General features: G+C 65.9%; 108 protein-coding genes, 3 tRNA genes and 1 pseudogene. 49 read left to right on the top strand and 63 right to left on the bottom strand.

Going from position 1 to position 111,090, the window contains the following annotated elements; translation table 11 throughout:
- The first annotated feature begins 53 nt into the window (after positions 1–53).
- The 7 genes from F7Q96_RS16665 (at position 54) to F7Q96_RS16695 (ending at position 4,231) form a co-directional block, all read left to right on the top strand.
- On the top strand, positions 54–245 hold the full coding sequence (locus F7Q96_RS16665; RefSeq protein WP_053824319.1) for a hypothetical protein: 192 nt from the start codon (positions 54–56) through the stop codon (positions 243–245).
- Positions 246–291: 46 nt separating this feature from the next.
- Positions 292–1,176: a RecT family recombinase gene (locus tag F7Q96_RS16670; RefSeq protein WP_211923510.1), complete on the top strand. Its 885-nt coding sequence runs from the start codon at positions 292–294 to the stop codon at positions 1,174–1,176.
- Positions 1,169–1,792 carry a lambda exonuclease family protein gene (locus F7Q96_RS16675; protein WP_053821595.1) on the top strand — a complete coding sequence of 208 codons (624 nt, stop codon included), beginning with the start codon at positions 1,169–1,171 and terminating at the stop codon, positions 1,790–1,792. Before F7Q96_RS16670 ends, F7Q96_RS16675 begins: the two co-directional genes overlap by 8 nt.
- A 61-nt stretch (positions 1,793–1,853) precedes the next feature.
- Positions 1,854–2,324, top strand: coding sequence for a hypothetical protein (locus F7Q96_RS16680; protein ID WP_151022997.1), 471 nt, complete (start codon positions 1,854–1,856; stop codon positions 2,322–2,324).
- Complete coding sequence (locus tag F7Q96_RS16685; protein ID WP_151022999.1) at positions 2,321–2,887, top strand: ASCH domain-containing protein; 567 nt, start codon at positions 2,321–2,323, stop codon at positions 2,885–2,887. The genes F7Q96_RS16680 and F7Q96_RS16685 overlap by 4 nt, the downstream gene beginning before the upstream one ends.
- Positions 2,888–2,947: 60 nt before the next feature.
- Positions 2,948–3,145, top strand: a complete 198-nt coding sequence (locus tag F7Q96_RS16690) for an excisionase (protein WP_053824323.1) — start codon at positions 2,948–2,950, stop codon at positions 3,143–3,145.
- A 3-nt stretch (positions 3,146–3,148) separates the two neighbouring features.
- Positions 3,149–4,231, top strand: coding sequence for a tyrosine-type recombinase/integrase (locus F7Q96_RS16695; protein ID WP_053824324.1), 1,083 nt, complete (start codon positions 3,149–3,151; stop codon positions 4,229–4,231).
- A 165-nt stretch (positions 4,232–4,396) separates the two neighbouring features.
- On the opposite strand, the gene F7Q96_RS16700 is transcribed toward F7Q96_RS16695, so the two are convergent.
- Positions 4,397–5,899 (bottom strand): argininosuccinate lyase, encoded by a 1,503-nt coding sequence (locus F7Q96_RS16700; RefSeq protein ID WP_053824325.1) that lies wholly within the window; start codon positions 5,897–5,899, stop codon positions 4,397–4,399.
- Between the two features lie 152 nt (positions 5,900–6,051).
- On the opposite strand from F7Q96_RS16700, the gene F7Q96_RS16705 reads away from it, so the two are divergent.
- The 5 genes from F7Q96_RS16705 to F7Q96_RS16725 all read left to right on the top strand — a co-directional run bounded on the left by F7Q96_RS16705 (position 6,052) and on the right by F7Q96_RS16725 (position 9,688).
- Positions 6,052–6,876 carry an AraC family transcriptional regulator gene (locus F7Q96_RS16705; protein WP_053824326.1) on the top strand — a complete coding sequence of 275 codons (825 nt, stop codon included), beginning with the start codon at positions 6,052–6,054 and terminating at the stop codon, positions 6,874–6,876.
- 90 nt (positions 6,877–6,966) lie between these two features.
- On the top strand, positions 6,967–7,368 hold the full coding sequence (locus F7Q96_RS16710; RefSeq protein ID WP_053824327.1) for a cupin domain-containing protein: 402 nt from the start codon (positions 6,967–6,969) through the stop codon (positions 7,366–7,368).
- A gap of 184 nt (positions 7,369–7,552) precedes the next feature.
- Complete coding sequence (locus F7Q96_RS16715) at positions 7,553–8,017, top strand: Rrf2 family transcriptional regulator (protein ID WP_053824328.1); 465 nt, start codon at positions 7,553–7,555, stop codon at positions 8,015–8,017.
- Positions 8,007–8,909: an NAD(P)/FAD-dependent oxidoreductase gene (locus tag F7Q96_RS16720; RefSeq protein WP_053824329.1), complete on the top strand. Its 903-nt coding sequence runs from the start codon at positions 8,007–8,009 to the stop codon at positions 8,907–8,909. Before F7Q96_RS16715 ends, F7Q96_RS16720 begins: the two co-directional genes overlap by 11 nt.
- A gap of 155 nt (positions 8,910–9,064) precedes the next feature.
- Positions 9,065–9,688 (top strand): hypothetical protein, encoded by a 624-nt coding sequence (locus tag F7Q96_RS16725; protein WP_053824330.1) that lies wholly within the window; start codon positions 9,065–9,067, stop codon positions 9,686–9,688.
- 19 nt (positions 9,689–9,707) lie between these two features.
- On the opposite strand, the gene F7Q96_RS16730 is transcribed toward F7Q96_RS16725, so the two are convergent.
- The 10 genes from F7Q96_RS16730 to F7Q96_RS16775 all read right to left on the bottom strand — a co-directional run bounded on the left by F7Q96_RS16730 (position 9,708) and on the right by F7Q96_RS16775 (position 17,727).
- Positions 9,708–9,890: a hypothetical protein gene (locus tag F7Q96_RS16730; RefSeq protein ID WP_053824331.1), complete on the bottom strand. Its 183-nt coding sequence runs from the start codon at positions 9,888–9,890 to the stop codon at positions 9,708–9,710.
- Between the two features lie 117 nt (positions 9,891–10,007).
- Positions 10,008–10,466, bottom strand: a complete 459-nt coding sequence (locus tag F7Q96_RS16735) for a GFA family protein (protein ID WP_226994980.1) — start codon at positions 10,464–10,466, stop codon at positions 10,008–10,010.
- The gene (locus F7Q96_RS16740; protein ID WP_158507304.1) at positions 10,463–11,530 is read right to left on the bottom strand and encodes an alpha/beta fold hydrolase; all 1,068 of its coding nucleotides are present in this window, start codon (positions 11,528–11,530) and stop codon (positions 10,463–10,465) included. The genes F7Q96_RS16735 and F7Q96_RS16740 overlap by 4 nt, the downstream gene beginning before the upstream one ends.
- A 91-nt stretch (positions 11,531–11,621) precedes the next feature.
- Positions 11,622–12,158: a TolB family protein gene (locus F7Q96_RS16745; RefSeq protein ID WP_158507305.1), complete on the bottom strand. Its 537-nt coding sequence runs from the start codon at positions 12,156–12,158 to the stop codon at positions 11,622–11,624.
- A gap of 121 nt (positions 12,159–12,279) precedes the next feature.
- Complete coding sequence (locus F7Q96_RS16750; protein ID WP_053824699.1) at positions 12,280–12,786, bottom strand: GNAT family N-acetyltransferase; 507 nt, start codon at positions 12,784–12,786, stop codon at positions 12,280–12,282.
- Between the two features lie 57 nt (positions 12,787–12,843).
- Positions 12,844–14,640, bottom strand: coding sequence for a hybrid sensor histidine kinase/response regulator (locus F7Q96_RS16755; protein ID WP_170265878.1), 1,797 nt, complete (start codon positions 14,638–14,640; stop codon positions 12,844–12,846).
- 26 nt (positions 14,641–14,666) lie between these two features.
- Complete coding sequence (locus F7Q96_RS16760) at positions 14,667–15,344, bottom strand: LuxR C-terminal-related transcriptional regulator (RefSeq protein WP_244959257.1); 678 nt, start codon at positions 15,342–15,344, stop codon at positions 14,667–14,669.
- A 124-nt stretch (positions 15,345–15,468) separates the two neighbouring features.
- Positions 15,469–15,834, bottom strand: a complete 366-nt coding sequence (locus F7Q96_RS16765) for a glyoxalase superfamily protein (RefSeq protein ID WP_053824335.1) — start codon at positions 15,832–15,834, stop codon at positions 15,469–15,471.
- A 102-nt stretch (positions 15,835–15,936) separates the two neighbouring features.
- Positions 15,937–16,725 carry an alpha/beta hydrolase gene (locus F7Q96_RS16770; protein WP_053824701.1) on the bottom strand — a complete coding sequence of 263 codons (789 nt, stop codon included), beginning with the start codon at positions 16,723–16,725 and terminating at the stop codon, positions 15,937–15,939.
- Between the two features lie 120 nt (positions 16,726–16,845).
- Positions 16,846–17,727 (bottom strand): LysR substrate-binding domain-containing protein, encoded by an 882-nt coding sequence (locus F7Q96_RS16775; RefSeq protein ID WP_053824336.1) that lies wholly within the window; start codon positions 17,725–17,727, stop codon positions 16,846–16,848.
- A 134-nt stretch (positions 17,728–17,861) separates the two neighbouring features.
- Between F7Q96_RS16775 and F7Q96_RS16780 the strand changes: the two genes are divergently transcribed.
- The 4 genes from F7Q96_RS16780 (at position 17,862) to F7Q96_RS16795 (ending at position 22,993) form a co-directional block, all read left to right on the top strand.
- A complete protein-coding gene (locus F7Q96_RS16780; RefSeq protein ID WP_053824702.1) occupies positions 17,862–18,542 on the top strand; it encodes a flavodoxin family protein in 681 nt (226 codons plus the stop codon).
- Between the two features lie 343 nt (positions 18,543–18,885).
- Positions 18,886–19,536: a response regulator transcription factor gene (locus F7Q96_RS16785; protein WP_053824703.1), complete on the top strand. Its 651-nt coding sequence runs from the start codon at positions 18,886–18,888 to the stop codon at positions 19,534–19,536.
- A 71-nt stretch (positions 19,537–19,607) separates the two neighbouring features.
- Positions 19,608–21,350 carry a hybrid sensor histidine kinase/response regulator gene (locus tag F7Q96_RS16790; RefSeq protein ID WP_249361680.1) on the top strand — a complete coding sequence of 581 codons (1,743 nt, stop codon included), beginning with the start codon at positions 19,608–19,610 and terminating at the stop codon, positions 21,348–21,350.
- A 140-nt stretch (positions 21,351–21,490) separates the two neighbouring features.
- Entirely contained in the window at positions 21,491–22,993 is a 1,503-nt protein-coding gene (locus F7Q96_RS16795; RefSeq protein WP_082371812.1) for an aldehyde dehydrogenase family protein, read from the top strand.
- Between the two features lie 24 nt (positions 22,994–23,017).
- Here F7Q96_RS16795 and F7Q96_RS16800 read toward each other — a convergent pair whose 3' ends face one another.
- The 3 genes from F7Q96_RS16800 to F7Q96_RS16810 form a co-directional block, all read right to left on the bottom strand.
- Positions 23,018–23,614 carry a CDP-alcohol phosphatidyltransferase family protein gene (locus F7Q96_RS16800; RefSeq protein WP_151023022.1) on the bottom strand — a complete coding sequence of 199 codons (597 nt, stop codon included), beginning with the start codon at positions 23,612–23,614 and terminating at the stop codon, positions 23,018–23,020.
- A 166-nt stretch (positions 23,615–23,780) separates the two neighbouring features.
- A complete protein-coding gene (locus tag F7Q96_RS16805) occupies positions 23,781–24,248 on the bottom strand; it encodes a DUF2127 domain-containing protein (RefSeq protein WP_053824338.1) in 468 nt (155 codons plus the stop codon).
- A 38-nt stretch (positions 24,249–24,286) separates the two neighbouring features.
- Positions 24,287–24,682: an NINE protein gene (locus tag F7Q96_RS16810; protein WP_198752617.1), complete on the bottom strand. Its 396-nt coding sequence runs from the start codon at positions 24,680–24,682 to the stop codon at positions 24,287–24,289.
- Positions 24,683–24,837: 155 nt separating this feature from the next.
- Here F7Q96_RS16810 and F7Q96_RS16815 point away from each other — a divergent pair.
- The 8 genes from F7Q96_RS16815 (at position 24,838) to F7Q96_RS16850 (ending at position 31,055) form a co-directional block, all read left to right on the top strand.
- A tRNA-Glu gene (locus tag F7Q96_RS16815) sits at positions 24,838–24,913 on the top strand.
- A 37-nt stretch (positions 24,914–24,950) separates the two neighbouring features.
- Positions 24,951–25,027, top strand: a tRNA-Asp gene (locus F7Q96_RS16820).
- 161 nt (positions 25,028–25,188) lie between these two features.
- Positions 25,189–25,683 carry a GFA family protein gene (locus tag F7Q96_RS16825; RefSeq protein ID WP_053824340.1) on the top strand — a complete coding sequence of 165 codons (495 nt, stop codon included), beginning with the start codon at positions 25,189–25,191 and terminating at the stop codon, positions 25,681–25,683.
- A 255-nt stretch (positions 25,684–25,938) separates the two neighbouring features.
- Complete coding sequence (locus tag F7Q96_RS16830) at positions 25,939–27,057, top strand: glycosyltransferase family 4 protein (RefSeq protein WP_053824705.1); 1,119 nt, start codon at positions 25,939–25,941, stop codon at positions 27,055–27,057.
- Positions 27,058–27,076: 19 nt separating this feature from the next.
- The gene (locus F7Q96_RS16835) at positions 27,077–29,293 is read left to right on the top strand and encodes an amylo-alpha-1,6-glucosidase (protein WP_151023005.1); all 2,217 of its coding nucleotides are present in this window, start codon (positions 27,077–27,079) and stop codon (positions 29,291–29,293) included.
- Positions 29,294–29,388: 95 nt separating this feature from the next.
- Entirely contained in the window at positions 29,389–29,793 is a 405-nt protein-coding gene (locus F7Q96_RS16840) for an OsmC family protein (RefSeq protein ID WP_053824341.1), read from the top strand.
- Positions 29,794–29,863: 70 nt separating this feature from the next.
- Positions 29,864–30,385 (top strand): M23 family metallopeptidase, encoded by a 522-nt coding sequence (locus F7Q96_RS16845; protein ID WP_053824342.1) that lies wholly within the window; start codon positions 29,864–29,866, stop codon positions 30,383–30,385.
- A 73-nt stretch (positions 30,386–30,458) separates the two neighbouring features.
- Complete coding sequence (locus F7Q96_RS16850; RefSeq protein WP_053824343.1) at positions 30,459–31,055, top strand: AAA family ATPase; 597 nt, start codon at positions 30,459–30,461, stop codon at positions 31,053–31,055.
- Here the strand turns inward: F7Q96_RS16850 and F7Q96_RS16855 are convergent.
- Complete coding sequence (locus F7Q96_RS16855; RefSeq protein ID WP_053824344.1) at positions 31,048–31,971, bottom strand: LysR family transcriptional regulator; 924 nt, start codon at positions 31,969–31,971, stop codon at positions 31,048–31,050. The two genes, F7Q96_RS16850 and F7Q96_RS16855, sit on opposite strands and share 8 nt — an antisense overlap.
- A gap of 166 nt (positions 31,972–32,137) precedes the next feature.
- On the opposite strand from F7Q96_RS16855, the gene F7Q96_RS16860 reads away from it, so the two are divergent.
- Complete coding sequence (locus F7Q96_RS16860) at positions 32,138–33,328, top strand: MFS transporter (protein WP_053824345.1); 1,191 nt, start codon at positions 32,138–32,140, stop codon at positions 33,326–33,328.
- A 34-nt stretch (positions 33,329–33,362) separates the two neighbouring features.
- Here F7Q96_RS16860 and F7Q96_RS16865 read toward each other — a convergent pair whose 3' ends face one another.
- Both F7Q96_RS16865 and F7Q96_RS16870 read right to left on the bottom strand, forming a co-directional pair.
- Complete coding sequence (locus F7Q96_RS16865; protein WP_053824346.1) at positions 33,363–33,803, bottom strand: hypothetical protein; 441 nt, start codon at positions 33,801–33,803, stop codon at positions 33,363–33,365.
- Complete coding sequence (locus tag F7Q96_RS16870; RefSeq protein ID WP_170265877.1) at positions 33,703–34,143, bottom strand: nucleotidyltransferase domain-containing protein; 441 nt, start codon at positions 34,141–34,143, stop codon at positions 33,703–33,705. The genes F7Q96_RS16865 and F7Q96_RS16870 overlap by 101 nt, the downstream gene beginning before the upstream one ends.
- A gap of 92 nt (positions 34,144–34,235) precedes the next feature.
- On the opposite strand from F7Q96_RS16870, the gene F7Q96_RS16875 reads away from it, so the two are divergent.
- Positions 34,236–34,448 (top strand): DUF3820 family protein, encoded by a 213-nt coding sequence (locus tag F7Q96_RS16875; RefSeq protein WP_006576618.1) that lies wholly within the window; start codon positions 34,236–34,238, stop codon positions 34,446–34,448.
- Here F7Q96_RS16875 and F7Q96_RS16880 read toward each other — a convergent pair.
- Both F7Q96_RS16880 and F7Q96_RS16885 read right to left on the bottom strand, forming a co-directional pair.
- The gene (locus tag F7Q96_RS16880; RefSeq protein ID WP_053824348.1) at positions 34,445–35,389 is read right to left on the bottom strand and encodes a cation diffusion facilitator family transporter; all 945 of its coding nucleotides are present in this window, start codon (positions 35,387–35,389) and stop codon (positions 34,445–34,447) included. The two genes, F7Q96_RS16875 and F7Q96_RS16880, sit on opposite strands and share 4 nt — an antisense overlap.
- A gap of 68 nt (positions 35,390–35,457) precedes the next feature.
- Complete coding sequence (locus tag F7Q96_RS16885; protein ID WP_053824349.1) at positions 35,458–36,393, bottom strand: LysR family transcriptional regulator; 936 nt, start codon at positions 36,391–36,393, stop codon at positions 35,458–35,460.
- Positions 36,394–36,542: 149 nt separating this feature from the next.
- Between F7Q96_RS16885 and F7Q96_RS16890 the strand changes: the two genes are divergently transcribed.
- Positions 36,543–37,304: an SDR family NAD(P)-dependent oxidoreductase gene (locus tag F7Q96_RS16890; protein ID WP_053824350.1), complete on the top strand. Its 762-nt coding sequence runs from the start codon at positions 36,543–36,545 to the stop codon at positions 37,302–37,304.
- A gap of 98 nt (positions 37,305–37,402) precedes the next feature.
- On the opposite strand, the gene F7Q96_RS16895 is transcribed toward F7Q96_RS16890, so the two are convergent.
- The 4 genes from F7Q96_RS16895 to F7Q96_RS16910 all read right to left on the bottom strand — a co-directional run bounded on the left by F7Q96_RS16895 (position 37,403) and on the right by F7Q96_RS16910 (position 44,804).
- On the bottom strand, positions 37,403–38,890 hold the full coding sequence (locus F7Q96_RS16895; protein WP_053824351.1) for an efflux transporter outer membrane subunit: 1,488 nt from the start codon (positions 38,888–38,890) through the stop codon (positions 37,403–37,405).
- A gap of 186 nt (positions 38,891–39,076) precedes the next feature.
- Positions 39,077–42,277 carry an efflux RND transporter permease subunit gene (locus tag F7Q96_RS16900; RefSeq protein ID WP_151023007.1) on the bottom strand — a complete coding sequence of 1,067 codons (3,201 nt, stop codon included), beginning with the start codon at positions 42,275–42,277 and terminating at the stop codon, positions 39,077–39,079.
- 165 nt (positions 42,278–42,442) lie between these two features.
- Complete coding sequence (locus F7Q96_RS16905; RefSeq protein ID WP_006575563.1) at positions 42,443–43,690, bottom strand: efflux RND transporter periplasmic adaptor subunit; 1,248 nt, start codon at positions 43,688–43,690, stop codon at positions 42,443–42,445.
- A gap of 193 nt (positions 43,691–43,883) precedes the next feature.
- Complete coding sequence (locus F7Q96_RS16910; RefSeq protein WP_053824352.1) at positions 43,884–44,804, bottom strand: alpha/beta hydrolase; 921 nt, start codon at positions 44,802–44,804, stop codon at positions 43,884–43,886.
- A gap of 317 nt (positions 44,805–45,121) precedes the next feature.
- Here F7Q96_RS16910 and F7Q96_RS16915 point away from each other — a divergent pair, with 317 nt between their 5' ends.
- The gene (locus F7Q96_RS16915; RefSeq protein WP_053824353.1) at positions 45,122–46,087 is read left to right on the top strand and encodes a LysR family transcriptional regulator; all 966 of its coding nucleotides are present in this window, start codon (positions 45,122–45,124) and stop codon (positions 46,085–46,087) included.
- A gap of 19 nt (positions 46,088–46,106) precedes the next feature.
- On the opposite strand, the gene F7Q96_RS16920 is transcribed toward F7Q96_RS16915, so the two are convergent.
- The 6 genes from F7Q96_RS16920 to F7Q96_RS16945 all read right to left on the bottom strand — a co-directional run bounded on the left by F7Q96_RS16920 (position 46,107) and on the right by F7Q96_RS16945 (position 50,765).
- On the bottom strand, positions 46,107–46,352 hold the full coding sequence (locus F7Q96_RS16920; protein ID WP_053824354.1) for a type II toxin-antitoxin system Phd/YefM family antitoxin: 246 nt from the start codon (positions 46,350–46,352) through the stop codon (positions 46,107–46,109).
- A gap of 152 nt (positions 46,353–46,504) precedes the next feature.
- Complete coding sequence (locus tag F7Q96_RS16925; RefSeq protein ID WP_006575559.1) at positions 46,505–46,783, bottom strand: DUF2795 domain-containing protein; 279 nt, start codon at positions 46,781–46,783, stop codon at positions 46,505–46,507.
- A complete protein-coding gene (locus F7Q96_RS16930; RefSeq protein WP_053824355.1) occupies positions 46,780–47,103 on the bottom strand; it encodes a hypothetical protein in 324 nt (107 codons plus the stop codon). Before F7Q96_RS16930 ends, F7Q96_RS16925 begins: the two co-directional genes overlap by 4 nt.
- Positions 47,104–47,191: 88 nt before the next feature.
- Entirely contained in the window at positions 47,192–47,941 is a 750-nt protein-coding gene (locus tag F7Q96_RS16935) for a DUF892 family protein (RefSeq protein WP_053824356.1), read from the bottom strand.
- Positions 47,942–48,014: 73 nt separating this feature from the next.
- Complete coding sequence (locus tag F7Q96_RS16940) at positions 48,015–49,190, bottom strand: hypothetical protein (RefSeq protein WP_053824357.1); 1,176 nt, start codon at positions 49,188–49,190, stop codon at positions 48,015–48,017.
- 291 nt (positions 49,191–49,481) lie between these two features.
- Positions 49,482–50,765, bottom strand: coding sequence for a M20/M25/M40 family metallo-hydrolase (locus F7Q96_RS16945; protein WP_082371814.1), 1,284 nt, complete (start codon positions 50,763–50,765; stop codon positions 49,482–49,484).
- Positions 50,766–50,906: 141 nt separating this feature from the next.
- Here F7Q96_RS16945 and F7Q96_RS16950 point away from each other — a divergent pair, with 141 nt between their 5' ends.
- On the top strand, positions 50,907–52,067 hold the full coding sequence (locus F7Q96_RS16950) for a GlxA family transcriptional regulator (RefSeq protein ID WP_390885715.1): 1,161 nt from the start codon (positions 50,907–50,909) through the stop codon (positions 52,065–52,067).
- 60 nt (positions 52,068–52,127) lie between these two features.
- Here F7Q96_RS16950 and F7Q96_RS16955 read toward each other — a convergent pair whose 3' ends face one another.
- Positions 52,128–52,865 (bottom strand): BON domain-containing protein, encoded by a 738-nt coding sequence (locus F7Q96_RS16955; RefSeq protein ID WP_053824358.1) that lies wholly within the window; start codon positions 52,863–52,865, stop codon positions 52,128–52,130.
- Positions 52,866–53,009: 144 nt separating this feature from the next.
- On the bottom strand, positions 53,010–53,435 hold the full coding sequence (locus F7Q96_RS16960) for an OsmC family protein (protein WP_053824359.1): 426 nt from the start codon (positions 53,433–53,435) through the stop codon (positions 53,010–53,012).
- Positions 53,436–53,640: 205 nt separating this feature from the next.
- On the opposite strand from F7Q96_RS16960, the gene F7Q96_RS16965 reads away from it, so the two are divergent.
- Both F7Q96_RS16965 and F7Q96_RS16970 read left to right on the top strand, forming a co-directional pair.
- Positions 53,641–54,564, top strand: a complete 924-nt coding sequence (locus F7Q96_RS16965) for a LysR family transcriptional regulator (protein ID WP_053824360.1) — start codon at positions 53,641–53,643, stop codon at positions 54,562–54,564.
- Positions 54,565–54,795: 231 nt separating this feature from the next.
- Entirely contained in the window at positions 54,796–55,884 is a 1,089-nt protein-coding gene (locus F7Q96_RS16970) for a porin (protein ID WP_053824361.1), read from the top strand.
- A gap of 45 nt (positions 55,885–55,929) precedes the next feature.
- On the opposite strand, the gene F7Q96_RS16975 is transcribed toward F7Q96_RS16970, so the two are convergent.
- Positions 55,930–56,850 carry a LysR substrate-binding domain-containing protein gene (locus F7Q96_RS16975; RefSeq protein WP_053824362.1) on the bottom strand — a complete coding sequence of 307 codons (921 nt, stop codon included), beginning with the start codon at positions 56,848–56,850 and terminating at the stop codon, positions 55,930–55,932.
- Between the two features lie 167 nt (positions 56,851–57,017).
- Between F7Q96_RS16975 and F7Q96_RS16980 the strand changes: the two genes are divergently transcribed.
- A complete protein-coding gene (locus F7Q96_RS16980) occupies positions 57,018–57,347 on the top strand; it encodes a DUF2917 domain-containing protein (RefSeq protein ID WP_158507307.1) in 330 nt (109 codons plus the stop codon).
- A gap of 262 nt (positions 57,348–57,609) precedes the next feature.
- On the opposite strand, the gene F7Q96_RS16985 is transcribed toward F7Q96_RS16980, so the two are convergent.
- The 5 genes from F7Q96_RS16985 to F7Q96_RS17005 form a co-directional block, all read right to left on the bottom strand.
- Positions 57,610–57,912 (bottom strand): H-NS histone family protein, encoded by a 303-nt coding sequence (locus F7Q96_RS16985; RefSeq protein WP_006575547.1) that lies wholly within the window; start codon positions 57,910–57,912, stop codon positions 57,610–57,612.
- A gap of 206 nt (positions 57,913–58,118) precedes the next feature.
- Complete coding sequence (locus tag F7Q96_RS16990) at positions 58,119–59,519, bottom strand: dihydrolipoyl dehydrogenase (RefSeq protein ID WP_053824363.1); 1,401 nt, start codon at positions 59,517–59,519, stop codon at positions 58,119–58,121.
- 148 nt (positions 59,520–59,667) lie between these two features.
- Positions 59,668–60,399, bottom strand: coding sequence for a glutathione peroxidase (locus F7Q96_RS16995; protein WP_053824364.1), 732 nt, complete (start codon positions 60,397–60,399; stop codon positions 59,668–59,670).
- A 143-nt stretch (positions 60,400–60,542) separates the two neighbouring features.
- Positions 60,543–63,371, bottom strand: coding sequence for a M16 family metallopeptidase (locus tag F7Q96_RS17000; protein WP_053824365.1), 2,829 nt, complete (start codon positions 63,369–63,371; stop codon positions 60,543–60,545).
- A 154-nt stretch (positions 63,372–63,525) separates the two neighbouring features.
- On the bottom strand, positions 63,526–65,532 hold the full coding sequence (locus F7Q96_RS17005) for an alkaline phosphatase D family protein (RefSeq protein ID WP_053824708.1): 2,007 nt from the start codon (positions 65,530–65,532) through the stop codon (positions 63,526–63,528).
- 211 nt (positions 65,533–65,743) lie between these two features.
- Between F7Q96_RS17005 and F7Q96_RS17010 the strand changes: the two genes are divergently transcribed.
- Together F7Q96_RS17010 and F7Q96_RS17015 are read left to right on the top strand one after the other, a co-directional pair.
- The gene (locus F7Q96_RS17010; RefSeq protein WP_144426031.1) at positions 65,744–66,790 is read left to right on the top strand and encodes an alpha/beta hydrolase; all 1,047 of its coding nucleotides are present in this window, start codon (positions 65,744–65,746) and stop codon (positions 66,788–66,790) included.
- Between the two features lie 376 nt (positions 66,791–67,166).
- Positions 67,167–68,021, top strand: coding sequence for a D-amino acid aminotransferase (locus tag F7Q96_RS17015; protein WP_053824366.1), 855 nt, complete (start codon positions 67,167–67,169; stop codon positions 68,019–68,021).
- 102 nt (positions 68,022–68,123) lie between these two features.
- On the opposite strand, the gene F7Q96_RS17020 is transcribed toward F7Q96_RS17015, so the two are convergent.
- The gene (locus F7Q96_RS17020) at positions 68,124–68,675 is read right to left on the bottom strand and encodes a helix-turn-helix domain-containing protein (RefSeq protein ID WP_053824367.1); all 552 of its coding nucleotides are present in this window, start codon (positions 68,673–68,675) and stop codon (positions 68,124–68,126) included.
- A gap of 136 nt (positions 68,676–68,811) precedes the next feature.
- On the opposite strand from F7Q96_RS17020, the gene F7Q96_RS17025 reads away from it, so the two are divergent.
- Positions 68,812–69,789, top strand: a complete 978-nt coding sequence (locus F7Q96_RS17025) for a Bug family tripartite tricarboxylate transporter substrate binding protein (protein ID WP_053824368.1) — start codon at positions 68,812–68,814, stop codon at positions 69,787–69,789.
- A 44-nt stretch (positions 69,790–69,833) separates the two neighbouring features.
- On the top strand, positions 69,834–70,604 hold the full coding sequence (locus tag F7Q96_RS17030; protein WP_053824369.1) for an aldolase: 771 nt from the start codon (positions 69,834–69,836) through the stop codon (positions 70,602–70,604).
- 31 nt (positions 70,605–70,635) lie between these two features.
- Here F7Q96_RS17030 and F7Q96_RS17035 read toward each other — a convergent pair whose 3' ends face one another.
- From F7Q96_RS17035 to xth, 3 genes and pseudogenes are all read right to left on the bottom strand, one after another.
- Positions 70,636–71,526, bottom strand: a complete 891-nt coding sequence (locus tag F7Q96_RS17035; RefSeq protein ID WP_053824370.1) for a class I SAM-dependent methyltransferase — start codon at positions 71,524–71,526, stop codon at positions 70,636–70,638.
- A 146-nt stretch (positions 71,527–71,672) separates the two neighbouring features.
- Positions 71,673–72,689 carry a MerR family transcriptional regulator gene (locus F7Q96_RS17040; protein WP_053824371.1) on the bottom strand — a complete coding sequence of 339 codons (1,017 nt, stop codon included), beginning with the start codon at positions 72,687–72,689 and terminating at the stop codon, positions 71,673–71,675.
- Between the two features lie 293 nt (positions 72,690–72,982).
- A pseudogene (gene xth, locus F7Q96_RS17045) lies at positions 72,983–73,792 on the bottom strand (exodeoxyribonuclease III); the annotation flags it as partial.
- 152 nt (positions 73,793–73,944) lie between these two features.
- On the opposite strand from xth, the gene F7Q96_RS17050 reads away from it, so the two are divergent.
- Positions 73,945–74,021: transfer RNA gene (locus tag F7Q96_RS17050), tRNA-Val, on the top strand.
- 389 nt (positions 74,022–74,410) lie between these two features.
- On the top strand, positions 74,411–74,935 hold the full coding sequence (locus tag F7Q96_RS17055; RefSeq protein ID WP_006575534.1) for a YtxH domain-containing protein: 525 nt from the start codon (positions 74,411–74,413) through the stop codon (positions 74,933–74,935).
- 87 nt (positions 74,936–75,022) lie between these two features.
- Here the strand turns inward: F7Q96_RS17055 and F7Q96_RS17060 are convergent, their stop codons facing one another.
- Positions 75,023–75,994: a Bug family tripartite tricarboxylate transporter substrate binding protein gene (locus tag F7Q96_RS17060; RefSeq protein ID WP_053824373.1), complete on the bottom strand. Its 972-nt coding sequence runs from the start codon at positions 75,992–75,994 to the stop codon at positions 75,023–75,025.
- Between the two features lie 388 nt (positions 75,995–76,382).
- Between F7Q96_RS17060 and F7Q96_RS17065 the strand changes: the two genes are divergently transcribed.
- Positions 76,383–78,218, top strand: a complete 1,836-nt coding sequence (locus F7Q96_RS17065; RefSeq protein ID WP_053824374.1) for a CocE/NonD family hydrolase — start codon at positions 76,383–76,385, stop codon at positions 78,216–78,218.
- A gap of 135 nt (positions 78,219–78,353) precedes the next feature.
- Positions 78,354–79,289, top strand: a complete 936-nt coding sequence (locus F7Q96_RS17070) for a LysR substrate-binding domain-containing protein (protein WP_053824375.1) — start codon at positions 78,354–78,356, stop codon at positions 79,287–79,289.
- A 20-nt stretch (positions 79,290–79,309) separates the two neighbouring features.
- Here the strand turns inward: F7Q96_RS17070 and F7Q96_RS17075 are convergent, their stop codons facing one another.
- Entirely contained in the window at positions 79,310–79,987 is a 678-nt protein-coding gene (locus F7Q96_RS17075) for an alpha/beta hydrolase (RefSeq protein ID WP_390885716.1), read from the bottom strand.
- A gap of 296 nt (positions 79,988–80,283) precedes the next feature.
- Between F7Q96_RS17075 and F7Q96_RS17080 the strand changes: the two genes are divergently transcribed.
- The 4 genes from F7Q96_RS17080 (at position 80,284) to F7Q96_RS17095 (ending at position 84,486) form a co-directional block, all read left to right on the top strand.
- A complete protein-coding gene (locus F7Q96_RS17080; protein WP_144425991.1) occupies positions 80,284–80,979 on the top strand; it encodes a GntR family transcriptional regulator in 696 nt (231 codons plus the stop codon).
- Between the two features lie 33 nt (positions 80,980–81,012).
- Positions 81,013–81,690 (top strand): DUF2848 domain-containing protein, encoded by a 678-nt coding sequence (locus F7Q96_RS17085; RefSeq protein ID WP_053824377.1) that lies wholly within the window; start codon positions 81,013–81,015, stop codon positions 81,688–81,690.
- Positions 81,687–83,009: an amidase gene (locus F7Q96_RS17090; RefSeq protein WP_053824378.1), complete on the top strand. Its 1,323-nt coding sequence runs from the start codon at positions 81,687–81,689 to the stop codon at positions 83,007–83,009. The genes F7Q96_RS17085 and F7Q96_RS17090 overlap by 4 nt, the downstream gene beginning before the upstream one ends.
- 139 nt (positions 83,010–83,148) lie before the next feature.
- Positions 83,149–84,486 (top strand): MFS transporter, encoded by a 1,338-nt coding sequence (locus F7Q96_RS17095; protein ID WP_053824379.1) that lies wholly within the window; start codon positions 83,149–83,151, stop codon positions 84,484–84,486.
- A gap of 1 nt (position 84,487) precedes the next feature.
- Here F7Q96_RS17095 and F7Q96_RS17100 read toward each other — a convergent pair whose 3' ends face one another.
- Positions 84,488–85,327 (bottom strand): AraC family transcriptional regulator, encoded by an 840-nt coding sequence (locus F7Q96_RS17100; protein ID WP_053824711.1) that lies wholly within the window; start codon positions 85,325–85,327, stop codon positions 84,488–84,490.
- A 145-nt stretch (positions 85,328–85,472) separates the two neighbouring features.
- Here F7Q96_RS17100 and F7Q96_RS17105 point away from each other — a divergent pair, with 145 nt between their 5' ends.
- Entirely contained in the window at positions 85,473–86,018 is a 546-nt protein-coding gene (locus tag F7Q96_RS17105; RefSeq protein WP_053824380.1) for a carboxymuconolactone decarboxylase family protein, read from the top strand.
- Between the two features lie 143 nt (positions 86,019–86,161).
- Positions 86,162–86,866: a glutamine amidotransferase gene (locus tag F7Q96_RS17110; RefSeq protein ID WP_053824712.1), complete on the top strand. Its 705-nt coding sequence runs from the start codon at positions 86,162–86,164 to the stop codon at positions 86,864–86,866.
- A 27-nt stretch (positions 86,867–86,893) separates the two neighbouring features.
- Here the strand turns inward: F7Q96_RS17110 and F7Q96_RS26835 are convergent, their stop codons facing one another.
- The 4 genes from F7Q96_RS26835 to F7Q96_RS17125 all read right to left on the bottom strand — a co-directional run bounded on the left by F7Q96_RS26835 (position 86,894) and on the right by F7Q96_RS17125 (position 89,978).
- Complete coding sequence (locus F7Q96_RS26835; RefSeq protein WP_158507308.1) at positions 86,894–87,052, bottom strand: hypothetical protein; 159 nt, start codon at positions 87,050–87,052, stop codon at positions 86,894–86,896.
- 95 nt (positions 87,053–87,147) lie between these two features.
- Positions 87,148–88,464, bottom strand: coding sequence for a hypothetical protein (locus tag F7Q96_RS17115; RefSeq protein WP_144425992.1), 1,317 nt, complete (start codon positions 88,462–88,464; stop codon positions 87,148–87,150).
- Between the two features lie 6 nt (positions 88,465–88,470).
- A complete protein-coding gene (locus F7Q96_RS17120; protein WP_151023009.1) occupies positions 88,471–89,169 on the bottom strand; it encodes a hypothetical protein in 699 nt (232 codons plus the stop codon).
- Positions 89,170–89,540: 371 nt separating this feature from the next.
- On the bottom strand, positions 89,541–89,978 hold the full coding sequence (locus F7Q96_RS17125) for an NUDIX domain-containing protein (protein ID WP_053824382.1): 438 nt from the start codon (positions 89,976–89,978) through the stop codon (positions 89,541–89,543).
- Between the two features lie 217 nt (positions 89,979–90,195).
- Between F7Q96_RS17125 and F7Q96_RS17130 the strand changes: the two genes are divergently transcribed.
- Positions 90,196–91,560 (top strand): porin, encoded by a 1,365-nt coding sequence (locus F7Q96_RS17130; RefSeq protein ID WP_226994983.1) that lies wholly within the window; start codon positions 90,196–90,198, stop codon positions 91,558–91,560.
- Positions 91,561–91,745: 185 nt separating this feature from the next.
- On the opposite strand, the gene F7Q96_RS17135 is transcribed toward F7Q96_RS17130, so the two are convergent.
- Complete coding sequence (locus F7Q96_RS17135; protein WP_082371818.1) at positions 91,746–94,382, bottom strand: beta-glucosidase; 2,637 nt, start codon at positions 94,380–94,382, stop codon at positions 91,746–91,748.
- A 230-nt stretch (positions 94,383–94,612) separates the two neighbouring features.
- Here F7Q96_RS17135 and F7Q96_RS17140 point away from each other — a divergent pair, with 230 nt between their 5' ends.
- Entirely contained in the window at positions 94,613–94,888 is a 276-nt protein-coding gene (locus F7Q96_RS17140) for a hypothetical protein (RefSeq protein WP_144425993.1), read from the top strand.
- A gap of 92 nt (positions 94,889–94,980) precedes the next feature.
- Here the strand turns inward: F7Q96_RS17140 and F7Q96_RS17145 are convergent, their stop codons facing one another.
- The 3 genes from F7Q96_RS17145 to pcaB all read right to left on the bottom strand — a co-directional run bounded on the left by F7Q96_RS17145 (position 94,981) and on the right by pcaB (position 98,868).
- Positions 94,981–96,375, bottom strand: a complete 1,395-nt coding sequence (locus F7Q96_RS17145) for a class II fumarate hydratase (RefSeq protein ID WP_053824385.1) — start codon at positions 96,373–96,375, stop codon at positions 94,981–94,983.
- Between the two features lie 5 nt (positions 96,376–96,380).
- Complete coding sequence (locus F7Q96_RS17150; protein WP_053824386.1) at positions 96,381–97,367, bottom strand: tripartite tricarboxylate transporter substrate-binding protein; 987 nt, start codon at positions 97,365–97,367, stop codon at positions 96,381–96,383.
- Between the two features lie 127 nt (positions 97,368–97,494).
- A complete protein-coding gene (pcaB, locus tag F7Q96_RS17155; protein ID WP_053824387.1) occupies positions 97,495–98,868 on the bottom strand; it encodes a 3-carboxy-cis,cis-muconate cycloisomerase in 1,374 nt (457 codons plus the stop codon).
- 133 nt (positions 98,869–99,001) lie between these two features.
- Here pcaB and F7Q96_RS17160 point away from each other — a divergent pair, with 133 nt between their 5' ends.
- Positions 99,002–99,736: a GntR family transcriptional regulator gene (locus tag F7Q96_RS17160; RefSeq protein WP_053824388.1), complete on the top strand. Its 735-nt coding sequence runs from the start codon at positions 99,002–99,004 to the stop codon at positions 99,734–99,736.
- Between the two features lie 120 nt (positions 99,737–99,856).
- Here F7Q96_RS17160 and flgL read toward each other — a convergent pair whose 3' ends face one another.
- The 11 genes from flgL to flgB form a co-directional block, all read right to left on the bottom strand.
- Positions 99,857–101,083 carry a flagellar hook-associated protein FlgL gene (gene flgL, locus F7Q96_RS17165; protein WP_053824389.1) on the bottom strand — a complete coding sequence of 409 codons (1,227 nt, stop codon included), beginning with the start codon at positions 101,081–101,083 and terminating at the stop codon, positions 99,857–99,859.
- A gap of 34 nt (positions 101,084–101,117) precedes the next feature.
- On the bottom strand, positions 101,118–103,010 hold the full coding sequence (flgK, locus tag F7Q96_RS17170; RefSeq protein ID WP_053824390.1) for a flagellar hook-associated protein FlgK: 1,893 nt from the start codon (positions 103,008–103,010) through the stop codon (positions 101,118–101,120).
- A 286-nt stretch (positions 103,011–103,296) separates the two neighbouring features.
- Positions 103,297–104,304 (bottom strand): flagellar assembly peptidoglycan hydrolase FlgJ, encoded by a 1,008-nt coding sequence (flgJ, locus tag F7Q96_RS17175; protein WP_053824391.1) that lies wholly within the window; start codon positions 104,302–104,304, stop codon positions 103,297–103,299.
- Between the two features lie 17 nt (positions 104,305–104,321).
- Positions 104,322–105,503 (bottom strand): flagellar basal body P-ring protein FlgI, encoded by a 1,182-nt coding sequence (locus tag F7Q96_RS17180; protein WP_053824392.1) that lies wholly within the window; start codon positions 105,501–105,503, stop codon positions 104,322–104,324.
- A gap of 8 nt (positions 105,504–105,511) precedes the next feature.
- On the bottom strand, positions 105,512–106,201 hold the full coding sequence (gene flgH / locus F7Q96_RS17185; protein WP_052511343.1) for a flagellar basal body L-ring protein FlgH: 690 nt from the start codon (positions 106,199–106,201) through the stop codon (positions 105,512–105,514).
- An 11-nt stretch (positions 106,202–106,212) separates the two neighbouring features.
- The gene (gene flgG, locus F7Q96_RS17190) at positions 106,213–106,998 is read right to left on the bottom strand and encodes a flagellar basal-body rod protein FlgG (protein WP_023264122.1); all 786 of its coding nucleotides are present in this window, start codon (positions 106,996–106,998) and stop codon (positions 106,213–106,215) included.
- Positions 106,999–107,058: 60 nt separating this feature from the next.
- Positions 107,059–107,802 (bottom strand): flagellar basal-body rod protein FlgF, encoded by a 744-nt coding sequence (gene flgF, locus F7Q96_RS17195; protein ID WP_006579130.1) that lies wholly within the window; start codon positions 107,800–107,802, stop codon positions 107,059–107,061.
- Between the two features lie 44 nt (positions 107,803–107,846).
- Entirely contained in the window at positions 107,847–109,307 is a 1,461-nt protein-coding gene (locus F7Q96_RS17200; RefSeq protein WP_082371819.1) for a flagellar hook protein FlgE, read from the bottom strand.
- 92 nt (positions 109,308–109,399) lie between these two features.
- A complete protein-coding gene (gene flgD / locus F7Q96_RS17205; RefSeq protein ID WP_151023012.1) occupies positions 109,400–110,065 on the bottom strand; it encodes a flagellar hook assembly protein FlgD in 666 nt (221 codons plus the stop codon).
- Between the two features lie 43 nt (positions 110,066–110,108).
- Positions 110,109–110,516 (bottom strand): flagellar basal body rod protein FlgC, encoded by a 408-nt coding sequence (flgC, locus tag F7Q96_RS17210; protein ID WP_006579133.1) that lies wholly within the window; start codon positions 110,514–110,516, stop codon positions 110,109–110,111.
- A 7-nt stretch (positions 110,517–110,523) separates the two neighbouring features.
- The gene (gene flgB, locus F7Q96_RS17215; RefSeq protein WP_053824393.1) at positions 110,524–110,931 is read right to left on the bottom strand and encodes a flagellar basal body rod protein FlgB; all 408 of its coding nucleotides are present in this window, start codon (positions 110,929–110,931) and stop codon (positions 110,524–110,526) included.
- Positions 110,932–111,090: the final 159 nt, after the last annotated feature.

The following is a 111,090-nucleotide window of genomic DNA, read 5'->3' on the forward strand; positions in this document are numbered from 1 at the left end:
CAATATCGAAGCGCCATGGCGCGGCCTGGCAAAACCCGCGAAGGAGCAATGACATGACCCCGACCAAAGGATTCGACCTGCGGCACTACGAGTCGCCGCTGACCGAGGCAGAAAAGCGCCAGGCGCGCGAGGACGGATTGCGCCAGAAGGCAAAGGCCGCGCTGGGCGATCGCTACGTGCTGTCGCTGGCCAATGCCCCGCGCAAGGGCCAGTACAACGCGATGACTGGCGCACGTCTCGCCTGATTTCCCAACCCTCAACGGCCGGCAGAGTCTCGGCTTGGAGATAGATATGTCTGAACTGACCACCATCGAAAATTCGAACATCACGCCGATCACCGAGATGCCGCCGGCGGCAGAGGGGTTCAGCTCCGCCTCCCTCGTCCTGAGCAACGATGCGATGGACAGCGTGATCCGCATCGCTGATCTGATGGCGAGCGGACGCACCACTATCCCGAAGCACCTGCAGGGAAGCCAGGGCGATTGCTTTGCCGTGAGCCTGCAGGCCATGCAGTGGGGCATGAATCCGTTTGCCGTTGCGCAGAAGACGCACCTTGTGAACGGAACGCTCGGATACGAGGCTCAACTGGTCATCGCGGTCCTGAATTCGTCCCCAGCCCTCGCCACGCGCCTGAACTTCGAATGGTCGGATAACTGGGTCGGCGTCAACGGCAAGACCGACAAGAGCCCGGACCGCTGGTGCCGTGTGTGGGCGACGCTTAAGGGCGAGACAGAGCCGCGCGTGCTCGAGGTGTCAATGGCTCAAGTCGGTGACACCCGTAACTCGCCGAACTGGGCAACCGACCCGCGTCAGCAGTTGGCATACCTCGCAGCCAAGCGATGGGGACGCCTCCACGCGCCGGACGTCATCCTCGGCGTCTACACGCCGGATGAACTGCAGGATGGCTCGGCTATCGCAAGCATGCCGCCGCCGCGCAAGCCCGCCGAAATCGCCGCGGCTGCCCTGCCCCAGCCTGCGGAGCGCACCGACGAGTTGAACAACATCATCTTCAACCTTGAGATGGTCGCCAAGAGCGAAGGCGCGACGGCCCTGGCCGAGGAATGGTCGATGCTGACGAAAGAGCAACGCAAAGCCATCGGTCAGGACGAGTTGAAGCGGCTCAAGGAACTGGCCGGCGAAGGTCGGGCCAACGAAGGCGGAGACGGCGATGAGTGAACCTCTCCAACGCACCGAGGACTGGCGCAAGGCCCGCGCGGGAAAGATCACTGCATCGCGCTTCGTCGACGTCATCGCCATCAAGCGCGACGGCGCACCGACTGCGGCGCGCGCGAAGTACATGCGCGAACTGGCCTTCGAGCGCCTGTCCGGCGAGCCAATGCACGAGGTCGGAGGCAAGGCGCTCACCTGGGGCACCGAGGTCGAGCAGTACGCCCGAGAGGCGTTCGAGCTCGAAACCGGCCTGATTGTCGAGCCGGCGCAGTTCGTCACGCATCCCGACTACCCGTTCATCGGCTGCAGCGCAGACGGCCTGATCGGCAAGGACGGCGGCTACGAGTCGAAATGCCCGATGGACGAATCGGTGCATATCCAGACGTGGCTCGAAGGCATGCCGCGCGACCACATGGCCCAGGTGCAAGGCTGCATGTTCGTGACTGGCCGCAAGTGGTGGGAGTTCACCAGCTACGACCCGCGAGCCTGCGAACGACTGCGCCTGTACCACGAGCGCATCGAGCGCGACGAAGGATTTATTGCGAACCTCGAAGCCGCCCTGCTCCAGTTCGAAGCCGAGCTGCAGCAGATGGTGGCCGAGCTTGAACGCAAGTCTGCGTGACCCCTTCGCGGAGCGCTTCGTCCCCCGCGTAGCGCGACCGCCTTTTTATTCCCGTGATGCCATGAGCAGAAGCCAGAAGCCCCGCAAGCCGTACCGCCCCAAGTGGAACTCGGGAGGCGTCAAGCTGCGCTCCGAACCCTGGAGGGTGGCCGCGGTGTTCAACCCGCTCGAATCCATGCTCGACGCTATCGAGCGCGACGGCGAAGTGATGGCCACCCGCGACGGTACGCCGATCTTCCGCGACCTGAACGATGGCCACTACTACGAGACCGCTCCGGCGCTGGAAGGAATCATCGACGCCTTCCATACGCACGCCATGCGCCAGCACAGGCCAATGCCGCTGGATCCGCTTCGGCTGCTGGCTCGGAAGCTGCGCTATGCGATGCCGCTGGAGATGGCCGACATCACGGCAGTGCGCCAGGCGATCAAGGTGCTGCGCGCCGAGTCGCTGGAAATGACGCTGCAGTACGCAAACGACCTGATCCGGACGACGCAGATTCGGATTGAGCTGGATGAGAGGGAGGCAGCATGAAAGAACGCCCCATCCTCTTCTCCGGCGCCATGGTGCGCGCCATTCTCGACGGCAGAAAGACACAGACGCGGCGTGTCGTGAAGGACCGCCACATCGACGCAGCTCCGCCGGTCGCATTTTTCCAGTATCTGCGTGAACACTGCCCCTATGGCCAGCCCGGCGACCGCCTTTGGGTTCGGGAGACGTGGGGTTTCAACCCTGACTTCCCTAGCATGCCCAGCCGGGCTTGCTACCGCGCCGATCGGGGGCACGAGCACGACGGCATCCGTTGGAACCCCAGCATCCACATGCCGCGCGCGGCGTGCCGGCTGGTGCTTGAGGTCACCGGCGTGCGGGTCGAACGCCTGCAGGACATCAGCTACGAAGACGCCATTGCCGAGGGAATGTTCAACCCGGGCACCATCGAGAGCACGTATCCGCTGACAGGCGAGACCGGGGAGCAGCTCGGCCGCAGGCTCAGCCACCCGCAACGGAGCTTCGCCATCCTCTGGGAGGAACTGAACGGCGCCGGCGCGTGGGCAGCGAACCCCTGGGTGTGGGTGGTGGAGTTCCGCAGGGCATGAGCGACACCGCAGCACGCATCATCGAACTGACCCGCAAGCATTGGAATCTGGAGAAGGCACATGAAGAAGCGCCTCGATGAATGGCTGAAGAGCCAGTTTGATCCGCCCCCGGCCATCCGCACCGCGCGGCTCTGGATCAAGGACGGCAAGATCTACCCGCCGCCCGTCAAAGTCGGCCGGGCCTACTATGTGGACCAGAATGCCACATTCCAGGGTGCCATCGCGCGCCCCACCCTCGCACAACGGATTCCTCGATAAGCCATGGCAGCCCGCCCCCGTATTCGCAAGCGCGCCCATTTCCCGCCCAACCTGCATGAACCGCGGCCGGGGTACTTCACCTGGCGCGACCCGCGCGACGGCAAGACGCATGTTATCGGTCGGGTGCCAACTGCACAGGCCATTCACGAGGCGATCGAAGCCAACGTGGTGGCTGAGAAGGGGTTGGCCCGCAAGTCGCTAGCTGAGCGTGTCGGCTCGTCGGTGGAAACCATCGCGGACCTCGTGGCCCGCATGCCTCTGGAAGGCTACAAGAAGTCGTCCCTCTACACGATCAAGTCCGCGCAAAAGATCATCAGCGATGGTCTCGGCCATATCCGCTGCGATGAGCTCACGGCCAAGGATGTGGCAGCACTCCTCGAGGAGATGAAGGCGCGTGGAGTTCAGCGGATGGCGCAGGTGGTCCGCTCGCGGCTCATGCAGGTGTGCCTCAAAGGCGTAGCGCTGGGCTGGATGCAATCGAATCCCGTTGAGGTGACCGAGAAAATCCGCGTGAAGGTGCGACGGCGGCGCCTGACGTTGGAGACTTTCCAAGCGGTCCTCGCCAAGGCACCGGAGGTTCTGGATTATCTGGAGAACGCCATGTTACTGGCGCTCGTGACGGGACAAGACCGATCCACGATTGCCAGATGGGAGCGTTCAGCGATCCAAGGCGACGTGATTATCGCCTCCCGCGCAAAGACTGGCGTTCAGATCGCCATCCCGCTATCGCTGCGCATGGACGCCATCGGCATGAGCGTGGCCGACGTCCTGGCGCGCTGCAAGGGAACCGGCATCGTCAGCCGCTATCTGTTGCACCAGACGAAGACTTGGGGCCCGGCCAAACGTGGTTCGCAGATCCGCATCGGCAGTTTGACCACGGGCTTCCAGAAGGCGCGGGAACTGGCCGGCATCACCGGCGATGACGCGCCGACATTTCACGAAATCCGCAGCCTCTCCAAGCGGCTGTATGACGCGCAAGGCGGCGTGGACACCAAGGCGCTCCTCGGGCATATGAGCGATGCAACTGCGGCGATTTACGCGAACAGCAGAGGCATCGAGCCGATGAAGGTGCGCGTTTCCTGTTGATCTTATTTTGAATGAGTTTTGAACAGGTAGTGAACACCCCACGGCCAGATGCGGCTTTCCGGTCGATGCGCTCTACTATTTCGATAACGACATGAAGGTCAAGGCGCCATTCGACGCGCAGCGGCTGATCGAACGGCTTTCATCGGATCAACATCGCGCCCGAGCCTAGTTCGCGGCCTTCACCAGCTTGCTGAAATCCCGATCCAGCCGGGCCAGCGATGCATCGATCCGGCCACGCTTTTCCTTGATCCAGGCATCCTGCTGCGCCAGCGACTGCTTCGCGGCCTTCAGCATCCGCTCCATCTCGGCAGGCTGCGGACCGCCAACGGTGGCGCGGTGGCGAACGATCGCCACCGGATCCAGCGTGGCGCGGAATTCCGCTTCGCTCATCGGCAATTGCGCGGGCCCCTGGCCCTTGACCGCCTCCGCATAGATGCGCTGCGCCTGCGCATATGGAAATTCGCTGGGCCGGATATTGTTCGCCTTCGCGTAATCGACCACTTCCGATGCGAAATGATGACCTACGCGGAACGGCAGCTTGTATTTGCGCATCAGCACGTCGGCCAGTTCCTGCGAAGCGGTCCAGTCGCTGTTCAGTTCTTCCAGCGCGCGCTCCGGGCTGATTACCAGCGCGTTCAGGATCTTGTCCCAGCCCTGCAGCACGCGGATCGCACTCTGGACCATTTCGCTGTTGGGCTTGACCTCCTTGGCGTCGCCCATCCCCGGCGTGATGTTGTGCGCCTGGATGACCGGCCCCATCGCCAGCGTGACCGCCGTCGAGGCATGCCGGCGCGTCGTATTGAGCAGGCCGGGGTTGCGCTTTTGCGGCATCGCGCTGGACACGTAGGTATTGCTGCCGCCCTCCTGCAGCAGCATCCACGGACGCGACTGCGCATACTGCGTCATCACGTCTTCGATGAAATTGCCCGCATGCAGCGCAATGCTGGTGACGATCGCCCCCACTTCCACCGGCTGTTCCGTCGAGGAGATCTGTGCGGCGTCGTAGGCGTTGTCGACGATCGCCGCGAAGCCGAGATAGTCGGCCATTCGCGCACGATTCAGCGGCCAGCTGGTGCCGTTCAATACCGTCGTGCCCATCGGCGATCGGTCGATGCGCGCATAGGCCTCGCGGATTCGCTGCGCGTCGCGCTCCAGCCCGGCAGCATGCCCGAGCAGATAGTGTCCGAGGCTATTGGGCTGCGCCGCCACGCCATTGGTGTAATTCGGCACGATGGTATTGGCGTGCTTCTCCGCCAGCGACACCAGCGAACGGCTGGTCTTGTTCAACTGGTCGGCCAGGCTCAGCAGGTTGTCCCGCAGAATCGCCGCGCGGTAGGTCGCATGCATGTCCTGGCTCGAGCGCCCCGCATGCAGCAGGGTGACCTCGACGCCGGCCGCCTGGATCAGCAGGGGCTCGAACGTGATCACCGTGGAAGGCCGCTTCCCGCCCGGCCGATTGCCGTCGTCCAACACCTTGACAATGCCCGACGCGATGCGCGGCGCGAGCGACTTGTCCAATAGGCCTTCATCGGTATTGATGACGGTGGTGGCCTTGTTGATTTCGCCGAGCCAATAGAATTCGTCGCGATTGACGGCGGATTGGGCAAAGGCAGGTACAGCATGGGCGGAAATCGCCAGGGCAAGAATGCCAATACGGGTTTTCAACACGGCGGGTTCGCTTGTCTCGTTATTGGGTTGTCATTCGGCGACGCGGATAGTGACGCGCCCCGGGGATTACAGCCGATTGCTGGTACGGGCGCAAGGCTATACATTCTGCAGACAATATCGCGCATCATTGCCGCTTGAATCCATCTCCCGTCATGACAACACGCCGTGCCGAACGCCCCGATTGGGTGCATCGCGCCGAGCCGGCGCAAGGCATCGAACGCATCGAGGCCTTCCTCACCGGCAATGCCTATTCGATGCACCGGCACGATACTTACGCAATCGGGCGCACGCTGGCCGGCGTGCAATGCTTCCAGTATCGGCGCAGCCTGCGCGCAAGCCTGCCGGGCAAGACCATCGTGCTGCATCCGGACGAGCCGCACGACGGACAGGCCGGTACCGACGAGGGCTTTCGCTATCGGATGCTCTATATCGAGCCCGCGGTCTTCCAGGCCGTGCTCGGCGGCAAGCCGCTGCCGTTCATCGAAGGCGGCATCAGCGACGATCCGCGCTTGTTCGCGGCCACCGCGGCGCTGCTGCAGCAACCGGATACGCGGCTCGACCCGCTGGAACAGGACGACGGCATGGTCGAGCTGGCGCTGGCGCTCGACGCTGCCTCCGGCGCCAGGCCGCTGCGTCCCTCCTGCGACTTCCGTGCGGCCCAGCTCGCGCGCGACTATCTGCATGCCTCGTCGCATCGCATCGTCACGCTCGATAAGCTGGCTGCGGCCTGCGGGCGCGACCGCTGGAGCCTGTCGCGCGATTTCCGCACGTTCTACGGCACCAGTCCCTACCACTACCTGACGATGCGGCGCCTGGAGAGCGCACGCCGCCTGATGCAGAACGGCGTCGCGCTGGCTGAATGCGCGGCCGCCGCCGGTTTTGCCGATCAAAGCCATATGACACGGCACTTCACCAGGGCGTACGGCATTTCCCCGGCCAGGTGGCTCGGCATGGTCCACGCCGCCAACGGGCGCTGATTCTGCGCGCCAATCCGGCTCGCACAATCGTTCAAGACGCCGCCGCAGCGTCCGCCTACGCTGTGCTCTCCGCATCCATGGAGAGCACTCATGCAAGCCAACAATCACGCGGCCCCGGCCACCCGCGGCCAGGGCACCGCCATCGATTTGATCGACAAGATCAGGCAAATCGACGGCCACTGGCAGCCGCGCGTCGTCGCCGAGATGAATGACTACCAGTTCAAGGTCGTCAAGCTCGAAGGCGATTTCATCTGGCATACGCACGCCGATACCGACGAGACGTTCATCGTGCTGGAGGGCGAATTGCGGATCGATCTTCGCGATGGCGCGATCGTGCTGCGCGCCGGCCAGATGGCGGTCGTGCCAAAGGGCGTCGAACACAAGCCCTTTGCGGCCGAAGAAGTGAAATTGCTGCTGATCGAGCCGCGCGGCGTGCGCAATACCGGTGAAGAAGGCGGCGAACGAACGGTGCAGAACGATATCTGGGTCTGAGGCGCTGCGCGAGGGCCGCGATCATCGCGAACGCCGCGACCGCCGCCATGGCAGCCCTTGACGGCCTTCGCGGCGTTCGCGGCTTCGCGGCCCGTCGCGGCCTTCGCCGGCCTTCGCCGGCCTTCGCCGGCCTTCACGGACCTTTACCTTGACATTCGGCGTTTCATGTAACACCATAAGTTTCATGAAACGCGATAGCAGACTGTCAGGCGTGCTCCACGTCCTGTTGCACATGGCCGAGCACGATGGCCCGGTCACCTCCGAAGTCCTCGCGAAGGCGATGGACACCAATCCCGTGGTCATCCGCCGCGTCATGGCGGGCCTGCGCGAGCATGGCTATGTGCGCTCGGAAAAGGGACACGGCGGCGGCTGGACGCTCGCCTGCGACCTGTCCACGGTCACGCTGCGCGACGTCTACACCGCGCTCGGCTGCCCCTCGCTTCTGGCGATCGGCAACCGGACGGAATCGCCCGGTTGCCTGGTCGAGCAGGCTGTCAATGCCGCCCTGGACCAGGCGTTCAACGACGCCGAGGCCCTGTTGCTGGCGCGGCTGGGCGAGGTCACGCTGGCCATGCTGAGCGCCGATTTCCACCAACGGATGGTCGCCCGCGGCGGCCGTCACGATCTGGAGCACGTCCATGCGGTATGACGCCATCGTGATCGGCGGAAGTTTCGCCGGCCTGTCCGCAGCGACGTATATCGCGCGAGCAAGGCGGTCCGTCTGCATCATCGACGCGGGCGCCCCGCGCAATCGCTTTGCCACGCATTCGCACGGCTTCCTCGCGCACGACGGCAGCAATCCCGGCGCCGTGCTGGCGACCGCTCGACAGCAGGTCGCCGCGTATCCGACGACGACGTTCATGGAAGGCAAGGCCGTCCGCGCGTCGGGAGAAGTGGGCGCCTTCTCGGTCAAGCTGGAGAGCGGGGAGGTGGTGGAAGGCGCGAGGCTGGTGCTCGCGTACGGCATCGCGGACGAACTGCCTGACCTGCCGGGACTGAACGAACGCTGGGGCCAGTCCGTGATTCATTGCCCGTATTGCCATGGCTTCGAATTCAGCGATCAGCGATTGGGCGTGCTGAGCATGTCGCCGATGTCGGTCCATCAGGCCATGCTGGTTGCGGAATGGGGACCGACAACGCTTTATTTGAACGGCGATCCCCGACCCGACGACGGTGTGCTTGCCGAATTGGAGAAGCGTGGCGTCGCCATCGAGCCGAAAAAGGTCAAGGCTTTGCATGGGGAAGGGGCACAGCTATCGGCCATCGAATTTGCTGACGGCGCCACGGCGCCGATCGATGCGCTGTTTGTCGGTCCGCGCAATTATCTGAACAGCGACATCGCTCATCAGCTTGGATGCGTTATCGAGCAAACGCCATTTGGGTCGATCATTCGGACCGATGAATTGAAGACGACTACCGTGGATGGCGTCTATGCCGCGGGCGATATCACGCGGGGCGCGCATAGCGTGACGTGGGCGTGTTCCGATGGCGTGATGGCGGGGGTGGCCGTACATCGATCGCTGACCTTTGGAGCGGAATGAGCGGCACCATATTCCGATGGCCGTCTGCACACCGGGGGGTGCGCTAACGGTGCGCCCCGCGGAAGTGCAACCCCTCCAAAGCATGGACGAATACAGCTAAAGCGGTCGGACAAGCTGCCGATACTATCGATTCCACAATATCTCGCGAGGGATCGATGTTTCGTATTGCCATACCCGTGCTCTTTGCTGCTTTGCTCGCCGGCTGCAACACCACACTCCAGATCAAGAAGCCCGACGCCACCACCGGCATGTACGCAACCACCACTACACTAAAGGCTGAAGAGGTGCGAGTGGAGGAAAAGTTTGACCCCGCCTACAAGAGGATGTTGTATCTCAAGATCAACGCCGATACACCCAACCCGCGCTTTGTCGAGTTCTTCGAATCCACATTCAAGGACATGCAGACCTTCGACAAGGTCGTAACCAAGAGCGACCTCGAAAAGATCATCATAGACCGTGATCTGGGGAGCAAGGTGCCGAGCGTGTCCGATCTGGTCGGCCTCAACAGTCTTAGCAAGGAAATTGGGCCCTTCCTGATCGTCGAGCCAAATGCCATTTACAAGCCCGGCTACCGCGTCGACGGCACGCTCAAGGCCATTGACGCCCGAACCGGGAAAACGGTGCTACAGATCGAAAATTCGGCCTTCAATATGGCTGGCCTCGACGATCCACTGCTCCACCCAATGCTGAACGGCTTCATTAACTGGACGCGCAACCAACCGGTGGCGGGCAAGGCGCCTGGAAGCCAGCAGAGCGGCAATCCAGTGGCAACGCGTTGAGGCATCGGGGCGGTACGCCTCAATCCTGCTCTTTCTTTGGTGGCACCGCCTTTCCCAGCAATTTGCCAAGCAGGCCGGTCTTGGCCGCCGCCGCGCCGCGATGGTCGGTCTTCGGCGCCGGGCCGCCGCGCTTGGCGCCTGCCTGCTTCATGCTGTTGGCGATCTTCAGGCCTTTGTTTTTTTCGAGGTCGGTTTTCTTCACGGGGTCATCTCAGGAGTCGAGCCCGGCATTGTACGCAGGTGGACAGCGGTGGTCCGTGCTGGCGCCTCGCAGGTGGCCGGACTTCTCGATGGATTGATACAGCCGCCGCTAAAAAACTCAGTGCGGCGCCTTGTCGAACGACCGGGTCAGTTCCGTATCCATCAGCCAATCGGCCTGTTCGGACACCCAGATATGGGCCGCCGGCCGCTGGCCCGGATCTTCATCCAGTGTCGCCACGCGGATGATCACCTGATCCTGATGCACCCACTCGGCCATCAGCTGGCTGCCACATTGCTTGCAGAAGTGGCGCAGCTTCCCCGGTGAGGATTCGTACGAACCCAGCGAGGATGTTCCCTTCAGCCACTGGAAATCGGGCCGATCCACCCGCGCCGTCGTCGCGTAAGAAGCGGCATGGGCCTTGCGGCATTTGCGGCAATGGCAATGGACGATCTGGCCGGCCAAGGCGCGGGCCTCGTACTCGATCTCGCCGCAGAGGCAGCTTCCTTTCATGTCTCGCTCCTGTCCGCGCCCGCTTGGGCATTCCATCATGCAATAGGCGATCAGCCCACCGGTCACTGTACTCCAGCCGCTGCTCGATCGGCCTCGTCCAACCACTCCATTACCTCCGTCCACATGTCGGCGATATTCGCGGCGCCCGCGATCACATGGCCTTCGCCCCAGTAGCGAACAAATCGGACCGGTTTGCCCAGGCGACGCAGCGCGGAGTACATCTCCTCGCCCTGGCCGATGCTGACGTAGTCCTGGTCGCCCTGGACAATTATCAACGGCGCGTTGATCCGGTGTGCGGCAAATACAGGGCTGAGCGCGATATAGCGGTCTGGCATTTCGCACGGCGGGCCAGGCATCGAGAACACCCGCTCGCACATCGCTGTCATCGAAGTCGCACTGCCATCGTCGTCATATCGGAAGCGGGCGTCAAACGTACCGTGAAAGCTAACCAGATTTGATATGCCGGCCATCGCAATGCCGCTGCGGAACAGATCGGTTTCCGCCAACAGCGCCATCGCGGCCCATCCGCCCATGCTATGGCCCATCACGTGCAATCGCCCAGGATCGATCAAACCGGTGCTCACGGCGGCATGCACGGCTTCCTGGACCTTGAGCGCCATGCACTGCGCAAGATTGCGGGAACCGAGGTCCGAAGGAATGGAAAGATCCGGCTCGATCACGATATAACCGTGCGCGGCCAGCAGATGGAGGCAGAATTGCCCGGATTCGTGCGGCTTCAGCAGATGTCGGCATTTGGGGCCAACTCTTGCGCCGGGATAAACCCAGACGACGGCGGGATACGTGGTGTCGTGGCGCGATCCCGGCGGCAACAGCAGGCGGACTGTCTTCGCGCTTCCTTCGTCGTCGGTGAACTGCACATCGCGGACCACACCGGCCTCGATCTCAGCCAAATGCCGATTGGTGCGGAACAGCTCGACGGTACGTTCGCCGGCGCGATCGACGAGCACCAATCCGCTGCCGGCGGCGTCCTCGACCAGGAACAACCACCGGTCCGAGGCGCGATGGCAAGCGACAGGCTCGCCCTGCGGCAATTCCGGCGGTTCTTCGGCCTGCAGGTTGCCTGCTTCGTGGAATGTGGGGTCGTCGAACCGCTGTTGGAAGGACGACAAGGCCTGCTGCTGGTCTGGTCCGAGCCCGGCTACCGCCTCCCCGCTTCGGACATCGAATACCAGGTAGTGGCACGGTTCCTCGCCTCCACCACTAGCGACCGGCTCTCCAGTCCCGCTGTCCCAACACGCTGACAGTCGATGACCCCAGGCGATCGAGCTGCGCCCAAGTCTGGGGCGCCTTGCGGCAAGCGCGTCGATCGAGGTCGAACAGGCGCGGCAATTCTCCGCCCGGAACCATGGCGCATACCACTTGCGTGTCGTCGATCCAGTCGAAGGGGCGCTTGCCGCGTAGCGTCAGATTGCCGGTCAGCGTGAGGCGCCGGCCATCTCTCACGTTCAGTATCGACAGCCGGACCGATTCCGAGGTTGCCACACCAAAAGCCAGCATCGATCCGTCTGGAGACCAGCAAGGAGCAAAGCGGTCTCCTTCGGCCGTCACCTCTTCTATTTGCCCTGAGGCAAGGTCGATCCACCACAATTCGCTTCTCGCTACACCGGCGAGAAAGACGTCGGTGTGTCGTGTTGCCGATTGAAGCGATCGCTGGACACAAAAGGCGAGACGCTGGCCGTCTGGCGAGAACGCGAAACAGTCGCCATGCATGCCGGTAAACGTGTCCAACTTCAGCACATCGTCTATCCCTAGCGGCCTCTTTGGCAAATCGCAGTGCTGTTCCGGCATATTCGGCGGGAATTGGCTTTTCACAAGGCAGCGGCCAATTGGCCGCGACGGTCGACAGCGTTCGAAGCACCTACCCGGTGACCCAGAACGCCTCGTCATACTGCACCGTCCCCACCGGCCACTCGCCCTCGAGGCGCACCGCCTGAAAATACTCGGGCGGCACATCGGACAACACCAGGTTCGCCCGGCAAACGAAGCCGAAGCGTCCGTAATAGCGGGGCTCGCCCAACACCACGCAGCCTCGCGCACTACGCCGACGCAGCGTATCCAGTGCTTCGTTCATCAGCAGGGAGCCGACGCCCTTTCCCTGCCATGCGGGCAGCACGGCTATCGGTCCAAGGCCATACCAGCCCTCGCTGCCATCGGATATTGCGACGGGGGACACCGCGACATGGCCGACGATCTGGTCGGCGTCGGTGGCGACCAGCGAAATCGACAGCCGCCCCCGCGCGCGCAACGCATTGACGATCAGCGGCTCGGTGCCGCTGGCATGCGTCGCACTGCGAAATGCTTCACCGACGACTGCCTCGATCGTCGGGATGTCGGCTGGTACTTCGTCACGGATCTGAATCGGCATGTTGACCGCCTGCAAGGAATTGGACGGCGATACAGGCACCGCATCGCCCCCCTCGAATCACGACGAACGATGCAGCGCCTCTTCGCGCCGCAGCCATTGATACAGCAATGCATGCAACTGCGCCGGCTCCAACGGCTTGCGCAGCACCACATAGCCTTCGCGTTCGGCCTGCAGCAACGCCGGCGAATCGAATTCGCCGCTGACCATCGCGCCGCTGGCGTCGGGACAGCGCTCCAGCAGATCTTTCAGCACCTCGAAGCCGCTCTCGCCCGAACGCAGCCGCTGGTCGCACAGGATTGCCTGCGGGCGCAGGCCACCGTCGAGCAGTGCGAACGCTTCCGTGGCCGATGCCGCAAAGCGGACATCGACGTGCCATGCCTGCATCAGGCTCATCCACGCCCGGACGACAACCGGATCGTCCTCGACGATCAGGCAGCAGCCGCTCAGCGGGGGCAGCGTGCTCGACGGCCGCGCCTGCGATTCCGCCGCCATCGCGTGCACATGAGCCTGCGCGGGATCGGCGGCGGGAAAACGCAGCCAGAACCGCGAGCCGCGGCGTTCCACCGAGCTCAGCCCATATGCGGCACCCATCAGGGTCGCGCAGCGAGCCACCACCGCCAATCCCAGCCCATGGCCGGCGCTGTCGATACGCCACGCATATTCGTTGCGGTAGTACGGCGAATAGATGCGGCTCTTGTCCTCGTTCGCCACGCCAATGCCGGTATCCCAGACTTCCAGCAGCCAGTCCGCCTCGCGACGCCGGGCGGACAACAGCACGCCGCCGCGCTGCGTGTACCGAAGCGCGTTGTGGACCAGGTTGACCAGCGACTGGCGCAGCAGCGAGGCGTCCGCCAGCACCGCGGCAGCCTGCTTTGGCACGCGCACGCGCAGATCGAGATCGCGGCTATGCGCCTCCTCGCGGAACAGCGCCGCAACCTCCTCCATGATCGGAGCGAGCGCCACCGGCGCATTGCGCGGCATCGCCATGCCCTGTTCGATCTTGGAGAGGTCGAGCAGCGAGTTGAACATCAGATGAACCGATCGCACGCTGCGCCGCAGATCCTCCAGCGGCGGAATCAGCGCCGGATCCCGATTGCGCTGCGCGATCGCTTCGATCAGGAAACCCATCGCATGAACCGGCTGGCGCAGGTCGTGGCTCGCGGTGGTCAGGAACAGGTTCTTCGCCCGCAGCGCATCCTCGGCCTCCTCCTTGGCGAGCCGGTAGCTTTCCGCCAGCCGAATGCCATCATCTTCGAGCTGCACCTGCTGGCGGAAGAACTGATTGGCGATCAGTGCGTGCCGATAGATCGCGACCGCATACAGCAATGTCAGCGGCAGCACCACCTGCCAGTGATCGGGGAAGCTCCACGGCACGTTGACCGTGACCACGCCCCAGCACGCGAAAAAAAAGCGCTGGAAGGCGCCCAGGATCGGCGTCTGGTGCGTGGCGTTGGCGGCCAGGATGGCGGCAAGGCTGATGTGCAGCAGCAGCGCGAAGTCGAACGTCACCTGGCCGGCAGTCAACACCGTCGCCATCGACAGGCACAGGCCATGGACCAGCGCGATCCGCTTGACTACCGGCAGCCAGCGCTCGGCCATCACCGCATCGTCGGACTGCGCCCGCTCGCGCTGATAGTGCCGCCGCTCCAGCTGCATCCACCCGGCGGCCAGGCAATAGGCGAGCGTCCAGACCAGCAGCGAACGCGCGTCCTTGCCGGCCGCATGAAGCCATGCGACGAACGGCAGGCCGACGAAGGGAATCGCGTTGACGCTGAAGACCAGCCGCCGGAACGTCATGTCGAGCAGGCGCGCGCGCGCGCGCGGGCTGACGCTCGATTCGGCGGAGGAACGCATGCCCGGCGATTGCGACGACGGCTCGCTCACGGTTCCAGCCGTCGTCCGTGCAGCAGCGTGATGGCTTCGACGCGATTGCTGACACCGAGCTTGCCGAGAATCGCCGTCACGTGTTCCTTGGTGGTCTGCTCGGAAATCGCCAGTTCCTTGGCGATCTGCTTGTTGGGCAGCCCGCGCAGCATCAATGCAAGTACCTGACCCTGGCGGTCGGTCAGGCCGAGGTCGCGCGCGCTCAGCGGCAGTTCGCGCCGCAATGCCGGCGTCAGTTCCGCCGGCGGCACCGCGGGAAACCAGGTACCGCCCTGCCGCAGCGTCGCGACGGCCTGGGCGAACGTCTCCGGCGGCTCGCTCTTGCGCAGGAAACCATGCGCGCCGGCCTCCATGGCCTTGACCTGCACGCGCGCGTCCTCATCGCCGCTCATCACGAGCAGGCGGCACGATGGCAGCTTCGCGGCGGCCTCTCGCAGCAGCGCCAGGGCGGTGCCGCCGGGCAGCCAGAAATCGACCACCAGCAGACTGGGAGGACCGTCGTCATCGATCCGTTGAAAGCACTCCTGCGCATTCGCGGCATAGTGCGCCACCGCGTAGTCGCAATGCGTTGTCAGATATCCCGCAATACCGCGCGCCACCAGCGGATGGTCGTCGACGACGATGGCATACGACTGGCGCGCCGGGGCCATGCCCGACGCAATTCGACTCTTCACCAAGCTTTGGCTCCTGACCCCTGCCGAAATAAAGCTTATTTTTTGCGCCAGTGTAATTGATTTCGCACAACGGAATTTGCGCGGCGCCTCGCAACCCCTACTACGGTAGGTGTTCGAAATATAATTAATCGTCAATGAGCTGACAGAAACGAAGCGAATTACCGAAGGGGTCGACCACCTGCATTTCCTTTCCCCAGTCCATCGTTTCAACACCGGGCCGGGCATATCGGTACGGTTTTGCGGCCAGCTCCCGCTGCAGCGCGTCGATGTCGTCGACCCGCAGGAAAACGGCCGTCCCGGGCGTACCGTCGCCATGATGCTCGCTCAGATGCAGCAGCAATTCCGAGCGCGATATCTGCATGTACAGCGGCAGGCTTTCCTCGAAGCGATGCTCCCAGTCGACCGAAAATCCGAGGAAATCGAGATAGAACTCCTTGGCCTTGTCGACCGAGAAGATACGGAGAATTGGAATGGCGGGCGACAGTTTCATCGGATTGGTTCAATCAATGCAATGGCGCAAGGATAACCAATACTTTGCCAGATCCGTAAGTTCCAACATTAATGCAATTGGCTTCGATGCCGGTGAACCGGCTCAGCGGGCGGCGCCTTTTGGCCCCGATTCCAGCAGGAATTCAACCGCCCGCCGCCACCACTCGCCATCGACGCGGCCGAACCAGTCGTTATGGTCCGCGCCCGGCACGATGCGCAATTCGCGGCGCGTACCGAGCGCGTCGTGCAGTGCGCGGCCGAAGCGCGCCGGCACGATCCGATCGTGCTCGGCGACCACCACAAGCACCGGGCGATCGAATGCGGCCAGATTGGCGACGCTGTCGTAGCGGTCGCGCAAGAGCCAGGAGGTCGGCAGCCAGGCGTAGTGATGCGCGGCGATATGGGCAAGCCGGTCCCACGGCGTGATCAGCATCAGACCGGCGATCCTGTCGCGTTGCTGCGCCGCGGCCGCGGCAGCCACGCCGGCGCCGAGCGATTCGCCGATCAACAGCAGCGGCGCGCCGAAGCGGGCGTGCGCCAGTTCGATGGTGCGCTGTGCGTCGGCGACGAAGCTGGCCTCGCCTACCCGGCCATCGCGGGGACCATAGCCCGGATATTCAGCGAGGATCACACGCACGCCCTGCTCCACCAGCGCGTCCGCATAGATCTTGCGATGGCCGGCATGACCGGCGTTGCCATGAAACACGATGGCCGTAGCGCGGGCCGCACGAGCGGGTTCAGCGAGCAGCCCCAGAAAGTCGTCCTCTCCCGGCCAGGCGCGCAATTCGCCGGACACCAGCGCAGCCAGCGGCGCCTTGCTCGGGAAGTACAGGAAGTGATCCTGCAATGCGGCCAACGATGCGGTCGGGGCCATGCCGGCGATGCATGCCATGCCGAGCGCCACGCTCGCGAGGCGGGCGGCAAGGGCACTACTGTGTCGGGCTGCGATCGGCATGCTTTCCTCCCCACGGCCGCTGGTGGAACCGCCGCGATCTGAATGATATGACGCTATTCAGCCCCATTCGCGCGCCAGCCACGCGAGAAATGCGCGCACCGGCGGATGGCGCTCGCGCCCCGGCACGCACAGCGCGGTATAGGCGGCGCCCGCCACCGTGATATCGGGCCGATACGGCACCAGCATTCCGTTGCGCACGCTGTCGGACACCATGATCGAACTGGCGAGCACCAGCCCCTGTCCCGCGACGGCGGCCTGCAGCGCATAGCTTTCCTCCTCGTAGGCCCGCATCGTCGCGCCATCCTGCAGCCAGCCCACCCCGGCGGCATCGCACCACGCCTGCCAGCCATCGTCGTACAGCGTGGAATCGGTCCAACGCACGGTAATCAGTTCAGGGGCTCCTGCGCCGACCGCTGCGATCCGTGCCGGCGAGCCATACACGCCGAAGGTTTCGCCGAGGCGGCACGCGTTCAGCAGCGAGGGCCACGCGCTGGTGCCATAGCGGATGGCCACGTCGATACGCGCGTCCTGATGCAGATCGACCGGCGCGCCGTCGCTGTCGATCCGTACATGCACATCGGGATGAGCCTGATAGAAGCGTCCGAGCCGCGGCACCAGCCACAGCGCCGCGAACGACATGGTGGTGGTCACCGTCAGCGACCCGGCCGCAGGCTGCGGCAGCAGCTCGTCGATCGCTTGTGCCACATCGAGCAGCGCGCCATGCATTCGATGGAACAGCCGCTCGCCTTCGACCGTCAGCGCGACGCCGCGCGGCAAGCGCGTAAACAGCGCCACACCCAGGCAGGACTCCAGTCCGCGCACTTGATGCGATACCGCGGCCGGCGTCACCGACAGCTCGGCTGCCGCAGCCTTGAAGCTCAGATGCCGCGCCGCGGACTCGAATACCCGCAGGGCGGCGATCGGCAAGGAAGCGAACATGCAATGCGCTCCGAAAAATGCGCACAAAACGCTGGGATGAATCCAATTGATCCGGCGCGAGAATTGCTCGTTTGTCGCGCCGCAGCCGCCATCCTACAGTCCCCGTGTCGCTACCCCACATTGCAAGGAACATGATGACCGACACGACTGTCTCGCAAACCCATTCTTCCCGTCCGGTCTTGATCCTGGTCGGCAGCCCCCGGCGCGACGGCAATTCCGCGCTGATGGCGCGGGCCGTGCAGCGCGGCGCCGAGCGCGCCGGCCATTCGGTCAAGCTGCGCTTTCTCGACGACCATATCGGCGGGCTGCTGCGCGACTGCCGCCAATGCCGCCGTCCCGATGGCAGCTGCGGCATCGACGACGGCTATCGCGAACTGTTGCTGCAGGACTTCCTGCCCGCGGCCGGCGTGGTGTTCTGCTCGCCGATCTATTGGTATGGCCTGTCAGCGCAGACCAAGGCCTTCTTCGACCGGATGTTCTGCTACTACGCCGCCTCGCATCCGGATTCCGCCAACGTGATGCCCAAGCTCGCCCGCAAGCGATTGGGGCTCGTGTTGGCCTCCGAGGAGAGCTATGCCGGCGCGGCGCTCGGCATCGTCCATCAATTGCAGGAGTATGCCCGCTATACCGATTCGCAACTGGCGGGCGTGGTGCGCGGCACCGGCAATCGCCGCGGCGAGGTGGTGCGCGATCCGACCGATGCGATGGCGCAGGCCGAGCGCCTCGGCGCCGAGCTGTTTGCGCGGCCCTACAGCGACTATCGCTTCGATACGCCGCGCGATACGCGGGTATGGCCGCTGGACCAGGCGGCATGATGTCTGCTGCATGGCCGCGCGGTCATGGCGATCATGGCGGTCAATGATTGCCATGCACGGCGGCCATATCGATCGATCAGGCCAAGTCAAAAAAATACCCGCAGCCGGGAGGTGCGGGTATTCCAAAGTGGTATGAGCGAGTCGCGGTTTCGCTCACGGCGCATCCTCGCACCATGCGCCCATCCCGCCAATAATCCTTCCGGACTAGGCGGCGCCCGATCGGCGGGCATGGACAAGCGAGCGGGAATCGATTCCAATCCAGCACTGACGAGGGCCGGCAGCCGCGATCGGCGTGCATCAGCCCTGTCGCGCGATGCCGATGACCGGCCCATCTCCGACCGCCATGCCCGATGCCCGCCTGCTGCTGATCGACGACCATACGCTGTTCCGAACCGGGCTGCGGCTGCTGCTGGCCGACAGCCAGAGCGTATCCGCGATCGCCGAGGCCGGCACGGTGATGGAGGCGGTGCAGCACCATGCCGGTGCCGCGATCGACATCATCCTGCTCGATATCCAGCTGCCCGGCCTGAACGGCATCGAGGGGGTGCGCGTGCTGCGCCGGCATTTCCCCGCGGCGCGCATCCTGATCGTCTCTGGCACGTCCGGCCGCGATGCGATTCCCGCCGAGGTGCTCAAGGACGTGGCCGGATTCCTGCCGAAATCGGCGGAGGCCAGGCAGATCGAGCAGGCGATCGCCCGCTGCCTGCAGGGCGGCAGCTACTTCTTCTGCGCGGCCGATGACACCGTCGTGCCGGGCCAGTTCGCGACCGGCGCGGCACGCTACCTGCCGAGCCAACTGACACCGCGCCAGCTCGAGGTGCTGGAGCAGCTGGCGCTGGGCCGGTCCAACAAGATCATTGCGCACCATCTCGGCCTGTCCGAGAACACGGTGCGCGTGCACGTCGCCGCCATTCTCGATCACCTTGGCGTGGTCAGCCGTGTCGAGGCCATCATCGAGGCGCAGCGGCGCGGCCTGATACAGGCCGTGCGGTGAAGCCCGCCCGCGCCCGCCGTCGCCTTCCCCTGCTGCCGCGCTTCGACGAGGGCCGGCTGCTGGCGGCGCAGATGGACCTGCTGGACCAGAGCTTCAGCGTCGCCATGGTCGGCTGCGCGCTGGCATCCTGGTTCCTGACGGCGGAGCTGGTGCTGTCCGGCGATCGTCCGCTCGCGTGGCCATGGATGGCCGCGATGACGCTGGCCTGCGCCTACGGCGTGCTCGGCCGCCATCGGATGCCGGCCCGCACCACCGAGGCCGGCGCGCCGTACTACGCGCGCTGGATGACGGTGCTGCTGACCTGCATCGGCTCGCTGTGGGGCTTGATCGCCCTGCTCTATCTGGATGTGCGCCAGCCGCCCATCGTCATTTCGGTGCTGTGTCTGATCGCCGGCATGAGCGCCGCGGCACTCGCGGTGTTCTCGGCCTGCCTGCCGGTCGCCGTCGGCTTCTTCGTGCCGGCGATCCTGCCGGTATGGATCAGCTTTCTGGCCACCGGCGACCCCGACTATCTGCCGATGTTCCTGGCGACGCCGCTCTATCTGATCGTGCTGATCATCTTTGCGCGCAACTACGCCCGCGTGGCGCGGCATTCGATTGCGCTGCGCTTCGAGAATATCGAACTGATCGGGCAACTGCGGGAACAAACCGCGCGCGCCGAATCGGCCCAGCGCGAGGCCGAACAGGCCAGCCGCGCGAAATCGGTGTTTCTTGCCTCGGCCAGCCACGATCTGCGCCAGCCGCTGCATGCGCTGGGTCTGTTCCTGGTCTCGCTGAGCCGAACCGCGCTCGACGACAAGCAGCGCCAGCTGCTGACGCATATCGAATCGGCCTCGGATGCCGCGCGCGCAATGCTGAACACCTTGCTGGACTTCTCCAAGCTCGAAGCGGGCGTCGTGCAGGCCCGCCCGATGGCGTTCCGGCTGCAACCGCTGCTCTACCGGCTCGAGAATGAATTCGCGCCGCTGGCGGAGGCGCGCGGCCTGGTCTACCGCACGCGCGAGACGACCTGCGCGGTCTTTGCCGATCCGGCGCTGGTCGAACTGGTCCTGCGCAATCTGATCGCCAATGCGATCCGCTATACCGAACGCGGCGGCGTGCTGGTGGGCTGCCGCCGGCGTGGCGAACACGCGGTGCTGGAAGTGTGGGACACGGGGATCGGCATCCCGCCGTCGCAGCACGCGGCGATCTTTCAGGAGTTCCATCAGCTCGGCAATCCCGAGCGCGATCAGCGCAAGGGCCTGGGGCTGGGCCTGTCGATCGCCAGCGGGCTCGCAAGGACGATGTCGACCGAAGTCACGCTGGCCTCGACGCCGCGGCGCGGCTCGGTGTTCCGCATGGCGCTGCCCTGGGTCTGGCTGCCGCCGGCCGGCCTGGACACGCTGGTACATCGGCGGCCGAGCGATACCCCGGCCCGGTTGAAGCCGCTGCCCGCCGTGCGCGCGCTGGTCATCGACGACGATCCGCATATCCGGCTGGCGATGACCGAATTGCTGTCGGGCTGGCAATGCGAATGCCGGGCAGCGGAGTCCGAACGCGATGCATTGGCCTGTCTACCGGCGTTCCGGCCCAATCTGATCGTCGCGGACTATCGGCTGCGCGGAAACCGGGACGGCCTGCAGGCCATGGCCGCGCTGCGCAGGCAACTGGGAGAAGCGGTACCGGCGATCATCATTACCGGCGATACCGCGGCTGACCGGCTGCGCAGCGTGCATGCGAGCGGCACGGTGCTGCTGCACAAGCCCGTGGTGGCCGCGGAATTGCATGCGGCGATCCTCGCGCTGGCCGCACCGGAAAACGCAGCGCCGGGTTAGGCGCGACCGGGCAACAACGCGGCCGTTGCAGCTTGATAAGTTTTTTTGATAAACCAATCCGGTCTATTAATTGGACTTTGGCTCCGCGCTTGCGGACACTGAATCGACACTGCATCGGGTCGATCCCGTGAGGAGCCATCATGCCGTCGCCTTTGCCGCCAACGAGTCCGCTGCCCTCCCCGAATTCCCCGATCTGGCCCAATTCGTCTTCGATACCGCGCCACGACCTGCTGATCGGCGCCGAGCGCGTCGCGCCCGTTTCCGGCGCCTATTCGACCGATATCGATCCCGCCACCGAGACACCGATCGCCACGGTTGCCCAAGGCGGCCCGGCCGAAGTCGAGCTGGCGGTGCAGACCGCGCGCCGCGCGCTGAAAGGCTGGAGCCGCATGCGCGCCGCCGAGCGCGGCCGCATGCTGCACCGCTTCGCCGATCTGCTCGAGGCCCATCAGGACGAGCTGGTTGCGCTGGAAAGCCTCGACGCGGGCAAGCCGCTGGCGGCGGTGCGGCGGCAGGATATGCCGGCGGTGATCGACACCGTGCGTTACTACGCCGGCTGGGCGGACAAGATCCACGGCGACGTGATACCGGCCCGCCCCGATGCGCTGACCTATACGGTGCGCGAGCCGGTCGGCGTGGTGGCCGCGATCGTGCCGTGGAATTTCCCGCTGATGATCGGCATGTGGAAGATCGCGCCGGCGCTGGCTTGCGGCTGCACCGTGATCGTCAAACCCGCGGAAATCACGCCGCTGTCGGCACTGCGCATCGGTGAACTGGCGCTCGAAGCGGGCCTGCCGCCCGGCGTGCTCAATATCGTCACCGGCAAGGGCAGCGTGGTAGGCGATGCGCTGGTCGGACATCCCGGCGTCGACAAGGTGACGTTCACCGGCTCGCCCGGCGTGGGCCGCGGCATCATGCAGGGGGCGGCCGGCAACTTCAAGCGCGTCACGCTCGAACTGGGCGGCAAATCGGCCAACCTCATCTTTGCCGACGCGGATCTCGACGCGGCGGTACGCGCCGCGGCGTCAGGCATTTTCTTCAACGCCGGCCAGGTCTGCTCGGCGGGCTCGCGCATTCTCGCGCAACGCGCCGTCTACGACGAGGTGGTCGAGCGGCTCGCCGAACGAGCCCGCGCGATCCGCGTCGGCGACCCGGCCTTGCCCGATACGACGATGGGTCCGTTGGTGTCGGCCGCGCAATTGAAGACGGTGCTCGACTATATCGAGATCGGCAAGCAGGAAGGCGCGTCGGCGGTGGCCGGCGGCATGCGTGTCGGAGAGCGCGGCTATTTCGTCGCGCCCACGGTGTTCGCCAACGTCGCGCACGAGATGCGCATTTCGCAGGAGGAGATCTTCGGCCCGGTGGCCAGCGTGATTCCCTTCGACGACGAGGCCGATGCGATCCGCATCGCCAACGGTACCGCGTTCAGCCTGGCGGCCGGCGTCTGGAGCGCCGACATCGGCCGCGTGCACCGCGTCGCCGGCGAGTTGAAAGCGGGCACCGTATGGATCAATACCTATGGCTATACCGATGTCCGGCTGCCCTGGGGCGGGGCCGGCGACTCGGGACTGGGCCGCGAGCATGGCGACGCGGCGCTGCAGAACTTCACGGAGCCGAAGACCGTGTGGCTGTCGCTGCGATAGGGCCTGCGATAGACGATCGCCGCCTTAGAACTTAGGAATCCGCAGCGTCTTGCTGATCATCAGCGAGCCCGACAGCACGAACAGCAGCGCGAGCGGATGCAGCACCGCGGGACCGAGCGTCCAGGCACCGCCGAACAGCGCGTCGCCGATGCGCCCCTGCCATGCGCACAGTGCGAGCACGCCGGTCAGCACCACGCTGGTCGGGATCGGCGTGCCCTCGAAATAGGCGACCTTGCCGCTGGCCCCGGACAGCGATTCGGCCGTGACGTTGAAGCGCGCGAGCCGGCTGACGCCGCAGCAGACGAAATAGATCAGCGCAATCAGGTCCCAGCCGCCGCGCATGCCGGCGGCAAAGGCCAGCGCCGCGGGACCGACGCCGAACGAGATGATGTCGGCCAGCGAATCGAGCTCGCGGCCCAGCGCCGAATGCGCATGGCGCCAGCGCGCGACACGGCCGTCGATCACGTCGAAGAAGAAGGCCGCGGGCGCGAAGGCCGCCGCGATCAGGAAATGCCGCAGCGACTGGCTGTCGATGTAGAACATCGCGAAGAACACCGACGCCATGCCGCAGCCCGCATTGGCCAGCGTGAAGACGTCGGCCAGCGCCAGCTCGCGGATCATCGAGAAATGCCGCGGCCGTGCCGATGGATCGGCCGATGGCCGGGTCGGATCGTTCGATTCAGGCATATCGGGCTCCTCGCGTGGTCGGCCTTCGGCGGTCCCTGTCGACGACCCTGGCCGTCTCCGTTGCAGCCGTTGCAGGGATCATGCCGGGATCAGCCGCCCGTCATCGCGGTGTGCCGCGACGGCGAGCCAGGCTCGCGGCCAGATAGGCAACGATCGCCATGTTGGCGACGGCCACGCCGATGTGTATCCAGGTCGGATGCCGCGCCGCTTCGTAAAGTTCCACCGGAATATAGATCGCGCCGGACCAGACCCCCAGCCATTGCGCCCAGGCGCGCTCGTGCCAAAGCCCGTAGGCCTCGGCGAAGCGCATCGCCGCATAGACCGCGGCCGACGCGCCGATGGCCCACAGGCGCGGATCGTCCGGATGCGCGGCCAGCGACAGGAAGATCGTCGGATAGCGGCTGCCCGGATTCAGGTGCAGCCGCGCGACGATCGCCTCGGCCAGTGCCTGCGCGTCGCGATGCAGCAGCGCCGCCAGGCCGATGCCGGCCAGCACCACCAGCGCGCCCTTGGCCGCCTCCAGCAGCGCGATGCCTTTCAGGCCGAGCGTGCCTTGCCTGCCTGCCATCGGTCAGCGCTCCGTGCGCAATCGAAACGGTCCACCGCTCAGGAGAACACGCGATTCTTGTCGGACACCTGATCGTTGAGCGTCCAGAAGTCGTACAGCACCCCAATCAGGAAAAAGCCGCCGGTCACCAGATACAGCAGGCCGGTCAGCCATTTGCCCATATACATCCGATGCACGCCGAAGATGCCGAGGAAGGTCAGCAGAATCCAGGCGATATTGAAATCGACGCGGCCCGAGGTGAAACGGCGGTCGGCATCCCTGTCCATGCCGGGAATCAGGAACAGGTCGATCAGCCAGCCGATGCCGAGCAGACCCAGCGTCAGGAACCAGATCGTGCCTGTCACCGGTTTGCCATAGTAGAAGCGATGCGAGCCCGTGAACCCGAAGATCCAGAGCAGGTATCCGATCAGCTTGCTGTGCGTGTCCTGAATCATGTCCATCCTCATGTTGTCGTGCCGGAATGATGCCATAGGCATCTGCCGTGTCCGCCGATTCGCCAATTGCATCGAAGACGCTTCACATCCGAAAAAAACAGCGTTATACTTGCGCCCCTCGCGACGCAAAACACAGCGCCAGCGAAACGGTTCCAGTCCCCTTCGTCTAGAGGCCTAGGACATCACCCTTTCACGGTGAGTACAGGGGTTCGAATCCCCTAGGGGACGCCAGCTTGACCGGATGCCAATGGCCTCCGGATGCCGACAAGGAGTGGTAGTTCAGTCGGTTAGAATACCGGCCTGTCACGCCGGGGGTCGCGGGTTCGAGTCCCGTCCACTCCGCCAGCAACAAGCAGAAAGCCCGCCGATCGCAAGATCGGCGGGCTTTTTGTTTTGCGCGGTGGCTTCCCTGCAGCCCGTCAAGCGGATTGGCATTGGTTTGGTATTGCGCCGATCCGCTTCCACAATAAGAACCTCGATCCACCACTCTTGAAGATGAGGTCGCCATGCATCTGGAAGGCTCCTGTCATTGCGGCGCGGTGCATTTCAGCGTCGAGTCGTCTTCGTATTACCCGTTCATGCATTGCCATTGCTCGATCTGCCGCAAGACGGCGGGGTCGGGCGGTTATGCGATCAATCTGGGCGCCGACGCCGACACGCTGCGCGTACGGGGCCGCAAGCATCTGGGCATCTATCACGCCGTGATGCGTGAGCCAGGCAAGCGCGCGACTCGCTCGCCGGCATCGCGCCATTTCTGCCTGAAGTGCGGCAGCCCGCTGTGGCTGTGGGATCCGCGCTGGCCGGAGCTGGTCCATCCGCATGCGTCGGCGATCGATACCCCGCTGCCGCGGCCGCCCGAGGTCGTCGAGGCGGCGCTGGACTATGCGGCGCCCTGGGTCGACGTGCCGCGCGGCAAGGGCCATGTCCATTGCGGCCAATGGCCCGAGGAATCGCTGGCGCAATGGCATGCCCGCCATGGTCTCGGCGACGGCCAGCGTTGAACCCTGAACACCCTCCCGCAAGGGCCGTCATGCGGCCCGCTCTTCACACCGTTTCGGCATCGCATATAACTGATTCAGAAGGGCGGCGCCGCTGCGCGCCGCCAAAAAATTTGGGGGGACGGGCTCTTGAAGGTCACACAGCCGCCCCTATTTTGGCGTCGGCCCGTCTTCTCTGGAACGGCACCCGCGCCGCGTCGGCCATCGCGGCCACGCGGCTTCCGGACAGTCAACTTCGCTTGAAGAGGAGGTTTGCTGATGAAGATTGCCCAGATCGCCCCGCTTGCCGAGCGTTGCCCGCCCAAGCTCTACGGCGGCACCGAGCGCATCGTGTCCTATCTGACCGAAGAGCTGGTCCGCCAGGGTCACGACGTGACCCTGTTCGCCAGCGGCGACTCCAGGACCGCCGCGAAGCTGGTACGCGGCTCCGACATCGCGCTACGGCTCGATCCCCGGGTGAAAGACCCGATTCCCTATCACATCATGATGCTGGACGAGGTCCGTCGGCGTGCCGATGACTTCGACGTGCTGCACTTCCACATCGATCTGCTGCATTTCCCGCTGATCCGCGATATTGCCGAGCGCACCGTCACGACGCTGCATGGCCGGCTCGACCTGCCCGATCTGGTTCCCTTCTATCGTGCATTTCCCGAATTCCCGCTGGTGTCGATCTCCGACGACCAGCGCCGGCCGATGCCGCCCGTCAACTGGGTCGGCACGGTGCACCATGGCCTGCCGCGCGACCTGTTGCCGTTCAGTGCCGAGCCCAAGGGCGGCTATCTGGCCTTCCTCGGCCGCATCTCGCCGGAAAAGCGGCCCGACCGGGCGATCGAAATCGCCGCGCGCACCGGCATGCCGCTGAAGATCGCCGCCAAGATCGACAAGGCCGACCAGGCCTATTGGGACGAGGTCATCGCGCCGATGATCGCCGCGCATCCGAAGGTCAAGTTCATCGGCGAAATCAACGAGCACCAGAAGGCCGAATTCCTGGGCAATGCGCGCGCGCTGCTGTTCCCGATCGATTGGCCGGAGCCGTTCGGCCTGGTGATGATCGAGGCGATGGCCTGCGGCACACCGGTGATCGCCTATCGCTGCGGCTCGGTGCCCGAAGTCATCGACGAAGGCGTGACCGGCTTTATCGTCGACGACATCGAGCAGGCGGCGGAAGCGGTCGGACGCATCGACGAACTGGACCGAGGCCGGATCCGCGCCACCTTCGAGCGCCGCTTCACCGTGGAACAAATGGCGCAGCGGTATGTCGAGATCTATCGCAGCCTGGCCGACCTGAACGCCGGTGCGCTGCTGCGCCGTGCCATGGGTGCAACGGTGGGCGGCGCGATCGGCAGCGATCGCGTCGGTCTGCGCGCCCTCGCCTGAACCGCAAAGGATCGCGACGATGCCAACCGCCAGCACTGTTGCCGCTACCCACGCGCCGGCGCCCAGCGGGCCCGGCGGTACCCAGCTCGCCCAGTTCTTCATCCCGGCCGCCGCGTCTCTGCAAGAGCGAAGGCCGCGCACGCTCAAGCATGGCGACACCTTCGCGGTGTTCGACCACAATGGCGATGCGCTGTCCGGTCCCGGCAGTCCCGAGGGCGTGTTCCATCGGGATTGCCGCCACCTGTCGCACCTGTTCCTGTCGATCGATGGCGCGCGGCCGATGCTGCTGTCGTCGACGCTGCGCGACGACAACGCGACGCTGACCTGCGACCTGACCAATCCCGATCTGTTCGATGGCGATGGCCAATTGACAGTCGAACACGACGTGCTGCATCTGCGCCGCTCGCGCTTCCTGTGGAATGCGACGTGCTACGAGCGGCTGCTGATCCGCAACTTCGACGATAAGCCGCGCCGCATCCAGCTCGAACTGGCGTTTGCCGCGGACTTCGCCGACCTGTTCGAAGTCCGCGGCTCGAAGCGCGAACGCCGCGGTGAACACCACCCGCCCCGCATCACGAACAATCGGGTCATTCTCGGCTATACCGGATTGGACCAGCAGAGCCGGCACACCGCGCTGCTGTTCGATCCGGCGCCGACCCGGCTGAGCGGCAATTGCGCCAGGTTCACGATGGAGCTGCAGCCGAAGGAGGCACGGCTGCTGTTCGTCGAGATCCGCTGCGGCATCGGCGAGATTCCGCAGCAGACGCGCTGCACGTTCTTCAGCGCGCTGCGCGATGCCCGGCGGGCCCTGCGCAACTCGGCCTCGCGCGCGGCGTCGATCGTCACGTCGAACGAGATCTTCAACGAGGCGGTCCGGCGCAGCGTGTCCGATCTGTACATGCTGATCACCGATACGCCGCAAGGTCCCTATCCCTACGCGGGCATTCCGTGGTTCAGCACCGTGTTCGGCCGCGACGCGCTGATCACCGCGCTCGAGACGCTCTGGCTGGACCCCAATATCGCGCGCGGCGTGCTCGGCTATCTGGCGGCCAACCAGGCCACCGACAACGATGCCGCCGCCGATGCCGAGCCCGGCAAGATCCTGCACGAGGTGCGGCACGGCGAAATGGCCGAACTGGGCGAGGTGCCGTTCCGCCGCTACTACGGCAGCATCGACTCGACGCCGCTGTTCGTGATGCTGGCCGGCGCCTATCTGCATCGCACCGGAGACCTCGGCACGCTGCAGCGGCTGTGGCCGAACCTGGAGGCAGCCCTGCAGTGGATCGAGCGCTATGGCGACCGCGATGGCGACGGCTTCGTCGAGTACGGCAGGCGCACGACCGAAGGGCTGGTCAACCAGGGCTGGAAGGACAGTCAGGACTCGGTCTTCCATGCGGACGGCACGCTGGCCAAGGGTCCCATCGCGCTGGCCGAGGTCCAGGCTTACGTCTACGGCGCCTGGCAGGCCGGCGCCGACATCGCCGCGCAACTGGGCATGACCGAGCGTGCGACCCAATGCGCGGCGCGCGCCGAGGCGCTGCGCGCGGCGTTCGATGCGGAGTTCTTCGACGAGGCGCTTGGCACCTATGTGCTCGCGCTCGACGGCGACAAGCGCCCCTGCCGAGTGCGCACGTCGAATGCGGGTCATGCGCTGCTGACCGGCATCGCGTTTCCCGAACGCGCGCCCGCGGTGGTCCGCACGCTGATGTCGGGAACGTCGTTCTGCGGATGGGGCGTGCGTACCGTCGCGTCGAACGAGGCGCGCTACAACCCGATGAGCTATCACAACGGCTCGGTCTGGCCGCACGACAATGCGCTGATCGCCGGAGGCATGGCGCGCTACGGCTTCCATCGCGAGGCGGCACGGATTTTCGAGGGCCTGTTCGCGGCGTCCACCTATATCGACCTGCGGCGCCTGCCCGAGCTGTTCTGCGGCTTTCCGCGCCAGGGCACGCAGGGCCCGACCTTCTATCCGGTCGCCTGCATCCCGCAGGCCTGGGCCGCGGCCGCACCGCTGTACATGCTGCAGGCCAGCCTGGGGCTGGGCTTCGACACCGAACGCGTGCATATCACCTTCGACGAGCCGGCTCTGCCGGCTTTCCTCGACGAGGTGGTCTTCCGCAACCTCGCGGTCGGCGGGGGCTCGGCCGACGTCGCGCTGCGGCGCTCGGGCCGGCATGTCGTCGTGGACATGCTGGAGCGGCGCGGCCCGGTGCGGGTGTTGACGACGAATTGAGGCATAAAATGCCCGGTGGATTCGCGCGGCCAGGACAGTGTTCGCCCCGCGATGTCAGCCAATTTCGTGAACCGACCCGACAGGAGCCACCCGCCATGACCCCGGTTTCCCACGCCAGCGTCCGCGCCGCCGGACCGAATTACCGGCACGAGATCATCACCGGCAAGCATCAGCTGGTGTCCGACGAACCGGCGAAGGCCGGCGGGCAGGATGCCGGGCCGGCTCCGTACGACTATGTGCTGACCGGGCTGGGCGCGTGCACCGCGATCACGCTGCGGATGTATGCGGACCGCAAGGGCTGGGACCTCGGCGATCTTCGCGTGGAGCTGACGCTGCTGAAGAACCGTGACGGCGATACGCGCATCGAGCGCACGCTGCACACGTCGGCGGCCTTGAGCGACGCGCAATGGGAACGGTTGCTGGAAATCGCCGGCAAGACGCCAGTCACGCTTACACTGCAAGCCGGCGTGTCGATCGCGACCACCAGGGCAACAGCCTGAGTCCGCGCGGATCGGCAAACCCCGCGGCAGGCTGATCCCCGTGTCGATCCTGCGCAGGCGTTCGGGGTGGTTGTGGGTCGCTGTCTTCGCGGCAGCCGCCTGGTGGGCCTGGCCGCGCGTCCAGCCCGTGCTGGACCGCCTGTTCTACGGCATGCGCCTTGCCGCGATGCCAGCGCCCAAAGCGCTGCCGATACCGGTCGCCGGCGTATCGGCCAACGCCTTGCGCGATACCTGGAATGCCGCGCGCTCGGGCGGCCGCCAGCATCAGGGCATCGACATCTTCGCGCCGCGCGGACGCGAAGTCGTATCGGCGACCGAAGGCATCGTGTCCCGCGTCGGCACCAACAATCTCGGCGGCCAGGTCGTCTGGGTCATGGGACCGGGCCGGCAGATGCACTACTACGCCCACCTCGACCGCTATGGCGAGATCGCGCCTGGCGATCGCGTCATGCCGGGCACCGTGCTCGGCTATGTCGGCAATACCGGCAACGCGCGCGGTACGCCGCCGCATCTGCACTACGGCATCTATACGCCGGCCGGCGCCATCAATCCCTACCCGCTGTTGACGGCGCGCATCGCCACGTCGAAGTAGTCGCGGCGCGAGTGCGCCGAACCGAAGCACCCCATACTCCCAACTTGAGGAAGGAGCAATGTCAGCACAAGACATGGTCCTGACGGGCCGCCATGCCGCCGCCCGCGGCGCCGACAATACCGCCCGGTTGATCGTCTTCACCGGCGGCCCGGGCTCGGGCAAGAGCACGCTGATCGATGCGCTCGAGCAGCAAGGCTACGCCCGCTCGGAAGAAGCGGGCCGCGGCATCATCCAGGATCAGGTCGCGATCGACGGCCCCGCGTTGCCGTGGCGCGACCGGCAGGCCTTCGCCGAGGCGATGCTCGGCTGGGAACTGAGGTCCTATCGCATGGGGCAGCGGCAAGCGGGCCCGGTATTGTTCGATCGCGGCGTGCCGGACGTCATCGGCTATCTGCGGCTGTGCGAACTGCCGGTGCCGGAGCATCTGCTGCGGGCCGCCGCCGCGTTTCGCTATCGGCAACAGGTCTTCATCGCACCGCCCTGGCCGGAAATCTATCGGCAGGACGCCGAGCGCAAGCAATCGCTGGACGAAGCCGAGCGCACCTTTGATGCCGTCGCGCAGGCGTATCGCGATTGCGGTTATGCGCTGGTCGAGCTGCCGCGGGCCGACGTGGCTGCACGGGTGCGATTTGTTATCGAGCAGATCGGCGCCGCGCACGCGATCATTTGAGTCCGCCGCCACGTTCCCACGGCGGAACATCGCCGAAGCGCTCGGCCAGGAAATCAACCAGTGCCCGCACACGGGGCGGCACCAGCCGTCTCTGCGGCATCACCGCATAGATGCCGGTGTCCGCGATCTGGTAGTCCGGCAACACCTGCACCAGCTGGCCGGCCCGCAACATCGCGCAGACATGCCAGTACGAATGCAGCGCGATGCCGAGCCCGCCCAGCGCCGCGTCCGACAGCAATTCGCCGGTATTGGCCTCGATCCGGCCTCGTACCCGTACCGCGATCTCGCGGCCGTCGGGGTCCTCCAGCCGCCACAGGTCCTGCCGCCCCTGGCTTCCCACCAGCACCAGGCATTCGTGCCGGGACAGGTCGTCGGGCGTGCGCGGCGTGCCATGACGGCGCAGATATTCCGGGGACGCGCACAGCAGCCGCCGATTGTTGGCGAGCTTGCGGGCCACCAGCGTCGAATCGTCGAGCGCACCGATGCGCACCGCCAGATCGAAGCCGGCGCTGACCAGATCCACCACGCGGTCGTCCAGATGGATGTTCAGCCGCAGTTGCGGATGCCGCGCCATGAATTCGGGCAACAACGGCGACAGGTACTGGCGGCCAAACGACGACGCCGTGGTCACCCGCAGCGTACCGGTGACCTCGCCACCGGCCCGGCGCAACGAACTGCCAAGCGCCTCCAGTTCCTCGACGAGCCCCCGGCCCTGCTCGGCAAGCGCCGCGCCTTCGGGCGTCGCGTGCAGCCTGCGGGTGGTCCGATGCAGCAGCCGCACGCCCAGATCCTGTTCCAGCCGCTTCAGGCGCTGGCTGGCCACGGCCACCGACAGATCGAGACTGCGCGCCGCTGCGCTGATCGAGCCCAGGTCCAGCACGCGCAGGAACAGCGCGATATCGCCGATACGGTCCATGATTATCAATCAAATATTGAAACTGATTCATGATACCGCCGGTTTTTCAAAAAGATGGGGACGGGCAAACTGCGGGCCTTCCAATAGGAGAGTTGTCATGGCCGCCCCGCCTACCGCCACCATCCCGCCCACTAACAACCCCACTGCGAAGCCTGCGCGCGCCGGCATGCCGCTGGCGCTCTACGCGCTGACCGCCGGCTCCTTCGGCATCGGCTGCGCCGAATTCGTGATCATGGGCCTGCTGCTGCAGGTCAGCGCCGATCTGCACGTGTCCATTGCCTCGGCCGGCATGCTGGTGTCCGGCTACGCGTTCGGCGTCGCCGCCGGCGCGCCGATCCTGACGCTGCTGACGCGGCGCATGCCGCGCAAGGCGGTGCTGCTGGCGCTGATGGTGATCTACACCGTCGGCAATGCGGCCTGCGCACTGGCGCCGGACTACACCACGCTGATGATCGCCCGCGTGATCACGTCGCTGACGCATGGCACCTTCTTTGGCGTCGGCGCCGTGGTGGCGACCGGGCTGGTGCCGGAAGACCGCCGCGCCTCGGCAATCTCGGTGATGTTCTCCGGCCTGACGCTGGCGACGCTGCTCGGCATGCCCGCCGGCGCCTGGCTCGGGCTGCATCTGGGCTGGCGTTCGACGTTCTGGGCGATGACGCTGATCGGGCTGGTATCGCTGGTGGTGATCGGCATGCTGGTCAAGGCCAGCCGCGACCACAGCGCGCCCGCCTCGCTGAAGGACGAACTGGCGACCATGGTGCGCCCGCAGGTGATGCTGGGCCTTGCCATGACGATCCTGCAGGCCATCGGCATCTTCGCGGTGATCACCTACGTGCAGCCGCTGCTGACGAAGGTGGCCGGCTATGGCGAGGCGGCGGTGTCGCCGATCCTGCTGCTGTTCGGCGCCGGCATGATCGTCGGCAACCTGCTCGGCGGCCGGCTGGCCGACCGCCGTCCGGTCGCCGCGGTGCTCGCCACGCTCACGTCGCTGGCCTCGGTGCTGGCGCTGATGACCTTCGCCATCCACAACCAGTTCGCGGTGGTCGCCTTCGTCGGCATCCTGGGCATCGCCGCCTTCGCCACGGTGTCGCCGCTGCAACTGCGCGTGCTGCGGCACGCGCGCGGCCCGGGCCAGAATCTGGCATCGAGCTTCAACATCGCCGCCTTCAATCTCGGCAATGCACTTGGCGCCTGGCTCGGCGGCATGGTGATCGACCACGGACCGGGCCTGACCGCCCTGCCCTGGGTCGCCGCGCTGGCCCCGCTATCGGCACTGGCGGTCGCGGCCTGGAGCGTGCGGCTGGAGCGGACTCGTCCGTCGCTGCCTACGGCTGCGGCGGGGGTCGAAGCTGGTTGATGGCACTGCAGAGTCGCCTCGGATCCTTGATGGCCTAGGAGAGCAATTCCGACTTCTCGGCATGCAGCCAGTGCAAGACGTCGCCAAGCAATGCCTTGCCTGCCTCGATGCATTCGACTACCAGTGCGGGAGGCAAGGTATCTCCGGAGTAGTCCGTGGCATTGCGCTGCTTGCGCAAGGTGTCCAGCACGATCAGTCGTTCAACCGGTAGTCCCATGGCCACTTGCAAGGCCTGGATCGCCGTACGATGATGCCCAGCGCGGCTAGTCAGCGTACGGTATCCGCAGGCATGCAACACAAGCATGGAGAGTTGCATGATCGCCTTGTAGGCGACATCGAAGCGGTTCTCGTTGCTCAGACCCTCGATATGGGCATCAGCGAGATTTCGCCTGACCGCAGCCAGAAGTCGCCTGATGTGCCTCCGATCCGGGACCACCACGTCGAGACTGATCCCCACCAAGTTCTGCAAGGACATGCTCGCTTCCGATCAGGAACAACTTCGGCCTGGTCAGCACGTCGGAGAGAAAGGGATCACGCTCGCTTACCCGGGTCCGCCATGCCCGCGCTGTCAATACCACCGGATTGACATCACGACCGAGCGTACCTTCGACCGGATAGAAAAGTCGTACGACTTCTCTGAAATCGATGTCGCCGACGATGAAGACGTCGACATCGCTGCCAGGAGCCGCAGCACCGCGTGCCAACGAGCCGAATACAAAGGCGGCATCGATGGCGTCGTGGCAGCGGCCGAGAGCGCCTAGCAGGGCGACACGCATCGCCTGCTGGGCTGCGATCGAGCTGGTGGACGGTTCCATGGATGGCATGTCGGATACGATTGTAGTTCTCGCCGACTCACCCGAACAGTTCGACAAGCGTTCCCATCCCGGCCGAACTGCTCGCAGCCGCCATGCAACCCGAAGACCTCCAACTCCTCGTCACCCGCACCATGCCGTTCGGCAAATACAAGGGCCGGCTGATCGCCGACCTGCCGGGCAACTACCTGAACTGGTTTGCGCGCGAAGGATTTCCGCCCGGCGAAATCGGGCGGCTGCTGGCGTTGATGCAGGAGCTCGACCACAACGGCCTGTCGCATCTGCTTGCGCCGCTGCGCAAGCGCTAGCCGGCCGCGCGGTCCATCGTGGCGCCGCCGCGGCGGACCGGGTCCATGTGGGTCATCACGTCGAGCACGTCGCGATTCTCCATCGCGCGCCGGCGGGCCTCCATCGCGATGGCGTGGCCCTGCTCGACGGTCAGCATCGCCTCCATCTCCAAGTGCACGTCGACCAGGATCAGGTCGCCCATCTTGCGGGTGCGCAGGTTGTGCACGCCCAGTACGCCGGGGGTCGACAACAGGCTGTGCCGGATCGCCTCGACCGTCTGCGCGTCGGCGCCGCGGTCCATCAGGTCCTGCATCGCGTTCCAGCCGAAACGCCAGCCCATGCGGATGATCATCAGGCCGACCACCATCGCGGCGACGGGGTCGAGCCAGCGGTAGCCGAGCAGGCTACCGCCGATGCCGAGCGCGACCACCAGGGACGACGCGGCGTCCGAGCGCGAATGCCACGCGTTCGCCGCCAGCATGCTCGAGCGAACGCGGTGCGCGACCGCCAGCAGATAGCGGAACAGCGATTCCTTCAACACCAGCGTGCCGAGCGCCACCCACAGCGCCACCATGCCGACCGGCGGCGTGTCGGCGGCGGGTTCCACCTTGCCGGCAGCCGACCACAGCATGCCCACGCCGACCGCCAGCAGCAGCACGCCGAGCGCCAGCGAAGCCGCGTTCTCGAAGCGTTGGTGGCCGTACTGGTGGTCTTCGTCGGGCCCCTTGCCGCTATGCACGCCGGCGAACAGCACGATGAAATCGGACAGCATGTCCGACAGCGAATGCACCGCATCGGCCAGCAGCGCCTGCGAGCCAGCCAGGACGCCGGCAATGGCCTGGGCCGCGGTCAGGACCAGATTGACGGCCACGCTGACCAGCGTGCTGCGGCGCGCGGCGCGCTGCCGCAGCGCGGCATCACCATGGTCGTGGGCGGGCTCGGTGGGACGGGGCTTGCTCATGGCCTCGACTGTACCGCAGCAGCGTGTGCAATTCACCAAGCAGGCCGCCGTCGCCGGACATCAACGGTTCATGCCGGCAAGGCGCTGCGCGGGCTTGACGGCACCGGTTCGAGATGCGGTTCGAGGACCTGCGCGATCCAGTCCATGAAGACGCGCACGCGCCGCGGCAGATTGCGCCGCTGCGCATAGAGCAGTGTCACGGGCATCGGCGGCGGTGGACAGTCCGGCAGGACTTCGACCAGCTCCCCCGCGGCCAGCCTTGACTGCATCGCCATGGCGGGTACCTGGATGATGCCAAGCCCTGCCATGGCCGCGGCTTCGTAGGCGGCGCCGTTGTTGACGGTGACGCTGCCCGCCATCGGCAATGCCGCATGGCCGCCGCCGTCCGGATATTCGAATCCGAGCGGGCGCTGCCCCAACGTGCCGGCGTAGTGCACCAGCCGATGATCGCGAAGGTCCTCGATGCTGCGCGGCGTGCCATAGCGACGCAGATAGTCCGGACTGGCACAGTTGATCAGCCGTATCGCCCCCAGGGGCCGCGCCACCAGGCTGCTGTCGTCGAGCGTGCCGACGCGGACCACGCAGTCGAAGCCTTCGCGCACGACATCGACGCGACGGTCGGTGCCGCTGATCTCGATCGACAGCTCGGGATACCGGTCGAGGAATTCCGGCAGTCGCGGAATCACGAAGCGCGATGCCATGCCCGCCGGCATGTCGACACGCAAGCGGCCCTTCAGCGCGCCACCGTCGCGCTGGAACATGCCGTGCAACTCGTCCATGTCGTCGAGCAGATCCCGCGCACGCTCGTAGAACGCCTGCCCGTCCGCGGTCAGCTGGACCCGGCGCGTGGTCCGATGGAAGAGTTGCGTGCCAAGGCTGGCCTCCAGCCGCTGCACGGCGATCGATACCGCGGCCTTCGACAGCGCGAGGCTGTCGGCGGCCCGGGCGAAACCGCCGAGTTCGGCGACGCGCAGAACGATGCGCAGCGTGTCGAGGGAATCCATGGGGCGGATCGTTGGTCAATTGTTTACGTATTGCAAACATAGCTGCCACATGTCGGCAGTTTATGCGGTCCCGTCGAATCAATAAAGTGGGCACATGCGGCGCGACCGCATCCGAAACGCAAACCCGAACTTCCACCGGAGTCCACTTGATGACCACTACCTCCACCATCGCCGTGATCACCGGCGGCAGCCGCGGCCTCGGCCGCAATGCCGCGATCCACCTCGCCCGCCAGGGCACCGACGTGATCCTGACCTACCGGGGCCAACGTGCCGAGGCCGAGCGTGCCGTCGCGGAAATCGAGGGGCTGGGCCGGCGCGCCGCCGCGCTGCAACTGGACGTCGGCGACAGCCGGACCTTCGCCGGCTTCGCCGCGCAGGTCGAGTCCGTACTGGCCGGCTGGGGCCGCAACCGTTTCGACTTCCTGTTGAACAACGCCGGCATCGGCCTGCATGCGAGCTTTGCCGAAACCACCGAAGACCAGTTCGACGAACTGATGCGCATCCATCTGAAGGCACCGTTCTTCCTGACGCAGGCCTTGCTGCCGCTGATTGCGGACGGCGGGCGCATCCTCAATGTGTCGACCGGCCTGGCCCGCTTTGCGCTGCCGGGTTACTCGGCCTACGCGACGATGAAGGGCGGCGTCGAAGTGCTGACGCGCTATCTGGCCAGGGAGCTGGGCGAGCGCGGCATCAGTGTCAACACGCTGGCGCCCGGTGCCATCGAGACCGACTTCAGCGGCGGCGCCGTGCGCGACAACGCGGAGGTCAATGCCTTCGTATCCTCCGTGACCGCATTGGGCCGGCCCGGCAAGCCGGACGACATCGGCGCCGTCGTGGCGGCATTGTTCGCACCCGGTACTGGCTGGATCAACGCGCAACGCGTCGAGGCCTCGGGCGGCATGATGCTTTGATGAAAAAAAGGCCGGTGAAAGACCGGCCTCTTGTTGCGGCACGGCCGCTGCCTGCTTCACGCAGGCAGCGGCCGTTCTGCGTTATTGCCTCGCCGCGATCAACGTGCCGCCGCGTCGCTCGGCGCCTGCACCGGACCCCATCCGCCGCCCAGGCTCCGCACCAGCGCCACCGTCGCGGCGGCGCGCAGGCCCGCCACCTGATTGGCCGCGCGCTGCGATTGCAGCACCGTACGGTCCGCATCGATCACGGTCAGATAGTCGACCGCGCCGGCGTCGTAGCGGCTGCGCGAGATCCGCTGCGCGCGGCGCGCGCCGGCCAGCGCGCTGTCGAGCGCGCTCGCCTGCTGCGACAGCCAGCGGACGTCGGCCAGCCCGTCCTCCACCTCGCGGAACGCCACCAGCACGGTCTGCCGGTAGGCTGCCACCGCTTCCTCATGCTGGGCGCGTGCCGCCGCCAGATTGGCGCGGTTGCGGCCGCCGTCGAAGATCGGCGCGGCAATGGTCGAGCCGATCAGCGGACCGAGCAGCCAGGCGCGCGAGGACCAGCGGAACAGGTTGGACAGCTCGCTGGATTCGAAGCCGAACACGCCGGTCAACGAGATGCGCGGGAAGAAGGCCGACTTGGCGACGCCGATGCGTGCGTTCGCCGCGGCCATCAGACGCTCGGCCTGTGCGATGTCGGGCCGGCGCTCGAGCAATTCGGACGGCAGGCCCGCCGGAATCGCGACCGGCGCGGCATCGAACGGCCGCTCGGCCAGCGCGAACTGGGCCGGCGGCACGCCGGTCAGCACGGCCAGCGCATGCTCCTGATTGGCGCGACGGCGTTCGACGTCGGCCAGATCGGCACGCGCGGTGCCGAGTTCGGCCTCGGCGCGTGCCGGGTCCAGGTCGGTGGTTTCGCCGGCATCGAAACGGCGCTTGAGCAGGCGCACCGCGTCCTCGCGCAGCGCGATGGTGGCGCGCAGCAGCTGACGCTCGGCGTCGAGCGTGCGCAGCGTGAAGTAGGCCTGCGCGACATCGGCCTGCAGCGTCAGCTGCACCGAGCGGAACAGGTCCTCGGCGGCCTCGCCCTCGGCACGCGCGGCGCGCACGCTGTCGGCCACGCGGCCGAACAGGTCGACCTCGTAGCTGGCGATGGCACGTGCACGCAGCACGGTGCGCGGCGATACCGGCGTGCCGTCGGGCAAGCCGAGCGACGCTGCCGACGGCTGCGACCGGGTCGGATCGAGACCCACGCTCAGTTGCGGATAGAGGTCGGCCTCGGCCACGCCGGTAAAGGCGCGTGCCTGCTTGACGCGCGCGGCGGCGGCGGCCAGGTCCTGGTTATTGCTGTTGGCCGCTTCGATCAGGCGGTCCAGCTCCGCATCGCCGAACAGCTTCCACCATTGGCCGCGTTCGGCACCCTCGGCCGGTGTGGCCACTTTCCATTGCGCGCCTTCGGCCTGCGCGGCCTCGGCCTCCTTGAAGGCCGGCATGGTCGCGGTTTCCGGCACCTTGTAGGTCGGCGCCAGCGAGCAGCCTGCCAGCACCAGCGCGGCGGCCAGCGTCGCCAGCCGCGGCATCCACGATTGCAGGTTTGCTGTCATGTCGTTGTTCCTTGATTCGATATCGTTGGCATGTGCCTGCGGTGTTCTCCCTCTCCCGCGTGCGGGAGAGGGTCGGGGAGAGGGACAGCGGCGCTCATCGTTGCGTTGTCGTTCATCGACTGCTGCTTCCCTCGCCCCAGCCCCTCCCCCGCAAGCGGGAGAGGGGGGAGCACACCACCCTCGTACTCAGTGTTGCGGTTCAGCCAATGCCACCGCGCGTTCCGGTTGCGCCTCGGGCGCCGGCTCCGGCTCGGCCTTGCCGCGCGTGGCGAGCTTGCGCAGCGCCACATAGAACACCGGCGTCAGGAACAGGCCAAAGAACGTCACGCCCAGCATGCCGGCGAATACGGCCACGCCCATCGCATGGCGCATCTCCGCGCCGGCACCGGTCGACACCACCAGCGGCACCACACCCATGATGAAAGCGAACGAGGTCATCAGGATCGGGCGCAGGCGCAGGCGGCTCGCCTCGATCGCGGCCTGCACGATGGTGCGGCCCTGATGCTCCAGTTCGCGGGCAAACTCCACGATCAGGATCGAGTTCTTCGCCGACAACCCGACCAGCACGATGAAGCCGATCTGCGTGAAGATGTTGTTGTCCCCCCGCGTCAGCCAGACCCCGGTCAGCGCGGCCAGCAACGACAGCGGCACGATCAGGATCACCGCCAGCGGCAGCGTCAGGCTTTCGTACTGCGCGGCCAGCACCAGGAACACCAGCAGCACGCACAGCGGGAAGATCCACACGCCCGCATTGCCGGCCAGGATGTCCTGATAGGTCAGCTCGGTCCATTCGAACTTGATGCCCTTCGGCAGCGTCTCCGCGGCGATGCGCTCGGCCGCGGCCTGCGCCTGGCCCGACGAGAAGCCGGGCGCCGGTCCGCCGTTCATGTCCGCGGCGGTAAAGCCGTTGTAGCGCACCACGCTGTCCGGGCCGAAGCTCTGCTTGACCTGCACCAGCGACGACAGCGGCACCATCTCGCCGGCGGCGTTGCGCGTCTTCAGCTGCAGGATGTCCTCGGCATGCTGGCGGTAGCTGGCATCCGCCTGCACCTTGACCTGGTAAGTACGGCCGAACTTGTTGAAGTCGTTGACGTAGGCCGAACCGAGATAGGTCTGCAGCGTGTCGAACACGTCCGTCACCGGCACGCCGAGCTGCTTGGCCTTGACGCGGTCGAGCTGGACGTCCAGCTGCGGCACGTTGACCTGGTAGTTGCTGAAGATGCCGGCCAGTTCGGGCGTCGCGCGCGCCTTGGTGGCAAACGCGTTGGTCGCCGCGAACAGCGCGTCGTAGCCGAGCGCGGCACGGTCCTCGATCATCAGCTTGAAGCCGCCGATGGTGCCAAGGCCCTGCACCGGGGGCGGCGGGAACACCGCGATGAACGCGTCCTGGATCGCTCCGTACTGCTGGTTCAGCTGCGCCGCGATGGCGTTGCCGCTCAGGTCTTCGGACTTGCGCTCCTCGAACGGCTTGAGCGTGGCGAACACGATGCCGGCGCTCGGGCTGTTGGTGAAGCCATTGATCGACAGGCCCGGGAACGCCACCGCCGATTCCACGCCCGGATGCTTCAGCGCGATCTCGGACATGCGGCGAATCACGTCCTCGGTGCGGTCCAGCGTCGCGCCGTCGGGCAGCTTGGCGAAGCTGACCAGGTACTGCTTGTCCTGCGCCGGCACGAAGCCCTTCGGCACCAGCTGGAAGATGCCCCAGGTCAGCACCAGCATCACCGCGTAGACGCCGAACACCGCACCCTTGCGGCGGACCACGCCCTTGACGCCCTTCCCGTAGCGCTCGGAACTGGCGCCGAAGAAGCGGTTGAAGCGCTTGAAGAAGCCGCCCAGCACGCGGTCCATCGCGCGCGACAGCCAGTCCTTCGGTGCATCATGGCTGCGCAGCAGCAGCGCGGACAGCGCCGGCGACAGCGTCAGCGAGTTGAACGCCGAGATGATCGTCGAGATCGAGATCGTCAGCGCGAACTGCTTGTAGAACTGGCCGGTCAGGCCCGTCATGAAGGCCAGCGGCACGAACACGGCGCACAGCACCAGCGCGATCGCGATGATCGGACCGCTGACTTCGCGCATCGCCTGGTAGGTGGCTTCCTTCGGCGACAGACCCTGCTCGATATTGCGCTCGACGTTCTCGACCACCACGATCGCGTCGTCGACCACGATACCGATCGCCAGCACGAGACCGAACAGCGACAGCGCATTGATCGAGAAGCCGAACGCGTACATCAGGCCGAACGTGCCGACGATCGATACCGGCACCGCCAGCAGCGGGATGATCGATGCGCGCCAGGTCTGCAGGAACAGGATCACGACCAGCACCACCAGGGCGATCGCCTCGAACAGCGTGTGCGTGACCGCCTCGATACTGTGCCGCACGAACTGCGTCGGGTCGTAGACGATGCTGTAGTCGACGCCGTCCGGGAAGTTCTCCTTGAGCTCTTCCATGGTCTTGCGCACGTCGTCCGAAATCTGGATCGCGTTCGAGCCCGGCGCCTGGAAGATCGGAATCGCGACCGCCGGCTTGTTGTCGAGCAGCGAGCGCAGCGCGTACTCGGACGCGCCCAGCTCGATGCGGGCGACATCGCGCAGATAGGTCACGCCGCCGTCCGGCGAGGTGCGCACGATGATGCCGCCGAACTCCTCCTCGGAGTTCAGGCGGCCCTGGGCGTTGACCGACAGTTGCAGGTCGGTGCCCGGCAGCGACGGCGAGGCGCCGATCACGCCGGCCGCCACCTGCACGTTCTGCTCGCGGATCGCGCGCACCACGTCGCTGGCGGCGAGCTGACGCTCGGCCATCTTCTCGGGATCGAGCCAGACGCGCATCGCGTAGTCGCCCGATCCGAACAGCTGCACCTGGCCCACGCCCTGGATACGGGCCAGACGATCCTTGACGTTGATCACCGCGTAGTTGCGCAGGTAGGTCATGTCATAACGATCGTTCGGCGAGACCAGGTGGACCACCATGGTCAGGTCGGGCGAGCTCTTGACGGTCGTGATGCCGAGCCGGCGCACGTCCTCGGGCAGGCGCGGCTCGGCCTGCGACACGCGGTTCTGCACCAGCTGCTGTGCCTTGTCGGGGTCGGTGCCCAGCTTGAAGGTCACGGTCAGCGTCAGCAGGCCGTCGCTGTTGGACTGCGACGACATGTACAGCATGTCCTCGACGCCGTTGATCTGCTCTTCCAGCGGCGAGGCGACGGTTTCAGCGATCACCTTCGGGTTGGCGCCCGGATACTGCGCGCGCACCACGACCGACGGCGGCACGACTTCCGGGTACTCGGAAATCGGCAGCTTGAACATGGCGATCGCGCCGATCAGGAAGATCAGCACCGATAGCACGCCGGCGAAAATCGGCCGGTCGATAAAGAATTTCGAGAGGTTCATGACGGGTCTCGATAAAAAAGGGAGCCCCCTGGCGGTCCGTGTGGACGCCATGGAAACGCATTTGGGCGATGCAGCTGGCTAGATCAGCTCAGGATGTCGCGGCAGGCGGGGGAGGTTCTCCCTCCCCCGCAAGCGGGCGAGGCGAGAAAATCAGGCTGGCAAACGTCATCCGACCGACTCCTTCTTCGCCTGCTCGGGCTGGTTGTCCGCGCTCTTCTCGGTGGCATTGCCACGCTCGAGCTCGCGCTTGAGCGCCATGCGCACCGGCGTCGGCGCGACGGTGTCGCCCGGCCGCACGCGCTGCAGGCCATTGACCACGATGACCTCGCCCGCCTTCAGGCCGGACCGGATCACGCGCAGACCGTCATAGTTGGGCCCCATCTGGACTTCGCGATAGTTCAGCTTGTTGTCCTTGTCGACCACCAGCACGAACTTCTTGCCCTGGTCGGTGCCGATCGCACGGTCGTTGATCAGCACCGCGTCATGCGGCGCATTGCCGCCGAGCTTGACCTTGGCGTACAACCCCGGCAGCAGGCGTCCGTCCGGGTTGTCGAACACCGCCCGTACGCGGATCGTGCCGCTGCGCGGATCGAGCCGGTTGTCGACCGACTGGATGCGGCCCTCGTGCGGATGGCCTTCCTCGTTGGCCAGGCCCAGATAGACCGCCATGCCCTTGCCGTTGGCGCCGCCCGCGGCGCCCGGCGCCGTGTAGCGCAGATAGCTCTGCTCGTCGATCTCGAAGCTGGCGTACACCGGCGACACCGACACCACCGTGGTCAGCGCCGGGGAATTGGCGCCCGGCGCGACCAGATTGCCCACCGTGATCTCCGCGCGCGAGACGCGGCCGGTCACCGGCGAGGTGATGCGGGTGTAGGCCAGGTTCAGCCTGGCGGAATCGAGCGCCGCCTGCGCGGCGCGCACGTTGGCGTTCGCCTCGCGCGCCGCGTGGATCCGTTCGTCGAATTCGCGGCGCGAGATCGCGTTGTCGTCCAGCAGCCGCTGCGCCCGCACCTGCTCGCTCTGCGCATGGCTGGCGCGCACCTGCGCAGCGGCCAGCGCGGCTTCGGCGCGTGCCACCTCGGCCGCGTACGGACGCGGGTCGATGGTGAACAGCAGATCGCCCTTCTTGACCATCGCGCCTTCGCGGAAGTGCACCGCATCGATGGTGCCGCCGACGCGCGGCCGCACCTCGACGCGATCGATCGCCTCCAGGCGGCCCGAGAATTCGTCCCACTCGGTGATGGTCTTGCCGATGGCGGCGGCGACATCGACCGCCGCCGCGCTGGGGGCGGGGCTCGGCACGGCTTGTGCCTCGCCGGCATGCCAGGGGCGCAGCACCGTGGTCGCCAGGCCGGTGCCCAGCACGATCACGATGGCGACGGCGATCAGGCTACGTCGGGATTGCAGCTTCATTTCTTCACTCCGTTTCGGGTTTTCTTCAACCGGAAAAGCAAAAGGACGAACGCCGCCCGCCGGGCCCGTTCGACGCCTTGCGGGTATGCAAACCCTGGGGCGCCGACGCGGGGTCCGGAGACATTCACACGCGGCTGACTTCTCGAATGGCGGTCCGCGCTAGCGTGTCAGCACCGGCGCGGCCGCGGGCACGTCACGGCGCCCAACCGGAAGGCTTGGCTGCCGGCCGGCGTTCGGCCTGTGGCGAGGCTTCGTCGCTGTCCGCGAAACGTTCTCGCAGAAAGCGCGCGCCTTCATCGACCCATACCTGACATCGGTCGTGGGATGCTTCGACACCGGCGCCGCAAGCGCCGGGCATGATTCGGGTTTCCGCCGCCACGCCGCGGTCGAGCAGCTTGCGTCCGAAGGCCTCGCCTTCGGGCCGCAGGGCATCGAGCTCGGCCACCTGGATCAGCGTCGGCGGCAGGCCGGCCAGACGCATCGCATGCGCCGGCGCGGCGTAGGGATGGACCGACGCCGCGGGCGTCGGCAGGTAATCGCGATAGCAGACCGCCATGCGCTGCAGCGTTTCCAGCGGCACGTGCGCCTGGCCGGCGCAGGAGGCGTGCTGCAGGCAGGGGTCGGTGACCGGGCGGATCAGCCATTGCGCGCGCGGCGCCGGCAGACCGCGATCGCGCAGCATCTGCGCCACCGCAATCGCCAGATTGCCGCCGGCTTCCTCGCCGACCAGCGAGAAACGCATCTTGTCGACCTTGAGCCGGCGCGCCTGGCGCAATACCCATTCGGCGGTATTGAAGGCGTCTTCCGGTGCAGCCGGGAACGGATGGTCCGGAGCCAGCGAGTATTCCGGCGCCACGACCACCGCCGGCACCGCGCCGGCAAGCTGGCGGGTCAGATGGGCCGCCTTCTCGATGCCGCCGTCGACGAAGCTGCCGGCATGCAGATAGAGCAACCATGGCAGCGGAGACGGCGCCCAGGCGGTCGGATATCCGGCGGGATAACACACGTGCACAGCAATGGTGCGCTCGCCGCTGGCGATCTCATGCCGCACCACGCGCGCCGCGGCGCCGGCCTGGGCGGGCTGGGAAGCGGTATCTTGCGTCGGCTTGGTCATGGTCTGGGTTCCGTTGCGCGGCCGCCGGAAACGGCTCGACGCATGGTTTGCATGTTGCGTTGCACCGAATTATGGTGATTGACGTAGGCGGGATAAAGGCGCAGTTTGCCAACGCACTATTCTGCGGATGGAATAATCGCGCCGGCCCCGAGTTCGTTCCGGTAGATCGTCCCCATTCGGCCAATAACCGCTCCACTGTTGCGGTTATGCCAATGAAAGACCCTACCGTGCATACGCCTCGCAGAGTGAGTAACATTCGCCCTCGCCAGCCGCGCGGCACTGTCCGCTCGCTATGGCTTTCTTATTGGACAGCCGCCATGGACCGCTTCGTCTCAATGCAAGCCTTTACCCGCGTCGTCGATGTCGGTAGTTTCGCGCGCGCGGCAGAATCGCTCGATTTGCCCAAGGCTACGCTGACCCGGCTGATCCAGAATCTGGAAACGCATCTCGGCGTCAAGCTGCTGCACCGGACCACGCGCCGGATCAGCGTGACGTCGGAAGGCGCCGCCTATTACGAACGGTGCGTCCGCATTCTGGCCGATGTCGACGAAGCCGAGCAATCGCTGACGCATCAGAACCAGACCCCGCGCGGCACGCTGCGGGTCGACACGGTCGGCGGGCTGGCGCGCCTGGCCTTGGTGCCCAATCTGCATGAGTTCTTCGCGCGCTATCCGGACCTGAAGGTCGAACTGACGATCAATGGCAAACCGATCGATCTGCTGAAGGAAGGCGTCGACGTGGTCATTCGGGTCGGCGATACCGTCGACGATACGATGGTGGCGCGCCGCATCGGGCAATTGCGCCTGGCGTTCTACGCCTCGCCTATTTATTTGAAGCAGCACGGCACGCCCACCACGCCGGAAGAATTGATGCAGCATCGCGCAATCAATTATCTGTCGACGCGCACCGGCCGCGAGATGCCATGGATTCTGACGCGCGGCGACGAACGCCATGAATTGCTGCTGCCGTCGGCCATCTCGACCAACGATCCCGAGGTCTATATCGGCTGCGCGCTGGAAGGCCACGGTATCGCCGTCATTTCCCGTGTGATGGCGCAACCGTATCTGGAAAGCGGCCGGCTGGTCGAAATCATGGGCGATTGGCAGGAAGAGGTCATGCCGATCTCGGCCATGTATCCGCAGAACCGGAACCTGTCGGCCAAGGTGCGCGTCTTCGTCGATTGGGCCGCCGAGATATTCGCGCGCGATCCGGAAATGGGTTATCGCGATTCGTTTCCCGGACCGCGGCCGGTAGTGGCGCCGGTGTTGGAGGCGGTGTCGTAAGGCTAGACGAAAAGCAGCTTCATATCCGGCCAGTGAAGAGTACTTCGATTTCATCACTGCACAGCCGGTCGAAATCCTCGGGAACGTGGAACCGATCCTGCAGAATGCCGATCCGCTTTTCACCGGAGCGATGGATGGCCTGGACCGGAACGACCCTGACCATTGGCTTGCCGCCTTTCGCGATGACAAACGACTCCCCTTGCGCCGCCATCTCGACGAGATGCGGCAAGTCGGCGGAAGCTTCATCCAGGTTGATCGTGCGCATGCTGGCCCCTCCACGGTAGACGGGCCAATCTAGACAATCGATGAGCGCGCCGCAAGACCGCAGCGCGCTTTTGCGAAAAGTCGCAGCAGAAGGTGTACCTGAGCTTCACCTTCGCGCTCCACCGCCCATGCCGCGCGTCGAGCGCATCAGCTTCAATGCAGCTTGCCCAACTCCCGCGAGATCTCTGCAGGGGAATCGTAGTCGCGCTCGGGCAGTTGCTCCAGTTCGGCCATGACCTCTTCGCTGGCGCCGCCGTCGCGGGCGCGCGAGAGGATGTCGTCCTTGGTGGCGGGAAAGTCGATGCCCTTCAGGGACTTCTGCACGTCGATCGGGCTCGGCTCCTCGCGTCCGCCTTCTCCGCCCTTGCCACCCTGCGCGGCGCCCTTGCCGCTCGATCCGCTCTTGCCTTGGTCGGTCTGCTTCTGGGTCATTGCATGCTCCTCTGGTTACTGTTGCCCGAGCCAGGCGCCCGGGCCGGGTCGGACGATGCCGCCGGCGTGTCGGCGCCGTCGAGCCGGATATCGATCAGCCGCCGGCCCTCGAGCAGGCAGGCCTCGATCGCGGTGGCCGCGTTGTCGAACGCCGTCTCGACATCGGAGGCGAAGGACGCCGGCAAGTCCTCCTGCGTCGTGGCCGCGCGCGCGCCGGCCGGCAGGATCTCGCCCTGGTAGCCGTAGCGCACGCCCGAACTGGCGCCGACCGGCACCGCGTGCGCGGCGATCAGATGGTCGCGATGGAACATTTCCTTCATGCGCCCTCCTTGAGGCGGCGGTGCCGCGGGTTCGCCGCGGCAACCGGCGCCGGTGCTGGTGCTGGTGCTGGTGCTGGTGCGCCTCGTCTTACGTCGCTTCCGTGATGACTGCACGCTCCAGCCACTGCCGGATCGTGGCCATATGCTGCTCCTCCTCCGTCAGCGCCTGCTGGAACTTCTGTGCCATCTCGGTATGGCCGGTCTCGGTCGCGAGCTTGATCAGCAGTTCCCAACCGGCGTTGTCGGTCATTTCCGCGGTCAGCAGCGCATTGAGGCACTGCGCGAAGTTCGTGCGAGGATCGGCGATGGTCTGCAGCACTCCCATCGCGGTGACGCCCGCCACGTCGGCGCAAGGCGTGACCGCCGTCGGGTCTGCGCCGATCGCCCGCATGGTCTCGTCGACCATCGCGAAGTGCTCGGCCTCTTCATCATGGAAATGCATCAGCGTGCCGAGCACGTCGGGATCGACCGCGCTGGTATCCATCTCTTTGCACTTGGCGATCATCAGCTCGTAGAGGCGCGTGCCGGTGCGTTCGAACGCCAGGCGCTCGCCTAGCTTGTCGATCAGCACCTCGGGACGATTGCCGGTCAGCTTGTCCATCGTCGTGCTCATCGCGCCCTTGAGCGTACCGGGCAGCGGCACCGAACCGACCGGGTCTGCCTCGTCGATATATTGGGCGCGCATCTCCGCGGCCGGCTGCGATTCGGCCGGTACGTTCATATCGTCGATACCGCTGTCCGGTCCCATGTTGTCGGCATAACGCTCCATGGTCTCGGTGTCGATCGGCGACATCTGCGCGCCGGTACGGTTGACGCCCATCTGGGTAGTCTGTTGCATGCGTTCTCTCCGATTTCAGTTGTCCAGTCCGCTTGTCCAGCGTGATGGCCTGTTGGCGGCTTCAGCGATCGCCTCAGGCGGCGGTGTGCATCCGGGCCAGTTCGGTGCCGGGCGTCCACACATAGCCGGCGGATACCAGCTGCGACGGCGAGCCGTCGGCGTTCATCACGCGGCGGTATTCGATCGACGCGGGGCTGTCCTTGTCGAGCGGCACGAAGTCCATGCCGTTGGCACGCAGGTCCACCTCGTCCGCGAGCACCTTGCGCACGAAATCGCGCTGGCTGGCGAAGTCGATCGGCTTGGGCAGCGGTCCCGCGAGAATCTCGGCCGGGTCGCGATTCTCATGGCGCTTGAGCATTTCGCACGCGACATGCAGATGGCCCAGCTCGTAGTCGAGGAAGCGTTCCCAGATCGCCTTGATGCGCGGGTTGCTCTCCTGCTGCACGCAGCTGTAGTAGTTGTAAGCCTCCATCGCTTCGTGGATCACCCATTTCTCGATCAGGCTTTCGTCGGGGTCCATCAGCGAGCCGTACTGGGTCACGTGCTGTTCCTCGATCGAAGCGATCTCGGCGTACAACTGTCGCGCCAGCGGGTCGGTGAACAGCGGCCCGATGTTCATGTAGTAGTCGTGGGTCTGGTACTCGGCCGCGGTAATCATCGCGGCGTGGATCTTGGTGATCAACGCGGCGTTGGCGCGGTCGTAGCTCTCGCGCACATCGTCCTGCGGCGCGCGGTGTTCGACCCAGGTCGAGCGTCCCGGCACGATGTCGGTATGGCCCTGCGTGATCGCATTCGCGTCCTTGCCTTCGAGCCGGTCGAGCAGCGCGCTATAGCGGTACAGGTGATCGAAGTCCTCGAGCAGGCCGAAGCGATAGGCCTGCGCCTGGTACGGATCGGGCTCGGTCTGCGCGACCGCCGCGGTGACCTCGATGGCCACCTGCTCGTAGGCGATCGTGGTTTCCAGCGGGGAATGATCGGCGCCGATCAGCCAGTTGATCATCGTGGCCTGGTGATGCTCGACGCGGCGGATTTGCGCGAGCGGAATCCGCAATTCCCGATTGCAGCGGGACATGATGTGCTTGAGCCGCAGCGCATCGGATTCGATGCCATTCATCAAAATGATGCGGACGCGGGTAAATGCGTCGTCGTCCAGCTTGCTGATCGGCGCCTGGACCAGGTCCTTCCAAGTGAAATGTTGCTGGCCCAGCGGGCAGCCCTTGGCATCGAGCAGATCGGTCAAGGTGTCCATGGAAACTCCATTGTGGGGTGAGCGGAAAACGCCGTACGGCGAGCCGCCGGCGACGCGTCTGTAGCTCTAGCAACGGCCGTGCCGATCCGATTCCGCGCCAGCGTGTGCCCTACGTTGTGAATCCGACAGACAATCCCTGCACGCCTTGCAAAACTTGCGTTGGCGGCTTGCGCAGCGTTGCGCAAAAAAATGCGCCCGCCGGTTTGGCCGGCGGGCGCATTTGAAAAAAGTTATGGCGCGCGTTTTGAACGGAACGACTGCGAAACGGCAATGCCGTGGAAGACTGCCGCGCTATTGCTTGCCGATTTCCTGCAGCATGCGCGTCATCAGATACAGCCGCGGCACGATCGAGTCGATTTCAATGTACTCGTCGCGCGCGTGGTAGCCGAAACCGGCCAGACCAAAACTCTCGACCACCGCGGGCTTGCCCGACAGTGCGGCATAGCCCGCGTCGGTGCCGCCGCCCGTTCCTTCCGCCAGCGCCAGCGGGCGGCCATCGAGCTCGGCGTAGATCTGCTGGGCGCGCTTCGCGAGCGCGCGGCCCTTGTCGTTGACGACGAAGGGCGGGCGGCCCACCTCCATCGACACCGTGGTGTGCGTATCGGGAATCAGCCGGCTCTCGGCGACCTTGCGCTCAAGCGCGGCCTTCAGCTGTTGCGGGCCGTCCTTGACGGTGGTGCGCACGTCGGCGGTCGCCACCGCGACCTCGGGGATCTGGTTGCGCACGACGCCGGCCTGCGCGCCGGTCCAGTTCAGCTGCGTGCCGGGAACCGACTTGGCGATATCGCGCGTCTGCTGCAGCTGGTACGCAAGCTCGAGCAGCGCGTTGCGGCCGTGCTCGGGCGCGGCGCCGGCATGCGCCGCGCGTCCCTTGACCTCCATCGTCGCACTGGCGGTGCCGCTGGCGCCAAGCAGCAGCGCCTCGGCCTTGACCACGGCCTTGGCCGCGGTCGGCTCACACGACAGCACGACGTCGTGCTGCTCGCCCAGCGCGGCGATCAGCTCGCCCGAGCCATCGGACCCGATCTCCTCGTCCGCGTTCAGCAGCACCGTGATCCGCGCGTAGTCGCGCCAGCCGCGCGCCTGCAGGATTTCCAGCGCGTGCAGGATCACCGCGATGCCGCCCTTGTCATCGGCGATGCCCGGCCCATACAGCTTGTTGCCATCCTGACGGATCGGCTGCGTGGCCAGCGTATTGGGCGGATAGATCGTGTCCATATGCGCGATCAGCATGATGCGCGCCTTGCCGTTGCCCGTCAGCGTACCTTTGACGATCGGACTGTCCCCGCTTTTCGGCTTGACGCGCTCGGTGGTTGCGCCCAGCGCCGCCAGCCGCTTTTCGGCATACGCCGCCATCTGCGCCAATCCGGCCGCGTTGCGGCTGCCCGATTCGATCGACACCATCTCCTTGAGCGATTCGATCAACTTCGGCTGCGCGGCGCGCGCTGCTTCGAGCAGCGTCGCATCGGGCGCGGCGTGGGCGAGGCCGGCGAAGGTGGCGGTGCCAGCGGCGGCGCATACGAGCAGGACGGCCGTGGCGAGGCGGCGTACGGCGGGTTGCAGGCGTGGCTGCATGAAGTCTCCTGAGGTAAAGGCCCGGAAGGGAATGTTGTTGGCGGCAAGGGCCGCCTTGTGCCGGGAGTCAATCCGGGATGCTAGGGCTTGTCCGCCGCATCGGGGAGGACCAATATCGCCATTTCCGATGTCGATCCCGCCATGTCCGCGCCGCCTCTCCCCTGCCCCGACGACGACGTGTCCGCACCGAATTACCCCGGACTGGACCCGGTGCCGGCGCCGGACCGCCTCGGGCCGGCGCTGCATGTGCGGCTGCTGTGGCTGCCCCATGCCATGCCGGGGTCGCTGTTCGCCGCGCTCGACGTCCTGCGCACGGCCAGCGGCATCGCGCAATTGCAGCGCCCCGGCCGCGACTGCGGGCTCAGCTGGCAGGTGATCGGCGAAACGGGTCGGGCGTTGGCGATGCCGGTGCCGGGGCTCGCACGGCCACGCCGGCGCCCGCGCGCGCACCGCAGCGCCGACAAGCATGGCGAAGCCCATTCACTGCTGGTGATTCCGGGCGTCATGGCGCGCAACGCGCCGCATCTGGGCGAGCTGTTCGAACAGCAACGCCCTGTGCTCAAGCTGGTGGAGCGGCATGCGCAGGCGGGCGGCTGGATCGCGGCATCCTTCAACGGCATCGCCTATGCAGCCGAACTGGGACTGCTTGACGGCGCCCGCATCGGCGCGCCGTGGCTTTACCAGAGCTGGATGGCGCGCCGCTATCCGCTGTGCGACTTCACCCACGACGAACCGATGGGCGTGCACGGTCGCGTCTTCCACAGCGTGGCGCCGGCCCTGCAGACCGAATTCATGCTGCGCGTGCTCGGCCATCTGCACGATCCCGATCTGGCTCAGGCCAGTGCCCGCGTACTGCTGTTGCAGGCCGAACGCCAGCTGCTGACGCCGGCGCTGACGACGCAACGCTGGCTCACCCCGACCGCCGACAGCCCGGTATTCCGCGCCAGGCGCTGGCTGCGGGACCATATCGGCGCGCCATACCGGCTGGCCGACGTGGCGCGCGCAGCCGCGGTCAGCGAGCGGACCTTGCTGCGGCATTTCCGCCAGGTTACCGGCATGACGCCGCTGGCCTACCTGCATGCGCTGCGGATCGAGCGTGCGAAGACGCTGCTGGAGGTCTCGCTGCACGGCACGCAGGCGGTCGCCGAAGCGTGCGGCTACAGCGATGCGGCGACCTTCCGGCGGCTGTTCCAGCGCGCGACGGGAATGTCGATGTCGGACTATCGCGCCCGCTATGCGTTGCGGGCGCGGCGCCGTTACTGGCGCGTGGAGGACGGGCTGCGCGAAGGATCCGCTGCCTGACGACGGACCGGGGCCGGAAACGGCAACAAGGCGAGCCCTTGCGCCGCGTCTTGCGTGCGTTCAGACGGCGTCGGGCCGGCGCTCGATCCGGTTGATGACCTCCTCGACGCCGTGCAGATACCAGGCATCGCGCTCGGCCTGGCGGCGTGCGCCTTCGCCCGCATAACCCTCCAGCGTGACCACGCGGTTCTCGGTGCGAATGGAGATCTGATCCGCATTGACCAGCGGATCCGACTCGAGCACCAGACGCAGCGCCTCGGTGATCTCCTCGTCGTTGTCGCGCTCGGCGGGCGCGATCTCGAGTTCATTGACCACGCACTGGCAGCCGGGGGACCACCAGGCCAGCACGCCGGCGAGCCGCATATGGGACAGGCTGATCACCTGTCCGCGCAGCGTCACGATGCCATCGACCGTATTGACCTCGATCCAGCCGCTGCGCTCGCCGACCGCCTCGCGCAGCGTTTCCAGCCGGCCCTTGGCATGCACGCAGATCTTGCAACTGCGGAAATCCACGGCCTGCAGCAGCCGCTCGCAGACCGCGTTGCGCAGTTCGCCATCGCCGGCGGGCGCGGCACCGTTGGCCACGCGCAGATGGTCGATCACGCACGATACGCCGTCGATCTTGCGCATCCGGGCCGCGGCCCGTGTCTTGGCGACGATATCCGGGACGTCGCCCTCGAGAATCAGTGCGCCGTCGGACAGGCGCAAATTGATGGTGGGATGGAGATGCTGGCCGTGGAACGGCAGATTGGCCAGTGCCGCGCGGGCCTGCGTGAGCACCGCTTCGCTGCTCTGCATGATGTTGCCTCCTGAGGTGGCGGGCAGCAGCGCCGGATGGCGGGGCGCTGCGCCCTGTCCATTATAGAAAGCGCATTGCGCGCCCGGTTCCCGGGAAATCTCGCCGCCGGGCCGCCTGGGCGCGGCACGGCGGCGATCCGGTACTCAGGCATTCAGGGTGGCATTCATCGTGATCGGTGCCTTCATCAGCTTGGACACCGGGCAGTTCTCCTTGGCGGTCTGCGCGCACTTGTCGAAGGCGGCCTGGTCCGCGCCGGGGATGCGCACCGCCACGTCGAGATGGATGGCCGTGATACTGAAGCCGCCGCCGTCCTTCTCCAGCGTCACCGTGGCCTTCGTGTCGATGCTGTCCGGCACCATGCCCGCCTCGCCGAGGATCAGCGACAGGGCCATCGAAAAGCAGCCGGCATGCGCGGCGCCGATCAGTTCTTCCGGATTGGTGCCGGGACCGCCCTCGAAGCGTGCCTTGAAGCCGTATGGCGCATCCTTGAGCACGCCGCTCTGCGTCGAAATCGTGCCGCCGCCGTCCTTGATGCCGCCTTGCCACCTTGCCGATCCAATCTTCTGCATAGCCATGCGCTCCGTCGGTGTTGTTACAGGACACGGGCCGCCCCGGATACGTCCGGACCGACCCAACCACGTCCCACAATAGGACGCGAAGAGGCGTTCGGCCAGCGCAGGGCCCCCACCTCCGTGTTGTCCGCAGGAGCACAAGCTGCGCACGATCCTTGCTAGGCAGTGATCGTTCCGATTCCTGCTGCCGCTGCCCAAGCCAATGCTCCATCCTCCCCGCGTCTATCTGTATCTCGACACCGTCGCTCGCTGCGGCTCGATCCGCAAGGCAGCCGAGCAGCTGCATGTCGCGTCGACCGCGCTGAACCGCAAGATTCTCGAGGTCGAACAGCAGATCGGCACGCCGCTGTTCGAACGGCTGCCGCGTGGCGTGCGGCTGACGTCGGCCGGCGAAGTGCTGGTGGCCACCATCCGGCGCAGTCTGGCTGATCTGGACGCCGCGGCGGCACAGATGGCGCAGTTGCGCGGACTGGTGCGCGGTTCCGTGCGGATCGCCTCGGCGGAGTCGGTGGCGACCGATTTCCTGCCCGGCGCGATCGGCCGCTATCAGACGCGCCATCGCGGCGTGCAATTCCATGTGGAGATCGGCGGCACCGAGGCGTTGATGGAGGCGCTGAAGCGGGACGAGGCCGATCTGCTGCTCGCGCACGATCCGCCTGCCAGTCCGCTGCTGCAGGAACTCGCGGCGGCGCCACAGCCGTTCTGCGCGATGATGCGGCCCGACCATCCGCTCGCCGCACGGCGCACGCTGCGGCTGGTCGACTGCGCGGCGTTTCCGGTCGCCCTCGGGCCGGCCAACTTTGCCAGCCGCCGGCTGATCGAGGCCATTGCCGCCCGCAATCGGCTGCATCTGTCGGTGATGCTCGAGGCGACCACGGTCGAGACGCTGAAGGGTTTCGTCCGGCAGACCGATGCGATCTGCTTCCAGTTCCATGCCGGCACGCTGCGCGAAACGCGGCAGGGCACGCTGACCGCGGTGCCGCTGGCCGATCCCGAACTGGCGCTCGGCCGGCTTGTGCTGGCCACGCGCAAGGGCCGCGCGCTGCCGCCCGCCGCCGCCGCATTCGCCGAACATCTGAAGACCGCGATCGGCGCGCTGCACCCGCCGCTGACGTTGGCCGCGTAGCGGCTCGAGGCCGTTCGCGCCACCGTCCGGCCCCGCATTCGTCGCGCCGCCACCGCACACATTTTGTGCTCGCGTCGCACGAAAAATGATGGTGGTCGGTCCCGGCCGAATTCCGCACACTGATCCGAACGCCCCGTCAATCCGGCCGAGCCAGCCGATCGGGACATCACGACAACAACGCCTCAATAGAAGGCAGCACGAGAGAAATCAGGGTCAACGATGGAGGTTCGCATGACAACAACGAAATTCAGGCCGGCACGCGTGCAGGTGGCCGCGATGGCAGCCGCAATGGCGGCATTGGCAAGCGGGGGCGCGCTGGCGCAGTCCAGCGTGACGCTGTACGGCCAGGTCGACACCTACGTCGGCAGCAACAAGGCGGTCGGCGGCGATCGCGCCTATGTGCTGGGCGCCGGCGGCATGCAGACGTCGTATTGGGGCATCAAGGGCACCGAGGACCTTGGCAACGGCCTGAAGGCAATCTTCGATCTGAATGGCTTCTACCGGGCCGACGGTGGCCGCGCGGGCCGGTTCGACGCCGATGGCATGTTCACGCGCAGCGCCTATGTCGGGCTGCAGAGCGAATCGGCCGGTACCATCCGCCTTGGCCGCAATACCACCCCCTATTTCCTGTCGACGATCCTGTTCAATCCGCTGGTCGATTCGTACCATTTCTCGCCCACGATCTTCCACACCTATGTCGCCAGCAATGGCGGCACGGTCTACGATCCGGGCATCGTCGGCGATTCGGGGTGGAGCAATTCGCTGGTCTATTCGTCGCCGAAGTTCGGCGGGCTCAGCTTCAATGCGATCTACGCCTTCGGGGAGCAGGCCGGCGACAACGGCAAGAACAAGTGGGGCGGCAACGTGCTGTATTTCAACGGGCCGTTTGCCGCTACCGTCGCGTTCCAGCAGGTCAAGTTCAACAACACGCCTGGAGACGTGACCTCGCCCGCCGCGATGGTCGGCTTTCGCAAGCAGAACGCCGTGCAGGCCGGCCTCAGTTACGACTTCAAGGTGGTCAAGCTGTTTGTGCAGGGCCAGCACATCCGATCGGATATCGACAGCGCCACCGGCGACATCAAGCACAGCAACGGACAGATCGGCGCGTCGGTGCCGATCGGCGCAGGCAGCCTGCTGCTGTCGTATGCGTACGGCAAGATCAAGAACGAGGTCGCCGATATCGAACGCAATACCGCGGCGGTGGCCTACGACTACAACTTGTCCAAGCGCACCGATGTCTATGTCGCCTATTACTACGACAAGGTCGGCGGCCTGTCTCACGGCAACAACTACGGGGTGGGTGTGCGCCACCGCTTCTGATGGCCAGGCGTTGCCGGTTTCGGCTCGGGCCCGCAAGGCCTCTGGTCAACCGGTGACGTCGCGCGTCAGTTCGCGCGTCAACCACGCCTCGAAGCGGTGCACCGCGGGCCGTGTCTTTGCATGGTCCGCGATCACCATCCGATATTCCATGCCGTCCAGGCCGGACTCCGGCAGTACCACCTGCAATTCGCCGCCAGCCAGCAGCGGCAGGATCAGCGGAGTGCGGCCGATTGCAATGCCCGCCCCTTCCGCGGCCGCGGCGACGACGTGCTCGTAGCGCGAGAAATACAGGCAGGGCTGACTGGCGGCGGCCGTCAGCCCGAGCCGCCGATACCACTCGCCCCAGGACATCCAGCCAAAGCGCGCATTGGGATCGTGATAGACCAGCAGCGTCGCGCCGCGAATATCGCCGGCGCGACGGATGCGCGCGGCGACCTGCGGCGCGGCGACCAGCATCAGCCTCTCCCGCAGCAGCGCCGTGGCGGCCTGTCCGGGCGGGCTCAGCCGGATGGCCAGATCGAAGCCGTCCCGGTCCAGATTGGCGACCGCCTCCGAGGCGTCGATGCGGACGTCGATATCGGGCGCCTCCGCCTGGAACCGTCCCAGTCGCGGCACCAGCCAAAGCGAGGCGAACGACGGCGTGGTGGTCACCGAGATCGCGCTGCGCTCCGGTGCGATCAGGCGTTCGACCATGCCGGCCAGCTGTTCGATCGCCTCCCGGGCGGCCTGCTGCAGCAGACGCCCCTCGGGCGTCAGCGACAGCCCCTTGGCGCCGCGCAGGAAGAGCGGCACACCGAGCGCGTCCTCCAGACTCTTGATCTGCTTGCTGATGGCCGACTGCGTCAGGCACAGCTCGTCGGCCGCCGCGGTAAAGCTCAGATGGCGGGCCGCGCTGTCGAATCCGCGCAGCGCGTCGAGGGACATCGCGCGCAGCGCTTGCGAAGCGGCCGGACTGATCTTCGTCATGGCTGGTTGATGCGGATATGCGCGGTCATGGTAGCGCTGGGGCCGTCATTGGCGCCGGTCATGATGCGCCGGAATGCCGGGGATGACGAAACATCCGGCCACGCTATCGGACGTGCGACCACAATGACATGGCGCCCCACCGCTACTGGGCACGCACGGAGACCGCCATGCATGCATTCGCCGGACCCGACGGCATTGTCCGAATTGACCGGATCGATCGTATTGCTCGCGTTGACAGAATCGGCTCCGAGCCGCTTCGGCTGGTGATCGGCCAAGGATACACCGTGCTATGCCTGCAAGGATCGGTATGGCTGACCTGCGAAACGGACGATCGCACCGAAGCGGCACGGGACATTGTATTGGCGCGAGGCGAGCGTTTCGATGCGCCGCGCGCCGTTACCGTTATCGTTTCGGCAATTCGGCGGCGGCCGGCCCGTATTGCGTTGACCCGTCGCAATACGGAGGATCGGCTCGATTGTAAGAAAATACTTAATTGAGCGCCGTCAATGGCTTGCGCATTGTCTTGTCAATGTCTTGTTGCAAGCGGGCTCGGCTCAACTGTGCAAAAAACGGGAATTCCCGCAAAAACGGAAGGGTATGCAGCGCCCGCGGGACCGGCTATCGCACGGAATCCTGCGCAGCACGGCGGCAAATCGGGTCAATCGCGTCCCCTGGCAGGACATCGGTCGGGCCGGATATTGCCATTCGGCGCATTACCGTTCGCGAATTGCAATCACGCACGGCCTTGCACGCACCACCTTACTCGGTAATCAGGAAACGATCCCGATTCTTGCCCAGCCATGCCGGTGCGCGGCCGCGGCCGGACCAGGTCTTGCCGGTCTTCGGATCGCGATATTTGGCCGGGGCCGGCGTACCGGAACGGGCCGCCGATTTGCGAGGACGGCCACGGCGGCGCGGCGCGAGGTCCTCGGCCGTCAAACCGTAATCCTCCATCAGTTGCTGGATCTGGGCGATCACCGTCGCCACTTCGGTTTGCCTGGCTTCCTCGAGTTGCGCTTCGAGTTTTTCCTTTTCTGCCAGCAATTGTTTGTAAGTCGCCATCGTCATTCCTTGCCAGTTGTAGGGTGCCGTTATGCTAGCTCACGGTTATGTTCGCGTCACCATAAAAAATGTAATCCAATAAGACAGAATCACAATATTCGGCAATTACATAATAATCCGCACACCTGCGATGTCGAGGCGGGGATGCGCGGCAACACGCATAACGGCAATGACAAGGAATGCCGCCACGGCGGCATTTACCCGGCTCAGGCCCGCAGTTTGGCTTGTGCATCGCGCAACGCGGTGCGCAAGCCCTCTTCGATCACGGGGTGATAGAACGGCATCGCCAGCATCTGATCGATCGTCAATTGCTGTTGATATGCCCACGCCAGCAGATGCGCGATATGTTCGGCGCGGGGGCCGATCCATTCCGCACCGAGGAAACGGCCGCTCGCCTTGTCGGCATAGACATGCATCAGTCCGCGATTCTTCAGCATCACGCGGCTGCGCCCCTGGTCCTCGAAGCTGACTTCCCCGATGACGAAGCCGTCCGCCGGCAGGTCGGCATGGCGCTGGCCGACCATCGCCAATTGCGGGTCGGAGAACACCACCGCGATCGGCGCGCGGCGCGGCACCGGGGAAACCCGCGGCCAGCTGGCGGCGTTTTCGCCCGCGCTCTTGCCTTCGTCGGCGGCCTCGTGCAGCAGCGGCAGTACGTCGTTGGCGTCGCCGGCGATGAAGATCGGCGCCGAGCCGCACTGCAGCGTGGCCGGGTCGAATACCGGCACGCCGCGGGCGTCGAGCTCCAGGCCGGTGTTTTCGAGGCCCAGATGACGGACATTCGGCTGGCGGCCGGTGGCGGCCAGCACATAATCGAAGCGCTCGGTCACCGCGTTGCCATCGCGGTCGATGAACGAGATCACGGCCTCGTCGCCTTCGCGCGCCATGTCGGTGACGTTGGCATCCGGGTCCAGATAAAACTCCTGCTGGAAGGCCTGGGCGGCGTAGGCGCGAATCGCCGGGTCGGTCAGCGGGCCGACGCCGCCACGCACGCCGAACACGCGCACGTGCACGCCCAATCGCGACAGCGCCTGGCCCAGCTCGAGGCCGATCACGCCGGGACCGAACACCGCCACGCGGCGCGGCAGGTCCTGCCAGTCGAAGACGTCGTCGTTGACGACCAGCCGGTCGCCGAACACACGGAACGGCGCAGGCACGGCGGGGCTCGAGCCGGTGGCGATCACCACGCGGCTGGCGCGGACCACGGTGCCGCTGGCGCCGTCGCCGACTTGCAGCACCGTGTTGTCGATGAAACGGGCGTAGCCGCGCAGGCGGTCCTGCTCCGGAATATTGTCGACGCCGCGAACGACGAAGCCGACAAAGCGATCGCGCTCGCGCCGCACCCGGTCCATCACCTCGCGGCCATCGATGCGGATCTGTCCATCGACATGGACGCCAAACGGCGCGGTATGGCGCAGTTCGTGCGCGGCCTCGGCCGCCGCGATCAGCAGCTTCGACGGCATGCAACCCACGCGGGCGCAGGTGGTGCCGTATTCCCCGCCCTCGATGATCACGGCGCGCTTGCCGGCGGCCCTGGCGGCGCGATAGGCGGCGAGGCCGGCGGTGCCTGCGCCGATCACGGCGATGTCGGTGTCGATGGTTTGCATGGCGAAATTCCTGTTGGAGAGACGATCGTTGTATTCGGGGCGGTTCAATCCACGGACCCGAGGGCGGCACGCCGCCATCGGGTCCGGCGACTGCCGGACCGCGCCACGGACAAATCAGTGGAATCGGGAAAAAAGGCGCTGCGGAAAATCAGGCGGCCAGATACTGCTCGACCTGCTCGGCGCCGCCGATCAGCTTGCCGTTGATGAACACCTGCGGAGCGGTCATCGTGCCGGACACCGCGCCGAGCACCTTGCCGCGGATCTTGTGTTCCAGCGGCACGTCGACGTACTGGTAGCCGTTGTCCGCCAGCAGCTGCTTGGCCTTCGCGCAGAACGGGCAGCCTTCCTTCGAGAACACCACGACCTGGTCGGGCTTTTTGGCGTTCGGAGCGACATAGGCCAGCATCGTGTCGGCGTCGGAAACCTTGAACGGGTCGCCCGGCTCTTCCGGCTCGATGAACATCTTGTCGACCACGCCGTTCTTGACCAGCATCGAATAGCGCCAGCTGCGCTTGCCGAAGCCGAGGTCGGTCTTGTCCACCAGCATGCCCATGCCGTCGGTGAATTCGCCGTTGCCGTCGGGGATCATCACGATGTTCTCGGATTCCTGGTCCTTGGCCCACTCGTTCATCACGAAGGTGTCATTGACCGAGACGCACAGGATCGCATCGACGCCATGCCTGGCGAAAACCGGTGCGAGCTCGTTGTAGCGCGGCAGGTGGGTCGACGAACAGGTCGGGGTGAACGCGCCGGGCAGCGAGAAGACCACGACGGTCTTGTTGTCGAACAGCTCCGCGGTGTTCAGGTTCTTCCATTCATTGTTCTCGCGGACGCGGAACGTGACATTGGGGACGCGTTGGCCTTCACGGGATTGCAGCATTGGGATCGCTCCTTGGTTGGATGGTCGGTGTCTGGGTAGATGCTTTGTGCCGCGTGCGTTGTGTGTCGCAGCGAAGGCCCCATTCTGGCGATGCCCCCTCGATTTGTACAATTTATCGTTTAAACCACCATCATTAGGTAAAGCTATAGCCCACTCTCCGGCGACGCTGCCACCTTGCCCGGATCGGCCGCGCCGCCGGCGTCGGGCCAAGCGCCGGCATAGACCTCGACGAAGCGATCGGGGCCCAGATAGCGCCGGATCGCGGCATTGACCTGCTCGACGGTGGCCTGCTCGATACGGCGCTCCAGTTCCGCCGTAAACGCCATGGTCTGGCCGACGAACAGCTGATAGGCCAGTATCGAGGCCAGCGCCTCGTCGCGGCTGCGGGTGACCAGCCCTTGCTGCCGCAGCCCGCTCTTGGCCTCGGCCAGTTCGTCCTCGGTCACGCCTTCGCGCAGGAATCGCCGCAACTCGCGCTGCACGCCGGCCTTGAGCCGCGGCAGGTTCTGCGGGGCGAAAGACGCCTGGACGCCGAAGCGCCCGGCGGTATCGAGCGCGCCGATCCGCAGATAGCTGGTAGCGCCATAGCTGATGCCTTCCTGCTGGCGCAGGCGATCGGCGAGCCGGCTCTTCATCGAGCTGCCGCCGAAGATCCGATTGGCGATCGCCAGCGCCGCATAGTCGGGATGGTCCATCGTCATGCCGATCGGCAGCGCCGCGATGAAGCTGGCATTGGCCTTGTGCGGCGTCGGCACGGCCAGGCTTGCCGGATGCAGCGGCACGAAATCGCGCTCGACGCGGACGAACGGCATCGGCGCGTTCCAGTCGCCGAACAGCGTCTCCACCTGCCGACGCACGGCCGCGGCATCGAAATCGCCGACCAGCGCGAACTGCGCATGGCTGGCGCCGTAGAAGCGCCGATGGAAATCCCGTACCTGCTCGAGCTGGACCGCACGCAGGTCGGCGATCGACTCCTCCAGCGTGGACACATAGCGCGGATCGCCCCGCGGATAGGGATTGCCGTGCCGGCCCAGTACGACAGGCGCCAGCGCTTCGGGCTGCCGTACCTGGCTCTGGATGCCGGCGATTGCGGTGGTGCGCAGCACCTCGAATTCGGCCGGGGGCAGGCTCGGTTCGCGCAATACATCGCGCAGCAGCGTCAACACCTGCGGCAGATGCTCGCGCGGCGCCTGAAAGCTGACGGTCACCCGTTCGGCATCGCCGGAGACGCCGACCGTGGCGCTCAACGCCTCGAATGCATCGATCAGTTGCTGCCGATCTCGCCCGCCCGCGCCGCGCATCAGCATGCCGGCAGTCAGCGTGCCGACCGCGTCCAGCCCGCGCAGGCTGTTGACATCGCCCATGCGCAGCACCAGTTGGCCCTGCACACGCTGACCCCGGGCGGGCTTGGGCAACATCGCCATGGCCAGGCCGTTCGGCAGCGTGGCACGCACCGTATGCGCCTCGATATTGGCCGGCGTGGGGGCAAACGGCGCCACCGGGGCCGCGCCCGGCTTGCCGCGATAGTCGCGCGTCAGCTCGGCGAGATCGGGCGCCGGTGGAATCGCGACGTAGCCGGGGACATCGACGGGAATGAACTGGCCCAGCGTACGGTTGGCCCGCTGCAGATAGTGGCGCGCCACGCGGTTGACGTCGTCGACCGTCACCCGCTCGATCTGATCGCGGGCAATCAGCATCAGCCGCCAATCGCCCTTGGCAATGGCCTCCGACAGCGCCACGCCGTAACTGGCCGGATCGTTGAGCATCCTTTCGTAGCCGTTGCGCGCACGCCGCTGTGCGCGGTCGAGCTCCTCCTGCGTGATGGGCCGCGCGGCGATGCCTTCGACCAGTTCGAGCAGTCCGGTACGCGCCGGCTCCAGCGGCTGCGCCTTGCCGACCTGTGCCAGGAACACCACGCTGCCCGGCTGCTTCAACGCCCGCACAAAGCCCGCCTGCGACGCCGCCTTCCTCTGCTCGACAAGCCCGTGGTACAGGCGTCCTCCTGGAATGGCAGTCAGGATATCGACCAGCAGCGTCATCGCGGCAGTATCCGGATGCGCGCCCGGGCCGATGTGATACTGCGCGGCCACGACCTGGATATCGCCGGGCCGCTGCAGCAGGATCTCGCGCGGCCCTTCCTGCGGCGGCTCGACGGTGTACTGCTCCGTCAGCACGCGTGCGGGCCGGGGAATCGCGCCGAAATAGCGGCTCACGCTGGCCAGCGTGCGCTGCGGATCGAATTGCCCCGTGATCACCAGCACCGCATTGTCGGGCTGGTAGTAGCGGCGATAGAAGGCCTGCAGCGCGTCGATGCCGACGTGCTCGATATCGCTGCGCGCGCCGATCGGCGCCTTGCCGTAGTTGTGCCAGTGATAGGCGCTGGCGGCGAGCTGCCGCAGCAGCACGCCGGTCGGACTGTTCTCGCCGCGTTCCAGCTCGTTGCGCACCACCGTCATCTCGCTGTCGAGCGCGCTGCGCGAGATCGTGCTGTTGACCATCCGATCCGCTTCCATCCGCAGCAGCCAGTCCAAATTTTCCTCGCTGGCCGCGAAGGTGGCGAAGTAGTTGGTGCGATCGTACGCGGTGGTGCCGTTGAACTGCATTCCCCGACTGGCCATCTGCCTGCCGGTCGCGCCATCGGGAAGGCTGGGGGTACCCTTGAACAGCAGGTGCTCGAGCAGATGCGCCATGCCGCTTTCGCCGTAGTTCTCGTGCCGGCTGCCGACCAGGTAGGTGATATTGACGGTGGTGGTCGGCTGCGCCGCATCGGGAGCCAGCAGCACGCGCAGCCCGTTCGGCAGTCGGTATTCGGTGATGCCTTCAGCGGTGGCGACCGGTACGGGCGAGGTCGGCGCGGCGGCTGGCACGTGGACCGGCTCGGCCGACAAGCGCGCGGCAGGCGCCAGGCTGGGGCCGCACAAGGCGGCCACTATGACGGCGGGCAGAACCCAGCCTGCAACGCTGCGACGCATGGGGACTCCGTGTTGGCTCGGGCAACGAGGTCATCGTACCAAAGGGGGCGGCGCGGGACATGCGCAGCCGTATTGTCCAGCGGTATTGCCGCCCTCTCCCCGGCCCCCTCTCCCGCGAGCGGGAGAGGGGGCCGATGCGCCGTCGCGCGGCGAGCTACACCACGTTGACCACGGCCGAGCCAGCCGGCACCTCCACCGTCGTGACGCTTGCCGTCGCCGGCTGCGGCGGCGCATTGCCGTCGACCAGCCCCTTCAGGATATGGAAAGCGCAATTGAGCCGGTCCGGCGTCAGCGTGACGATCGCATAGCCGGTGACGTTGGTCTCCACGTAGCGCATCCAAGGATTGAAATGCTGCAGCGTGCGATTCAGCGTGTTGACCACCGCGCCGCTGACCTCCTCGTAGATCAACGCCTTGATCTCGGCGAGGCGCGGATCGTTGTCGACCACGCTCTTGTACGTGCTCATCAGCGTATTGCTGGACAGCCCCGCGCCGACCAGGTCGACCATGACCGGCGTCGGTGTCGCCGCGTCGTAGTCGTCCATCACCACGCCGGCAAAGAACGCGTGGATGTCCCCGGTCAACGCCACCACATTGCGCACGTTGTTCGTCTTCAGGAACGCCATCAGGTTGCGGCGCTCGGCGTCGTAGCCATCCCACTGGTCGGCGTTCAGCACATAGGTCGCCAGCAGAGAGGCCGGCGGCAGGCGGCTGTCGAGCGTCGGCTTGATATTGGCGTCGAAATTGGCGGCGTCGATGCCGGCCTGCGTCGACAGCAGTTGCCGCAGGTTGGCGTAGGCGACGTTGTTCGGATAGGTCCCCGACGATACCGCCGCGCGCAAGTCCGCCGTCAGCGCCGTTTCCATCTGGTCGCGCAGCGGTGTCAGCGCCGTATTGCTCGCGATCAGCCGCAGCACCATCAGCTCCGCGATGGCTTCGGTCAGATCGGCCTGCATGCGCAGCAGGGAAACCTGATTGCCCCACAGCTTCCACGTCGTCGCCGCGCCGCCGATACGGTCCTGCCACCACGCGCGCTGTGCATCGCCCAGCATCGATACCGGCGTCAGCGCACCGCCCGCCGCGGCGATCTTCGCGTCCTCGGCCGCCTTCAGCGTGTCGCGCCGGATGAAGAAGCGGCTGCCGACATCGCCGCCGGCATTGGCCTCCGAGATCAGATGATCGGCGCGATACAAGCGCTCGTCGGTCATCAGCAGTGTCGCCAGATTGCCGAAGGTGAAGGAGCGATAGATCTGGATGTTCTGGAACGAGGGGTTGTTCAGATCCAGCGTGACATCGGCCGGCAGGAACTCGAACCAGGCCTGATTGGCGGCGCGCCGCCGCGCCGTCTGCGGCGTCTGGTCGTCGTCGGCGTCATAGCTCTGGCGGTCCTGCCAGCAGTCGTCGGAGAACTCGTGGTCGTCCCAGATCGCGATCATCGGGAAGCGCGCATGCAGCGCCTGCAGCCGCGCGTCGCTGCGATAGGCCTTGTACAGATAGCGGTAGTCCTCCAGCGTGGTCGCGTAGCGGAAGCCGCTTGGCAGCGTCGTGCCATCGGGCAGCGACAGCGGCGTATGGCGGCCTTCGACCAGGTTGACCGGTGCGCCGTCGGCCACCGCCTCGTAGATGTAGTCGCCGGTATGCACGATGAAATCGAGGTCCTGCTGGGCGAGCTCCTCCATGCCGGCCCAGTGGTTGATGCTCCAGTCCTGACAGCTGACGAAGGCGAACTTCAGCTGCGACAGCGGCGTGCCGGCCGCGGGCGCCGTGCGGGTCCGGCCCACCGGGCTGAAGCGGCTGCCCACGCGGAAGCGGTAGTAGTAGGTCGTAGCGGCATTCAGGCCGGTGACCTTGGTGCGCAGCGTGTAGTCCCACTCGGGCAGCGCGCGCAGATGGTCGTTGACGACCAGCGTGGAGAAGTCCTCCTGTGTCGACACCTGCAGGCGCACATTGACGTGACGCCTGCCGTTGTTGCCTTCGACGCGCGTCCACAGGACGACGCTGTCGGGTCGGGGATCCCCCGAGGCGACCCCGTGGCGGAAGTCGAACAGGTCCGGTTCGGGCGGATCGGGATTGTCATCGCCACCGCCGCAGCCGGCCAACCCCGTGGTGGCCACCGAGACGGTGATGAAGCTTCCCCATTTCAAGAACTGGCGACGATCCATGTTGTTCTCCATGTCAGGACAGGGACAGGTCAGGGGACACAGGCAGCATAGGAAATCGATCCGCCTATCGCGAGGACATGGGCGCCGATGCCGATGCGATGCTGCAACGCGCGGGCCCGCTCTATTCAGGTACTGCCGGCAATTGCCGCTATCCGCCCGGCATTTGGCGCCGATTTGCCGCGCAGGGTCGAATTCGTATAAGGTGCGCCTCATGGAAGAACAGAAACGCCACCCAATCCGCAATGCGAATCGCAACTTGTTTCGGCAGGCCCTGGCGCACCTGCCCTACAAGACCATCGGTGCCGCCGCCGTGCTGACGGCGGCCGGCTTTCTGAGCTACTGGACCTACCTCGGCATCAATCAGGGCCGCCTGCTGTTCGACGCGCGCCGCCGCCCGCCGCGCGAGCTGCCGGAAGGCATCACCGCCTATTCGCACACCATTCCGGGCGGAATGCTGCGCGGCTACGTGTATCGCGGCGATGCACACTGTGCCGTCACCGACCTGTTGTTCTATTTGCCAGGTCGCGGCGAAGACGTGCTCGAGACCATGCAATTTCTACATTGGCTGCCGGCCGAAGTCGGCTTCGCCACGTTCGACTATCGCGGCCTGGGTCATTCCGACGGCAGTCCGTCGGAGGCGGCCGCGGTGGCCGATGCCAGCCAGTTCCTGCTGCACCTTCGGCGCGTGTTGCCGGGCACGCGCGTGCACGTGGTGGGGCGCAGCCTGGGCACGGGCGTCGCCATTCAATTGGCGGATCTTCAGGACTTCGAGAGCCTGCAATTGATCACGCCCTACGATTCGCTGCTCGAGCTCGTGCGCAAGCGTTTTCCGCTGGTGCCGCTGCGCCAGCTGATGCGTCATCACTTCGATTCGATTTCGCACTGCAAGAAGGTGGTGCAGCGGACCAAGGTGCTGCTCGCCGAAGTCGACGATGTGGTTCCGCATGAATGCTCCGAGCGGCTGATGGCGGCGTGGCCGGGACCGGTGGCGGTGGAGACCATCCCCGGCAGCAATCATTCGGACATCATTGCGCACCAGAGCACCTGGCAAGCGCTGAGCGAGTTCGCGCTGCTCTTTGCGCGCCGGCCCGATCTCGACGCACATGGCAATCGGCTCGACGAAACGCCTGCACCTGCGCCCACGCCTGAACCCGCACCTGCGTCCGAGCACACCGCCGCCAACGACAGCGGCGGCGGCCTGGAGCCCCCGGGCCTGCCTGTCGCGGCCGCGCCGCTGCGTACCGACGGCGCCAGCTGAACGAGGGCGCGGGCGCGCCGGGCCCTGGCCCGCGCGCAGACGAATGACGCCGGTCGCCCACCCGCCAGTCATCTGGACAGGTAGATCACGATCGCGATCAGGCCGATCGCGGCGAGGGTCAGCAACACGTAGGTGAGCACGGCGCCACGCTGTCAGTCGTTTTCCCCGGAGTATTCCGTAGTGGACCTGGCGGCGCCGTCCGCGCTTGGCTGATTACGGCAAGGATTCGTCCTACAAGCAAGGCGCAGCTTGCTTTCGGGGGCGGCCAAGGGCGAGGCCACGGCTTCGACGTTATGCGCATTCGGCATGACCCCGTTCGAGCCGCTGTGGAACAATGCCTGATCGCTGTTCCTCTCACATTGATTCCATACAAGCCATGAATTCCAGCTCCGACGCCATCGTCTATCTGAACGGCGAATTGACGCCACTGTCCGAAGCGCGCATTCCCGTGCTCGACCGCGGCTTTATCTTTGGCGATGGCGTCTACGAGGTGATCCCGGTCTATGCCGGCAAGCCGTTCCGCGCGGCGCAGCATCTGGCGCGACTGTCGCGCAGCCTTGACGCGATCGGTATTCCAAATCCGCATGACGAGACCCAATGGTCGGCACTGATCGCGCGCGTGATGCAGGCCAATCCGATGCCGGACCAGATGATCTATATCCAGGTCACGCGCGGCGTCGCCAAGCGCATGCATGCGTTCCCGAAGGAGGTCACGCCGACCGTCTTCATCATGGCCAACCCGATGTCGCTGCCGCCGGCCGCCGCGACCGAGCGGGGGGTTGCCTGCGTCACGATGGAAGACAAGCGCTGGCTGCACTGCCAGATCAAGTCGACGTCGCTGCTGGGCAATGTGCTCGCCGCCCAGAATGCCGCCGAGCATGGCGTCACCGAAGCCATCCAGTTCCGCGACGGCATGCTGACCGAGGCCTCGGCGTCCAACGTCTGGGTCGTCAAGGATGGCACCGTCTCGGCACCGCCAAAGGACAATCTGATCCTCGAAGGGATCCGCTATGGCCTGATCGAAGAACTGTGCGCGCGCTTCGAGATTCCGCTGGTGTCCCGCCCGGTCACACGCGACGAGGTATTTGCCGCAGACGAGGTCCTGCTGTCGTCGGCCAGCAAGGAGATCCTTCCGGTCGTGACGATCGACGGCAAGACAATCGGCAGCGGTACGCCTGGACCGGTATTCAAGCGCCTGTACGCGGCCTATCAGCAGGCCAAGACGGCCTGAAGCCGGTTCGGCGGAACCCGGCGCCAGCCGTCTCCGTCTGCATCGTGACAAAGCCGCCGGGTGCGATGCACTCCGGCGGCTTTGTCATTGGCGGCCCCAGTCTTATTTCGCCGTGGTGACCAGCACCTCGGCCTGCGCGCGTCCCACCGTGCGGATGCGGTGCGGCAGATCGGCATCGAAGTACAGCGAATCGCCGACCGACAGCGCGATGGTCTGCTCCCCCAGCATCACCTCGACCTGACCTTTCAGCACGAACAGGAATTCCTCGCCGCTGTGCGCCGAGCGCGCTTCGTCGGGAAACTCGCGCGGCGGATACATGATGAAGGGCTCCATCGCCTTGACCTTGCGCTGCGCGGCGATGGCCTCGTAGCGATAGGTGCCCTCGCGCGCCGATGGCGACAGCGGCTCCCGCTCGCCGGCACGCGACACGCAGACCACCTCGTGCGCGCTGTCGCGTGCGTCGCCGAGCAATTGACCGGTACCCATGCCATAGGCATCGGCGATCTTCAGGATCGTGGCGATCGATGGCGAACTGAGGCCCCGCTCCAGCTTGGACAGATAACTGCGCGTCAGGCCGGTCTGCTCGGCCAGCGTTTCCAGCGAAAAGCCGCGTTGGCGGCGGAGCGTGCGGAGGCGATGCGCCAGATTGACCATTGAGAGGGACGGTAGCGAAGCGACCGCGGCATTATATCGGCGCTGCGGGTACAGCATGTCCTACTTGACACAGCACACTCAATAGGACACATTGTGTCATGCCGGCAATCACATGACACACAACGGAGAGTTACCGATGAAAGCGCCCCGATGGATGGTGGCGGTCGCCAGCTGCTGCCTGATGACCGTGAATGCCGCAGCCGCAGAACCCTTCCCCGCCAAGCCGATCCGGCTGGTGGTGCCGTTCGGCGCCGGCGGAATCACCGACAATATCGCCCGTCTGGTCGGGCAGGAATGGTCCGGTGCACTGGGCCAGACCGTTCTGATCGAGAATCGGCCGGGAGCCGGCGGCCTGCTGGCCGCGCAGGCCGCCGCCAAGGCGGCGCCCGACGGCTATACCGTGTTCATGGGCACGGTGGGCACGCAGATCGTCAATCCGCTGATCTATCCGGCCGGCAAGCTTCCCTACTCTCCGGACAGCCAATTCACGCCGCTCGGCATGGTGTCGAAGTCGCCGTTCATGCTGGCGGTGGCGACCGGCGTACCGGCGCGCGACCTCAAGGAATTCCTGGCCTATGCGCGCAACCATCCCGACCGGCTTGACTATGGCTCGGCGGGCAGCGCCAGTGCGCCGCACATGAGCATGGAGCTGCTCAAGCTGTTGAGCGGCACGAAGATCAACCACGTGCCGTACAAAAGCGGCGCCGAAGCGGTCAATGCGGCCATTGGCGGCCACGTGGCCGCGGTGATCGATGCCGTGCCCGTCGTCATGCCGCAGGTCAAGGCGGGCAAGCTGCGCGCGCTGGCCATCGCCAACGGTACGCGCTCCACCGCGGCGCCCACCGTGCCCACGAGTCAGGAAGCCGGCTTGCCGTCTTTCGAGACGAGCTCGTGGAATGCGCTGTACGTCCCGGCCGGCACGCCCGCGGACGTGGTCGAGAAACTGTCCTCGACGCTGCGTACCACGCTGGCCCGTCCAGGCCTGCGCGGCCGCCTCGCAGCGCAAGGCAGCGAAGCGCTGGCCGGCACGCAACAGGAATACGCTGCAATGATGGCCGCCGAAAAGAAGAAGTGGGCGGCGGTGGTCGATGCGGCAAAGATCAAGGCCGAGTAGAACGGACCCACGGCCGTCCTTCAACATCCTACGGAACCTGCAATATGGCTGACACCTTCGACCTGAAGAAAGACGAGCTGATCGCCCGCGCACAGGGCGAGATGCAAACCCGGCTGACCGTGCCGGAACGATCGCTGCGCGAAAAGGTGGCGCTGACCTGCCGCATCCTGTTCGACGGCGGCCACGACTCCGGCCTCGCCGGCCAGATCACGGCGCGCGCCGACGAACCCGGCCGCTACTACACGCAACGGCTGGGGCTCGGCTTCGACGAAATCACCGCGGAGAATCTGTTGCTGGTCGACGAAGACCTGCGGGTGCTGGAAGGCGGCGGCATGCCGAATCCGGCCAACCGCTTCCACTCATGGATCTATCGCGCACGGCCCGACGTCAACTGCATCATCCACACGCATCCGTTCCACGCGGCGACGCTGTCGATGCTGGAAGTGCCGCTGATGGTCTCGCACATGGACACCTGCGTGCTGTACGGCGACTGCGCTTTCCTCGAGAAATGGCCCGGGGTGCCGGTCGGCAACGAGGAGGGCGAGATCATTTCGGCGGCCCTGGGCGACAAGCGCGCCATCCTGCTGGCCCACCATGGCCTGCTGGTCGCCGCGACCTCGGTCGAGGAGGCCTGCGTGATGGCGCTGCTGTTCGAGCGCGCGGCCCGCATGCAGCTGGCCGCGATGGCGGCCGGCACGATCAAGCCGCTGCCCGAGGCGCTGGCCGCGGAGGCGCACGACTGGATCCTGACGCCGCGCCGCTCGCAGCTGACGTTCGAGTACTACGCGCGCCGCACGCTGGCCGCACGCGGCTGAAGGCGGCGCGTCTCGGCGCGAGGACGCTGCGCTACCGCCCTTCGCCGACGCGGGCGCACAGCACGCGCAAGCCGCCGCCCGCGGTCTGCAGACCGTCCTTTCGGCGAGGGAAGTAGCGCGCGTTCAGCGCCGGTGCGTCCAGATCCGTCACACTGCCAAAGCCCATCGCAGTCAGCCGCTGCACCAGTTGCTCCGGCACGAATGCCGACAGCCAGGGCTCGCCCAGCGCGGCCACCTGCTCGGCCATGTGCGCGGCCATCACGCGTTCGAACGACGGCAGCACGCCGGCGTCGACGCGATAGTCGAACACGATGCGCGTGCCCGGCGGCAGGCTGGCGACATGGCGCAGCGTGGCTTCGATGGCGGAGTCGGTCAGATACGGCGTCACGCCCAGCCACACGAAGCAGGCGGGTCGGTCACCGCGAAAGCCGGCCTCTTCCAGCACGCCTTGCAGCGAGGCATGCTGAAGGTCGGCGGACACGGACTTCGCCCAGTCCGGCAGGCTGAGTGCAGCTTGCCGCATCAAGTCCTGCTTCCACGCCTGCGTCGCGGGATGGTCTACCTCGAAGACCCGCATGCCGTCGTCCGTGGCGGGCACGCGCCACGCCAGCGTGTCGAGGCCCGCGCCGAGCACCACGCATTGGCGCACACCGGCACGCGATGCCTCGGCCAGTTCGGCATCGGCCACCATCGCGCGCGCCACCACGGCCGCCCGCATCGGGCGCGCCATTGGATCGTTATAGCGATAGGGATCGTCGCGGACGGCGCGTTCGAGTTCGGGGCCGAGGATCGGCAAGGCGACCGGATCGGGCAGCACGATCGGCTCGTCGAGCAACTGGTGAACGGCGCGCGCGATGGCCATCATCAGGGCGGTCGTGCTGGGCCGGCCCTGAGCCAGCGCGGTCGTTTCGGTTTGGGACATGATCGGCTCCTGCTGCGAAAGCCGGGCAGCATAGACCCTGACGTGCACGTCAGGGTCAACCCCCGCACACGTGGCGGGTGCCGTCATGTCATGGCTTGAACTGCTTCTCAGCGCCGATTGTCAGCGCCAATTTTCAGCGCCGCCCGTCAGCGCCGCCGCCCCGCCTCGCCGGCGTGCGCGCGCACCGCCTCGACAAACTCCCGCACCTCGGCATCGACCATATGCCCGATCTGCAGCAGCGGCTCGTCGCGATAGGCCTTCAGCAGCTTTTCGCGTAGCCCCGCCTCGTGTCCAACCATGCGATCGACCAGCGCGTCCCAATCGTGCAGCAACGTGCGGCTCGCGGCCGCCGAAGGATCGGTGCCGGCCGCGATCAGCGCGCGGGCCCGCTGCGCCAGGGCCTGCCATTCGGGTTCCAGGCGCTTGTCGAGCCGCGCCAGTTCGTCCGGCGACAGATGCCGTAGCCACGCCGCCATCCGCAGTGCGACGGCCGACTCCATATAAGCGACCATCGCGGCGTCGATGCCGCCAAAGCCCTGTTGCGCGGCCTGCTTGATCATTTCGCCCCAACGGACGGCCCGCTCCATATCGCCCTGCATCCATCGCATGGCCAGGTGCATCCACCGTGCGGCCAGCGCCTGCGTGCCGATCGCGTCCGCGGGCCACTGCCTTGCCATCGCCCCGCGGATCTCGGCGAGCAACGGCTGCCATTCCGCCTCGGTGGCGACCCACTCGCGAAAGATCGTTGCGAGTTCGGCGTCGCTGAAATACTCCCGATAGGCACGCATCTCGCGCAGGGCCGCCAGCCAGTGTTCGAGCTCGGGCTCGCCGCCCGCGGCCAGCACGGTCTGCAGCAGGACCAGACGTCCGCGCAGTTCTGTCGCCCGCGCGATCTCGCGATCGAGCGCTTCGATCTGCTGCGTGACGATGCGATGACGCGGCGGGCCGTCGCCGGCCAGCAACGCGCCGATCGCGGCCAGCGACAGGCCTGACTGCCGCAACACCTGGATTGCGTGCAAGCGGGCCACGTCGTCGCGGTTGTAGAGACGATAGCCCGCCGCGGAGCGGCCCGACGGCTTGAGCAGCCCGATGCGGTCGTAGTGATGCAGGGCGCGGACGGTCAGGCCGGTTTGCTTGGCGAGCGTGCCGACTTTCAGAAGCATGGGGAAAGCAAGCGGAAGGTGAATCGACAAACGACATGGACACGGCCCCGTGGCCGCGACGGGCGTCATTGTCGCTTAGTCGCGCTTTGCCTCGCGCCGGTGGCCTTCTTGGCGACAGGCCTCTTTGCAGCAGTGGTTTTCTTCGCCGCGATGGTCTTCTGCACGGCGGCCGTCCTCTTCGCAGTGGTCACCTTCTTCGCAGCGCTCACCTTCTTTGCAGCGCTCACCTTCTTTGCAGCGGTCACCTTCTTCGCAGCCGGTGCGCCGCCCGGCGATTTCGTCGCCGTCTTCGCTGATACCCTGCGCCCGCCCGCGGCGCCGCCAACGTCCAGCGTGATCCAGGCCGGCGCATGATCGCTCGCCTGGGGCGCGCCACGGACCCAGCGATCGACGCCTGCCGCGCGCAGCGCCGGCGCCAGCGTCGCATTCAACAGCAGATGGTCGATGCGCAGACCCGAATTGGTCTGCCAGTGCTGCCGAAAATAGTCCCAGAACGTGTAGATCCGTTCGTCCGGATATTTTGCGCGCAAGGCATCGACCCATCCCTGCTCGAGCAGGCGCCGATAGCAGGCGCGGCTTTCGGGCTGCAGCAACGCGTCCTTGAGCCAGGAGCGCGGGTTATAGATGTCCTCGTCGGTCGGCACCACGTTGTAGTCGCCGGCCAGCACGACCGGATGGCCGCTGTCGTAGAGCGTGGCCGCATACCTCAGCAGCCGTTCGAACCAGGCCAGCTTGTACTCGAATTTCGGTCCCGGCTGCGGGTTGCCGTTGGGCAGATACAGACAGCCGACCAGCACGCCATGCACCGCCGCCTCGATGTAGCGGCTCTGCTTGTCGCTGTCGTCGCCGGGCAGCCCACGCCGGCTTTCGATCGGATCGGTCCCGCGCGACAGGATCGCGACGCCGTTCCACGATTTCTCGCCGTGCCAGATTGCGCCATATCCGGCGGCATGAATGGCATCGACCGGAAAACCGGCATCGGCGGTCTTCAATTCCTGCAGGCAGACGACGTCCGGCGCCTCGCGCTGCAGCCATTCCAGCAATGCCGGCAGGCGGGCGCGAATGCCATTGATATTGAACGTGGCGATTTTCAGCATGGCGATGGGCGAATTGGCTTGCCGATGCTCCCTTTTTAGGAGAGCCGCGCTGCCCGGGCAATCGGGCGGCGTCCCACAGCGGAAAACGCCGCGCCGCCATTTTTTTCCAGACGGGCTTGTGCGTACGCAAAAGCTTCTCTATAATCCGCGCCTTCCACAGGCTCGTAGCTCAGCTGGTTAGAGCACCACCTTGACATGGTGGGGGTCGTTGGTTCGAGTCCAATCGAGCCTACCAACGCAAATCGACGACGGCGCCGGAGGCATAGCCATCCGGCGCCGGCGGCGACCTTGCCCACCGCGATCGCGTTCCGCATCCCGGTTTTCCAATCAGCCGTTTCCGTTCCCTTCACCCGTTGCCGTAACGCTTGGCATCACGCCGGCTGCATGACGCCATTGCGCCACGTGCATTGGCGACGTCGTTTACCGTTTCGCTGGCCTTTCCGAATTACACGCCGCTGTAAGTTCGCATTTGCGCGGACCTGTCGATCCCGCTCGCCATGCGATGGACGCGGCCTGCCCGGCCCTCCTCGCGCGCGCTGGGACTGGCACAGCTGATGCTCCGCGCTTTAAGCGCGTCCCCGCCGCCGGGCGGGGCGTGAAGCCATTGTTCCCAAGGAGGCGCAAATGAACGACGGAATGCACGAGGAGCGGCGGGAAGGCACGCAGCGCGACATGCACGGCAACAGGCCGGGTCTGCTGCCGTTTGCCGTCGCGGCGGCGGTTGGCGCGGCGATCATGTACCTGTTCGATCCGCAGTCGGGTCGCCGGCGCCGCGCAGAGCTGCGCGACAAGGCCGAAGCAAGCCGCCACGACATGCAGGATCTGGCGGAGAAGCAGGCCAAACGGATCACCGACCGGATGCAGGGCATCGCGGCGAAGGTACGCAGCGCGACCGGCCTGGGGAAACACGCGGCCGATGACGACACCATTGCCGAGCGGGTTCGCGCGGAAATGGGCCGCCTGGTCGGCCATCCCGGCGCCATCGACGTCGCGGTAGTCGGCGGACGCGTATGGTTGAGCGGGCACATCCTGTCGTCCGAGCACGAGGCACTGCTGGCCGCGGTACGCGGGGTGGCCGGGGTGCAGGACATCGACGATCGGCTGACCGTGCACGACGAAGCCGGCAACGTGCCGGAGCTGCAGAGTTAGCGGTATCGCAGAAGCTCCTGTCGTCCCCGCGCTCGCGAGGGCGACAGGCTGCGTCGAGCCTGCTGGCTCAACGCCACAGGCTTTCGATCACGAGTTCTGAATACCTCGCCGCTTGATGAACTCGCCCCAGACCTTGGCATCCGTGACGGCGCGCTGCTTGATCGCATCGGCCGAACCGGCCAGCGGCTCCAGATAGAGCGAGGCGAGCTTGCTCTTGACCTGCGGATCGGACAGGAAGGCCTGCACCGAAGCGTTCAGGCGAGCCACGACCTTGGCGTCCATATTGGCCGGCCCGAGCAACGCATACCATCCCGGCATCACCGGCACGTCCAGGCCCGCTTCCTTGACGGTCGGCACATTGGGCAACTCCTTCGCACGCTTCTGCCCGACGATCGCCACCGGCACCACGTTGCCACCGGTGATCTGCGGCAGCGCCGAACCGACCACGCTGACCATCGCGTCGACTTCGCCGGCGATCACGCCGGTCAGCGCCGGACCCGAGCCCTTGTAGGCGGCATGCGTCAGCTTGATGCCCGCCTTGTCGGCCAGCATCTCCATCGCCAGATGCGTGGAATTGCCGACCCCGGCGCTGCCGAACGTCAGTCCACCGGGCTTGCTCTTCGCCTTCTCGATGAACTGTGCGATCGACGTGATTCCGCTGGCCTTGCTGGTCACCAGCACGAACGGCGTATCGACCACCGGCGCAATGAAGGTGAAGTCCTTCTGCGGATCGTAGGGCAGCGACTTGTACAGATGCTGATTGAAGCTGACCTGCGACACACCGGTCAGCAGCAGCGTATAGCCGTCCGCCGGCTGCTTGGCCACGAACGACGTACCGATGATGCCGTTGGCGCCGGCGCGATTGTCGACCACCACGGACTGGCCCAGCTCCTGGCCAAGCTTGTCGCCCAGCATCCGCGCCACCACATCGCCGCCCGAGCCTGCCGACTGCGGCACGATCAGACGGACCGGACGGTTGGGATAGGCGTCCTGCGCCACGGCGGCACCAGACAGCGTCATCAGGGCCGCCATCGTGGCGCCCATCAAGGAACGGTACATCTGCAGTTCTCCCCAGTCATGCGAATTGAAATGGCTTCGATGGCGGCGTTCACGACGGCGCGCCTCGATCCGGCTCGTAGAGCGATGGTAAGAATTCGCGTGGGTGCGAACCAATACGGAATCTCGATGCCGGCATAGGGCCAGCCTATGGCGGATTGCCAGCTGCCCTGCCCGGGGGCACGGCGAATCGCCACGGTGCACGTCGTGTGTTTTTTGGCAGGCGTTCGCCCTGTCATGGGGCATCCCGACCCGGCGGCCGGACGAGCAGGCGTGCCGCGGCGCAGCATGCCATAGCCCAGCCCTATGTCCCCATCGACATTTCGTCTTTCCGAGGCCCGGGGGCCGCTGCTTACCATTGCCGCAAACCACTGACTTCAACGCAAGATTCATGTCCGATATCGATCTCCGCGGCAATGCCTGGAAAACGCCGGCCAGCGCTTATCTCGAAACGCGCCCTTCGCGCTATGCCATCCCGGATAGCCCGCTGTCCTGCCATGTGACGATGCGCGACGGATGCCGGCTTGCCGTCGATGTCTTCGTGCCGCAGCCGCTGGAGGCCGAAGATTCGCCGGCCAGCTATCCCACCATCGTTGTCTTCACGCCGTATTTCCGCCGTTTCCGGCTGCGCGAGCCCGGCGCCGAGCCGAGCCCCAACACCGCCAAGTACCGCGATGCCTTCGTGCCCAAAGGCTACGCGGTGGTGGTGGTCGACGTCCGCGGCACCGGTGCAAGCTTCGGCACGCGCGATGCGCTGCGCTCGCCGACAGAGCGCGACGACTATTTCGAGATCGCGGACTGGATCGTGGCGCAGCCCTGGTCCAACGGCCGCATCGGTTCGACCGGCATCTCGTACCTCGGTGCGGCCGCCTGCTTCCTGGCCAGCACGGGCCATCCCGCGGTCAAGGCGATCGCGCCGCTGTTCGCGGTCTCCGATATCTACAGCGAGCAGCTGTACCCGGGCGGCTTGCTGTCCAAGGTCTGGGTACAGGCCTATGACGAACTGATGGTCGCGCTCGACCAGGACGACCGCGCGCTGCTGGCCCGCTATCCCTACTTCAACGATCCACGCTTCGATGGCCCCGAACGCGTCGACGCGGACACCGACGGCAGCCTGGTGCAGGCGGCCATCGAGCAGCATCGCAACAACTTCGCGCTGGCCGATCTGGCGCCGGAGTTCGCCTTCCGCGATGGCGCCACGCAGCACGATCCGGCGCTCGATTCGGGCAGCTGCAGTCCTTACCGCTATCTCGAGGGCATTGCGCAGGATGTCGCGGTGTATTCGGTCTCGGGCTGGTACGACGGCGGCGGCTATGCGAATGGCGCGATCACGCGCTTCCTGTCGCTGCCCAATCACGACAGCCGGCTGCTGTTGGGCCCGTGGGACCACGGTGCGCGCACCAACATCTCGCCGTGGCGCAGCCACGCCGCGTCGGACTTCCCGATGCTGGCCGAGGTATTGCGCTTCTTCGATCATCATCTGATGCAATTGCCCACCGGGCTCGAGCAGGAAGCACGCGTCCACTACTACAGCGTGCACGACGAGCAATGGCATGCAGCGCCGACGTGGCCGCCGGCCGAGCGCGCGCAGCGGCTTTACTTGACCGCCGATGCCGAAAGCCTGTCGCCCGCGTGTCCCGCCACGGAATCGGACCGGGACACGATGGCCAGCTTCAATTGGTCAACCGGCCGTCAAACCCGCTATGAGCGGCTTGGCGCGGCCAATATCGAGGACTACTACCCCGACTGGAGCGAACGGCAGCGGGATCTGCTGTCCTTCGACGGCGCGGTACTGACGGCGCCGCTGTCGATCGCCGGCCATGTCGTACTGAACATCGGCCTCGCGGGCTCGCAGCCCGATGCCGCGCTGCATGTGTTCCTGTCCGAGGTCGAGGCGTCCGGCGAAGTGCGCTACATCACCGAAGGCATGCTGCGCGCGCTGCATCGCAAGACCGCGCCGTGCCCGCCGGAATACCGCACGACCTGGCCCTACCGCACGTTCGCAAAGGCCGACGCGGCGCGTCTGGTACCGGGGCAGACCGAGCGCCTGCACTTCGCGATGCTGCCCGTCGCCTGGACCCTTGCTGCCGGCAGCCGGCTGCGCCTGTCGATCGCCGGCGCGGACCGCGGGCATTTTCCGCAGGTGCCGTACGGCCGTCCCCCGCGGTTGTCGATCCGGCTCGGCGGCGAACTGGCGTCGTATCTCGACCTGCCGATTCGCGGCTAGTCCTGCGGTAGGTCCCCACTGTCGGAACAGGCAGCGGGACGCCGGCGGATGCTACATTGCCGGCGTGCCCCGCCATCGACTCGGCCGCATTCGCGACCGATTGGCGTGGGCCACCACGCTACCGCCTCGCCGAATATGGACTTGAAGCAGCTGCGCTATTTCGCGCGCATCGTCGAACTGGAGAGCATCACCGCCGCGGCCGATGCCCTCCATATCGCCCAGCCCTCGCTGAGCCAGCACGTCGCCAACCTCGAAGCCGAACTTGACGCCAGACTGCTGGTGCGCGGCCCCTCGGGCACAAGGCCCACCGACACCGGCCATATCCTGTACCGCCACGCCAAGATGGTGCTGCGGCAGATGGAAGAGGCGAAAGCCGCGGTGCAGCACGGCCGCGACGTGCCATGCGGACACGTCACTGTCGGCTTGCCGACCAGCACCTCGCGCGTGCTCGCGTTGCCGCTGCTGCGGCATGTGACCGAGCACTTCCCCGATATCACGCTGGAAATCGTCGAAGGCTCCAGCGCCGATCTGGCGGAATCGTTGGCGCTGCAGAAGCTGGATCTCGCCGTCGCGATGGACGTGCAGCAGCGCCCCAACATGCAATCGACTCCGCTGCTCGACGAGCAGTTGATGCTGGTCGGCCGGCCGATTGCCGGGCATCCGCACGCCATCACGCTGGCGCAGGCCGCGGCGCTTCCGCTGCTGCTGCCGAGCTTTCCCAATTCGGTCCGCGTGCTGTGCGATCGCGCGCTGGTCAGTGCCGGCCTGCAATGCCGCCTGGTCGCGGAAACCAGCGCCGTATCGGTGCTGCTGTCCGCGGTGCGCGAAGGGCTGGGGTGGACCATCCTGCCGTGGTCGGCGCTGGCCGGCGACGAAGAGAGCCAGCTTGCCGCGATGTCTATCTCCGACGCAACGCTGGAGCGGCGCGTCAGCCTGTGCCTGTCGTCGTCGGCCAGCCTGAGCCTGGCGTGCCGCAGCGTCGAGGCCGCGCTGCAGGCCATCGTGTCGCAGATGGTGGAGAGCGGGCAGTGGAAGGGAGTCAGGCTGATCGGCGGCGCCTTGCCGGGCTAGCCTTTTTCCCGACAGTGGATTCACGCCTCGGCCGATGAGGCCGGACGTTCGAGATAGCTGGCGACCTGGCGCCTGAGTACGGGCAGCTTGCCGGAGAAGAAGTGGTCCGCGCCAGGCACCACGACGACCGGCAACTGCTGCGGGCGGGCCCAATCGAAGATGGCCGACAGCGCGACGCGCTCGTCGTTCTCCCCATGCATCACCAGCGCATTGGCCTGCACCGCCGGCGTATCGTAGCTGCGGTGATTCGCAACGGGGCCGGAGGGCATGCCGGTCAATATCAGATGATCGATCGTGATGCCGCGCTCGGCGAGTTGCACCGATGCCAGCGCGGCAACGAAGGCCCCGAACGAGAATCCAGCCAGCGCCAGAGGCAGATCCGGATATTGCTCGCGCAAGTGGTCGACCACCGCCAGCATGTCGTTGGTCTCTCCAACACCGGCATCGTGCTCGCCCTGCGTCCCGCCAACGCCGCGAAAATTGGGCCTCACCGCCAGAAAGCCGTGCGCCGTCAGCTCGCGGGCCAACTGGTGCGGCACCTTGTGGTCGGCCGTACCGCCCTGCATCGGATGAGGATGACCAACGACGGCGATGCCCTGCACCGCTTCCTTCGGCGCGTCGATCAGCAACTCGATATCGCCTGCCTCGCCGCGAATCAGCGTGCGGGTCGTCGTTCCGGGAGTGATTGTCATTGCCATGGTGTGTCTGCGATCGTTTGGAAGCGGAAAGAGTCCGCTTTGCAATGACCGAATGGTAAGGCAACCAGGAAATGCGGAGATTTCCGCGCCGCTATGGCGAGATTCGATGACCCCGCAGGACGACCGCCTGCTCGAAGGTGGAAGAGTCTTCATCGACCTTGGCCTGCACCACGCCGAACAGTGTGAACCATCGGCCCGAGGACGACTCCGTGTAAACCCTGATAAATCCGACCCTTGTTCTCAGTGAAATATCACACTAGTATCACTCCAACTTCAGACGAGAACGAGAGCGGACCGTGGCGACATCCATCCGACTGGTAGGAACCGACGACGAAAACGGCAAGCAGACCGCTTCCCAGACGGGGGCGGCCATGCGTGAAATGGCCTATACGGAAATCAAGCGGCGCATCATTTCGTGCGAATTCCGGCCCGGCGAGCCTTTGAACGAAGCGCAGGTCGCGACCATGCTCGGCCTGGGGCGCACCCCGGTCCATCAGGCGCTGCATCGGCTGGAAGTCGAAGGGCTGGTGTCGATCATGCCGCGCAAGGGCGTGCTGGTGACGCCGCTGTCGCTGAACGAAGTGCTGGACATGATCGAGGTGCGCGCCACCAACGAGGTGCTGTGCGCCACGCTGGCCTGCGAGCGGGGGCACGACAGCGATTTCAAGGCGATGCGCGATATCGTCGACCGCTCGCCGCCGCTGATCGCCGGACGCGACATCCCCGCGCTGGCCTCGTTGGACCTCAAGTTCCACACCGCGATGTCGGCCGCCTCGCGCAACCGGGTACTGGCCGAATTGCTGCGCGGACTGCATGAAAAGCAGGCGCGCTTCTGGTTCCTGTCGTTGTCCGACCCGCAGCATCTCGAGAACGTCTACCAGGAACACCTGGAGATCGTCGACGCGCTGGAGCGCCGGGATGTGCCCGCGGTGCGCGAAGCGGTCCGCACGCATATCGACGAATTCCGGAAGAACATCATCCGGACGCTCTAAGCACCCTCTTTTCCCCAATCAAGGTAGTACGCAATGCCGACACTGCATTTCCAAGTCGCCGGCGGGGGCGAACTCGCCCTCGACATTCAACGTTTGATCATTGCCGGATGGACGGGCCGCGATCTGGCCGCCGTCCAGCACCATATCGAAGAGCTGCAGGCCATCGGCGTCAAGCCGCCCGCCAGCGTGCCGACCTTCTATCCGCTGGCTGCGTCGCTGCTGACCACGGCGGAGGTCATCGAAGTGCCGCGCGACGACTCGTCCGGCGAAATCGAAGTCGTGCTGCTGCAGTCGAACGACGGACTGTACGTCGGCGTCGGCTCGGACCACACCGACCGCAAGGTTGAAGCCTACGACGTGACGGTGTCCAAGCAGATGTGCGACAAACCGGTCGGCACGCAGGTCTGGCGTTTCGAGGACGTGGCCGACCACTGGGACAGTCTCGAGATGCGCTGCTGGCGTGTGCGCGACGGCGAGCGCGCGCTGTACCAGGAGGGCAAGGTCACGCGCCTGCTCGATCCGCGCGAACTGATCCAGCGGCTGACCGGCGAGTCGTCGTTGCCGCCCGGCACGGCGATGTTCTGCGGCACCCAGGCCGTGATCGGCGAGCTGGGCCACGGCGAGGCCTTCGAGGTCGAGCTGCATGACCCGGTGCGCAACCGCACGCTGCGCCACGCTTATCGCGTCCAAACGCTGGCGGTGGCGGAATGAGCGAGCCGACCATTGCCGCGCTGGCCGCCCAATTGGCCGCTGGACAGACCACCAGTGTCGCGTTGACCGAGCAGGCGCTGGCGCGCATCGGCAGCCATCGTAGCGCCGGCGGCGCGGCGTTTGTCGAGGTGGACGAAGCCGGTGCGCTGGCCGCTGCCCGCGCCGCCGACCAGGCCCGCGCCGCCGGTCTGGTGGCCTCCCCGCTCGCCGGGCTGCCGGTGTCGATCAAGGACCTGTTCGACGTGCGCGGGCAGGTGACCCGCGCCGGCTCGCGCGTGCTCGACGGCAATGCGCCGGCGGCCGCCGATTCGCCGGCGGTGGCGCGCCTGCGGGCGGCCGGTGCGGTGCTGATCGGGCGCACGAACATGAGCGAGTTCGCGTTCTCGGGACTTGGCCTGAACCCGCACTACGGCACGCCGCGCTCCCCGTTCGATGCCGAGCGGATCGCCGGGGGCTCGACCTCCGGTGGCGCAGTCAGCGTGGCCGAAGGCATGGCGGTGGCCGCGCTCGGCACCGATACCGGCGGGTCGATCCGCATTCCGTCGGCCTTCTGCGGCCTGACCGGCTTCAAGCCGACCGCGCGCCGCGTGCCCCTCGACGGCGCCGTCCCGCTGTCGACGTCGCTGGATTCCGCGGGCCCGCTGGGGCGATCGGTTGCCTGTTGCGCCGCGATGGATGCCGTGCTGAGCGGCGAGACGCTGGACGCGCGTCCGGCGTCGCTGGCCGGGCTGCGCCTCTACGTGACGCGCGATTTCGTCTGCGATGGCGTCGATGCCGACGTCGCGCAGGCATTCGAAGACATGCTGTCGCGGCTGTCGGCGCAAGGCGCGCGCATCGTGCCGTTCGATTTCCCCGAACTGCGCCGCTTGCCGGAGATCAACGCCGGAGGCGGCCTGACCGCGGCCGAGGCCTGGGCCCTGCATCGCGACTGGCTGACGCGCGATGGCGAACGCTACGACCAGCGGGTGGCACAGCGCATCCGGCGCGGCGCGCAACAGAGCGCCGCGGACTACATCACGCTGCTGGCCGAGCGCCGCGCGATGCAGCAATGCGTCGCCGAGCGGCTGCGCGATGCCGATGCCTGGCTGATGCCAACGGTCGCAGTGGCGGCGCCGAGGCTCGATGCACTCGAGCGGGACGAGGACTTCTTCGCGACCAATGCGCTGGTGCTGCGCAATCCCAGCGTGATCAATTTCCTGGACGGCTGCGCGGTGTCATTGCCGGCCGCGCCGGGTATTGGCCTGAGCGTTTGCGGGCTGCATGGCAGCGACGCGCGCGTGCTGCAGGTTGCCGGTTCCATCGAGCCGCTGCTGCGCTAACGCTACCCGTCATCGGGCCGAGCCGTACGGCACAGAGAAGATCGCGCCGCCACAGCTGGCGTTCCCCCAGCACAGCGACCCTCCGAGGGCTGCGCCAATGCAGCGCGGCCCCGCCCACCACACCCTAGGAGCAACACCCATGTCTTCCGCGATGAGCGGCGCCGCTGGCGCCCTGGAAAACGCGCCGCCAACCGAGGTCGCGCGCCAATGCGAAGTGGCGTATCGCAAGATCGCCATCCGCCTGATTCCCTTCCTGGTCTTCCTGTTCATCCTCGCGTGGATCGACCGCGTCAACGTCGGCTTCGCCAAGCTGCAGATGCTGCAGGACCTGCAGTTCAGCGAAGCGGTGTACGGCTTCGGCGCCGGCATCTTCTTCCTCGGGTATTTCCTGTTCGAGGTGCCGAGCAACCTGTTGCTCGAGAAGATCGGCGCGCGCAAGACGCTGGCGCGCATCACGATCCTGTGGGGGCTGGCGTCGATGGCGATGATCTTCGTCACGACGCCGATGCAGTTCTACGCGCTGCGCTTCCTGCTGGGCGTGTTCGAGGCTGGCTTCTTCCCTGGCGTCGTGCTGTACCTGACGTACTGGTTCCCCGCCGCACGGCGCGCGCGCATCAATGGCCTGTTCATGACGTCGTTCGCCATCGCGGGCGTGATCGGCGGCCCGCTGGCCGGCTTCATCATGACGACGATGGATGGGGTCGATGGACTCGCCAACTGGCAATGGCTGTTCGTGCTCGAAGGCATTCCTTCGGTGCTCGCCGGCATCGCGGTGATGATGTACCTGCCGGAAAAGCCGGCGAACGCCCGTTGGCTGTCCGACACCGAAAAGCAGCTGGTGACCCGGACGATCGAGGCGGAGAATCGCGATCCCGCCAAGCATTCGACGCTGCGGGCCGCGTTCGCCAATTCCCGCGTCTGGATCTGCGCCGCGATCTACTTCTGCGTGGTCAGCGGCAACGCCACCATTGCGTTCTGGTCGCCGTCGATCATCAAGGAACTGGGCGTACAGGGCAATCTGCAGATCGGTCTGGTATCGGCGATTCCATTTATCGCGGGCACCATCGCCATGGTTCTCAACGGCATTCACTCGGACCGCAGCGGCGAACGCCGGATGCACTGCGCGATGGCGACGTTGCTCGCGGCGGTCGGCCTGACGTTGACGGGGCTGTGGCTGCACAGCGCGATGCTGGCCCTGGTCGCCTTGACGCTCGCATCGATTGGCATCCTGGCCGCGTTCCCGGTGTTCTGGTCCCTGCCTTCCGCCTTCCTCGCCGGCACCGCTGCCGCAGGCGGCATCGCGCTGATCAATTCGATCGGCAACCTGGCGGGCTTCGTGGCGCCGTACATGATCGGGTGGTTCAAGACCAATACCGGCCAGCTGTCGTCGGGCCTGTACTTCGTCGCGTTCCTCGAGGCGTGTGCGACCGTGCTGGTGCTGGCGGCCATTCGCGGCCGCGCCGCCGTGGCGCGCTGAATCAGGACTGCGCCAGCCACTTGCGCGGCGACACGCCCATCCGCTGCCGGAACGCCTTCGAGAAAGACGAGGCGCTGGCAAACCCGAGCTCCGTGGCAATCAGGTTCACCGGTCGCCCGGAGCGCATCATCGATGCGCCGAGACTGAGCCGCCAGTCGGTCAGATAAGCGGCCGGGGTCGTACCGGTCGCCTCCTTGAACGCCGCGGCAAACGCGCTGCGAGACATGCCGGCGGTCGAGGCCATCCGCGCCAGCGACCAGTCCTCATACGGCGAACGATGCAGCGCGACGAGCGCCTTCGCCAGGCGCGGATCGGACAGCCCCATGATCAGCCCGCTGGTCACGCCAACTTCCGCGGGATGATCGATGATCCAGCGCAACAGCTGGATCAGCACAACCTCGAACAAGCGATCGGCCAGCACGCGCGAGCCGCAGCGGACCTGATCCGCCTCCGCAAACAGCAGGTCCAGTGCAGGCCCGAGCCCTTCCACCGCATCGAGCGGCACCCGCACCAGCGAGGGCAGCGATTGCACGATCGGATTGCGTTCCCCACCGTCGAAGTCCAGCGTCGCGCAGGTGAAATCCGAGCCGTCCTCGGGAGGATTGATGAACTGGTGATGCACGGGGCGGGGATAGAGCAGCAGCGTCGGCTCGGCAAGGTGGAAGCGCGGCACGTCGGTTTCGCCGGGGCGGTGACGCACTTCCATCTCGCCTCGGCGCAGCACATGCAGGAAGGCGCGTCCCGGCAGCGGCTCGAAGGTGGATCGCCCGCACAGCTTGCCGGTATGGAACAGCCTGGTGCGGACACGGAACCGGTCCAGCAGCGCGGTCAGACGATCCACCGGGTCGGCGGACGGCTGGGCGGCGATTTCGGATGAATGGACAAGTTTCATGGACGTTTCCACACCTTGCGTCCAGGCATTCTACCTACCATTCCACTCGACCGCTCCGTTCGGACGGCAGCCATCCACTTCAAGGAGTCACCGCATGTCCCGCGTCCCGTTGATCGATCCCAATCACACCACCGCGGACCGCCAGGCGCTGCTGGCGCAGATCCATGGCGCGTTCGGTGCCACGCCGAACATGTTCAAGGCCATGGCCAATTCTCCTGCCGCGCTGCAAAGCATGTGGGGCAGCTTCGGCGCGCTCGGCGGCGGCGTCATCCCTGCCCGGCTCGGCGAGCAGATCGCCGTGGCGATAGCCAACCGCAATGCCTGCGAATACTGCCTCGCTGCCCACACCGCGCTGGGCCGCAAGGCGGGGGCCAGCGCCGAGGAAATGTCGGCCGCGCAGGGTGGCGAGTCTTCCGATCCCAAAACCGCGGCAGCCTTGCGCTTCGCGTTGAAGCTCGTCGAGGCGCGCGGGCAGGTCAACGACGCCGATGTGCGGGCCGTTCGAGAGGCCGGCTTCAACGACGAGGAAATCGTCGAGATCGTTGCGCACGTGGCGCTGAATCTGTTCACCAATTACGTCAATGTGGCATTTGCCGTGCCGGTGGATTTTCCGGGGGTGAAGTTGCGGGCCGCGGCGTAAGCCCGTTTTTGGTCATGGCGGGAGGACGGGCGGAGCCTCCATCCGCCGGTCCTGCCGACCGAAATGCGGGCCAGTACCGCGACCCAATACCGGGACCCAATACCGCGACCGATTGTTTGATCGATGGAATGGAGCAGAACCGCATGAATCGCACCGCATTGGCGATCCGCCATGTCGCCTTCGAAGATCTGGGCATCATTGAACCGCTATTGATCGAACGCGGCTATACGGTCCGCTATCTGGAGGCCGGCGTCGACGCAATCGACCGTGCGACGGTGACGGCGGCGGATCTGTTGGTGGTGCTGGGCGGCCCGATCGGTGTGTACCAGACGGATCGCTATCCCTTTCTTGCGGAGGAAAAGGACGCCATCGCGGCGCGGCTCAAGCAGGACAAGCCGACCCTCGGCATCTGTCTCGGCGCACAACTGATGGCCGAAGCGCTGGGCGCGACGGTGGCGCCGACGGGCAAGGTGGAAATCGGCTACGGCGAATTGACGCTGACCGAGGACGGCCGAGCCTCGCCGCTGCGGCATATTGATGCCATTCCGGTACTGCATTGGCACGGCGACCAATTCGCCATTCCGGAAGGCGCATCGCGCCTGGCCGAAACACAGGGATTTCCCAATCAGGCGTTCTCGCGCGGGCCGCGCATTCTCGGCCTGCAATTTCATCTCGAGGCCGACCACCGGCACATCGAGCGTTGGTTGATCGGCCATGCGCATGAGCTGGCGGCACATCGGCTGGATATCGCGGCGATCCGCGCGGATGCCGCTCGGCATGGCGCGATGCTGGAGCTCGCCGCGCGTGCCGTCATCGGCGAATGGCTGGACCAACTGTCGTGCGGTTGAAGATGGATTGGGACAGGCAGCCGCGCCCTACCGCGTGACACTGACGCCGGCGTCGACCGTGCCGTACATCGTGATGCCGGATTGCCGGTCGCCCGGGGCGCCGGTGTTGCTGCATCCCGCCATCATTCCAAGCAGCAAGACGAGACTCATTGCACTCAGGAAAGCTTTTCGCATGATGATTTCCATATCGATCCGAATCCGGCTTGGACGATATCGGGGTGCGGGAGGTTCCAGGTATGGAGCGACATCGGCTGTCATTGGTTATCTGCACCGATTCGGCTTCAATTGCGACTGGGTTCCCCGTCTTCCCGTATTCGCGTAAAGCACTGCGACAGGTGCGCGGCAAATTGCGTGCGACGAGCCTCCGCGGCGGCACAGGCGTCCGACGTCGGATTGTTCTGGCAACCAGCCTTGATCGACTGGATCTCGGCTCGCAGCAGTGCGTGATCCTCGTACGTGCATGCCTTACCGCCAGCGACACCTCGCTCGTCCTCGTCGAATCGTTCGAACTTTCCATTGAACCAGGGCCAGAACATCCGATGCCGCGGGATCTGTACCGCGGCGATGCGACCCTGCAGGCCGGGCATCGCATTCAACGCTGCAGCGGACACCAGCCGCGAATCGATGAAGGACATGAAATCGAGCGCGCAGGATTGCGACCGTGCGTCGAACGACTCGGGAACGAGCGCCAGAACGACCGAACGCGCGTGTGGTCGTCGGATCCATGTCGGCGTGGTGATCATGCGGATAACCGAGAACGTCGCGCCGGGCTCTTCGCCGATCTTCAAGCTGACGAGATCGGGAGACCCGTCGTGGACCCTCGTGGAAAAGAACGCCTCCGAAGCCTGTGGCGGCATCTCGGCGTGGATGCGCAGATGACACGCGTTTTCGTCCATTGCCCATTCCGGATCGAAGTACGCCAGACCACTGAGCCGGGCCGTGCGCGGCAGTACGGTCAGTGAGTAAATCTGCCCGCCGATCCGCAGCGTTGCGGCAGACCGCTCTTCGAGGGCATCGAGCGACCGGTGGGCCGCAACCGCAGTCAGCGCGGCGTGCATCGGAGCCAGGCGATCGTTGGGCAAGATTCCTCCCATGACGATCTCCAACGTCGCGGCATCGAACCGATATCTTGCGGGCATCACGGCGCGATTCGAATAGCTGCCGGTCCGGCGCTTGCCGGAGCGGTAGACGAACTTTCGCCCACCATCGCGCAGCACCGGCTCCAGCGCCGTCATCACCGCCGCACGATCCGCCGGCGTGTCATGCGTCAGCCGCACGGAGACGCGGGTAGCGGAGTAGCCGACCAGTGCCGTCAGGTTGCGCTGCAGCTGCGATTCCTTCGGGAATAGCACAATCACCGCCACCACCAAGGCGACGATCACCGCGATCGTCACCCATCGCCAGACGGCAGTGAATCGGTTGCCTTGCAGTTGTTCCGCAGCCAGCGCATGGCGGTATTGACCGGATCTTGCGCGCGGGGCTCGTGCACGTCGCCAGCATGCAACCATCAACCTGCCGATCTGATGGACAACTCCGCCGCCCAGGGGTGGCAAGATGAGAATGGCAAGGATGAAGAAAATCGCGTGCAGCAACGACATGGCGGATCACTCGAACCGGAAGCCCTCCTCGTTGTACTGCTCCATGTGCGCGGGGCCAGCAGGCGTGCAATTCTCGTCGAGACTCCTTGGCACCGGACTCCACTCTTCTCGCCATTCTCTCCGGTACCCTGCACCGGCGAACCACCACACTTTCGCAACCTCGCAATCGAAGTACTGGCATCCGTATTCGCTTCGCCAGCACCTGGCGCCATCGCTGCGCATTGACATCAGCCTATACGCCGTCCGGCTGCCCCACAGGCCCGGAGCCCCTTCCTTATCGGAATGGATCGCCCTTATGGGCTCCGAGGGATAGCTGAGGTCAAATCGATAATCTGTTTCGATCCGTTCACCCTCCTGGGTATTCGAATGCAAAACCGAGAAGGAGACCGGGTAACGGAACGCAAACAGCGCACACAGCAGCCACAGGCAGATCGCAATCAGAACCGTCTTTGCAGAACCACGCGGCCCCAGCTTCCACCTGGTGATGACGAACGCGACAGCGGTACACGCCAGGGCCAGGGTGCCGGGTACTAGCCAGCCGTTGAGAATCGTCGTCTCCTTCATGTGCCAGTCGTTCCCGCCGGCGACAATCACCACTGCTGCAATGAGGGAAAAAATCGCCCCCAATATCGTGGCGATTTTCGCAGTCGCGCTTCGGCGGCTTTGGTCTCTTTGCTGGGCGCTGTCTATTTGCTCCTGAAGCATAGGTTCCCTTTTGCATCCATGCGCTGCCAAAGATCGGTCCGTTTGGCAGCGAACTATTCGAACGAGTCTCGAAGTTGGCGGATGCCTGATAGACGCCAGAATCAATGGGGCAATCGAGAATGGCGGTTCATACTCACGACTCCAGACGAATTGACCAATATCGAAACGATCGAAAGGATATCACCGCAATCAGGTAAAACGAATTGGTGATCGCGACCGGCCTGATCGGGAATAAGGGGACTACGCTGGCAGCGATGCGATCGACCGGATCGGTACGAAAACGAGATGGCATTTCGGCCCCGAAATGACCGAGTCAACCAATCGTGCGTGCGACATCCTGTCGCAGAACTGCCGTCATGCCAGATATTGGGTTACGGTCGGTGTTCCTCTGCGCTTGCCGCCACAACGCTCTGCGCCCACCGAAGAATCGGCCCAAAGCGCGGTGGCAGCAGTTCGAGTGCCGCGGCAAACGACACCCAGCGGAATGCATGATGCTCCGGCCGGCCCAGCTCGGCGCTGACCGGAAGGCTGACCGTCCCTTCGTCGGACAAGGCGATATAAAAGCGTGCGACCTTGCCTTTGGCGTATGGCTCGGTTTCGCGATAGTCATCGCCCCAAGGCATCGTCAGCGCGGACAAACCCGTTTCTTCGGCAGTCTCGCGCAGTGCGGTCTGCAACGGCTCTTCGCCGGGCTCCGGCGTTCCCTTCGGAAGATCCCAATTGCCGTACGCACGCAGGACGAGGCAGCGCCATTGCGCTCGCGTCCGACGCACCACCACCAAGCCCGAAGAACGCCGGGTGACTGTCATTTCCGCCTCCGCTGGACTATTCGAGCACTGTAACCCGATTGGCCGATTGGTATCACTGTTCCGGCCTGTCGCATTGCTGCACGCAGTGAGCGGAAATGACACAAGGCACATCGCGAACGGCCGATCCCGCATGCCGGCGCATCGCTGAGCGATTCCGCAACAACTGTCCTCGTACGGCGCATCGGCCGATCATTGAATGCGGCGCCTCGGGACGCCCATGCCGAGCGTCCTGTTTCGTTTTGCCGCATCGATCGACACCGCTGCGTCAAGCGTGCGCATCGGTGCCTCACCGCGCCACAGCCCTTCGATCCGCTCCTCTTCTTCAACTGCTCCGGCACGCCGCTTGCGCAATGCGCCCGGCCGGCAAACCGGCTGCATCAGATCAACAACACAAGAGGAGACATCCATGCAGAAGCAGCACGCAACCCCGAAACCGCCCCAACAATCTATCCGCCGCGCCTGCGTCCTCGCCGCGCTGGCCTGCACGAGCCATGCAGGCGCCGCGGAGTTCCAGGCCGGCGACTGGACGCTGACGGTGGGCGGCAACATCAATGCCTTCTATACGACGAACTCGTGCTCGGGCGACAACATCGGCGGCCTCGCGCTTGGCAGCCGCGCGCTCGCTTGCGGCGGCAAGGACAACAGCACGGTCATCGGCAATGGCCTGCTACCCAGCTATCTGTCGGTCGGCGCGAAGTCGCGTCAGGACGAATACGATGTGGCCGCGCTGATCGGTATCGGGGCGGCAGCCGCGACCGGCGACGCCATCTCGCAGAACAACGTGGTGGACGTGCGCCAGGCCTACCTGACGTTCGGCAACAGCAGCATGGGCACGGTCAAGCTCGGCCGCGACTATGGGCTGTATGGCTACAACGCGATCATCAACGACATGACGCTGCTCGGCGTCGGTGCCGCAACCCGCGCCACGCAGCGTGGTCGCGTGTCGCTCGGTCATATTGGCGCGGGCTACGCCTATGTCGGCACCTATGGCCAGTTCGTCTACACCACCCCGTCGTTCAGTGGCTTGTCCGTCGATGTGGCAGTGATGAGCCCCGTCGATCAGCAACCGGTAATCGGCGTACCCGACTACACGGCGAAGAACACACCGCAGTTCCAGGGCCGCGTCAATTTCGGCACCGACCAGTACAAGCTGTGGCTGGGCGGCAAGTCGCAGCGCATGGAGGACGCCGCTGGACATTCGCTGAACATGGCGGCAGTGGAAGTCGGCGGCTCGGTCAACGTCGGGCGCTTTGGCCTGCTGGCGAACTACCAGACCGGCAAGGGCCTGGGCATTCTGTCGGATGCGGACCAGGGCGATGTGCGGACCTCCGCTTATCTTGTGCAGGGCACGTACAAGGCAACGGATCGAATCAAGCTCGGTCTGGGCTATGGCCAGAGCCGCAATCGCGACAACCCAGGGACCGGACTCAAATCCAACGCCAATCTCACCGCGGGCCTGTATTACAGCCTGACCAAGAGCATCACGTTGGTCGCCGAGATCGGCGAGACGCGCTCGAAGTCGTTCGACGGGCTGTCGGCGAGGCAGCGCGGCGGCGCGTTGGGGGGCATCCTGCTGTTCTGACCTGGACCACCGCCTTGACGCACCGTTCATGGCGGGCGTCGGCTCCGCAGTCCGAACGCTCGGCCCGTAAGGCTCGCGCCGGCCGCCCGCACGCGTGGCCGAACCGGCCACGCGGCGCTGCGTTCGGATTCACGTCACTGGCGGCCTTCCCGCCGGCCGGGCGTCAGGCGACCATCCGGCCGGCATCAAGGATGCACCGGCCCCAATTGCACCAGCGTCGGGTCCGGCAGCGGATTGCTGGCGCGCGGCGTCACCACCGAGGGCAGGATATTGAACAGCTGGCCGCGCAGCCGGATGTCTTGCGAGGAAGCGCCAACCAGAATATCGACCGGGCCGGCTTCCGACACCCAGGCATTGCGTGCCGGGTCGAAGTACGACAGCGAGCGCTGGTCGAGGTACACCGTGACGCGCTGTGTTTGCCCCGGTTGCAGGAAGACCTTGGTGAAACCCTTGAGCTCCTTGACCGGTCTGGGCACCGCGGATCCGCGCTGGCTCACGTAGACCTGTGCCGCTTCGGCACCCGCCATCTGGCCCGAATTGGTGATATCGAAGGACACGGCGATCCGGCCCTGCCCCGCGGCAAACCCTGGCGACACGCTCAGCGACGAGTAGGTAAAGGTCGTATAGGAGAGCCCGAACCCGAACGGGAACAGCGGTGCCACGTTGCTGCGTTCGAATCCCCGATAGCCGACGAAGATGTCCTCGGTGTAGGTCATCGCGCGGATGTTGGGATCGTTCGAAAACTGCGGGTAGTTCGGATAGGTCGGGTTGTCCGCGATGTTCCGCTCGATCGTGATGGGCAGCTTGCCGGAAGGATTGACGTCGCCGAACAGGATCTCGGCCAGCGCCTGCCCGCCGTTCGAGCCGGGATACCACGCGTGCAGGACCGCGCCTACTTGATCGATCCAGTTGCGCATGTCGAGTCCGGTGCCACCGTGCAGCACGGCAATCGTGCGCGGATTCGCGCGCGACAGGTTGGCGATCAGCTCGTCCTGGAATTCCGGCAGCGTGAAGGGATGATCGAATCCTTCTCCCTCGTACTCCGCGCTGTTGCCGGCCGCGACCACCACCGCATCGTAGTTGCGCAGGTCCGCCGGCGCCTGCAGCGAGGCCCAGCTCAATTGTGCGCCGAGGAAGCCGCCGAACACCGGGATATAGCCGGGGCGGCGCGAGTAGTCGAACTGTACGGTATAGGTCTGCCCCGCCTGCAGATGCATGCGCGCGCTCAGTGGCACCGTAGGCGGAATCACGTTGTTGGGAAGCGGCGTCCCCTCGCCGTTGTCCATGATCAGCTGGCCGTTGACGTAGAGACGGACCGCGCCGTCGGCCCTGGCCTTGAACACATGGGGCCCGGTGATCGTGGGCCGGATCGTGGTCGTCCAGCGTACCGACGACGGTGGCGCCGAGCCGTCGCTGCCGTAGCGCGTGGTATAGGCACTTCCCGGCGGCGCATTGCCCGACGTATCGAGGTTGATCACCGGCTCCACGCGCGACAACACCGGCGCACCGCTCCAGGTGGCATTGGCGAAGTACTGCGCCTGCGCCCCCGGCTGGCCATTCGGCGTCGTCCAGGCGGAGCGGGCCGGGTCCAGCGTCAGCGCGTCGAGCAGCACGATATTCGTGCCCGGGCCCGCGATCTGCCGCAAGCCGTCGATCTCGCTGATGAAGCGTGATGCCCTGACATAGGCGCTGCCGAAGCCGGTCGGCGGCACGTCGGTGGCCAGCCGCCCAATTACAGCGATATTGCGCACCGAGCCGCGCTGCAATGGAAGCAGTTGCCCGCTGTTCTTCAGCAGTACGATGCCCTCTCGCGCCACGTCCAGCGCGGCGCGCTCGGAAAACGGCGGATGCGATTCGCCGGTCGCTGGCGGCACGCTGCCGATAAACCCGTAGGCCACGACGCGTCCGAGAATCCGGCGCACCTTGTCGTCGAGCTGGGCTTGGGTCAGCGAGCCGTTCGCCAGCATCGCACTGAGCGCCGCTGGCGTGAAATGCAGCGCTGACGGCCGTTCGATATCCACGCCCGCCACCGCCGCGGCCTGGCCATGTTTCAGCGTCGCATAGTCGGTCTCGACGATGCCCTTGAATCCCCATTCGTTCTTCAGCACCCGCTGAATCGCATGCTCGCTCTCGCAAACGGGATCGGCGCCATTGAGCCCATTGAATCCGCACATGATCACCGCGACATTGGCGTTCTTTACAGCCGATTCGAACGGCACCATGTAAATTTCGCGCAGCGCGCGCTCGCTGATGGTCTCCATCAGGTTGAAGCGGTTGACCTCCTGCTCGTTGGCGAGATAGTGCTTCGCGTCGGCCCACACGCCTTGCGACTGGATCGCATTGACCTGCGCGGCGCCCAGCACCGCGCCGAGAAAGGGATCCTCGCCGGACAGGTACTCGAACGCACGGCCGGCGAAAGGCGTGCGATACATGTTCAGGCCAGGGCCGGTCACCTGCTGGAACCCGTGGTTGCGCGTGTCCAGGCCGAGACCGACGCCCATCTGCTTGGCGCGATCGACGCTGAATGTCGATGCGAGCGCAGGGCCGGCCGGATAGGCGACACCTTGCGGATCGCTCAACCGCACGCCAAGGCCGCCGTCCGTCGCGCGGATCTGCGGCACGCCCAGCCGAGGCAGCGGCTTGACGTCCCATGCGCCGGTGCCGCTGACGTAGTCGAGCTTCTCGGCTTGCGTCATCTGGTTGAGGATCGATTGCACGATCGCGTTGATCTGTGCATCGGTGGAAGGCGCTTGCGCCGGAGCGGGATGTGCGGCCAGCAAAGTCGCACCGACGAGCGATATCACTGCAATTCGAGCACCCATCTGTTGCCTCCTTGGCATGATCACCAAAGGCAGAACATCGACATGCGGGCCGCATATTGCAGACGGTAGTTCGGGCGCTCCAAATGAGAAGACGCGTAACGATCTGTTACAGCTTTCGTCTTCTCCGTCGCGTCGATTTGCGACAAGACTGCCCCTACGAAGGCAGGGCCGGGCCGCACTGCCGAGCGTGCCGCACCATGCAGCGATTGCCGAGAATCAGGAGGTGCAAGGTGAAACAGGATTCGATGAACCGCTGCGCCGGCGTAGCGTTCGCCGCAGCGCTGGCAGCCCTTGCGGTGTCGGCGTGCGGCGGCGACGATGACCGCAGGGTTGGCGTATCGGAAGCCCCGGCGACGCAGGCGCAGGGAAGTACGGCGCCGACGGGCTCTGGCGCAATAGATCCGTCCTCGCTGGTCTCGCCGGTCAGCAATGCGCCGGTAGGCGAGCAGAAGGTCCAGGAGACGCGAAACCCGGCAGGAAACGATCCGAATCCGCCGCGTCATTGATCGCTTCGGATCGAGTGGCAGGTCAACGGCAAAGCTTGCTTGCCTTCCAGCCAAAAGGGCGCGGGACCGTTCACCGCTGCATGGGGCAAGGACTATGCGACTCCACGCCCCATCTTCTCGAGGTTCACGAGCCGGTCGTACTCCTCGCCGCCGAGCACCCCCAGGTCGACCGCCGCCTGACGTGGCGACATTCCCATTGCCATGGCGTGGCGCACGATCCGTGCTGCCTGGTCGTAGCCGATCACTGGATTGAGCGCGGTGGCCGCCAGAAGCGGACTCTCGAGCTGTCGCGCCATGGTCGCGTGATTCGGCTCCAGTCCCGGAATCACCCGCTGTGCCAGCGTACGCGCGCTGTCTGCGAGCAGTCGAATGGACTGGAGCACGTTATGGATCAACACCGGCTTGGCGACGTTCAGCTCGAAATTGCCGCTGGCGGCTGCCATGGTGACGGTCACGTGATTGCCGGCCACCTGCATGCCAGCCTGCACCATGACCTCGGCGATCGTCGGGTTGCGTTTGCCCGGCATGATCGACGATGTCAACCCGTCCTCCGGCATGACGATTTCTCCGATGCCGCAGTTCGGCCCCGAGCTCATCCAGCGCAGATCGTTGGCGATCTTGATGAACGATGCCGCGATCACGTTCAGCGCGCCAGACAGTTCCAGCAAGGCGTCGTGGGCTGCCATGCCTTCGACCTTGCAGGGATTGGGACGAAATGGCTGACCCGTCAGGCGGCTTGCCTCGTCGCAGAATGCCTGCGCAAATCCGCCCGGCGCGTTTAGTCCGGTCCCTGCGGCGGTGCCGCCCTGCGGCAACATCAGCAGCCGCGGCATCGTCGATTCGATGCGCGCCACCGCGTGATCCATCTGCGCGGCGAAGCCTTCGAAGCTGCGGCCCAGCGTCGTCGGCACGGCATCCATCAGATGCGTGCGGGCCAGCTTCAGGATATCGGCGAAGTCCCTGGCGCGGGCCTGCAGGCTGTCTCGTAGTGCCGTCAGTGCCGGTAGCAGCGTGCCTTGCAATTCCAGCACCGCAACAAGGTGCATCACCGTCGGAAAGCTGTCGTTCGATGATTGCGAGCGATTGACGTGATCGTTCGGATGAACGGGCCGCTTGGTCCCCAACGGTTGGCCTAGCCGCTCGTTCGCGCGATTGGCGATGACCTCGTTCGCATTCATATTGGTCTGCGTACCGGACCCCGTCTGCCAGACCGTCAATGGAAAGTGGTCGTCGAAGGCGCCGTGCCGCACCTCGGCGCTCGCCTCGATGATGGCGGCCGCAATGCCGGCATCCAGTGCGCCGCACTGCAGATTGGCCGTGGCCGCCGCCATCTTGTGCAGGCCGAACGCGCGGATCAGACAGGGCGGGAAGCGCTCGCTGCCAATGTCGAAGACGGCCAGGGCACGCTGGGTCTGCGCGCCCCAATAGCGGTCGGCCGGGATGTCGACCGGGCCGAAGGCGTCGTATTCGGTGCGGGTCGCCGTCATCGCGCTCAGTCCAGCGAGATATTGGCCTTGGCCGCCAGCACCTTCCAGCGGGCGACTTCCGCTTCGGTGTGCTTTCCCAGCGCGCTGGCCGTGTACTGGTCCTCGCGCAGCATCTGGATCGCCTGCGCCGACAGCCGGTCGGTGAACGCCTTGTCCTTCATCACTCTCAGATAGGCCTGCTGCATCTTTTCCACTGCCGCCGGTGCCGTGCCCTTGGGCGCATAGATGCCATACCAGGTTGCCGCTTCGAAGCCGGGAGCGACCGTCTCGGCAAGCGTCGGCACGTCCTTGAGCTGTGCCACCCGCCTGACCGACGTGACGGCCAGCGGCCTGACCTTGGCCTCGGTAATTTGCGGCAACGCGGTGTTGGTCTGGTCGAACATGCCATCGACCTGCCCGCCGATGACATCGATCAGCGCCGGACCCGCACCCTTGTACGGCACCAGCGAGACCTTGATGCCGGCGGACGAGGCGAACATCGCGGCGATCAAGTGCGAGGTCGAGCCCATGCCGGCATTGCTGATGAACAGCTTGCCCGGATTCTGTTTGCCATAGTCGACCAGCGCCCTTACATCCTTGGCGGGATGGTCCTTGCGCACCATCAACACCATCGGCGTATCCGGGAAGCGGAAGACCGGGGCAAAGTCCTTGACGGGGTCGTAGGGCAGCTTCTTGTAGAGAGCCGGCGCGGCGCCCATATAGCCCATATGCCCCACCAGCATCGTGTAGCCGTCCGCGGGCGCGCGAGCTGCCTTCCCTGCCCCGATCGTGCCGCCTGCGCCAGGCGTGTTTTCGATGATGATCGACTGGCCGACTTCGCGCGACACGCGGTCGGCAATGGTGCGTGCCAGCGCGTCGGTGGGGCCGCCGGCGGCGAAGGGCACGATCCAGGTAATCGGCCGGGTCGGCCAGTTCTGCGCGTGTACCGACGCCGCGGCAAGCAGCGCGGCGATCGTCATCGAGGCGCGCACGACGGTTGGGATGGCTTTCATGATTTGTCTCCTTGGTAGGCTGCAGCGATCGGACTGCTTCGGCCCGCCGCCGCAATGGATGCGCTTGAATCGTTCGATGCGATCGGTGCGCGTTGACCGGCCTCGGTCCCGTACTGGCGGCGCTGGCTCAGGGGATTTCCGCCGATAGAGCGACGGCGCGGTCCACCATCTGCGGCGCGAGTCCGAGGTAGTTGGCGGGATCGACCATCTGCTCGATCGCCGCACGGTCGAAGTGCTGCGTGACAGCGGGCAAGGCGAGCAGGGCTTCGGCCAGCGTGCCGCCGGCTTCGTTGACGGTGCGGCAGGCGTCGTAGACGAGGTCATGCGCCTGCTGACGACCGATATGCGGGGCCATCCGCATCATCACGGCTTCGGCCACGATCAGGCCCTTGGAAATGCCGAGGTTGTGAGCCATGCGTGGCGCATCGACGATCAGTCCGCCGAGCGCGAACTTTGCCTGGTGCAGCGCGCCGGACGTCAGGATGAAGCTCTCGGGAATCGCGATCCACTCCGCGTGCCATGGCCCCGTGGCGCGCTCGAAGTCCTGCACCAGCGCATCGACCATCAAACCGGCGTGCTGACGCACCGCCTTCGATGCCGCCAGCATCAGTTCGCTCGAAATTGGATTGCGCTTCTGCGGCATCGTGCTGCTCGCCCCGCGCCCCTTGACGAAGGGCTCGTAGACTTCCGCAAACTCGGTGGACGCCATGATCATGATGTCCAACGCGATCTTGCCGAGCGAGCCAGTGACCAGCGCGAGCAGATTGACGGCTTCGGCAAGGCCGTCGCGCGCGACGTGCCATGTCATGGTTGGCACGCCCAGGCCCAACTCCTCCGCCAGCGCGCGCTGCACCTCGAAGCCCTTGTCCCCTATCGATGCCAGCGTGCCCGCGGCACCGGCAAATTGCACCACCGCCACCCTGGGCCGCAGTTGGGCCAGGCGCTGCTGGTGCCGGTCGAACATCGCCAGCCAGACAGCGGCCTTGTAGCCGAAGGTCACCGGCAGCGCTTGCTGCAGGTGCGTGCGGCCAGCCATCGGGGTATCGCGATACGCCTTGGCGAGATCGGCCAGGATGCCCCGCAGTTCGCGAATGTCGGCATCGATACTGTCCAGCGCGTCGCGCACCTGCAGAGCCACCGCCGTGTCCATGATGTCCTGCGTGGTGGCTCCCCAGTGAACGTACCGTCCCGCATCCCCGCAGATCTGCACGAGCTGGTGCACCAGCGGCAGGATGGGATAGCCGACAATATCGGTTTCCTCGCGCATGTGATCGAAGTCGATGCGCTCGATACGCGCTTCGCGTGCGATCGTCTCGGCCGCTTCGGCCGGAATCACGCCAACGCGGGCTTCAGCCCTGGCAAGGGCAACCTCGACGTCGATGTAGCGCTGTACCAGTGCACCGTCGGAGAAGATCTGTCGCATCTTCCTGGTTCCAAAAGCATCGCGGAACAGCGCGGAATCGACGACGGTACTGGCGGCGGGAATGCTGGAGTTGGGCATGGAGCGACCTTCTGACAATTGGCTGGTCGTTCGATATGTTCGAACATATGAGCATTAAATATGTTCGAACATATGCCGGGAAATTGGTGTTAACCCTTGAATCGCGCTCCGTTGAGTCGGGGACAATGGCGAAATGAGCAGACGAACCGCATCAGAGATCACTCGCGAACTGTTGGATGGCATCAAAGGCGGCCGCTATCCAGTGGGAGCGCTGCTGCCGACCGAGTTCGAGTTGTGCGAGCAATTCCACGCCAGCCGTTACACGATCCGCGCTGTATTGCAGGAACTGCAGGACCTCGGGCTGGTATCGCGCCGAAAGAACGTCGGCACGCGTGTGGAGGCCGCCGAGCCCAAGGCGGTGTTCAAGCCGACGCTGGCGTCGGTCGAAGATCTGATGCAGTTCGGGGAGCAGCATCGGCGCGTAGTGCAAGCCGTGGAGACGACTGTCGCGCCTGCCGAAGTGGCTGCTGCGTTGGGGGGCACGCCGGCAACGAAATGGCTGCGCATTTCAAGCGTGCGATGGAACGACGATGCGGCCGCCACGCCGATCGCGTGGACCGACATCTATATCGATACCGCCTACGAGGACATCGGCGCCATCGTGCGAGATACGCCGGACGTGCTCGTCAGCTCGCTGATCGAGTCGCGCCATGGCCGGCAGATCGCCGAAATCGAACAAAGCGTACGTGCCTCGACACTGACCGACAAACGCGTGGCCCGCGCGCTCGGCATCGAAATCGGGTCGTCGGTGCTGAAAGTCGTGCGCCGCTACCTTGACGAGGCGGGCGACACGTTCGAAGTCTCTGTCACGATCCATCCCGCCGAGACGTTTTCCGTGACGACGCGAATGAGGCGTTCGACGCGATGATCGCGCGTGGCGGCGGAAGGCTGAGGCAGTCGAGATGTTCGGGTGGAGACCGGTGGTACGCCGCCGGCTCCCACCCTGGTCCGGGGTGCAGGCCGGCAGCCTTGTCCGCCTTATCCAGGCTTACCGCAGATAGTTGAACAGATTCATCCCCTGAATCTGCATGAACGACTGCTGTGCCGCCTGCAGCGCGGTCTGGCGCTGGTAGTACTCGGCGATCGCCGACGCGTAGTCCAGATCCTGCAGGCCCGACAGCGTCTGCTCGTAGTTCAGGTCGCGGTTGGCGCCGATGGTGTCGAGCGCATCGAGTTCCTGCATCCGCGAGCCGACCGACGCGCGCACCGTCAGCACGTTGTCGAGCGAGTTCGACATCTTGCGGTTGGCGGTTGCCAGCGCATTGTCCAGCCGCGCGCGATCGGCTTCGGTGGTCACCGGCTGCTTCAGCGCGTCGATCGCCGCCTTAATGTTCGCGAAGATGTCGGTGCCCGCCTGCTTGGCCGGGGCCAGCGTCATCGAGTCGCCGTTGGCTGGCGCGCCCTTGACGGTAAACGACACGCCGCCGAACTGAATCGCGTCGCCGGCGACATACGGCGTGGACGGCACGATGGCCGTGGGCGGTACGGCGCTGTTGTCGGTGACGGTGTAGCTGGTATTGCCGGCGCCGTCGACGGTGAAATCGATCGAGAATTCGTGGCCGTACAGCGGGTTGGTCGGGTCGGTGACCGACAGCGCGCCGTAGAGGGCCGTGCCGGTGTTGCCGCCGCCTTCGGTCATCACGTAGTCGGCCGAGCCGGTGACGCTGAGGAATACATCGCGGCCGTTGTCGCCGGCGGCCATCTGGCGGGCGACGTCCACCTGCAGCAGTTGCGAGCCGGTGTCGCCGACGTATTGCACGGTGCCGCCATTGGCCGCGAACGGCGGGGTGCCCGACTTGAAGCCGGCAAACAGGTACTGGCCGTTGCCATCGTCGGCGTTGGCCAGGCCCAGCAGCTGCTCGTAGTTGCTCTGCAGTTCGGACGCGATCGAGGCGCGGTCGGCGTTGCTGATGGTGCCGTTGCCGCCGTTGACGATCAGCGTCTGGACGTTCTGGATCGTGGTGATCACGCTCTGCAGCGTCTTTTCCTCGAGCGCCAGGCTGATGTTGGCCTGGGTACGCGAGGTGGCGTATTGCTCGTTGACGCCGATGGACTGCGATACACCGAGTGCGCGCGTGGCGGCGATCGGATCGTCGGACGGGTTCAGCACGCGGCGGCCGGTGCCGAGCTGCTGCTGCACGTGCAGCAGCGAGGACTGCTGGCCGTTCATCGCGGACAGGCCAAGCTGGTAGAACGTGGAAGTGGCGACACGCATGATGGTTTCCTGGTCTCGGTAGGCGGGCGGCCCGTCAGCGGATATTGATGATGGCGTCGAACAGCGACGAGGCGGTCTGGATCACCTGCGCGCTGGCCTGATAGAGCTGCTGGAAGCGCAGCAGGTTGACGGTTTCCTCGTCCATGTTGACGCCGGAGACCGACTGCTGGGCGGTACGCACCTGGGTCGTGATGCTGTTCTGCGAGGTCGACGCGATATCGATCGACTTGGTACGGCTGCCGATGTCGTTGACCAGCTGGGCATAGGCGTCGTTGAAGCTGGACACGCCGTTGATGGTCTTGGTGGTCTGCAGCTTGGCCAGCACCAGCGCATTGCCGTTGTCGGACGAGCCGCCGACGTTGGAGCCGATCGTGAAGGTATCGCCGGCACGGGGCGCGCCGTCGAAGCTGACTGTCACGCCATTGATGGTGTATTCCTGAGCAGTACCATTGAAGACCGGGCTGGGCGGAGGCAACAGCGGGCCATTCGCATCGGCGAAGGTGTACTCCGTGCCATTGAAGGTCGCGACGATCTTAGAGGCCGGCACGCTGAAGCCCTGGGCCACGTTGCTGACCTTGGCGGTACCGCTGCCGATATTCGAGGCACCGCTTTCCGCCAGCACCGGCGAGGCGGCCGCGACCTTGGCCGGGTCGGTGATGGCCAAGTCGAACGAACCGGCGACATTGCGGGTCGGCTGGATCTGGAAGCTGTCGCCGGCGGCCATCGTGCCGCCGACCGTGATGCTCAGGCCGTCGGCCGTGAAGGTCGGGCCGGCGCCGGTGGCGACCACTTCGTTGTCGGACATCCGCACCAGGCTGTAGCTGGTGCCGTCGTAGGTCACCGTGTAGTCGCTGGTGGTCAGCGCGGTGGCGTCGGCCACCGTGGCCGCCACCGTGCCGGTGCCGTTGTTGCGGCTGTTGCCGATCACCGTCGGCGAGCCCATCGCGAACATGTCGCCGCCAATCTGGCCCTTCAGGTCCATGCCCAGGCGGTGCTGCGCGTTGAAGGTCTGGCCGATCGCCAGCGACAGGCGGCCGATCGCGTTCTGCGCGGCATCGAGCGTCTCGCTGCGGAACTGCATCAGGCCGCCGATGCTGCCGCCGCTGAACAGCGCGTCATCCATCTCGATCGCGGTGCCGTCCGGCAGCGTATAGGCGATGCCCATCCGCGACGGGTCGGCCGCCGACTGCACGGCCTTCAGGTCGTAGGAGCTGGCGCCGACGACCAGCGGCTGGCCGTTGCCGACGAACACGTTGTAGCTGCCGCCGTCCTGCGCGACCACCTTGACGCCGACGATCTTGTTCAGCTGCGCGACCATTTCGTCGCGCTGGTCCAGCAGATCGTTGGGCGGCTGGCCGCCGCTGGCGGCGGTGGCCTTGGCGATCTCGCTGTTCAGCGAGGCGATCTCCTTGGTGAAGGCGTTCACTTGGGCGACCGAGCTCTGGATCTCGCTGTTGATGCCTTCCTGCTGGTTCTGGAAGTACGAGGCCGCGGAACGCAGCTGGCCTGCCAGCGACTGGGCGGCGTTCAGCATGTTCTGGCGGACGGCGGTGTCGCCCGGCTTGTCCGCCACGCCTTGCACCGCGGCGAAGAATTTCTGCATCAGCGGCGCGATGCCGCCCTTCTGGTCGGCCAGCAGGCTGTCGATCTGCTTGATCTGTTCCGAGTACGTCGACAGGTGCGCGCTCGACGTTTCCGCGGCGCGCAGCTGGCCGGTCAGGAATTCGTCGTAGACCCGCATCACCGTGGTGGTGGTCGAGCCCTGGCCGAAGAAGCCCTGGCTGGTGTACTGGCCGCCCGACGACGCGATGATGGTGTTCTGGCGCGTATAGCCGGCGGTCGCCGCGTTGCTGACGTTATGGCCGATGGTCGTCAGCGCGTTCTGTGCCGTGTTCAGGCCGGACAGGCCGATATTGAAGAGAGACATGCACTAGCCCCGGATTCTGTTGGTCGCCATGGCCGCGCGATGCAGTCGCGACCGTGGCGGTGGATGAGGGTGGTAACGGCAGATTCGGCGGCGGACTTTAGGGTTGGGGATCGTTTCGCGCAGCGGTGGCATGCAAACCCCGGATGCCCTCTCCCGCGCCCCTCACCCGCAAGCGGGAGAGGGGAGAAAACCGGCGGCGTACAAGTCTTCCTGGCGCGGCCTCGCCTAATGGCCGCTTCCTCTCCCCCTCAGGGGGAGAGGAAGAAAACCGATCGCGTACCAGTCGTCAGACCGGCACCTTCCGCATGATCCGGACCAGCTTGGCTCCGTATTCGGGGTCGGTCGCATAGCCGGCGCGCTGCAAACCGTGGGCGGCTTCCTCGGCCGAGCCAGCCGATACCACGCCGGCATAGCGCGGGTTGTTGGTCAGCAGCCGTGCATAGTCGGAGAAGGCTTCCTCGTACGAGCCGTAGGCGCGGAACTTCGCCTTGATCTTCTGCGGCTGGCCGTCGACGTATTCGGTGGTGGTGATCTCCGCGACCGGGCCCTTCCAGTTGGCGCCGGCCTTGATGCCGAACACGTTGTGGGTGGTGCTGCCGTCCGCATGGGTGATTTCGCGGCGGCCCCAGCCGGACTCGAGGGCGGCCTGGCCGAGGATCAGCCGTGCCGGCACGCCGCTGGCGCGCGAGGCGGCCACGGCAGGGCCAGCCATGCGGCTGACGAAGGCGCTGATATGGGCCGGCGTGTCCTCGGACATGGCGGCGCTGCCTTGCCACTGGCCGCTCTGTTGCGCCTGGTACTGGCGCAGGCCCGCGCTCGGGTTCCAGTTGGCGCCGGGCACCACGGTGCCGGCACGCGGCACCTGTTCCTCGTCGCCGCCTGCCGCGGCAGTGGTGCGTCCATCCAGCAGCGGCCCGAGCGTGCTGGCCACATCATCCATGCGGCTGGCGGCCGCGGCCTCCGGCGGCAACGGCTGGCCGCTGGCGCGTGCCAGCTGGCGCGCCATCACCTCGGCGAGACCGATACCCTTCGACGACAGGTGCTGGGCCAGCTGCTGGTCCAGCATCGACATATAGAGTTTGGTCTGCTCGTTGTCGAACAGCCCGTCCTGCGGCGTCGCCTCGCGCATGCTCTTGAGCACCATCTGCGTGAAGACGGCCTCGAACTGCCTGGCGGCGGCCTTCAGCGTGTCGGCGCTGCCGTCGCGCGCGCTTTGCTTCAGCGCCTCGAACCCCTGCGTGTCGAGCGCGAAGCGCTGCGACAAATCAGCTTGAGCGTGGATCGGTTGGCTCATGCGATGACCCGTGGCGATCAGATGATTTCGAGCTCGGCGCGCAGCGCGCCCGCGGCCCGCATCGCTTCCAGGATCGTTTGCAGATCGGCCGGCGTCGCGCCCAGCGAGTTCAGGCCGCGCACCACCGCCGACAGCGAGGCGCCGGCGCGCACCAGCTGCAGCGAGCCGCCGTCGCGCTTCAGGTTGATCTCGGAGACCGGCGCCACCACGGTTTCGCCGCCGCTGAACGGCGCCGGCTGGCTGATCACCGGCTGCGTATTGATGACCACCGACAGGTTGCCGTGCGCGATCGCGCAGTCCTGCACGGTGACGTCCTGGTTCATCACGATGGAACCGGTGCGGGCGTTCAGGATGACCTTGGCCGCGGCACGGGCCGGCGTCACGTCGATGTTCTCGATGCGCGCCAGCATCGCCACGCGTTGCGACGAGGCCTGCGGCACGCGCACCTGCACCACGCGCGCGTCGAGTGCGCTGGCCACGCCGCCGCCCAGATTGCGGTTGATCGCGTCGACCACGCGCTCGGCGGTGCCATAGTCGGAGCTCTTGAGCTCCAGCGTCAGCACGCCGTTGTCCGCCTGGAACGCCGGCACCGCGCGTTCGACGATGGCGCCGTTGGCGATGCGGCCGACCGCCAGCTGGTTGATCTGCACCTTGCTGCCGTTGGCGGACGCACCGGCGCCGCCGACCAGCAGGTTGCCCTGCGCGATCGCGTAGACCTGGCCGTCGGCGCCCTTGAGCGGCGTCATCAAGAGCGTGCCGCCGCGCAGGCTCTTGGCATTGCCCATCGACGACACCACCACGTCGAGCTGGCTGCCCGGCTGCGCGAACGGCGGCAGCGTCGCGGTGACCATCACCGCGGCCACGTTCTTCAGCTGCATGTTGCGGCCGGCCGGCAGCGTGATGCCCAGCTGCGACAGCATGTTGGTCAGACTCTGCGTCGTGAACGGCGTCTGCATGGTCTGGTCGCCGGTGTTGTCCAGGCCGACCACCAGGCCGTAGCCGACCAGCGGGTTGTCGCGCACGCCCTGGATGGTCGCCAGGTTCTTCAGGCGTTCGGCGCGGGCGGGGCCCGCGGGCAGCAGCAGGCCAAGCGCCAGCACCAGGGCGAGCGCGAACAGCGGCAGGAGGCCCGGCGTGCAGACGCCGGAACGGCTAGGGCGGCGGCAACCGCGGAGGCAATCAGCCAGGCGCAAAGACATGACGCGAATCAGAACGGTGAAACGTTGAGGAAGAAGCGCTGCAGCCAACCCATGTTCTGCGCTTCGTCGATATAGCCCTTGGCGGTGTATTCGATGCGCGCGTCGGCCACCTGGGTCGACGGCACCGCGTTGTCGCCGGTGATCGTGCGCGGATTGACCACGCCCGAGAAGCGGATGAATTCCGCGCCCTGGTTGATGGCCATCTGCTTCTCGCCGGACACCACCAGGTTGCCGTTGGCGAGCACTTCGATCACGGTGACCGTGATGGTGCCGTTGAACGTATTGGCGGCGCTGGAACCGCCGCTGGAGCGAATCCCGTTCTCCCCGCTCATGTTGGCGTTCTGGCTGGCGCCGAACAGGCCGCCGAGCGCGCGCGGCACCGCGTCAAAGGCCAGCGCCGCATTGCTGGTGCGCGAGGCGTTGGTGCCTGAGTTCTTCGACGCGTTGACGTTCTCGCTGATCACGATGGTCAGGATGTCGCCGACGTTGCGCGGGCGGCGATCCTCGAACAGCGGGTTGCCGGCGTAGGAGTTCTGATAGATCGAGCCGGTCGGCGCGATCATCGGCCGCTGCTCGGCCCGGGCCGTGGTCGGCATCTGCACCAGCGGCTCGCGCGGCATCAGCGCGCAGCCGGTGGCCAGCAGCGGCCCCAGAATGCAGGCCAGACGGCAGGCCGACCGGCCCAGACGGAACAGCATGGCGTTCATGTTCAACCCAGCTGAGTCAGGCGTTGCAGCATCTGGTCGGACGTCTGTACGGCCTTGCTGTTGATTTCGTAGGCGCGCTGGGTCTGGATCATGCTGACCAGCTCCTCCACCACGTTGACGTTGGACGCTTCGACGTAGTTCTGCTGCAGGATGCCGGCGCCGTTCAGGCCAGGGACGGTCGGGTTCGGTGCGCCCGACGCGTCGGTCTGCACGTACAGGTTCTCGCCCAGGCTTTCCAGACCGGTCGGGTTCATGAAGGTGGCCAGTTGCAGCTGGCCGACCTGCACGTTGTTGGCATTGCCCGGCTGCGTCACCGACACGGTGCCGTCGCGCGCGATCGTCAGCGAGGTCGAGTTGGCCGGGATGGCGATGGCCGGCTCGATCACGAAGCCGCTGGCGGTCACCAGCTGGCCGTTCTGGTCGACCTGGAACGAGCCGTCGCGGGTGTACGCGGTGGTGCCGTCCGGCAGCGTGACCTGGAAGAAGCCCTGGCCGATGATGGCCACGTCCTTGGCATTGCCGGTCTGCTGGGGATTGCCTTGCGTGTGGATGCGCTCGGTGGCGACCGGACGCACACCGGTACCGAGCTGCAGGCCCGACGGCAGCGTGGTCTGGTCCGACGACAGCGCGCCGGGCTGGCGGATCGTCTGGTACATCAACTCCTCGAACACCGCGCGGCTGCGCTTGAAGCCCGTGGTGGACACGTTGGCCAGGTTGTTCGAGATCACGTCCATCTGCGTCTGCTGCGCATCGAGGCCGGTCTTCGCAATCCAGAGAGAGCGGTTCATGGTGTTCCTTCGGTGGCGGGCACGCGCGCCGGCGTGCCCTGTCGATTCATTGGTGGGTGCTTAGCGGTTCGACAGCAACGCGTTGGCGCGCTGCTCGTTGGCGTCGGCGCCCTGGATCATCTTGATCTGCATCTCGAAGCGGCGCGCGTTGGCGATCATGTCGACCATCGCCTCGACCGGATTGACGTTGCTGCCTTCGAGCGCGCCGGCGATCACGCGGACGGTCTGGTCGGTCTCCAGCGGCGCAGCGCCCGGCCGCAGCCGGAACAGGCCGTCGTCGCCGCGTGCGATCGCATCGGGCGGCGGATTGACCAGCCGCAGCCGGCCCACCTGCGCGAGGCCATTGGCGGTCTCGCCAGGGCCGCGCGCGGTGATGGTGCCGTCGTTGCCGATCGTCACCGTGGAGCCGGGCGGCACCGCGATCGGGCCGCCGTCGCCGAGCACCTGCAGGCCGTTCGAGGTCAGCAGCTGGCCGTCCGGGCCCACCTGCAGCGAGCCGGCGCGGGTATAGCCTTCCGCACCGTCGCGCCCCTGCACCGCCAGCCAGCCGTTGCCCTTGATCGCGATATCGAGCGGACGCTCGGTATAGGTCAGGGGTCCGGCCTTCATGTCGGCGCCCGGCGTGCTGGCCAGCGTGAAGGCGCGGGTGGGCGTCTCCTGCCCGACCACCGGCACCGCGCGGAACATGTTGACCTGCGCCCGAAAGCCCGTGGTCGACACGTTGGCCAGGTTGTTGGCCACCGCGGCCTGCTGGTCCAGCGTCTGTTTGGCGCCCGACAGGGCGGTGTAGATCAGGCGATCCATCTGCGATTCCTATCCAATGCTTGCGGTTACCGCTGACGTGCCGGTCAGATGTTGACCAGCGTCTGCAGCACCTGGTCCTGCGCCTGGATGGTCTGCGCATTGGCCTGGTAGTTGCGCTGGGCAATGATCAGGTTGACCAGCTGGCCCGACAGATCGACGTTCGACGCTTCCACGGCGTTCGACTGCAGCTGGCCCATGCTGCCGCCCGGCGAGCCCAGCAGCGGCTGGCCCGAGGCGCCGGTGGCGCTCCAGACGTTGTCGCCCTCGGGCTTGAGCCCTTCGACGTTGCCGAACGAGGCCATCACGACCTGACCCAGCGACTGGGTCTGCTCGTTCGAATAGCTGCCCAGGATGGTGCCGTCCGCTTCGATCGAGAAGCCCAGCAGCGAGCCCGAGGTATAGCCGTTCTGCACGATCGACTTCGGATCGTTGTCGTCGCCGAACTGCGTCGTGCCGGCCAGGTCCAGCTGGATGTTCATCGCGGCGGCGCCGCCGACTCCGGGGACGGTCACAGGGATCGTTGCGCCGGCCGCGGGAGTTACCAGGGCGCCGTTCAGGTTAAACACCATCTCATTGGGACCGGACAGTTGGGCGCCGGTGCTGTCCGTCACGTAGACATCCCAGCGCGTACCGTTCGCGCCGGTCGGACCCTTGACGAAATAGGCCGTGACCTGCTTGGCATTGCCGAGCGAGTCGAACACCTCGATCGTGCTGCTGTAGTCGAACGTTCCTGCCGCAGGGGGATTGCCGGCCGAGCTAGTGAAGTTAGAGGTGAGCGGATCGACGGTAAAGGTGTCACCGTTGTTCATACCCGGGCCCGCTGTCAGCGTCAGGCCGTCTATCGTGAAGGTCGTGCCCGGCTGAGTCACCGTTTGCCCATCAGAACGGGTCAGGGTGTAATCGGTGCCATCGAAAGACAGCTGGTAGGTGAAGTCCTCCAGCGCCGTTGCGTCGGAAACTGCGACCTGTACCGAACCTGATCCCGTATTAGCGGCGTTTGCCGTCACGCTGGGATTGCGAGAAGCGGCGCGCGAGTCCAGGTTGTATTGCGCGGTGATGCGGTCGGTGGCCTTCGGCGCCATCTGGGCGCTGGACACCACCAGCGGTTGCGGCTGCACGCCGCCGCCCGGCTGCACGCCGGCCGGATAGCCGGTCAGCTGCAGGCCCTGCGCGTTGGTGATGCGGCCGTCGTCGGTGCGCAGGAACTGGCCGTTGCGCGAGAAGAACACCGAACCGTCGGTGCCGACCATGCGGAAGAAGCCGTTGCCGCCGGTGATCGCGACGTCCAGCGAGCGGCCGCTCGCCTCGATATTGCCCTGCGTGAACGACTGCACCACCGAGTTCACGCGCGTGCCCAGGCCGACCTTCGAGCCGGCGTAGACGTCGGCGAACTGCGCGGTCGATTGCTTGAAGCCGACGGTGTTCGCGTTGGCGATGTTGTTGCCGATCACGTCCAGATTCTGTGCCGCGGCGTTGATGCCGCTGACTCCTTGACCGAAACCCATGATTTCCCCTTGTTACGCGTCGTACGAATTTGCCCGCGCCGGCGCCCGTGGCACCGCCGCGCTGGCGTTCTGTTGAATGCCGATGATTCGGATTAAAGGATCTTGCGCACGTCGTCGACCAGCGCGGTGTGGCCGCCGCCGATATCGACCAGCACGCCATTGGCATCGCCGCTGATGGCCTGCACCTTGCCGTAGACCAGCGCCACCGGCTGCACGCTCTTGCCGTCCGCGGTTGCGCTGACCTTGAACGTGTAGTCGCCATCCGGCACGACGCCGCCGGCGTTGTTCTTGCCGTCCCAGCTCACGTCGTGCACGCCGGCGGTCTGGCCCTTCAGGTCGATGGTGCGCACCACGTTGCCGTCCTTGTCGAGCACGTCGACGGTGACCGCGTCGGCGGTGGCCGGCAGGTCGATGCCGAACTGGCCCGGCTTGCCGCCGGAGACGGCGACTTCCTTGCCCGGCACCATCACCGTGCGGCCGATCAGCGCGGCCGAGTCCATCGCGCGGCTGGCGCTGACCTGGTTCAGCAGCTGGGCCAGCGTCGCGTTCATCGTCTGCATGCCGCTGACCGTGCTGATCTGCGCGAGCTGCGAAGTCAGCTGGGCATTGTCCATCGGCTTGAGCGGATCCTGGTTGTTCATCTGCGTGACGAGCATCTTCAGGAAGTTGTTCTGCAGGTCCGCGGCGCTGGACGCGCTGTTGGCCAGCTGGTTGGCGGCGCTGTTGCTGCTGTTGTTGACGGGTGGCGTGGTGGTCATCGTTGGTCCCGTTGATCCGGTTGGTCCGGTCGATATGGCGGAATCACTGACCGATGGTCAGCGTCTTGAGCATCATGTTCTTGGCGGAGTTCAACACCTCGACATTGGCCTGGTAGGACCGCGACGCCGAAATCATGTTGACCATCTCTTCCACCGGATTGACGTTGGGCATCACCACGTAGCCGTCGGCATTGGCCAGCGGATGCGTGGGGTTGTGCACCATGCGGGGCGGCGACGGATCTTCCATCACGCCGCGCACCTGCACGCCGCCGATATCGGCCTGGCCGGGCGTCGGCGCCAGGCCGAACACCACCTGCTTGGCGCGATACGGCTGACCGTTGGGCGCCACCGCGCTGTCCGCGTTGGCCAGGTTCGAGGCCGTGACGTTCATGCGTTGCGACTGGGCGGCCATCGCCGAGCCCGTCACGTCGAAGATATTCATTGCCGGCATGGTTTCCTCACGACTGGATGGCGGCCAACATGCCCTTGATCTTCGAGTTCATCACCGTCAGGCCGAACTCGTACTTGACCGAGTTGTCGGCGAATGCCACCCGCTCGGTGTCCATCTCGACGGTGTTGCCGTCGATGCTCGATTGCATCGGAATCCGGTACGCCAGCTCGAACTCGCTGGCGACCGAGGCCTGGCCCGGCAGATGGCGCGTCGACGTGGTGGACAGCGACACGCCGTTGGCCTGCCGCCCCCGCTCGACCGATTCGGACAGCTGGCTGGCAAAGTCGAAGTCGCGGGCCTTGAAGCCCGGCGTATCGGCATTGGCGATATTGGCGGCGATCACCGATTGCCGCTGATTGCGCAAGTTCAACGCTTCCTGCTGGAAACGGAACGACGCATCGAGTCTGTCGATCATGTCCGTATCTCGCTATCTCTCGCTATCGAGGAACGTGTGACGAAACCACGCGCCCCTGCGTCGGCAAAGGCGTGAGGGCGGCCGGGAATGGACCCGGCCTTCTTTACGGGTGCCATCTTAGGTGGCGGCTGGCCAGTGCAATCGGATGAATAGGACGGG

This window comes from Cupriavidus gilardii (genome assembly GCF_008801915.1).
GTDB lineage: Bacteria > Pseudomonadota > Gammaproteobacteria > Burkholderiales > Burkholderiaceae > Cupriavidus > Cupriavidus gilardii.

What these genes read in the sequence shown, in the direction of transcription:
- F7Q96_RS16880 (WP_053824348.1), bottom strand. Translation starts at nt 35,389, where the DNA reads ATGAGCAAGCCCCGTCCCACCGAGCCCGCCCACGACCATGGTGATGCC.
- F7Q96_RS16910 (WP_053824352.1), bottom strand. Translation starts at nt 44,804, where the DNA reads ATGACCAAGCCGACGCAAGATACCGCTTCCCAGCCCGCCCAGGCCGGC.
- flgL (WP_053824389.1), bottom strand. Translation starts at nt 101,083, where the DNA reads ATGCGTGTCGCCACTTCCACGTTCTACCAGCTTGGCCTGTCCGCGATG.
- F7Q96_RS16965 (WP_053824360.1), top strand. Translation starts at nt 53,641, where the DNA reads ATGCTCCATCCTCCCCGCGTCTATCTGTATCTCGACACCGTCGCTCGC.
- F7Q96_RS16670 (WP_211923510.1), top strand. Translation starts at nt 292, where the DNA reads ATGTCTGAACTGACCACCATCGAAAATTCGAACATCACGCCGATCACC.
- F7Q96_RS17040 (WP_053824371.1), bottom strand. Translation starts at nt 72,689, where the DNA reads ATGCTTCTGAAAGTCGGCACGCTCGCCAAGCAAACCGGCCTGACCGTC.
- F7Q96_RS16945 (WP_082371814.1), bottom strand. Translation starts at nt 50,765, where the DNA reads ATGCAGCCACGCCTGCAACCCGCCGTACGCCGCCTCGCCACGGCCGTC.
- F7Q96_RS17005 (WP_053824708.1), bottom strand. Translation starts at nt 65,532, where the DNA reads ATGGATCGTCGCCAGTTCTTGAAATGGGGAAGCTTCATCACCGTCTCG.
- F7Q96_RS16775 (WP_053824336.1), bottom strand. Translation starts at nt 17,727, where the DNA reads ATGTTCGCTTCCTTGCCGATCGCCGCCCTGCGGGTATTCGAGTCCGCG.
- F7Q96_RS16675 (WP_053821595.1), top strand. Translation starts at nt 1,169, where the DNA reads ATGAGTGAACCTCTCCAACGCACCGAGGACTGGCGCAAGGCCCGCGCG.
- F7Q96_RS16970 (WP_053824361.1), top strand. Translation starts at nt 54,796, where the DNA reads ATGACAACAACGAAATTCAGGCCGGCACGCGTGCAGGTGGCCGCGATG.
- F7Q96_RS16825 (WP_053824340.1), top strand. Translation starts at nt 25,189, where the DNA reads ATGCATCTGGAAGGCTCCTGTCATTGCGGCGCGGTGCATTTCAGCGTC.
- F7Q96_RS17135 (WP_082371818.1), bottom strand. Translation starts at nt 94,382, where the DNA reads ATGGGTGCTCGAATTGCAGTGATATCGCTCGTCGGTGCGACTTTGCTG.
- F7Q96_RS17095 (WP_053824379.1), top strand. Translation starts at nt 83,149, where the DNA reads ATGTCTTCCGCGATGAGCGGCGCCGCTGGCGCCCTGGAAAACGCGCCG.
- F7Q96_RS17145 (WP_053824385.1), bottom strand. Translation starts at nt 96,375, where the DNA reads ATGACGGCGACCCGCACCGAATACGACGCCTTCGGCCCGGTCGACATC.
- F7Q96_RS17105 (WP_053824380.1), top strand. Translation starts at nt 85,473, where the DNA reads ATGTCCCGCGTCCCGTTGATCGATCCCAATCACACCACCGCGGACCGC.
- F7Q96_RS17200 (WP_082371819.1), bottom strand. Translation starts at nt 109,307, where the DNA reads ATGGGTTTCGGTCAAGGAGTCAGCGGCATCAACGCCGCGGCACAGAAT.
- F7Q96_RS16905 (WP_006575563.1), bottom strand. Translation starts at nt 43,690, where the DNA reads ATGAAGCTGCAATCCCGACGTAGCCTGATCGCCGTCGCCATCGTGATC.
- F7Q96_RS16925 (WP_006575559.1), bottom strand. Translation starts at nt 46,783, where the DNA reads ATGACCCAGAAGCAGACCGACCAAGGCAAGAGCGGATCGAGCGGCAAG.
- F7Q96_RS17070 (WP_053824375.1), top strand. Translation starts at nt 78,354, where the DNA reads ATGGACTTGAAGCAGCTGCGCTATTTCGCGCGCATCGTCGAACTGGAG.
- F7Q96_RS16785 (WP_053824703.1), top strand. Translation starts at nt 18,886, where the DNA reads ATGCCCGATGCCCGCCTGCTGCTGATCGACGACCATACGCTGTTCCGA.
- F7Q96_RS16755 (WP_170265878.1), bottom strand. Translation starts at nt 14,640, where the DNA reads ATGCGTTCCTCCGCCGAATCGAGCGTCAGCCCGCGCGCGCGCGCGCGC.
- F7Q96_RS16835 (WP_151023005.1), top strand. Translation starts at nt 27,077, where the DNA reads ATGCCAACCGCCAGCACTGTTGCCGCTACCCACGCGCCGGCGCCCAGC.
- flgH (WP_052511343.1), bottom strand. Translation starts at nt 106,201, where the DNA reads ATGCTGTTCCGTCTGGGCCGGTCGGCCTGCCGTCTGGCCTGCATTCTG.
- F7Q96_RS17055 (WP_006575534.1), top strand. Translation starts at nt 74,411, where the DNA reads ATGAACGACGGAATGCACGAGGAGCGGCGGGAAGGCACGCAGCGCGAC.
- F7Q96_RS17025 (WP_053824368.1), top strand. Translation starts at nt 68,812, where the DNA reads ATGAAAGCGCCCCGATGGATGGTGGCGGTCGCCAGCTGCTGCCTGATG.
- flgF (WP_006579130.1), bottom strand. Translation starts at nt 107,802, where the DNA reads ATGGATCGCCTGATCTACACCGCCCTGTCGGGCGCCAAACAGACGCTG.
- F7Q96_RS17075 (WP_390885716.1), bottom strand. Translation starts at nt 79,987, where the DNA reads ATGGCAATGACAATCACTCCCGGAACGACGACCCGCACGCTGATTCGC.
- F7Q96_RS16690 (WP_053824323.1), top strand. Translation starts at nt 2,948, where the DNA reads ATGAAGAAGCGCCTCGATGAATGGCTGAAGAGCCAGTTTGATCCGCCC.
- F7Q96_RS17110 (WP_053824712.1), top strand. Translation starts at nt 86,162, where the DNA reads ATGAATCGCACCGCATTGGCGATCCGCCATGTCGCCTTCGAAGATCTG.
- F7Q96_RS17000 (WP_053824365.1), bottom strand. Translation starts at nt 63,371, where the DNA reads ATGCGTCGCAGCGTTGCAGGCTGGGTTCTGCCCGCCGTCATAGTGGCC.
- flgD (WP_151023012.1), bottom strand. Translation starts at nt 110,065, where the DNA reads ATGACCACCACGCCACCCGTCAACAACAGCAGCAACAGCGCCGCCAAC.
- F7Q96_RS17115 (WP_144425992.1), bottom strand. Translation starts at nt 88,464, where the DNA reads ATGTCGTTGCTGCACGCGATTTTCTTCATCCTTGCCATTCTCATCTTG.
- F7Q96_RS16680 (WP_151022997.1), top strand. Translation starts at nt 1,854, where the DNA reads ATGAGCAGAAGCCAGAAGCCCCGCAAGCCGTACCGCCCCAAGTGGAAC.
- F7Q96_RS16975 (WP_053824362.1), bottom strand. Translation starts at nt 56,850, where the DNA reads ATGACGAAGATCAGTCCGGCCGCTTCGCAAGCGCTGCGCGCGATGTCC.
- F7Q96_RS16720 (WP_053824329.1), top strand. Translation starts at nt 8,007, where the DNA reads ATGCGGTATGACGCCATCGTGATCGGCGGAAGTTTCGCCGGCCTGTCC.
- flgC (WP_006579133.1), bottom strand. Translation starts at nt 110,516, where the DNA reads ATGCCGGCAATGAATATCTTCGACGTGACGGGCTCGGCGATGGCCGCC.
- F7Q96_RS17030 (WP_053824369.1), top strand. Translation starts at nt 69,834, where the DNA reads ATGGCTGACACCTTCGACCTGAAGAAAGACGAGCTGATCGCCCGCGCA.
- F7Q96_RS16750 (WP_053824699.1), bottom strand. Translation starts at nt 12,786, where the DNA reads ATGCCGATTCAGATCCGTGACGAAGTACCAGCCGACATCCCGACGATC.
- F7Q96_RS16955 (WP_053824358.1), bottom strand. Translation starts at nt 52,865, where the DNA reads ATGCAGAGCAGCGAAGCGGTGCTCACGCAGGCCCGCGCGGCACTGGCC.
- F7Q96_RS16930 (WP_053824355.1), bottom strand. Translation starts at nt 47,103, where the DNA reads ATGAAGGAAATGTTCCATCGCGACCATCTGATCGCCGCGCACGCGGTG.
- F7Q96_RS16980 (WP_158507307.1), top strand. Translation starts at nt 57,018, where the DNA reads ATGCATGCATTCGCCGGACCCGACGGCATTGTCCGAATTGACCGGATC.
- F7Q96_RS17065 (WP_053824374.1), top strand. Translation starts at nt 76,383, where the DNA reads ATGTCCGATATCGATCTCCGCGGCAATGCCTGGAAAACGCCGGCCAGC.
- F7Q96_RS16985 (WP_006575547.1), bottom strand. Translation starts at nt 57,912, where the DNA reads ATGGCGACTTACAAACAATTGCTGGCAGAAAAGGAAAAACTCGAAGCG.
- F7Q96_RS16665 (WP_053824319.1), top strand. Translation starts at nt 54, where the DNA reads ATGACCCCGACCAAAGGATTCGACCTGCGGCACTACGAGTCGCCGCTG.
- F7Q96_RS17085 (WP_053824377.1), top strand. Translation starts at nt 81,013, where the DNA reads ATGCCGACACTGCATTTCCAAGTCGCCGGCGGGGGCGAACTCGCCCTC.
- F7Q96_RS16890 (WP_053824350.1), top strand. Translation starts at nt 36,543, where the DNA reads ATGACCACTACCTCCACCATCGCCGTGATCACCGGCGGCAGCCGCGGC.
- F7Q96_RS16860 (WP_053824345.1), top strand. Translation starts at nt 32,138, where the DNA reads ATGCCGCTGGCGCTCTACGCGCTGACCGCCGGCTCCTTCGGCATCGGC.
- F7Q96_RS16800 (WP_151023022.1), bottom strand. Translation starts at nt 23,614, where the DNA reads ATGATCCGCGAGCTGGCGCTGGCCGACGTCTTCACGCTGGCCAATGCG.
- F7Q96_RS16770 (WP_053824701.1), bottom strand. Translation starts at nt 16,725, where the DNA reads ATGGCATGCATCGCCGGCATGGCCCCGACCGCATCGTTGGCCGCATTG.
- F7Q96_RS17035 (WP_053824370.1), bottom strand. Translation starts at nt 71,526, where the DNA reads ATGTCCCAAACCGAAACGACCGCGCTGGCTCAGGGCCGGCCCAGCACG.
- F7Q96_RS17010 (WP_144426031.1), top strand. Translation starts at nt 65,744, where the DNA reads ATGGAAGAACAGAAACGCCACCCAATCCGCAATGCGAATCGCAACTTG.
- flgG (WP_023264122.1), bottom strand. Translation starts at nt 106,998, where the DNA reads ATGAACCGCTCTCTCTGGATTGCGAAGACCGGCCTCGATGCGCAGCAG.
- F7Q96_RS16875 (WP_006576618.1), top strand. Translation starts at nt 34,236, where the DNA reads ATGCAACCCGAAGACCTCCAACTCCTCGTCACCCGCACCATGCCGTTC.
- F7Q96_RS17020 (WP_053824367.1), bottom strand. Translation starts at nt 68,675, where the DNA reads ATGGTCAATCTGGCGCATCGCCTCCGCACGCTCCGCCGCCAACGCGGC.
- F7Q96_RS16960 (WP_053824359.1), bottom strand. Translation starts at nt 53,435, where the DNA reads ATGCAGAAGATTGGATCGGCAAGGTGGCAAGGCGGCATCAAGGACGGC.
- F7Q96_RS16995 (WP_053824364.1), bottom strand. Translation starts at nt 60,399, where the DNA reads ATGCTGCAATCCCGTGAAGGCCAACGCGTCCCCAATGTCACGTTCCGC.
- F7Q96_RS16805 (WP_053824338.1), bottom strand. Translation starts at nt 24,248, where the DNA reads ATGGCAGGCAGGCAAGGCACGCTCGGCCTGAAAGGCATCGCGCTGCTG.
- F7Q96_RS16810 (WP_198752617.1), bottom strand. Translation starts at nt 24,682, where the DNA reads ATGATTCAGGACACGCACAGCAAGCTGATCGGATACCTGCTCTGGATC.
- F7Q96_RS16885 (WP_053824349.1), bottom strand. Translation starts at nt 36,393, where the DNA reads ATGGATTCCCTCGACACGCTGCGCATCGTTCTGCGCGTCGCCGAACTC.
- F7Q96_RS16935 (WP_053824356.1), bottom strand. Translation starts at nt 47,941, where the DNA reads ATGCAACAGACTACCCAGATGGGCGTCAACCGTACCGGCGCGCAGATG.
- F7Q96_RS17160 (WP_053824388.1), top strand. Translation starts at nt 99,002, where the DNA reads ATGAGCAGACGAACCGCATCAGAGATCACTCGCGAACTGTTGGATGGC.
- F7Q96_RS17150 (WP_053824386.1), bottom strand. Translation starts at nt 97,367, where the DNA reads ATGAAAGCCATCCCAACCGTCGTGCGCGCCTCGATGACGATCGCCGCG.
- F7Q96_RS16830 (WP_053824705.1), top strand. Translation starts at nt 25,939, where the DNA reads ATGAAGATTGCCCAGATCGCCCCGCTTGCCGAGCGTTGCCCGCCCAAG.
- F7Q96_RS16685 (WP_151022999.1), top strand. Translation starts at nt 2,321, where the DNA reads ATGAAAGAACGCCCCATCCTCTTCTCCGGCGCCATGGTGCGCGCCATT.
- F7Q96_RS17180 (WP_053824392.1), bottom strand. Translation starts at nt 105,503, where the DNA reads ATGTCTTTGCGCCTGGCTGATTGCCTCCGCGGTTGCCGCCGCCCTAGC.
- F7Q96_RS16725 (WP_053824330.1), top strand. Translation starts at nt 9,065, where the DNA reads ATGTTTCGTATTGCCATACCCGTGCTCTTTGCTGCTTTGCTCGCCGGC.
- F7Q96_RS16710 (WP_053824327.1), top strand. Translation starts at nt 6,967, where the DNA reads ATGCAAGCCAACAATCACGCGGCCCCGGCCACCCGCGGCCAGGGCACC.
- F7Q96_RS16850 (WP_053824343.1), top strand. Translation starts at nt 30,459, where the DNA reads ATGGTCCTGACGGGCCGCCATGCCGCCGCCCGCGGCGCCGACAATACC.
- F7Q96_RS16915 (WP_053824353.1), top strand. Translation starts at nt 45,122, where the DNA reads ATGGACCGCTTCGTCTCAATGCAAGCCTTTACCCGCGTCGTCGATGTC.
- F7Q96_RS17015 (WP_053824366.1), top strand. Translation starts at nt 67,167, where the DNA reads ATGAATTCCAGCTCCGACGCCATCGTCTATCTGAACGGCGAATTGACG.
- F7Q96_RS16715 (WP_053824328.1), top strand. Translation starts at nt 7,553, where the DNA reads ATGAAACGCGATAGCAGACTGTCAGGCGTGCTCCACGTCCTGTTGCAC.
- F7Q96_RS17120 (WP_151023009.1), bottom strand. Translation starts at nt 89,169, where the DNA reads ATGCTTCAGGAGCAAATAGACAGCGCCCAGCAAAGAGACCAAAGCCGC.
- flgB (WP_053824393.1), bottom strand. Translation starts at nt 110,931, where the DNA reads ATGATCGACAGACTCGATGCGTCGTTCCGTTTCCAGCAGGAAGCGTTG.
- F7Q96_RS16705 (WP_053824326.1), top strand. Translation starts at nt 6,052, where the DNA reads ATGACAACACGCCGTGCCGAACGCCCCGATTGGGTGCATCGCGCCGAG.
- F7Q96_RS16990 (WP_053824363.1), bottom strand. Translation starts at nt 59,519, where the DNA reads ATGCAAACCATCGACACCGACATCGCCGTGATCGGCGCAGGCACCGCC.
- F7Q96_RS16790 (WP_249361680.1), top strand. Translation starts at nt 19,608, where the DNA reads ATGGACCTGCTGGACCAGAGCTTCAGCGTCGCCATGGTCGGCTGCGCG.
- F7Q96_RS16940 (WP_053824357.1), bottom strand. Translation starts at nt 49,190, where the DNA reads ATGGACACCTTGACCGATCTGCTCGATGCCAAGGGCTGCCCGCTGGGC.
- F7Q96_RS16840 (WP_053824341.1), top strand. Translation starts at nt 29,389, where the DNA reads ATGACCCCGGTTTCCCACGCCAGCGTCCGCGCCGCCGGACCGAATTAC.
- F7Q96_RS16895 (WP_053824351.1), bottom strand. Translation starts at nt 38,890, where the DNA reads ATGACAGCAAACCTGCAATCGTGGATGCCGCGGCTGGCGACGCTGGCC.
- F7Q96_RS16780 (WP_053824702.1), top strand. Translation starts at nt 17,862, where the DNA reads ATGACCGACACGACTGTCTCGCAAACCCATTCTTCCCGTCCGGTCTTG.
- F7Q96_RS16865 (WP_053824346.1), bottom strand. Translation starts at nt 33,803, where the DNA reads ATGTCCTTGCAGAACTTGGTGGGGATCAGTCTCGACGTGGTGGTCCCG.
- pcaB (WP_053824387.1), bottom strand. Translation starts at nt 98,868, where the DNA reads ATGCCCAACTCCAGCATTCCCGCCGCCAGTACCGTCGTCGATTCCGCG.
- F7Q96_RS16950 (WP_390885715.1), top strand. Translation starts at nt 50,907, where the DNA reads ATGTCCGCGCCGCCTCTCCCCTGCCCCGACGACGACGTGTCCGCACCG.
- F7Q96_RS16695 (WP_053824324.1), top strand. Translation starts at nt 3,149, where the DNA reads ATGGCAGCCCGCCCCCGTATTCGCAAGCGCGCCCATTTCCCGCCCAAC.
- F7Q96_RS16795 (WP_082371812.1), top strand. Translation starts at nt 21,491, where the DNA reads ATGCCGTCGCCTTTGCCGCCAACGAGTCCGCTGCCCTCCCCGAATTCC.
- F7Q96_RS17125 (WP_053824382.1), bottom strand. Translation starts at nt 89,978, where the DNA reads ATGACAGTCACCCGGCGTTCTTCGGGCTTGGTGGTGGTGCGTCGGACG.
- F7Q96_RS16900 (WP_151023007.1), bottom strand. Translation starts at nt 42,277, where the DNA reads ATGAACCTCTCGAAATTCTTTATCGACCGGCCGATTTTCGCCGGCGTG.
- F7Q96_RS16855 (WP_053824344.1), bottom strand. Translation starts at nt 31,971, where the DNA reads ATGGACCGTATCGGCGATATCGCGCTGTTCCTGCGCGTGCTGGACCTG.
- F7Q96_RS17130 (WP_226994983.1), top strand. Translation starts at nt 90,196, where the DNA reads ATGCCGAGCGTCCTGTTTCGTTTTGCCGCATCGATCGACACCGCTGCG.
- flgJ (WP_053824391.1), bottom strand. Translation starts at nt 104,304, where the DNA reads ATGAGCCAACCGATCCACGCTCAAGCTGATTTGTCGCAGCGCTTCGCG.
- F7Q96_RS16765 (WP_053824335.1), bottom strand. Translation starts at nt 15,834, where the DNA reads ATGAAACTGTCGCCCGCCATTCCAATTCTCCGTATCTTCTCGGTCGAC.
- F7Q96_RS16870 (WP_170265877.1), bottom strand. Translation starts at nt 34,143, where the DNA reads ATGGAACCGTCCACCAGCTCGATCGCAGCCCAGCAGGCGATGCGTGTC.
- F7Q96_RS17090 (WP_053824378.1), top strand. Translation starts at nt 81,687, where the DNA reads ATGAGCGAGCCGACCATTGCCGCGCTGGCCGCCCAATTGGCCGCTGGA.
- F7Q96_RS16920 (WP_053824354.1), bottom strand. Translation starts at nt 46,352, where the DNA reads ATGCGCACGATCAACCTGGATGAAGCTTCCGCCGACTTGCCGCATCTC.
- flgK (WP_053824390.1), bottom strand. Translation starts at nt 103,010, where the DNA reads ATGTCTCTCTTCAATATCGGCCTGTCCGGCCTGAACACGGCACAGAAC.
- F7Q96_RS17060 (WP_053824373.1), bottom strand. Translation starts at nt 75,994, where the DNA reads ATGTACCGTTCCTTGATGGGCGCCACGATGGCGGCCCTGATGACGCTG.
- F7Q96_RS26835 (WP_158507308.1), bottom strand. Translation starts at nt 87,052, where the DNA reads ATGGAAATCATCATGCGAAAAGCTTTCCTGAGTGCAATGAGTCTCGTC.